The sequence below is a fragment of the Streptomyces sp. NPDC006733 genome (assembly GCF_040636125.1).
In the GTDB taxonomy this organism is placed as follows: domain Bacteria; phylum Actinomycetota; class Actinomycetes; order Streptomycetales; family Streptomycetaceae; genus Actinacidiphila.
In genome coordinates this window covers 1-115,343 of the sequence record NZ_JBEYJD010000002.1, presented here as the reverse complement: position 1 = coordinate 115,343, position 115,343 = coordinate 1, and the positions used below count along the sequence as shown (strand labels likewise).

The window sequence follows — 115,343 nt, the reverse complement described above, 5'->3', positions numbered from 1 at the left end:
TTCCGCGCGGTGGGGCAGGGGTACGACAGCGGACTGGGCGGCCTCGCCACGGACTTCGGCATCTCGGTCGACGAGCCGGCCGCTCCGGCGCCGGCCCCCGCCCCGCAGACCCACCAGCCGCCGCCGCAGGCCCCGCAGACCTACCAGGCCCCGCAGCAGCCGTACCAGCCGCCGCCCCCCGCGCCGCAGAGCTACCAGCCGCCGCCGCAGCCGTACCAGCCCCCGCCCCCGGCGCCGCAGACCTACCAGGCCCCGCAGCAGCCGTACCAGGCGCCGCCCGCGCCGACGCAGCCGCCCGGCGCCCCGCCGGCCGCCCCGCAGCCCGTGCGGCTGACGAAGGTGACGCTGACCAAGGAGGCTCCCTCGGTCTCCCTCACCAAGCAGGGCGGCACCTCCGGCGCGATGCGGGTGAACCTGATCTGGCAGGTGCACAAGCAGTTCAAGGGATGGGGGCGCAAGAGCGGGAAGCCGTCGGCGTTCCACTCCGACCTCGACCTCGACCTGTGCGCCCTGTTCGAACTCGCCGACGGCAGCAAGGGCGTGATCCAGGCGCTCGGCAACGCGTTCGGATCCCTGCACCAGCCGCCCTTCATCCACCTGGACGGCGACGACAGGACCGGCGGCTCCGAGTCCGGTGAGAACCTCACCATCAACCTGGACCACAAGCAGGCGTTCCGCCGGATCCTCATCTTCGTGACGATCTACGAGGGCGCGCGCAGCTTCGCGGGCCTGCACGCGACCGTCACCCTGCAGCCGGCGGGCGGCGCCCCGATCGACTTCTCGCTCGACGAGTGCACCGTGCCGTCGAACGTCTGCGCCCTGGCCCTCATCACCAACCAGGGCGGTGACCTGGTGGTGCAGCGCGAGGCGCGCTACCTGGTGCCGCAGCGCGGCGTCAGCCCGCAGCGCACGGTCGACTACGCCTACGGATGGGGCATGAACTGGACGCCGGGCCGTAAGTGACCCGGAGGGTCCCCGACTCGCCCTGACGGGGGGCGCCGCTGTGCCACAGTGGCGCCCCGGAGCGGTGCATTCCGGGGGATTCCCCCCGCCGCGCTCCGTGCTTCGTCACGAGGGGTGAGGCCGTGCGTGTCGCCATGCTGTCAGCACCGGACGGGCCGCGGCGGCCGGACGCCTGGCAGCGGGCCGCCGCCACGGTCGCCGACGTCGTCGAGCTGTCCGTCGTCGGGTCGTTGAGCGCGCCGCCGCTGCCGGGACTGCCGTTCGCCGGGCGCGACCCGCGCCGGCCGGGCCGGTACGAGATCGAGGCCGCGCACCGGGAGCGCGGCCGTCCGGCGGCCGGCACCGCGGGCCGCGTCGCGGCCGTCCTGCGGTTCGCCGGCGCGGAGGGCGGCGCGGTCGACGTCCTGCACGCCCACGCACCGGGCGCGGCCGGTCAGCTGCCGTGGCTGTCGGGCGCCGCCGGCATCCCGTACGTCCTGTCGGAGCACGACCGCCGCTGGCTGGGCCACCCGTCGCGGCCGCTGCCCGGCGTGCTCGACCGGCGGCGCGCGGCCCGACTGTACCGGGAGGCGGCCGCGGTGCTGCCCGTCAGCGACGCCCTGCTCGCCCGGATCGGTGAACTCGGCCTGCCCGGCAGGCATCTGCTGGTGCCGCACCCCGTGGACACCGGCGCGCTGCCGCACGTCCCCGCCCGGGCGCGCATCAGCCAGGACCCGGTGCGCATCGTGGCGGCCGGCCCGCTCGTCGCGGACGAGGGGTGGGACGTGCTGGTCGACGCGTTCGCCGAAGCGCTCGGCGAGGACCCGCGGTTACGGCTGCGGATCATCGGTGACGGACCCGGGGCCGGCGCCGTCGAGGACCACCTCCGGCGCTCCGGCGCCGGCGGGGCCGCCGTCCTCACCGGTGACCTCGACCGCGGGCAGACCCTGCACGCCCTCGCGCACGCCGACCTCTTCGCCGACCCGCGGCACGTCATCGGCTTCGGCACGACGGCGCTCGACGCGCTGTGCTGCGGCACCCCGGTCGTCGGCACCCGCACCGGCGCGCTGCCCGAACTCGTCGGCGGCGACGCCGGCATCCTCGTGCCGCCCGCGGACCCCCGGGCGCTGGCCCGCGCGCTGGTCGAGGCCGCCGCGGAACTGCCGCTGCGGCAGCCGGCCGCGCTCGCCGCCAGGACCCGGCGGCACTTCGGACCGCAGGCCGTCGGCGCGCGGCTGGCCACCGTCTACACCGAGGCGTCGGGGCGCGCGTAGGTGCGGCCCTTCCAGGCCGCGCCCCGGCCGCGGTAGTGCTGCACCGCGGAGTCGACCGTCATCAGCAGGTACAGCGCGGCGGTGAACGGCAGCAGCGGCGCGAGCCACAGCGGTTGGCGGTAGTAGCGCAGCATCGGCAGGTACGTCCCCGCCATCACCGCCCACGCCGCCGCGCCCAGCGCGCACGGCGGCCCGGCGCCCGCCGCCGCGCCGGCCAGCGCCGCCAGCGGCGGCACCAGGTAGACCAGCACGAGCCCGGCGACGGTCCCCGCCAGGACCAGCGGGTTGTGCCGCAACTGCGCGTAGGCGCTGCGCGAGACCATCCGCCACAGCTCGCCCAGGTCCGGGTACGGGCGCACGCTGGCCACCCGGTCCGCGAGCCCGAGCCAGATCCGGCCGCCGGCGCCCTTGACCGCGCGGGCCAGCGCCACGTCGTCGATCACCGCGTGCCGGATCGACTCCGGGACGCGCGCCGCCTCGACGGCCGAGCGGCGGATGAGCACGCAGCCGCCGGCCGCGGCGGCCGTCCTGCCACCCGGCCGGTTGATCCGGCGGAACGGGTAGAGCTGCGCGAAGAAGTAGACGAACGCCGGGACGATCAGTCGCTCCCAGACCGTCGCCACGCGCAGCCGGGCCATCAGCGACACCATGTCGAGGTCCGCGGCCCGCGCCGCCGCCACCAGGGCGCGCAGCGAATCCGGATCGTGCGCGATGTCCGCGTCCGTGAGCAGCAGGTACTCCGCGCCGGTGCGCTCGGTGGCCAGCGCGATGCCGTGCCGGACACCCCACAGCTTCCCGGTCCAGCCGGCCGGCAGCTCACCGGGCGAGGACACCGTCAGCGGCAGTCCGCCGTGCCGCGCGCCGAGCGAGCGGGCGGTGTCGCCGGTGCCGTCCGAGCTGCCGTCGTCGACGAGGAAGACCTCGGCCCGGCCCGGGTACTCCTGCGCCAGCAGCGACGGCAGGCTCAGCGGCAGCACGGCCGCCTCGTCGCGGGCCGGCACGACGACGGCCACCGTCGGCCACTCCCGCGGCCCGCCGTCCGGCCCGTCCGGCGGTCCCGGCAGCCGGACGTCCGTCCGCCAGAAGAACCCCTGCGCCAGCAGCAGCCACACCCACGCCAGCAGCGACACCCCAGCGACCCACGTCAGCACCGTCACCCGCCGCAGTCTGCCGCAACCGCGCCGCCCCGCGCCGTGCCGCGACACGACACGGCCGGGGGTCGCGGGCGGTCGTCGCATAAGGTGACCGGGTGAAGATCGCGCTGCTGGACTCTGGAATCGGCCTCCTGGCGGCGGCCGCCGCACTGCGCCGGCTGCGGCCCGACGCCGACCTGGTCCTGTCCTCGGACCCCGAGGGGATGCCGTGGGGCCCGCGCACCCCGGAGGACATCACGGCACACGCGCTGGCGTGCGCGCGGGCCGCCGCCGCGACCGGCCCGGACGCGCTGATCGTCGCGTGCAACACCGCGTCCGTGCACGCGCTGGCCGCGCTGCGGGCGGAGCTGGAGCCGGGCGTGCCGGTGATCGGGACGGTGCCGGCGATCAAGCCCGCCGCCGCGGGCGGCGGGGCGCTGGCCATCTGGGCCACGCCCGCGACGACCGGCAGCGCCTACCAGCACCGGCTGATCGAGGAGTTCCGCGGCGCCGCGACGGTGACGGAGGTGGCGTGCCCCGGGCTGGCGGACGCGGTGCAGTACGCGGATGACGCGGCGATCGACGCGGCCGTCGCGGACGCGGCGGCCAGGACGCCGCACGACGTGCGCGCCGTGGTCCTGGGCTGCACGCACTACGAGCTGGTGGCCGACCGGATCCGCGGCGCCGTCCAGCGGACCGGCGGCCGGGAGGTCGCCCTGCTGGGATCGGCGGAGGCGGTCGCGGCCCAGGCCCTGCGCCGGCTCGGCGCGCCGCCCGAGCCGTCCGCCGAGCCGTCCGGCTCACTGACGGTGATCCTCAGCGGCCGCCCGGCGGGCCTGCCCGCGGCCGCGCTGGCCTACGCGGAGGGCGTGGCCCTCGGCGCGACCGCGTCGGCCTGACGCACCCGCGCGGCCAGGTTCATCCGCACGGCTCACACGGCTGCCGATCCGCCGGTTGCTGAGTAGGCTGCGCAGCATGACGGAAGCGCCTCAGGGAGATGCACCCGCGTCCCAGATCTGGCCCCAGGTCTGGACAGGACACGCCCGCAACCGCATGCAGTGGCTGCCCGCCGCGGCCGGCGCCGCCTGCATGGCGCTCGGCATCGAGCTGGCGGTCGCCGGCCCGTACACCTCCGGCCCGGCAGCCCTGATCATGTCGGTGGTGGGCTGCGTGGCCGTCGGGCTGCTGGTGCTGTTCGGCACGATCGCGTTCACCCATGTGCGGGTGACGGTCGACGGCGAGGGCCTCTACGTGCGCTGCGGCCACATGGGCCTGCCGCGCCGCCGCATCCCCCTGGACCAGGTCAGCTCCGCCGACCTCGAACCGCACATCAGCCCCCGGCACTGGGGCGGCTGGGGCTACCGCTGGCGCCCCGAGCGGGGCACCGCCGTCATCGTGCGCCGCGGACCGGGGGTCGTCCTGGTCCTGGGTACCGGCCACGTCTTCACCGTCACGGTGGACGACGCCGAGGGCGCGGTGCAGGCGATCCGCCAGTGGGTGAAACTCGGCCTGCAACCGGTCAGGTCCGACCCGGCCTAGCCCGGCCCGGCCCGGTCACCCTGGTCCGACACCGCCCGCCCCCTCCTCCGCCAGCGGGCGCGCCGCCGCCAGCCCCGCCACGATGCCCGCCGCCGCGGTGACGACGGTGAAGCTCAGCACGTGGTCGACGGCGGCCAGCATCGCGAGGCCGGTCAGGGCGGCCCCCGCCGTCAGCACGACCGGGGTGCCGCGCGGGGAGCGCCACAGCGTGCACAGCACCCAGGCGAACGCCGCCCCCAGCAGGGCCAGCCCCGGCAGGCCCTGCTCCGCGACCACCTGGAAGACGGCCGACTGGGGCGTGTGCGGACCTTCGGCGGCGGTCTGCGCGCCCGCGCTCTCCACCCGGAACCGGTCGGGGCCGACACCGCGCACCGGGTGGTCCTCGGCCATCCCCACCGCGTCGCGCCACAGCTCGACCCGCGGGGCGGTCAACTGCCCCGCGAGGGAGGCCGACAGCCCGGACGGCAGGGCGTCGGTGGCCACCGCGTACGTGCCGCCGACCGCGATCGCGGTCGCCAGCGCGAAGCCGGCGAGCGCCAGCAGCCGCCGCCGCATGTGCGAGGCGGCCAGCGAGCACAGCAGGACGCCGACGGAGGCGGCGAAGCCCGCCGTCGAGCCGATGGCCAGCGCCAGCGCCCCGGCGCCGGCCCCGAGCGCGCGCAGCGCCAGCCGCGCCGCCAGGGACGGCGCGCCCCAGGCGGCGCAGCAGGCGGCGCCGGTGGCCAGGACCAGCAGCGCGGCGTCGGCGTTCGGATAGCCCAGCGGCGGCGTGTCGACGGCGCCGGAGAGCCGGCCGGGCATCACCAGGGACGCGACGACGATCGCGAGCGCCATGCCCGCGGGGGCCGCCACGGGCAGCAGCGCCCCCGCGATCCGGCCCGTGGCGTAGCCGGCCGTCACCGCGAGCAGCGCCAGCAGCAGGCCCTCGGGGCGGGCCGGGCGGCCCGCCGCGGCGATCAGCGACCAGGTGGCGCAGCCGGCGAGCACGGCGATGCCGAGCGCGTCGGTCCTGCTGCCGCGGACGCGTTCGTCCGGGGTGCCCCGGCTGTCCGCACGCATCGCTCCTGACGCCCCGCCGGTCGCCGTTCTCATCCCCCGGTACCCCCTGACGCCACCCGGACGCGACGGAGTGCCGTCGCCGTCGGGTCCCCGCGTAGGCGCTCTTCCGGTCACCGTAACGGCTCGGGTACTGAGTTGTGGATATGTAGTGCAGGAACGATCCGCCACTTGGTGACCCTGGTGCTGATGGGGCGAACGGCGGGCTGTCGATACCCTCGGAGGATGCCGATCCCCGAGTTCATCCGCGCCATCCGCGCCAAGGCGGGCAACACGCTGCTGTTCATGCCCGGCGTCGTCATGGTGGTCTTCGACGAGCGCGGGCGGGTGCTTTTGAACCGCCGCTCGGACACCGGGCAGTGGGCGCTGATCGCCGGGATCCCCGAGCCGGGGGAGCAGCCGGCCGAGGCCGCGGTGCGGGAGATCGAGGAGGAGACCGCGGTGACCGCCGTCGCCGAGCGGATCCTGGGCGTGTACACCAACCAGATGATCGAGTACCCCAACGGCCACCTCGCGCAGTACATGGACGTGGTGCTGCTGTGCCGCGCCGTCGGCGGCACGGCACGGGTCAACGACGACGAGTCCCTCGAGGTCGGCTGGTTCGCCGTCGACGCGCTGCCGGAGCTAGTGCCGCTGCACCGCGAGCGCATCGCCCTCGCCCTGAAGGACGAGGCGGCGGCCTGGTTCGTGCCGGCACCGGATCCCCGCGACCGCTGAGGCCCGGGGTGGCGCGCGCACCCATGGCGGCGGGCCACACCCGCCGGCGGCGAAGTGTGGGTGCGGCCGACATCGGTCAGCGGGCGATCGCTGCCTAGCCTGCCCCACATGACGCTGATCTCGCCTTCGCCCGCGGACCTCGGCGGCCGCACCGCACTCGTCACCGGGGCTGCCGGAGGCATCGGCCGTACCTGCGTCCTGCGGCTGGCCGCCGCGGGGGCCAAGGTGCGGGCCGTCGACCGCGACGCCGAGGGGCTCGCCGCGCTCCACGAGGAGGCCGCGGGCCGGCCCGGCTCCGTGGAGACCCTGCTGCTGGACCTGACCGACCTCGACGCCGCCGAACAGGCCGCGGCCGGCACCGACATCCTGGTCAACAACGCCGGGCTGCAACTCGTCCGCCCCATCGAGGAGTTCCCGCCCGAGGTCTTCTCCACCGTGCTGCGCGTCATGCTGGAGGCCCCCTTCCGGATGATCCGCGGGGCACTGCCGCACATGTACGGGCAGGGCTGGGGCCGCATCGTCAACATCTCGTCCGTGCACGGGCTGCGGGCCTCGCCGTTCAAGTCCGCGTACGTGTCCGCCAAGCACGGGCTCGAAGGGCTCTCCAAGACCGCGGCCCTGGAGGGGGCGCCGCACGGCGTGACCTCCAACTGCCTGTGCCCCGGCTACGTCCGCACCCCGCTGGTGGAGCGGCAGATCGCCGACCAGGCCGCCGCGCACGGCATCCCCGCCGAGCGGGTGGTGACCGAGATCCTGCTGGCGGACACGGCCGTCAAACGGCTGGTGGAACCGGCGGAGGTGGCGGAACTGGCCGCGTACCTCTGCACCGAACAGGCCTCCTTCATCACCGGCGCCTCCCTGACGATGGACGGCGGATGGACCGCCCACTGACCGCCGCTGGCGCCGGGGGCGGGCGGACCGGTATGCCTGTGCCCATGAATGGAGATCACCCGGCAGTCGACGAACCGTCCGAGGCCCCCTACCTGCGGCTCCTCGCCCGGGGCGCGCCCGCCGAGGAGTACGAGCGCCCGGTGCTGATCGCCCGCGCCGACGGGGTGCCCGGTACCCGGCTGGCGGAGCTGGAGCGCGCCAAGCGCCTCGCGCTGCGGGTCCGCGACGAGCTGGAGGGGCGCCGCCGCCGCGAGGCGGAGCTGTCGGCGCTCTTCGCGACCGCGGGCGACCTGGCGGGGCTGCGCGACCTCGACGCGGTGCTGCAGGCCATCGTGCAGCGGGCCCGCGCGCTGCTGGGCACCGACGTCGCCTACCTCACCCTCAACGACCCCCGGGCCGGCGACACCTACATGCGCGTCACCGAGGGCTCGGTCTCCGCCCGCTTCCAGAGCCTGCGGCTCGCGCTGGGCGCCGGGCTCGGCGGCCTCGTCGCCCAGACCGCCATGCCGTACGTCACCGAGAGCTACTTCGACGACGAGCGGTTCCGGCACACCCACACCATCGACTCCGGGGTCCGCGACGAGGGCCTGGTCGCCATCCTCGGCGTGCCGCTCGCCCTGGGCAGCGGGGTGATCGGGGTGCTCTTCGCCGCCGACCGCCGGATCCGGGTCTTCGAACGCGAGCAGATCGCGCTGCTCGCCTCGCTCGCCTCGCTGGCGGCCGTCGCCATCGACACCGCCAACCTGCTGGAGGAGACCCGCTCGGCCCTCGACGGCCTGGGCGCCGCCAACGACACCATCCGCACCCACAGCGCGATCCTGGAGCGCGCCTCCGAGGTCCACGACCGGCTCACCGAACTGGTGCTGCGCGGCGGCGGGGTCGACGACGTGGCCGCCGCCGTCGCCGAGGTGCTCTCCGGCACGGTCGAGGTCACCGGGACCGGCACGGGCGGCGAGCCGGTGCCGGCCGCGCTGGTGGCCGCCGTCGCCCGCTCCCGGGCCGACGGCCACGCGGTGCGCGAGGGCGACACCTGGACCGCCGCCGTGACCGCGGGCGGCGAACTGCTCGGCGCCCTCGTCCTGCGCGGCCACCCGGGCCTCGACCCCGTCGACCAGCGCACCCTGGAGCGTGCCGCCATGGTCACCGCGCTGCTGCTGCTCGCCCGGCGCACCGCCGGCGAGGCCGAGCAGCGCTTCCGGGGCGAGCTGCTGGACGACCTGCTGGACGCCCCGCACCGCGACCCCCGGCTGCTGCGCGAACGGGCCGGCCGGCTCCGCGCCGACCTCGACGTACCGCACGTCGTGCTCGCCGCCCGCCCGGCCGACGACGCCACCGTCGACCGCCAGCGCCTGTGGTCCGCCGCCTCGCACCTCGCCGCCACCCGGCACGGGCTGGCCGCCGCCCGGGACGGCGGCACCGTCCTGCTGCTGCCCCTGGAGGACGGCGCCGACGCGTCGCAGACCGCCCGCCGGCTGGCCGCGCAACTGGGCGCGGCCGTCCGCGCCGAGGTCACCGTCGGCGCGTCCGGCCGGGTGCCCGCCCCGGCCGCGCACCCAGGGGCGGTCGCCGCCGGGTACGCCGAGGCGCAGCGCTGCGTCGACGCGCTGCGGGTGCTCGGCCGCGGCGGCGAGGGCGCGGCGGCCGAGGACTTCGGCTTCCTGGGCCTGCTGCTGGCCGACTCCCGCGACGTCGGGGGCTTCGTCCGGCGGACCATCGGCGCGGTCATCGACTACGACGGCCGGCGCGGCACGGACCTGGTCCGCACCCTCGACGCCTACTTCGCGAGCGGGATGAGCCCCGCCAGGACCAAGGACGCGCTGCACGTGCACGTCAACACCGTCGCACAGCGCCTGGAGCGCGTCGCCCATCTGCTGGGCCCCGACTGGCAGCTGCCGGAACGCGCCCTCGAACTGCAGCTGGCACTGCGGCTGAACCGGCTGGGCGGCGCGGGCTGAGCCCGGACCGCCGCCGGTCCGCGACCACCGTGGTCGCGGACCGGCCGGGGTGCGTGCGGTCAGCGCGGCGCCGCCGCGGCGGCCGCGGGCGCCGGTCCCGCCGCGCGGTCCCGTTCCGGCTCCACCTCGGCGAGGTCCCGGCCGCGGGTCTCCTTGGCGAGCAGGACGGCGACCAGGGTGACGACGGCGGCGAGGATCACGTACAGGGCGATCGGGGTGGAACTCCCGTAGTCCTTCAGCAGCGCGGTCGCGATCAGCGGCGCGGGGGCGCCGGCCGCGACCGAGGCGAACTGGGCGCCGATCGAGGCCCCGGAGTACCGCATGCGGGTCGAGAACATCTCCGAGAAGAAGGCGGCCTGCGGGGCGTACATCGCGCCGTGGAAGACCAGTCCGACGGTGATCGCGAGGACCAGCGAGCCGAAGTCCTCGCGGTCGACGAGCAGGAAGAACGGGAACGCCCACAGCCCCACCCCGGCCGCGCCCAGCAGGTAGACGGGCTTGCGGCCGACGCGGTCGGAGAGCGCGCCCCAGGCCGGGATCACCGCGAAGTGCACGGCGGAGCCGATCAGGACGGCGTTGAGGGCGGTCTGCTTGTCGAGGCCGGCGTGGGTGGTCGCGTAGACCAGGACGAAGGCGGTGATGACGTAGTAGCTGATGTTCTCGGCCATCCGGGCGCCCATCGCGACCAGCACGTCGCGCCAGTGGTCGCGGAAGACGGCCACCAGCGGCATGCGCTCCACCGGGTCCTTCGACGTCCGCGCCGCGGCCTTCGCCAGCGCCGCCTTGAAGACCGGCGACTCGTCGACCGACAGCCGCACCCACAGGCCCACCATCACCAGCAGGCCGGAGAGCAGGAACGGTATCCGCCAGCCCCAGGCCAGGAACGCCGAGTCCGACAGCAGCGCGGTCAGCGCCGAGAGCACCCCGGTTGCCAGCAACTGCCCGGCGGGCGCCCCGGTCTGCGGCCACGAGGCCCAGAACCCGCGGCGCTTCGCGTCCCCGTGCTCCGACACCAGCAGCACGGCCCCGCCCCACTCGCCCCCGAGCGCGAAGCCCTGCACCAGCCGCAGCGCGGTCAGCAGCACCGGCGCGGCGGAGCCGACCGCCGCGTGGGTCGGCAGCAGACCGATGCAGAAGGTCGCGCCACCCATCATCAGCAAGCTGATGACCAGCAGCTTCTTCCGCCCGAGCCGGTCGCCGAAGTGCCCGAACACCAGCGCCCCGACCGGCCGGGCGGCGAAGCCGATGGCGTAGGTCAGGAACGACAGCAACGTGCCGACCAGCGGATCGGAGCCCGGGAAGAAGAGCTTGTTGAACACCAGGGCGGCGGCGGAGCCGTAGAGGAAGAAGTCGTACCACTCGATGGTGGTTCCTATGAGGCTCGCGGCTAGAACTTTCCTCATGTTGCGGAGAGTTGGCGATGGAGCCGTGGGTGGAGTCATATCGGTCTCTTCCGGGCGGGGGCGAGGGTGACTTTTGGTGTTGCTCACGGTAGGAATGGCCCGGGCGTTGCCCCATGTGGTGGGAGTCCATAGTTCAACGTTGTCTCGTGGTGGTGGGAGCCGTGGAGCTTGCCCAGTGAGAGGCTCTGGCAACAACTGTTGTCATCCCCGGTAACCCGTACCGTGCTGATGTGCTCGGGCTGCGGGCGGCAGGCTCCAGCCGCTTGCCCTCGTCCAGGGGGCCGGCGCAGTCCGGTCCTCCGCGTCCAGCTCGAACCCGAACACGTCGAAGTTCTCCGCGATGCGCGACGGGGTCACCGACTTGGGGATGACCACACTGCCCACCTGCAGGTGCCGGCGGAGCACGACCTGGGCGGCGGACTTGCCGTGCTTCCGGGCGATCGCCACGACCGCCGGGGCCGCCAGCAGGCCCTTCCCCTGGCCCAGCGGGGACCAGGCCTAGATCGCGATGCCGTGGGTGGCGTGGAAGGCGCACAGCTCGGACTGCTGGAGCTGTGGGTGCATGTCGATGCCGCGGTAGCCGGCGGCGATGGCGGTGCCGACTGCGGCCGTCGCCCCGTCCCTCTTCCTCGTCGATCTTCGTGGTTCTTCGGCGTTCTGCGTATGTCTGCTGAGTAACTGATTCGCTGAGTCGTCCTACGGCTGTGATCAATCTCCCATCGTCAACGATCACACGCCGTGACGTATCCCCCGCTGTCTCGCTGTTCAGTAACTCATCGTGCCCAGACGTGAAAATCCACCCGTGGTTGGCTCATATTGATCCGACCTTCTTGGTCCGAACCATTGACCGCGTCCCGTCGTAGCGCAACTCTGGAGCACGCCGCTGAACGCAGGACACTCATGTGAACTTCCTGCCCAGCGCGTACAGCGCAAATGGGAATATCCCGTTCACTCCTGACACCCCCATCTCAGGAAGGCTGGTACAGCACATGCACGACATCATCGAGACATCGGAGCGCACCGCCTCCGCCGCGTCGACCCTCCGGCCCGCCGAGATGGCCTGGCAGACCCCCGAATCCACGGTTGTGGAGACCGCGCTGGAGGTCACCGCCTACTCTCTGTCGACCCGGTAGACCCGCCGCCATGCTGCCGCAGGTGCTCGGCACCGCGGCGGGCGGCGGGCTGCCTCAGTGGAACTGCGCGTGTCCCGGCTGTGCGGGGGCGCGCGCGCACCCGCACCGGCGCCGCCGCCGCGCATCCCTCGCGGTACGCGGGGGAGAGGGCCGCCGGTATCTCGTCAGCGCCACCTCCGACCTCGGCGAGCAGATCGAGGACTGCTCCGCCCTCCTGCCGCCTTCATCACCGGACTCGACGCGTTCAACGTCCGGGCCACCAGCTCTCCTGGATCTGGCGCGAGTCCAAGGCCTTCAACGCCTACCAAGACACCGGCTGGATGCAGGACCCCTGCCGCAGCTGTGCCCGGCGCGAGCTCCACTTCGGCGGCTGCCGCTGCCAGGCCTTCGCGCTCACCGGCGACGCGTCCCGCACCGACCCGGTGTGCTCGCTCGCCCCCGACCACGCACTCGTCCGCGAACTGGAACAGGCCCCGGCGCTCACCCCGAGCGAGCCGGACGACCGCGCTGCTGTACTGCCCCGCTCATTCCGATCACCCAGCTCCATCCGAGTTCCCGACTGAGGGGATCATGAAGAGAGTCATGCGCTCGCTCACCGTCGCCGCGGCCGCGCTCCTCGCGACCGCCGGCCTCACCGCACCCGCCGCCACGGCGAAGCCGGCCATGGCCGCCTCCACCGCCGCAGCCACGGGGTATGAGGCGGAGAACGCCCTCATATCCCAGGGCGTCGTCGAATCGGACCATGTCGGCTACACCGGAACCGGCTTCGTCAACTACAACAACGTAAGCGGCGGTTACGTCGAGTTCACCGTGAATGCTGCCCAGGCCGGCGCCTCCTCGCTGGCCCTGCGCTTCGCCAACGGCACCACTGCGGACCGGCCGATGGACATCACCGTCAACGGTGTCCTGGTCGCCGACAACCTCTCCTTCACGGGCAACGGATCCTGGACCAGCTGGCAGACCCGGTCCCTCGCCGTCACCCTTGAGGCCGGCGCCAACACGGTCCGCGCCACCGCCGCCACCTCCAACGGCGGTCCCAACCTCGATTCCCTGACCGAAGGCCAGGCAGCGCCCGTCACCGACTGGTCCACCGCAATGATCGAGTCGACGATGGCCCGCTACAGCCCGACCACCATCGGCGGCTGGTCCTATCCGATAGGCCTCTACCTCTACGGCACGTACCTCACCTACCAGCGCACCCACGACGCCCGCTATCTCTCGTACATCAAGAGCTATGTCGACCGCTTTGTGAGCAGCGACGGCTCCATCAGCCAGAGCTTCAACAACCTGGACAGCATGCAGGCCGGACGGCTGCTGGTGATCCTGCACCACGAGACCGGGCAGTCGAAGTACCAGATCGCCGCGAAGAAGATCCGCGACCGTCTCGACACCTACCCGCGGACCACCGACGGCGGTTTCTGGCACGCCGACTCGGACAGCCGAGCCCATCAGCTCTGGGCCGACGGCGTCTACATGGTCAACCCGTTCCTGCTCGAGTACGGCGAGGAGTTCAACGACTCCGCGTACACCAATGACGAGGCAACCAAGCAACTCGCCCTCTACGGCGGCCACTTGCAGGTCTCCAACGGGCTGCTCAAACACGCCTACGACGAGTCGAAGACCACCACCTGGACCGACCCGGTCACCGGGCTCGCCCCCGAGCACTGGTGCCGGGCCGTCGGCTGGTACTCAATGGCGATCGTCAACGTCCTCGACACCATTCCCGCGAATCACCCGCGCCGTGCCCAGCTGCTGAGCATCCTCCAGAAGCTCGCCGGAGGGCTGGAGCACTACCAGGACCCGGCCACCGGACGCTGGTTCCAGGTGATGGACAAGGGCACGCGCTCCGACAACTGGACCGAGACCTCCTGCTCCAGCATGTTCACCTTCGCGCTGTCCCGCGGAGCCCAGCAGGGCTATATCGACGCGCACTACGCAACCGTTGCGCAGCGCGGCTACCAGGGCGTCCTCGCCAAGATCTCCATCGGCTCGGACGGGCGCACCAACCTCAGCGACATCTCCATCGGCACCAACGTCGGCGACTACAGCTACTACATCAACCGCACCCGGGCCACGAACGACTTCCATGGCCTGGGGGCCTTCCTGATCATGAACGAACAGCTCAGGACGGGGTGACCCCATGAAGCCAACCCGAAGAGCCGTACTCGGCGCGGCAATCGGCGGCGCCGCGGCCGCCGGGCTGCCCTCGGTGGCCGGGGGCGTCCCCCGGCCCCGTACCACTGCGTTGACCGTCTCCGCCTGGCAGCAGCGCTGGGCGCCGTCCGCGAGCACCGACGGACTCGCTGCCTTTGAAACCATCGAGGACGACCGGGCGAACTCGCACCCGGCGGGCCGGCCGCACATCTACCCGGAGGGCAACAACTACCGCTGGAACATGCACATGGCCGACCGCGACACCATGACCGACCGGCAGCGCCAAGAGGTCACCGGCATGCGCAGCCCGGCCGGCGGACCGTATCTGGAGTGGAAGTCCGGGCAGACCTGGCGGACCACGTACTCGATGTACCTACCGAGCTCGCTCAAGGCGACGAGCACCTTCACGCACATCATGCAGATGAAGGAGCCGGGCACCGACACCTCCCCGATCGTGGTCCAGTCGCTGCGCCGGGTGAACGGGGCGCAGACCATCGAGCTCCAACTGCCTGTCGCGGGCGTCCTGGTGGGCCGTACCAGCCTCGATCCGCTGCACGACCGCTGGACCGACGTCGACTTCACCATCAGGGTCGGCGACGGCACGGCGGGAATGGTCCACTGGATCCTGCGTGACAGCACGGGCGCCACGCTCATCGATGTCGGCAAGAGCGGTGTGGACACCCTCATCGACCAGCGGGTCCGCCCCAAGTGGGGCATCTATCGCTCGCTCGGTGACACCTCGGGGTCCTTGCAGGACTGCTATCTGCTGACCACGAACATGCGCGGCTATCAGCTGGTCGACGCACCGTCCGCCGACTACCAGGCCGAGGACGCACACATCTCGCAGGGTGTCGTGGAGTCCAATCACACCGGCTTCACCGGCAGCGGATTCGTCAACTACTCGAACGTGAGAGGCGGTTATGTCGAGTGGACGGTCAATGCGGCCACCGCCGCGAACGCGACGCTCGCCATCCGGTACGCCAACGGCACCACCACCAACCGGCCCATGGACATCACGGTGAACGGCACCGTCGTGTCCGCCGGGCAGGCCTTCAATCCCACGGCCAACTGGGACACCTGGGTGACGAGCTCGCTCACGATCCCGCTGAAGTCCGGCGCCAACACGATCCGCGCGACCGCCACGACAGCCAGCGGCGGGCCCAACGTCGACAAGATCAAGATCAGTTGAGGGGGGGGAAGAACATGAAGGGACTTCTGGCCGCGCTGGGCCTGGCCCTCGCGGTCGTACTCGGCCTCTGGCAGCCGCCGGTGAGCGCGGCGCAGCGCACCAACACCGGCAACGATCCCGGCGTGCCGGCGATCTTCAACGTACGGGACTTCGGAGCCGTCGGGGACGGCTCCACCAATGACACAGCCGCCATCAACAAGGCCATCACGGCAGCCAATTCGGCGGGCGGCGGGACGGTGCAGTTCCCCTCGGGCAGCTACAAGTCCAAGAACTCGATCCACATGAAGAGCAATGTCACCATCTTGCTCGACTCCGGATCGGCCATCCAGGGCTCCAGCGCCGACACCTATGACGCCGCCGAGTCCAATCCGTACGACGCCTATCAGGACTACGGGCACAGCCACTTCCGCGACGCCATGATCTGGGGCGATGGCCTCACCAACATCGCCTTCGTGGGCTCCGGCACCATCGACGGCGGCGGCAACCTCATCACCGGCAACCCGGGCGCCGGCGAGGAAGACAAGATCATCTCGCTGACCCGCTGCAAGGGCCTCACCCTCAGCGGCATCACCTTGCGCCGCGGCGGCCACTTCGCCGCGCTGATCAACGGCTGCGACAACGTGGTCTCCGACCACCTCACCGTCGACACGTCGAGCGACCGCGACGGCTGGAACATCATCAGCACCACCCATGTCACGGTCACCAACGCGCACATCGAGGCCAATGACGACGCGCTCGTCTTCAAGAGCGACTACGCGCTGGGCGCCAAGCTCCCCAACGGCCCCGGCACCGCCACGGACTCGTACCTCCGCGCCAAGTGCTGCAACGCCCTGATGTTCGGCTCGGAGACCTGCGGGGACTTCACCGGCTACAAGTTCGAGCGGATCACCATCAACGGCGCCAGCAAGTCCGGGATCGGCATCGTCTCGATGGACGGCGCCAAGATCTCCGATGTCCACTACAAGGACATCACCATGACCAACATCCACTCGCCGATCATGCAGAAGGTCGGCACCCGAAAACGATGCGGGAACAGTCCCGGCGTCGGCTCCATCAGCAATGTCACCTACACCAACATCAAGGGCACCGGCATCAGCCCCTCCTTCAGCCCCACCATCTGGGGCGAGGCGGGTGTCGGCCGGATCCACGACATCACCTTCGACGACGTCGACCTGACCGTCCCGGGCGGCAACGGCACCATGTCGACCGCCGTGCCCACCAATGACCCGAACAACTACAACCCCAACAGCATCGGCGCCCGGCCCGCATACGGCTGGTACATCCACAACGCCGACAACATCCACTACGCTGACAGTGAGGTCCGCCTCGCCGCCGACGACGGCCGCCCTGCGGTCATCGCCAACAACAGCACCGGCATTCGCTTCGACCGCTTCACCGCCCAGAAGGGCAGCGCCAGCCTCTCCGACCTGCTCTTCCAGACGGTCACCGGGTACTGCGTCGCGGACAGCCAGAACACCGGCGGCGGGGCTCTGCGCATCAGTCAGACCGGCTCCACCGTCGACTGCGGGACGACACCGCCGCCCACCCGGTACGAGGCCGAGAACGCCGGTTTCTCCGCCGGCTCCACCGTGGACACCAACCACACCGGCTACAGCGGCACCGGGTTCGTGAACACCGGCAATGCGGTCGGCGCCTCTGTGGAGTGGCAGGTCAGCGCGACTCAGGCGGGCATCGGCAATCTCACCATCGCCTACTCCAACGGCACCACCACCGACCGGCCGATGGACATCACCGTCAACGGCACAGTTGTGGCCAGCGCCAAGTCCTTCCCGTCCACGACCACTTGGGACATCTGGAAGACGGTCACGATCCCGGCCCCGCTCGTATCCGGTGCCAACACCGTCAGGGTTACTGCCACCACAGCCAACGGCTGCTCGAACCTCGACTACCTGGACGGTCCGGCATGAGCAGACGAGTGATCACGCGCCTGCTGCTCATCGTCTCGCTGCTGCTGGGCGCTCTCACCCTGCAGGCACCCGCCCGGGCCGATCTGCAGAACCCCCGCCAGGACTTCCTGCGCTCCTCCACCGCAGGTCTCTTCCTGCACTGGGGCGAGCGCACCTCGCCCGCGCACACCAGCTGCAGCGGCTGGGAGAGCGACGTGACCAACGGCGGCTGGAGCGCCGACTACTGGGTGCAGGAGGCCCAGAAACTGCACACCCAGTACCTGGTCCTCGCCACTTTCCACAGCCGGCTCGGCTATGCGCGGCCCTGGCCGTCGAGCATTCCGGGGAGCTGCTCCACCAAGCGGGACATCCTCGGGGAGACCATCGCGGCTGCCAAGGCCAAGGGGCTCAAGGTAATCCTCTATATGACGGACGACCCTCAATGGCATGACGACGGGGGCCATGAGTGGCTGGACTCGGCCGCGTACTCCTCGTACAAGGGCAGCAATATCGACCTGACGACACGCGACGGTTTCGGGCAGTTCAGCTACGACAACTTCTTCGAGGTCATGGACCGCTATCCGGACCTCGGCGGCTTCTGGATCGACAACGACAACGCCTACTGGGAGAGCCACAACCTGTACTCGCAGATCTACCAGAAGCGCCCCAGCTACACGATCAGCAACAACAACGAAGACACGCCGATCATGGACATGATCAGCAATGAGCAGAAGACCGGCATGGCGCCGTCCTACGACTATCCGCAGGCGGTCTACACGGCCCAGCCGCGCCTCACCGAGGCCGACTTCAAGCTCCCGTCCAGCGGTGCCTGGTGGTATGACGGCACCAACCCGACCGTCGACAAGAGACTCACGCTGGGCCGGCTGATCACCAACGCCGGATCCTCGGTGAAGGCCCTGATGGCGGAGACCGCGCAGGTCAACGGCACGTTCCCGTCGAATCAGACGTCGTTCAACGACTTCGCGAACAGCTATCTGTACCCGATCTGGGAGTCGCTGCACGGCGTCGAGGGTGGCGGATACATGTACGGCGGCCTCAAGCCGGGCTTCTGGAACGACGGCGCGCACGGGGTCACCACCATCAGCAAGACCAACCCCGATCTGCAGTACATCCATGTGCTGACCGCGCCCACTACGTCCACGCTCAAGCTGCGGGACAACGGCTACAAGGTGACGGGCATCAGCAATCTGCGCACCGGAGCCGCCGTCTCCTTCAGCCAGTCGGGCGGCACGCTCACCCTGACCGGGCTCGGCTCCTGGGACTCGTACGACACCGTCTTCAAGGTCACGACCAATGGCCGCGAGGGCATCATTCCCGCTTCGTCGTACACGATGAGCGCGAGCGCCTCGGCGAGCGGACACGCCGCTTCGGCGGCCGCCGACAGCAGCTGTCTGACGTACTGGGACAGCGACAAGACCCTCCCCGTGTCGCTGCGCTTCGACCTCGGCTCCTCGCAGCGGGTGCAGTACCTCGGCATCAACCAGCGTGAGGACTCGGTGAGTTACGCACGCTCCGACACCGAGCAGTCCGCGCGCATCAAGGGCTACAACGTGTACGTCAGCAGCGACGGCACCAACTGGGGGAGTCCGGTCAAGACCGGCACCCTGCCCAGTACACGCGGCATCGCGGTGATCGACATCCCGGCGACCACCACCCGCCATGTGCGGCTCGAGGTGACCAGTACGTACGCCGCCTCGACCGACACCACCCGCTACAAGCGGCTGCGGATCGACGAGGCCTGGATCGGCTCCGCCTATGCGGGGAGCGGATCGACGCCGCAGCCGACACGGTACGAGGCCGAGAACGGCACGTATTCCGTCGGCTCGACCCTGGACTCCAATCACACCGGATTCAGCGGGACCGGCTTTGTGAACACGGAGAACGCGGTGGGCGGTTATGTGCAGTGGTCGGTGAATTCGGCGACCGCGCGGACCGCCACAGTGAGCATCCGCTATTCCAGTGGCACCACCGCCGGGCGGCCGGCAGACGTCATCGTCAACGGGACCACCGTCTCCGCCGCGCGTGCCTTCAATTCCACCGGCACCTGGGACGCCTGGGCCGACTCCACGCTCAGCATTCCGCTGAACGCGGGCGCCAATACCGTCCGGGTCTCCGCCACCACCGCGAACGGCGACCCGAACCTCGACTACCTCGACGTGGAGCCGTAATGAGCCGTCTGAGACACCTCCTGACCGGGGCCCTGGGGCTCGCCCTGGCCTCCGCGGGACTACTGAGCGCACCCGCCCAGCATGCCGCCGCATCCGACAACGGGTTTTCCATCCGCCCCGCCATGGGCTGGAGCAGCTGGAGTTCCGTCCGCCGCTGGCCCACCGAGGACAAGATCAAGGCGCAGGCCGATGCCATGGTGGCCAGTGGCCTGAACAACAACGGCTTCGTCTACATCAACCTCGACGACTTCTACCAGAAGTGCGATGCCAACGGTTTCGTCGTGGACTCGTACGGCCGCTGGACCGTCGACTCGGGGAAATTCCCCTCCGGCATCAAGGCGCTCGCCGACTATGTCCACTCCAAGGGACTGAAGTTCGGTTTCTATGTCACGCCGGGCATTGCCAAGAACGCGGTGGACAAGAACACGCCGATCGAGGGCACCTCGTATCACGCGAAGGACATTGCGGACACCAGCAAGACCGAGAAGAACTACAACTGCAAGAACATGTACTACATCGACTACAGCAAGCCGGGCTCCCAGGAATTCATCAATTCCTGGGCGCGCCAGTACGCGTCCTGGGGCGTCGACTACCTCAAGATCGACGGTGTCGGGGCCGCCGACATCCCGGACGTCCAGGCCTGGGACAAGGCACTGCGGGCCACCGGCAGGCCCATCAACTACGCGCTCTCCAACAACCTCCCCATCGCCAACGCCACCACCTGGAAGGAGCTCGCCAACAGCTGGCGCACCCAGGGCGATGTGGAGTGCTACTGCGGTCCCGGCGCCAATGGCAGCGGCTATCCGCTGACCGACTGGTCGCATGTCTCGGCGCGCTTCAACACGGCGGCGAGCTGGCAGCCGTATGCCGGACCTGGCGGCTGGAACGACCTGGACTCCCTCGAAATCGGCAACGGTGACCAGGTGGGTCTCACCGCCGACCAGCGCCGCTCGCACTTCACCCTGTGGGCGATGGCAGCCTCCCCGCTGCTCCTCGGCACCGATCTGACCGCCATGAATTCCACCGACAAGGCGATGCTCACCAATGACCGGCTGATCGCCGTCGACCAGGACGGCGTGGCCGCCAAGCGGATCGTCAACAGCGGTGTGAACCAGGTCTTCAGCAAGAAGGAAGCAAACGGCGACTACGTGGTGGCGCTGTTCAACACCGGCACGTCGGGCAGCTCGACGGTGAGCGTCAACTGGTCGCAAGTCGGCTTCTCCGGCAGCGCGGACGTCACCGACCTCTGGTCGGGCGTGAGCACCGGCACCTTCGCCACCTCCTACAGCGCGACCCTGCGCCCGGGGGAGACTCGCCTGATCAGGGCGCATCCCGTCTCGGGCAGCACGACCGTACGGTACGAGGCCGAGGACGCCGCCTACTCCGCCGGATCGACCGTCGACACCAACCACACCGGCTACAGCGGCACCGGCTTCGTGAACACGGCCAACGCCAGCGGTGCATACGTGGAGTGGACCGTGGACTCGGCCACCGCACGGGACGCCCCGATCACCATTCAGTACTCCAACGGCACCACCACGGGCCGCCCCATGGACGTCAGCGTCAACGGCACCGTCGTCTCAGCGGACCGCGCCTTCAACGGCACCGGCTCCTGGGACACTTGGGCCAACTCCACGCTCACCGTCCCGCTGAACGCCGGCTCCAACACCGTGCGGGTCACCGCCACCACGGCCAACGGCGCACCCGATCTCGACTATCTCGACAGGGGGTAGGACCGCCTGGTTCTGCCTCGTGAGCGGGGTGACGGGACTGAATCCCGTCACCCCTCCGAGGGCTGCCCACATACCGTCAGCAGCCGTTTTGGCAGACGCGTTTGGGCCCACGCGGACCATTGACAACTGGCGTCGCAGGCACTCCTATGCAGTATTGGTTAGGAACCTTTCCTAACCCGGATTCGGAAGGGGCCACTCCCGTGCACGCTGCCGCACTGCCCCGCCGCGACCTTCGCAGGCCTCGGCTGTCTGCTTCTGCCCCTGATCACCTCGGTGCCGACGGCCAGGGCGGCCACCACCCGGTATGAGGCGGAGAACGCGACGACACCACCTACCGGCACATCGGGGTCTCCTCGATGAACGGCAAGACCGACGAGTCCGACGAGACCGCACCACCACCCACTTCAACACCATCTCAGCTATGCGCAGTTGCACCACATCGCCCGCTATTCCTTCTGGTCGGTCAACCGCGACCGGGCCTGCGGGTCGGGGAGCGACGGCGACTCCTGCAGCGGGGTGTCCCAGTCCCCGTACGACTTCACCAAGATCATCGTCAAGTACCAGGGCTAGAGCGCCCATACACGGGTGCACCTGCGGCTGAAGGGACCAGGAGCGACCGATGGATTACGAAGCCACACGACGCGAGTTCATCAGAACGGCCGGATTGCTCGGGGGCGGCGCCCTCGTGCTGTCCGTCCTGCCGGGCCGGGCGTATGCGGCGCCCGCCCCGCTCCAGACCTCCGACGCGGCCGGCGTCCCGCTCGACAACCGGATGACCACCGACGACCAGTGGGGCGCCTTCCTGCGCGGCCAGGATCTGCTCTGGAAGCGGCTGCCGACGGTGTGGCACGAGGGCCCATTCCTCGGCGACGGCCTGCTCGGCACCGGTGTCTACAAGGAGCCGGGCCAAAACCAGATCCGCTTCACCGTGCAGCACGCCGAAGTCCAGGACCACCGGCCGCAGTTCGGCAGTGCTTTCGGTGTCTGTCGGCTGCCGGTGGGCCATCTCACCTTGGAGCCGGTCGGCACGATCAGCTCCGTCGACTGGCGGCTGGGCCTCTGGAATGCCGAGCTGACCGGCACGGTCACCACCGGGTCGGGCAAGCTCGCCTTCCAGGTGTTCATCCGCGACCAGATACTCGTCGCTTCAGTGACGGCGAGCGGCAGCGAGCAGGTCCGCTGGGTCTTCCACCCCGAGGAGGCGATCAGCCCGGCCGCGGCCTCCAAGCCGCTGCCGGACGGCTATACGAAGAACCCGCCGTGGACCACCAGGACCACCGGCGACATCAAGCAGGTCATCCAGCCCCTGTCGGCGGGCGGCCAGACCGCTACCGCATACCGCGAGATCGCCGGCCCGGCGACAGGCCAGCGCCTGCTCTATGTGTCCGTCGCACACAGCTATCCCGGCACCACCGCCGAGGCCACCTCCCTCAACCGGGTACAGGGTGCCAGCGCCACTGTGTGGGCCGACTACATGGCGGGCCACCACATGTGGTGGCATTCGTACTACCGCAGAAGCTTCCTCTCGCTGCCCGACCAGCGACTCCAGGCCTTCTACTGGATCCAGCTCTACAAGGCCGCATCGGGCACCCGCGCCGGCGGCCCGGTCATGGCCACCACCGGTCCCTGGCTGGAGACCACCCCCTGGCCGGCCGTGTGGTGGAACCTCAATGTCCAGCTCGAATACTGGCTGATCCAGGGCTCCAACCACCCCGAGCTCGATGCCATCACCTCGACCCTCGACAAGAGCCGCCAGCAGCTCATCAGCAATGTCCCGAGCGAATACGAGTCCGACTCGTCCGGCCTGGGACGCAGCTCCGACATGTTCTGCAACCGCTCGGTCCCGGTGCCGGGCTCCGGCACGCCCGAGATCGGCGACCTGCCCTGGGCGCTGCACAACGTCTGGCTCTCGTACCGGCACGCCATGGACGACGCGATGCTGCGCGACGTCCTCTTCCCCATCCTGCGCCGCTCCGTCAACTACTACCTGCACTTCCTGACCACCGACAGCAGCGGCAAGATGCACCTACCGCCGACCTTCTCGCCGGAGTACGGGGTCAACGCGCCCGACTGCAATTACGACCTGGCCCTGTTGCGCTGGGGCTGCCAGACCCTCCTCGAAGCGGTCGCCAGACTCGGCATCACCGACTCGCTCGCCGGGACCTGGCAGCGGGTGCTGGACAACCTCACTCCGTATCCGACGGACAGCAACGGCTTCATGATCGGCGCCGGGGTGCCCTTCGCCCAGTCGCACCGGCACTACTCGCATCTGCTGATGGTGTTTCCGCTCTCCCTGGTCAACTGGGACCAGTCGGCGAACCGCACCCTGATCCAGACCTCCGTGGACCACTGGATCGGCCTCAACACCGCACTGCGCGGCTTCAGCTACAGCGGCGCCACCTCGCTGTACGCGCACATGGGGCAGGCTGACAAGGCACTCACGTATCTCACGAAGTTCTTCGATCCCGGGCTCTCGTATCCCATCCGGGCGAACACCATGTACACCGAGTCGGGCCCGGTCGTGGAGACCCCGCTGTCCGGGGCGCAGGCCGTGCACGACATGCTCTGCCAGAGCTGGGGCGGCCTCATCCGCGTCTTCCCCGCGGTCCCGGCCGGCTGGCCGGATGTCACGCTGCATGACTTCCGCACCCAGGGCGCCTTCCTGATCAGCGCCTCCCGCACCGCCGGGGTCACCCGTTTCATCCGGGTTCGCAGCCTGGCGGGGGAGCTCTGCCGGGTGAAGCAGGACATCGCTCCGTACACCTTGCCGACGCTCTACCAGGCGGAGAGCGCGTCCCTCTCGAAGGGCGTCGTGGAGTCCAATCACGAGGGCTTCACGGGCACCGGCTTCGTGAATCTCGACAATGTGGCTGGTTCGTACGTGCAGTTCACCGTGAACGCCTCGGCCGCGGGTCCCGCGACGCTGGTCTTCCGGTACGCCAACGGCACCATCGCCAACCGCCCGCTGGACATCGCAGTCAACGGCAGCACGGCCGCCCAGGCCAAGGCCTTCCCGTCCACCGGGTCCTGGAACAACTGGCAGACGGTGGCTGTCTCCGTCCAGCTGCAGGCGGGCACGAACACCGTCCGCGCCACCTCCGCCGCCGCATCCGGCGGGCCCAACCTGGACCGCCTCGCCGTGCAGACCTCCCGGGCGCCCCTCACCGTCACCCTCGACGACGGCACGGCGGCCGCCTGGCGCGACCTCGGCTACGGCGCTGTCGAGATCGACCTCCCTAAGGACCGCGAGGCCCTCATCCACGCGGCCGGCGCCACTCCCGCACTCACCATCGCCCCTGTGCCCGTCAGTACGCCGGGCGCCGCCTGGGGCCTGCCCACCTGATCCCAGCCGAGCCCACCTGGTCCCACCCGATTCCCCTTGTTCTCCCACCCCCATCCCGCAAGGAGAGGACGAACGTGCGGTGTCGCATACCCCGAAGTGGGATCCCGCTGTCCATGGCGGCCGCCCTGACCCTGCCACTGCTGGGCCTTGCCACGTCGGCCGCGCAGGCGGCCGCCGTCCGCTATGGGGCGGAGATCGCGACCATCTCCCAGGGCACGGTCGCCACGAACCACACCGGCTACTCCGGCACCGGCTTCGTCGACTACACCAACATCACCGGCTCCTATGTGCAGTTCACGGTGAACGTCGACACAGCAGGAAGCGCCTCCATAGCCCTGCGCTACGCCAACGGCACCACCACCAACCGTCCGATGGACATCACCGTCAACGGAACAGTGGTGTCTGCGGGCGCGGCCTTCAACGGCACCGGCTCCTGGGACACCTGGGCCACCAAGACGCTCACCCTGAATCTCGCGGCGGGCGCCAACACCATCCGTGCCACCGCGACCACCGCGAACGGCGCCCCAACGTCGACTACCTCGACAGCGGCGCCACCTCAGGAACCGGACCGGCCGTCCCCTTCGGCAGCCACCAGTTCCCCTACGCGGCAGGCATGCTGACGCCCACCGGCTCCCAGTCCACCCTCGACCAAGCGGTCATCACCAAGTACGACGCCTGGAAGGCCGCCTTCATCAAGCACAACTGCGGCAACGGCTGGACCGAGACCATCTCACCCGACGCCGACCACCCCTATGTCGCCGAGGGCCAGGGCTACGGCATGGTCATCACCGCCACCATGGCGGGCGCCGACTCCGGCGCCAAGGCCAACTTCGACGGCATGGTCAAGTACATGCTCGCGCACCCCTCGGTGCACAACTCCAACCTCCTCGCCGCCGAACAGGACAGCTCATGCACGAGCGTCGACGGCTCCGACTCGGCGACCGACGGCGACCTCGACGTCCCGTACGGGCTGCTGCTCGCCGACAGGCAGTGGAGTTCCTCGGGCACGTACAACTACAAAGACCTCGCGATCAAGCACATCAACGCGATCAAGTCGAACGAGGTCAACCCGACCACCCACTACATGCTGCTCGGCGACTGGTCGACCTCCGGAGAGCCCCACTACTGGATGACCCGGTCGTCGGACTTCCTCATCGACCACTTCCGCGCCTTCAAGAAGGCTACCGGCGACAGCACTTGGGACGCCATCCGCACTGCTCACCAGGACCTGATCACCTCGCAGCAGGCCAACTACGCGTCTCCACAGGCCTGTTGGCGGACTTCATCGTCAGTAAGAACACGACGCCGAAGCCGGCCGACGGTGAGGTGCTTGAAGGGCCCAATGACGGCGACTACTCCTGGAACGCCTGCCGCGATCCCTGGCGTATCGGCACCGACGCCGTCACCAGCGCCGCCGCCGCCTCACTCGCCTCGGCGCGCAAGCTCAACTCCTGGATCAAGTCCAAGACCGGCGGCAACCCCAGCAACATCGGCACCGGCTACCACCTCAATGGCTCGGCGTTCGACTGCGGCCACGACATGGCATTCACCGCACCGTTCGTCGTCACGGCGCTCACCGACCCCGGCTCCAGGCCTGGCTCGACGCGCTCTGGAACAAGCTGACCGCCACCTCGATCGACCCCTCGCTCTACTGCGGCGGCAGCGTGCAGCTCCAATCCATGATCGTCGCATCCGGCAACTACTGGGTGCCCTGACGGAGGAATGATGAGAGCCAGAAAACCCCTCACGGCTCTGTGGAGGAAGGTCGCCGCCTGTGCGGTCGCCCTGCTCTTCACGGGTCTCGTCCAAGCCGTACCGCAGGCCGCATCCGCCGCGCCGACCCGTTACGAGGCGGAGTCCGCGACCGTCTCCTCGGGGACGGTGGCGACCAACCACCTCAACTATTCGGGCACCGGGTTCGTTGACACCACCAACGCCCCCGGCGTGTATGTGGAGTTCACCGTGAACGCGGCGACCGCCGGCACGGCGACCATCGGCATCTCCTACTCCAACGGCACCACCACCGACCGGCCCGCCGATGTCGCAGTCAACGGCAGCACGGTCTCGGCGGCCCGCTCCTTCCCGGCCACCGCCAACTGGGACACCTGGGCCACATCGACCCTGACCACCCCGGTGACCGCAGGCAGCAACAAGATCAGGCTGACGGCGACCACCGCCAACGGCCTCGCCAACCTCGACTACATCGACTTCGAGGTGGCGGCGCCCAGCGGCACCGACTACCAGGCCGAGGACGCCACGATCTCGCAGGGAACGGTGGCCACCAACCACCTCGGCTACACGGGTACGGGCTTCGTCGACTACACCAACATCGCGGGCTCGTACGTCCAGTTCAACGTCAGTGCCGCAGCGGCCGGCAACTCCTCGCTGACCATCCGCTACTCCAACGGCACCACCACCGACCGTCCGGTGGACATCAGCGTCAACGGTACGGTCGTGGCCTCCGGGGTGTCCTTCCCGGCCACCACCAACTGGGACACCTGGGTGACCAAGGCTCTCAACGCGAGCCTCAACGCGGGCAGCAACACGGTCCGGCTCACCGCGACCACCGCCAACGGCGGACCCAACCTGGACAAGCTGACCGTCGGCGCCCCCGCCGACACCCAGGCACCCACCAGGCCGGGCCAGCCCAGTTGCACCAACATCGGCGAGACCGGCCTCACCCTCAACTGGGGCGCTTCCACGGACAACGTGGGCGTCACCGCGTACGACATCTATGAACACGGCAACAAGCTCAGCGAGGCCGCGGGCGATGTCGCCTCCAAGAATCTCACCGGCCTGACCCCGAGCACCACCTACAACCTGACGGTCATCGCCCGTGACGCCTCGGGGAACACCTCCCCGGCGAGTATCGCGGTCGACTGCACCACGCTGGTTTCCACCGACCCGCCGCCGTCCAAGCCCGGTACCCCGACCGTTTCCGGGATCACCGCCACTAGCGCCAACCTCAGCTGGGGCGCGTCCACCGACGACAAGGGCGTGACCGCGTACGAGATCCGCAGCGGCGGCACCGTACTCACCACCGTCGTCGGCACCCCGCCGGCCACCTCCACCACGGTGACGGGCCTGGCGTGCAATGCCTCGTTCACGCTGATGGTCGTCGCCAAGGACACGGTCGGCGGGTATTCGACGCCGTCCGACCCGGTGAGCTTCTCCACCGCCACCTGCCCCTCCGACGGCGGAGTCCCGGGCACCCCGACGACTCTCTCCAGCAACTGGACGATCCCCTGGGGTACGTACTGGATGCCGGACGGCAGCCACGCCCTGATCACCGAGCGGGACAGCTTCAAGGTGTTCAAGCTGACCGCGGGCGGCACCAAGACCCAGGTCGGCTCCGTGCCGAACGCAGTGACCACCGACGGCGAGGGCGGCCTGCTGGGCGTCGCGATCGACCCCAACTGGTCGAACAACCACTACGTCTACTTCATGCACACGGCCTCCGAGGGCAACCGGATCGCCCGCATGACCTACGACGGTTCCTCGCTCAGCAACTACACGGTCCTCCTCCAGGGCATCAAGAAGAACCGCTACCACAACGGCGGCCGGCTGGTCTTCGGCCCCGACGGCTACCTCTACGCCACCACGGGCGAGGCGCAGACCCCGGACCTGGCCCAGGACAAGAGCTCCCTCAACGGCAAGATCCTGCGCATGACGAGGGACGGCCGGCCCGCGCCCGGCAACCCGTTCAACAACTACGTCTACAGCTACGGCCACCGCAATCCGCAGGGCCTGGCCTTCGACCGCAACGGCCGGCTGTGGGAGTCGGAGTTCGGCAACAGCACCTACGACGAGCTCAACCTGATCAAGTCCGGCCTCAACTACGGCTGGCCGACCTGTGAGGGCCCCTGCTCGGTCACCGGCATGACCAACCCGAAGAAGACCTGGTCGACTTCGACGGCCTCGCCGAGCGGCATCGCGATCGTGCGCAATGTCATCTACATGGCGGCGCTGAAGGGCGAGCGGCTTTGGCGGATCCCGATCTCCGGCGACACGGAGAGCGTGGGGACGGCCACCGGGTACTACGTGGGCACGTACGGACGGCTGCGCACGGTCACCAAGGTGCCGGGCAAGGACGAGCTGTGGCTGTCGACAACCAACTGTGACAACAACGGAGGTGCGGCGGCCGGATCGGACAAGGTCCTGCACGTCAACATCAGTTAGGGGTAAGTGACGTGGGGCCGCCCCGCGCGGGGCGGCCCCCGCCGCGGCGTCGGGTGGCGTAGGGTCCGCGCTGGTGGAGAGGCTGAAGAACGAGGCGGTTCGGAACGCTCCGTGATCGTTCCTCGCCTGCTGCCGGGCTCGGCGGCAGACGTCGCGATGCGTCCCAACTGGCACCGCCTCCGCACGCCAAGATCCCGGTGCTGGTTCCGTGCTGAGTGCGACGGCCCGGATCATGGAAACCCGCAGGTCCTAGCTCTCTTCGGATGAGTGGTCGTACCACTCGATGGTGGTGCCGATCAGGCTCGCGGCGACGATGCGCCGCAGGGAGCCGGGGGTGGGGGGCGCGGGAGCCTGGGCGGGCTGGGCAGGCTGGGTCGTCATGGGGGGCATCACTTCCGGGCGGGGACGGATTATCCGGGTGCTGCCACACGGTAGGAAGAGCAGGCCCGTTGACCCATGTGGTGGGACACCACAGTCCTGCCTCGTCCTGTGCGCGCCGGCCCCATGCCGGGTCCGCATGCGAGAGGCTGGGTCCATGACGGACATCTCAGAACTGGTCGCGCTGCTCGGTCTGGAACCCCATGTCGAGGGCGGGTGGTACCGCGAGACCTGGAAGACACGCGGTGAGGCGGTCCCCGCCGGGTACCCGGGGCCGCGCGCGTTCGCCACCGGCATCTACTTCCTGCTGCACCCGGGCGAGGTCTCGAAGTGGCACCGGGTGCGGTCGGACGAGCTGTGGCTCTGGCACCGCGGCGGGCCGCTGCGGATGCGGCTGGGCGGCGACGGGGAGCGGCCGGACGAGGCGGGGGCCGTCGCGTCGGTGCTCGGCGACGGGGTCGAGAACGGGGAGCGGCCGCAGTTCCTGGTGCCCGGCGGCCACTGGCAGTCCGCCGAGCCCGCCGGTGACGAGCCGGTCCTGGTGACGTGCGTCGTCGCCCCCGGGTTCGACTTCGCGGACTTCACGATGGAGTGACCGCCCGCGGTGGAGGGGCCCGGGCCGGTACCTGACCGGTCCGGGCGGGTGGGGGGATGGCTCAGGCGGGTGCGCCCAGGGACTCGACGGCGTCGACCAGCGGGGTCAGGCCGGGGTTCTTCGCGGCCTCGTCGAGGGCCTCGCGCAGCGCGGCGTCGTTGGTCGGGCGGGCCTCGGCGAGGAGCTTCAGCCCGGCCTCGCTGACGTTGGTGTAGATGCCGCGGCGGTCGGTCGGGCACAGGTAGCGCGAGAGCAGCCCGCGGTCCTCCAGCCGGGAGACCAGCCGGGTGGTCGCGCTCTGGCTGAGGACGACGGAGTCGGCGACCTGGTGCATCCGCAGGTGGCCGCCTTCACCGTCGTGCTGCCGGCTGAGGACGTCGAGCAGGGAGTACTCGCGCACGCTCAGCTCGTGCCGCGCCTGCAGCGCCCGCTCGATGTGCGCCTCGATCCGGCCGTGCAGCAGGGACAGGGCGCACCAGCCCTGGGCGAGACCGGTCAGTGCGGGGTCGGTGGCGGTCATGGGGGTCCTACCTTTCAAGGGTGGTTGCTCTGGTCATTCGTAAGATCGGAGGACCCAGGGGCTCCGGGTATGGCTGTCATGGGCGAGACCACTCGATGGCTTAAGGGACTTGGCCACCCGGAGCCCCGCGACGACTCGACCGCCAATTGGGAAATGCGACTCCGATCGCTGCTGTAGGACAACGTCGGCGAGGTCGTCTGCGGGATCGATGTACGACGAGCTGGCGGAGGGAACGTGGCCGAGATCTGGGCCGGAGTGGACATCGGCAAGACGCACCACCACTGCGTGGTGATCAACGCGGACGGGACGCGGCTGCTGTCCCGCCGGGTCGCGAACGACGAGAGTGCACTGCTCGCCCTGATCGGCGACGTCCTGGAGGTATCCGCCGACGCGCTGTGGGCCGTGGACCTCAACCACGGCGGGGCCGCGCTGCTGATCGGCCTGCTGGTCAGCCACGGCCAGCCGGTCGTCTACCTCACCGGCCTGGCGGTCCACCGGGCCTCGGCCACCTACAAGGGCGAGGGCAAGACCGATGCGAAGGACGCCTTCGTCATCGCCGACCAGGCCCGCGTCCGACGCGATCTGGGCCTGCTGCGGCCGGGTGACGAGATCGCCGTCGACCTGCGCACGCTGACCACCCGCCGCCTGGACGCGGTCTTCGACCGCACCCGGCAGATCAACCGGCTCCGCGCCCAACTGCTGGAGATCTTCCCCGCGTTGGAGCGGGTTTTGGAGCTGACGAACCGTGGGCCGGTGATGCTGCTGACCGGCTACCAGACCCCGGCGGCGATCCGGCGGGCAGGCGCGAGCCGGATCGAGATGTGGCTGAAGAACCGTAAGGTCAGGGGGGCCGCCGCACTGGCGAAGATGGCCGTGGAGGCCGCCCGGGCCCAGCAGACCGCGCTTCCCGGTGAGAAGCTGGCCGCCACCATGGTGGTCCGCCTCGCGAAGGGCGTGATGGCCCTCGACGCGGAGATCGCCGAGCTCGACGCCCTGATCGAGGCCACGTTTCGCGAGCATCCACACGCCGAGGTGATCCGCAGCCTGCCCGGCATGGGAGCCAAGCTCGGAGCCGAGTTCCTCGCAGCCACCGGCGGCGACATGGACGCCTTCGGCAGCCCTGACCGCCTGGCCGGCTTCGCCGGCCTGGCCCCCAGACCACGTGACTCCGGCCGCGTCAGCGGCAACCTGCGCAGGCCCCGGCGCTACCACCGCGGTCTGCTCAGAACCATGTACCTGTCGGCCATGGTCAGCCTTCAGTGCTGCCCCGCGTCGAAGGCCTTCTACGACCGGAAGCGGAGCGAGGGCAAGGGCCACAAGCAAGCCCTGCTGGCCCTCGCACGCCGACGCCTCAACGTCCTGTGGGCGATGATCCGTGACGGAGAGTGCTTTCACGCTTCACCTCCCGTCACACGAGCGGGTTGACAACACGATTGGGAAGTCCCTTCTGCGGCGAGGCGCGGGCGTGAGCGCGCGTACGGACCAGGATAGAGCACAACCGCGATAGCCAGCGTTTGCAATGAAACGCGTCTGCAATTATTGTGAGGTCTCGTAAGGCGCATTCGCAACGTTATTGGGAAGTGAACCCCATGCCTCTCGCACTGCTGGCCCTCGCCATCGGGGCCTTCGGGATCGGCACCACCGAGTTCGTGATCATGGGGCTCCTGCCCGAGGTCGCCGCCGACTACGGCGTCTCGATCCCGACCGCCGGATTCCTGGTCACCGGCTACGCCCTCGGCGTCGTGCTCGGCGCCCCGCTGATGACCGTCCTCGGCACCCGGATCTCCCGCAAGCGCATGCTCATGCTGCTGATGGGGCTGTTCGTCGCGGGCAACGTCATCTCCGCGGTCGCCCCCGTCTTCGGCGTGATGCTCGCCGGCCGGATCGTCGCCTCCCTCGCGCACGGCGCGTTCTTCGGCATCGGCGCGGTCGTCGCCGCCGGACTGGTCGCCCCGGCGAAGAAGGCCGGAGCGATCGCCATGATGTTCACCGGGCTGACCGTCGCGAACCTGGTCGGCGTGCCGCTCGGCACCGTCGTCGGCCAGAACTTCGGCTGGCGCACCACGTTCTTCGTCGTCGCCGGCCTCGGGGTGCTGGGCCTGCTCGGCATCGCGAAGCTGCTGCCGGAGCAGCCCCGCCCCGAAGGCGTCCGGCTCCGCCACGAGCTGGCGGCCTTCCGCAACGTCCAGGTGCTGCTCGCCATGGCGATGACCGTGCTCGGCTTCGGCGGGGTCTTCGCCGCCATCACCTACATCACGCCGATGATGACCGACGTGGCCGGTTTCGCGGACAGCTCCGTCACCTGGCTGCTGGTCCTGTTCGGCCTCGGCATGGTCGGCGGCAACCTGATCGGCGGCCGGTACGCCGACCGCCACCTGATGCCCATGCTCTACGTGACGCTGGGCGCCCTCGCCGTCGTCCTGGCGCTGTTCACCTTCACCGCCCACAACAAGGTCGCCGCCGCGGTCACCATCCTGCTGATCGGCGCGCTGGGCTTCGCGACCGTCCCGCCGCTGCAGAAGCGCGTCCTGGACCAGGCGGCCGGCGCCCCGACCCTCGCCTCCGCGGTGAACATCGGCGCCTTCAACCTCGGCAACGCCCTCGCGGCCTGGCTCGGCGGCATCGTCATCGCCTCGGGCCTCGGCTACACCGCGCCCAACTGGGTCGGCGGCGCCCTCGCGGCCGCGGCGCTGCTGCTCGCCCTGGTGTCGGGATCCCTGGAGCGCCGGACCACCGCCCGCGACCGGCTGACCGCCGGCACCGCGCCCGCCGGGTCCGCCGCGTCCCCCGAGCGCGAGCCGGTCCCCGCCCACCTCTGAACCGTCCGACCGTGTGAACCGCTCGACCGGATGAACCGTCCGACCCCACCGTCCCACCCCTGAGGAGCACCACCCCATGAGCACCACCACCCCCACCGCTGTCCTCCCGCTGACCATCCAGGACGCCGAGGCCCTCGTCGAGGCGGCCCGCGCGGCCGCGGAGAGCGCCGGAGTGGCGGTCAGCGTCAGCGTCCTCGACGCCGGCGGGCACCTGCTGGCGTTCCGGCGCGACGACCGGGCGGTGCTGATCTCCGGCGAGACCAGCACCCGCAAGGCCTTCACCGCGCTGCAGTTGGACGCCGCGACCGCGGACCTGGTCGACGCGGTCCAGCCCGGCGCCCCGTTCCACACCCTGCCGACCGCACTCGACCGCCCGCTGCTGTTCATCGCCGGCGGCGTGCCCGTCCACCGCGGCGGGCGCCTGGTCGGGGCGATCGGCCTCGGCGGCGGCGCCCCCGAGCAGGACCACGGCATCGCCGTCACGGCGCTGCGCGCGCTCGGCGACGCGGCCTGATCCCCGGCCCCCGGCCCCCGGCACGAGGCCCGGTGGGCCGCCCCGTCCGGGGCGGCCCACCGGGCCTCGCCGTCACCTGGCGCCTCGCCGTCACCTGGCGCCTTGCCGTCACCTGGCGCTGATCTGCACCTTCCTGATGTCCACGAAGAGGGCCGGGTAGCCGTCGCCGGGGCCGTTCTGATCGTCCTCGCCGGCCGCGGCGATCTTCTGCAGGACGTCGAGGCCCGCGGTCACCTTGCCGAACGGGGTGTAGGCGGGGGAGAGCTTGGTGTCCTTCCAGACGAAGAAGAACTGGCTGCCGTTGGTGTTCGGGCCGGCGTTGGCCATCGCCAGCGTGCCGGCCGGATACGTGGCGCCCGTCAGGTTCTCGTCGGGGAAGGAGTACCCCGGGCCGCCGCTCCCGGTGCCGGTCGGGTCACCGCACTGCAGCACGTACAGCCGCTGCGTGGTGAGCCGGTGGCAGTGCGAGCGGTTGAAGTAGTCGCGCTCGGCCAGGAAGCGGAACGACCAGGTGGTGCACGGGGCCTTGTCCGTCAGCATCTTGACGGTGATGGCGCCCTGGGTGGTCTTCAGCGTCGCGCTGTACGGTTTCGCGGCCTTCCGCGCGTCGAAGACCGGTATCCCCTTGAAGTTGTCGGCCGGGACGGCCGCGGTGTAAGCGCAGGGCAGAGGCGCCGGGGGCGGGTCGTCGGCGGACGCGGCCGACGTCAGGCCGAGCGGGAGAACTGCGGCGGCGGTGAGCAATGCCCATTGCTTGCGCTTCATACGAGGACCCTCCGGATCGAACCTGACATGGCCGCACCATGCCTGCCCGATCTGCCGGGGGCTAAGCACCGCAAGGGCCCGGTGGGGCGGGATGGCCAGAACCGGCGTCTCCCGCCCGCATTCCGAACGTCCGAACCGGTGCGCCGGCGGGCCCCTTTCCGCGCCGGGGCCGCGCCGTCACACCTCTCGGTCACACCTCGCTGTCACCCGGCGCGCTCACACCTTCCGGTACGTGTACGCCTCCTCGGCCGCGGCGACGACCGCCGCCAGGTCCGCCCCGGCGGACGCGGTGACCACCGCGGCGACCGCGCCCTCGACGAAGGGGGCGTCGACGAGCCGGGCGCCCGGGGGCAGTTCGTCCTCGTCGGCCAGCATCGCCTTGACGGTGAGCACGGCGCTGCCGAGATCGGCCAGCACCGCCACCCCGGCGCCGCGGTCCACCGAGCGCGCCGCCGCCGCGATCAGGTCCGAGCTGGTGCCCAGCCCGCCGTCGGGGGTTCCGCCCGCCGGGGCGACGGGCGCGACGGCTCCGCCGCCGGCCAGCCCCGTCGCGAGCCTGCCGACGGCCTCGGCGACCGCCGCGCTGTGCGACACCAGGACGATGCCGACCAGTCCGTCGCTCATACGACCGCCTCCGCCGCGGTGTCCGCGAACGCGGCGACCAGCAGCGCGGCCGAGGTCGCGCCGGGGTCCTGGTGGCCGATGCTGCGCGGCCCGAGGTAGCTCGCGCGCCCCTTGCGGGCCTGCAGCGGCACGGTCGCCACCGCGCCCTCCTCCGCCGCGATCCGGGCGGCGGCGAGCCCGTCCGCGAGCCCGGAGCCCGCGTCGAGGGCGAAGGACAGCGCCTCCACCGCCGGGACGAGCGCGTCGAGCATCGTCTTGTCGCCCGGCACGGCCCCGCCGAGCTTCCCGACCGCCTCCACGCCCGTGCGCAGGGCGTCGCGGAACTCCTCGGGGGTGGCCGTCGCGGGCTCGCCCAGCGCCTTGCCGGCTCTGCGCAGCAGCGTCCCGTACAGCGGGCCGGCCGCGCCGCCCACGGTGCTGATGAGCTGCGCGCCCACGAGGACGAGCACCGCGCCCGGGGTCTGCGGCGGCTCCTGCTCCACCGCCGCGTGCGCCGCGCCGAAGCCGCGCCGCAGGTTGCTGCCGTGGTCGGCGTCGCCGATGGGGGAGTCGAGCTCGGTCAGCCGGTCCGCCTCGCGGTCGACGGCGGCGGCCGCCGCCGCCAGCCAGCGGCGTACGAAGTCGGCGTCGACCACCGGGCCGGGGGCCGTGGATGCGTTCATGCGGTCCTCTCTACGGGCTTCGACGCCACGGCTCAGCAGCCCCAGCGCAGCGCGGGCGTGGCGACCGGGGCGTCCCACAGGCGCAGCAGTTCCTCGTCCACCTGGCACAGGGTCAGCGAGCAGCCGGCCATGTCCAGGGAGGTCACGTAGTTGCCGACCAGGGTGCGGGCGACCGCCACGTTGCGCTCGGCCAGCGCCCGGTGCACCTCGGCGTTGAACCCGTACAGCTCCAGCAGCGGGGTGCCGCCCATCCCGTTGACGAGGGCGATCACCGGCGCGTCGGGGCGCAGGTCCTCCACGACCGCGTCGACGACGACGTCGGCGATCTCGCCCGACGTCATCATCCCGCGGCGCTCGCGGCCGGGTTCGCCGTGGATGCCGACGCCCAGTTCCAGTTCGCCCGGGGGCAGGTCGAAGGTGGGGCTGCCCTTGGCGGGCGTCGTGCACGCGCTCAGCGCGACGCCGAAGCTGCGCGAGGACTCGTTGACCCGGCGGGCCAGCGCCTCGACCCGCTCCAGCGGCGCGCCCTCCTCGGCGAGGGCGCCCGCGAGCTTCTCGACGAAGAGCGTCGCGCCGGTTCCGCGGCGGCCCGCCGTGTACAGGCTGTCGAGGACGGCCACGTCGTCGTTGACGACGACCTTGGCGATCTGCACGCCCTCGTCCTCGGCGAGTTCGGCCGCCATGTCGAAGTTCAGGACGTCGCCCGTGTAGTTCTTGACGATGAACAGCACGCCCGCGCCGCTGTCCACGGCGGCCGCCGCGCGGACCATCTGGTCCGGCACGGGCGAGGTGAACACCTCGCCGGGGCAGGCGGCGTCGAGCATGCCCCGGCCGACGAATCCGCCGTGCAGGGGCTCGTGCCCGGAGCCGCCTCCCGAGACCAGGCCGACCTTGCCCGCGACCGGCGCGTGCCGGCGGACGATCAGCCGGTGGTCGATGTCGACAATGAGTTCCGGGTGGGCGGCCGCCATGCCGCGCAGGGCGTCGGCGACCACGCTTTCGGCCACGTTGATGAGCATCTTCATGAGGTGCGGCCCTCCGCTTCAACAGCTGTCGTTGCGTCCACTGTGCACCCAGGCAGCCTACGGACCGGGCCCGGCGAAGGCACCCCGGCGGCACGGCCCCGGCGCGGCGCCCCGCCCGGCCTTCCAGTCGACCTGTTCCGGTCGACCCGTTCCGCTCGCACCGTCGCAGCCGCGCCGTCCCCCGCGGGGCGCTACCCCTTCCGCATTACTGGAACGCGTTCTAGTCTGTGCGCCGTCGCCGCAGGGACCGGGGACCCGGAGACCTCAGGAGGGGCCGTGCACCTCGACTACACACCCGAGCAGCAGCACCTGCGCGTGGAGCTGCGTTCGTACTTCGCCGGACTGGTGCCGGACAACGTCTACGCCCGCTATGCCGATCCCGCGGCGCAGAAGAGGTTCTACCGGGACACCGTGCGCCGGCTCGGCGCCGACGGCTGGCTGGGCATCGGCTGGCCGGCCGAGTTCGGCGGCCGGGGGCTGTCGCCTATGGAGCAGTTCATCTTCTTCGACGAGGCGGCGCAGGCGGGGGTGCCGCTGCCGCTGATGGCGCTGAACACCGTCGGCCCGACGATCATGCAGTTCGGCACCGAGGAGCAGAAGGCGTACTTCCTGCCGAGGATCCTCGCCGGTGAGCTGGACTTCGCGATCGGCTACTCCGAGCCGGACGCGGGCACCGACCTCGCCGCGCTCAAGACCCGCGCGGTGCGCGAGGGCGACGAGGAGACCGGGCACTACACGGTCAACGGCCAGAAGATCTGGACCACCAACGGCGACACCGCCGACTGGGTCTGGCTGGCCGTGCGCACGGACCCGGACGCCCCGCCGCACAAGGGCATCACGATGCTGCTGGTGCCCACCTCCGACCCCGGCTACTCGTGCACGATCATCAACACCCTGGCCTCGCACGACACCACCGCCAGCTACTACGAGGACATCCGGGTCCCGGCGAGCCGGCGGGTCGGCGCGGAGAACAAGGGCTGGCGGCTGATCACCAACCAGCTCAACCACGAGCGCGTCACGCTCGCTGCCCACGGCACGATGGCCATCCGCGCGCTGCACGACGTGCGCCGCTGGGCCGCCGACACCAAGCTCGCCGACGGCAGCCGCGTCATCGACCTGGGCTGGGTACGGCGCCGGCTGGCCCTGACGCACACCCGGCTCGACGCCATGAAGCTCCTCAACTGGCAGATGGTCGACGCCCTGCAGCAGGGCACGCTCACCCCGCAGGACGCCTCCGCGGTCAAGGTCTACGGCTCCGAGGCGCGCCGGGACGCCTACGCCTGGCTGATGGAGGTGGCCGCCGCCGCGGGCCCGCTGAAGGAGGGCTCCGCCGGCGCCGTCCTCCACGGCGAGCTGGAGCGCGGCTACCGCAGCGCGGTCATCTTCACCTTCGGCGGGGGCAACAACGAGATCCAGCGGGAGATCATCTCGTGGATCGGCCTGGGCATGCCGCGGGTCCGCCGCTAGGGCGGGGACCGGGAGAGCAGCGCGCAGGACGGGGCCGGGAGGCCCGCGCGGACGGGCCCGGTGCGCCGCTGCCGCCGGGCGCCCCGGGCCCGGAAGCCATCCGTCCGGGTACAAGCCGCCCGAAGGGCTCGTTCCCTGCCGTAATGCGACGTGCCGCCCGGGGGTGGCTGCGGCCATACTGGGAGCCGGGGGACGTACGCGGAACGACGGGGGCGGCGGCGGATGATGGCGGCTGTACACGATGGAAGCGGCACGCTGATCCAGAGCCGGTACCGGCTGAACGAGCTGATCGGCCGGGGCGGGATGGGCGAGGTCTGGCAGGCGCTGGACGAGTCGCTGGGGCGGCGGGTGGCGGTCAAGTGCCTCAAGCCGCTGAACCCGGCGTCGGACGCCGGGTTCACCCGGGTCCTGCAGGAGCGCTTCCGCCGCGAGGCGCGGGTGGCCGCCTCGCTGCAGCACCGCGGGGTGACCGTCGTGCACGACTTCGGCGAGCACGACGGCGTGCTGTACCTGGTGATGGAGCTGCTGGACGGGCGGAACCTGCTGCAGGTGCTGGACGACGCCAGGCGCCAGCCGCTGCCGGTCCCCGACCTCATGGACATCGCGGAACAGGTCGCGTCGGCGCTGGCCTACACCCACGCCCAGGGCATCGTGCACCGGGACCTGAAACCGGCCAACATCATCCGGCTGAGCGACGGCGCCGTGAAGATCTGCGACTTCGGCATCGCCCGGCTCGGCCACGACATCGGCTTCACCTCCCGCCTCACCGGCACCGGCATCGCCATGGGCACCCCCCACTACATGTCGCCGGAGCAGATCGGCGCGGCCGAGGTCGACCAGCGCAGCGACCTCTACTCGTTCGGCTGCGTGCTGTACGAGCTGGCCAGCGGCCGGCCGCCGTTCGACATGGACGACGCCTGGGCCGTGCTGGTCGCGCACCGCGACGCCGCGCCCGAGCCGCTGTGCCCCGGCCGGCCCGACCTGCCGTACGAGCTGGAGCGGCTCATCCTGGACCTGCTCGCCAAGGACCCGGACGACCGGCCGCAGAACGCGGCCGACGTCGGCGGGCGGCTCAAGGCGATGCGCAGCGCCCCGGAGCGCCCGGTGCTCCCGCTGCCCGCCTGGGCCCGCGACCTGGCCTCCGACTCCGGCGCCCGCGCCACCCGCGCCTTCCACGCGACCGCGCCGCCGCGCCACGAACTCACCGGCGCCTGGTCCACCCGCACCCCCTCGGGCGCCGCCCTGCCCGCTCCGGAGCAGCTCGCGACGCTGGCCGCCCGGCACACCGAAGGCGTCGACCTGGAGCGGCTGGGCCGCTGGCAGGAGGCGTACGAGCTGCACACCTCGGTCGCCGCGGAGCGCGACCGGGCGCTGGGCACCGAGCACCCGGACACCCTGACCAGCCGGCACGAGGCGGCGTCCTGCCTGGCCCGGCTGGGCAGGACCGAGGACGCGATGCGGCTCTACGACTACGTCGCCGGGGTACGGCAGCGGGTGCTGGGCCCGGACCACCCCGACACCCTCGCCGCCCGGCACGAGGCGGCGTTCGCGCTGGGCCGCCTCGGCCGGCACCTGGAGGCCCACCAGGGCTACTCCGCGGTGCTCGCCGCCCGGGAGCGCGCGCTGGGCGCCGAGCACCCGGACACCCTGCGCTGCCGGCACAACCTGGCGTTCAACCTGGGCCGGCTCGGGCGGCTGGACGAGGCGCACGCGCTGGCCGTCGAACTCGCCGCGGTGCGGGCCGCGGTGCTGGGCCCGGACCACCCCGAGACGCTGGTCACCCGCTACGAGGTGGGGTACGTGCTGGGGCAGCTCGGCCGCTGGGCCGAGGCGCTGCGGGTGTACGGGGAGGTGGCCGCCGCCCATGAGCGCACCCAGGGGGCGGGCCACCCCGACACCCTGGCCGCCCGCTACGAGATGGGGATATGCCTGGGCCGGCTGGGGCGCAGCGCGGAGGCGCTGGAGCTCTACCGCGACCTGGTCGCGGCCCGCACCCGCACCGCGGGCCCGGCCGACGCCGAGACGCTGCGCGCCCGGCACGCCCTGGGCGTCAACCTCGGCCGGCTCGGCCGCTGGGAGCAGGCGCTGGCCGAGGCGGAGCACGTGGCCGCCGTCCGGCAGCAGGCGCTGGGCGCGGACCATCCCGACACCCTGGTCAGCAAGCGCGAGGTCGCGGTGGGGCTCGGCTGGCTGGGCCGCTGGGAGAGCGCGCTGGCGGTGTACCGCGAGGTCGCCGACGCCCGGACGCGGGTGCTGGGCCCGGCCCACCCCGACACCCTCACCAGCCGCAACGACGAGGCGCACTGCCTGGAGCAGCTCGGCCGCTCGGCGGAGGCGCTCCAGCTCTACCGCAAGGTCGCGGCGCAGCAGGGCGGCCCGCAGCGGCTGTGAGCCCGGCCGGGCGCCGCCGGACCCTGCCCGGGTCCGGCCCGCGCCCGGCAAATAACTGACGTTGCGTCAGATAATCTCTTCCGTCTCCACGCCCGCTGCGGCATCCTGCCCCCCATGGAGACGGAGCTGAGCAAACGGCTGGGTATCGAGCACGCCATCTTCGGCTTCACGCCGTTCCCCGCGGTGGCCGCGGCCATCAGCCGCGCCGGGGGAATGGGCGTGCTCGGTGCGGTGCGCTACTCGGACGCGGACGAACTCGCCCGCAGCCTGGACTGGATGGAGGAGAACACCGGCGGCCGGCCCTACGGCCTGGACGTCGTGATGCCCGCCAAGAAGGTGGAGGCCGCCGACGGGCAGAAGCTGACCGAGGCCGACATCGAGGCGATGATCCCCGAAGGGCACCGCGCGTACGTCCGCCAGGTGCTCGCCAAGCACGGCGTACCCGAGCTGGGACCCGACGACGTGTCGGGCTGGCGGATCACCGGCTGGATGGAGCAGGTCGCCCGCAACCAGCTCGACGTGGCCTTCGACTACCCGATCAGGCTGCTCGCCAACGCGCTGGGCTCACCGCCCGCCGACGTCGTCGCCCGCGCCCACGAGCACGGCATCCTCGTCGCCGCGCTCGCCGGCAGCGCCCGGCACGCCGTCCACCACCGGGACGCCGGCATCGACATCGTCGTCGCCCAGGGGTACGAGGCGGGCGGCCACACCGGGGAGATCGCCAGCATGGTGCTGGTCCCCGAGGTCGTCAGCGCCGTGGAGGGGCTGCCCGTGCTGGCCGCGGGCGGGATCGGCACCGGCGAGCAGGTCGCCGCGGGCCTGGCACTGGGCGCCCAGGGCGTCTGGCTCGGCTCGCTGTGGCTCACCACCACCGAGGCCGAGCTGCCCTCGCGGGTCCTCATCGACAAGCTGCTGGCGGCGGGCTCCGGGGACACCGTCCGCTCCCGGGCCCTGACCGGGAAGCCGGCCCGCCAGCTGCGCACCGAGTGGACCGACGCCTGGGAGGACCCGGCCGGGCCCGGCACCCTGCCGATGCCCCTGCAGGGGCTGCTGGTCGCCGACGCGGTCTCCCGGATCCAGAAGTACGAGACCGAGCCGCTGCTCGGCACCCCCGTCGGGCAGATCGTCGGCCAGATGACGTCCGAGCGCAGCGTCCAGGCGGTCTTCGACGACCTCACCCGCGGCTTCGAGAAGGCCGTCGACCGCATCAACCGCATCGCCGGCCGCAGCTGAGCCGAGCCTGAGGAGGGCCCGTATGACTTCCACCGCACCCAACGGTTTCTGGGCGCAGGCCGCCCAGGACCCCGACCGGCTGGTGCTGGTCGCCCCGGACGGCGACGAATGGAGCGCCGGGCGGCTGAGCGCCGCCTGCAACCAGCTCGTCCACGGACTGCGCGAGGCCGGGCTCGAACCCGGTGACGCGTTCGCCGTCGTGCTGCCCAACAGCGTCGAGTTCTTCACCGCCTACCTCGCCGCGTTCCAGGCCGGCTTCTACCTGGTGCCGATCAACCACCACTTCGTGGCCCCGGAGATCGCCTGGATCCTCTCCGACTCCGGCGCCAAGGTCCTCATCGCCCACGAGCGCTTCGCGGCCGACGCGCGGGCCGCCGCCGACGAGGCGGACTTCCCGGCGGAGCGGCGGTTCGCGGTCGGCGAGGTGCCGGGCTTCCGGCCGTACGCCGACCTGACCGACGGGCAGCCGGTCGGCGCGCCCGCGGACCGCACCAGCGGCTGGGTCATGAACTACACCTCGGGCACCACCGGACGCCCGCGCGGCATCCGCCGCCCGCTGTCCGGCAAGCCGCCCGAGGAGACCTACCTCGGCGGGTTCCTCGGCATCTTCGGCATCAAGCCGTTCGACGGCAACGTCCATCTCGTCTGCTCGCCGCTCTACCACACCGCGGTCCTGCAGTTCGCGGGCGCGGCGCTGCACATCGGGCACCCCGTCGTCCTGATGGACAAGTGGTCGCCCGAGGAGATGCTGCGGGTCATCGACCGCTACCGATGCACCCACACCCACATGGTGCCCACCCAGTTCCACCGCCTGCTGGCCCTGCCCGAGCAGGTCAAGGAGCGCTACGACGTCTCCTCCATGCGGCACGCCATCCACGGCGCGGCGCCCTGCCCCGAGCACGTCAAGCGCGCGATGCTCGACTGGTGGGGGCCGTGCGTCGAGGAGTACTACGCCGCCAGCGAGGGCGGCGGCACGTTCGCCCCCGCCGCCGACTGGCTCAAGCGGCCCGGCACGGTCGGCAAGGCGTGGCCGATCAGCGAGATCGCCATCCACGGCGACGACGGCGAGCGGCTGCCGGCGGGCGAGGTCGGCACCGTCTACATCAACATGAAGACCGGCGGCTTCAGTTACCACAAGGACGAGGGGAAGACCCGGAAGAACCGCATCGGCGACTTCTTCACCGTCGGCGACCTCGGCTACCTCGACGAGGACGGCTACCTCTACCTGCGCGACCGCAAGATCGACATGATCATCTCCGGCGGCGTCAACATCTACCCCGCCGAGATCGAGGCCGCGCTGCTCACCCACCCCGCCGTCGCCGACGCCGCGGCCTTCGGCATCCCGCACGAGAGCTGGGGCGAGGAGGTCAAGGCGGTCATCGAGGCCGCCCCCGGCCACCGGGCGGGCCCGGAGCTGGCCGACGAGATCCTGGCGCACTGCGAGAAGCGGCTGGCGGGCTACAAGCGCCCCAGGACCGTCGACTTCATCACCGAGATGCCCCGCGACCCCAACGGCAAGCTCTACAAGCGGCGGCTGCGCGACCCGTACTGGGAGGGCCGCGACCGGGCGCTGTGAGCCGCCCCCGGCCGGGGAGCGCCGACCGGGCCCGCGTCAGATCTCCGGCGGCGGGCCCCAGCGGCCCGGATCCGGACGGCCGAAGGGCAGGCCGGCGCTCTCGCAGGCCTCGCGCAGCTGGTCGGTGTCCGGCAGGTCGAAGCTCTCCTTGCGGATGACCTGCCCGGTCGGCGACCAGACGAAGAGCGCCTCCTGGCCCTCCTCGTGGGTGTCGACGCCGATGCCGCCGATGGAGGGGCGCGGGTGCTCCCACCGGGTGCGGCCCGAGCCGCCGCGCGAGGCGAGGCGGATGCCGTCCGGGCCGAGGGCCAGCCCCGGGCGGCGCAGGTCGTACAGGCCGCCGAAGAGCGCGCCGGCGACCGCCGCCGCGGGCAGGCCCCACGCCAGCCAGCTCATGTCCCCGCTGAGGTAGCGGGTCTTGAAGCCGGCGATGCCCACCACGACGACCATGAGCACGGCGCCCGCGAGGTAGTACCACTTGCGGGTGGACCAGGGCATGTCCAGCACGACGGGCTCGGCGGACGCCAGGGCGGGCGCGGCCGGGCGGTCCCGGACGACGCCCGCCGCCAGGCCCGCGTAGGCCGCGCTCTGGTAGGCGTCGTGCTCCGGGTCGGTGACCGGGTAGCCGAACGCCCGCGCCCGGTCGCGCAGTTCGGTGCGGGAGATGCGCAGCGCGCTGAGCGGCGCGTTCAGCTGCTCGGTCCCGTCGGCACCGCGCAGCCGCAGCCACGGGTGGCCGTGCCGGGTGTTGATCTCCATCGCGCCGATGTCCGCGCGCTGGACGCGGATCTCGGTGCTGCCGCCCTCCCAGCGCAGGTACTCCGCGGTGACGCTCAGGACGGCGTCCGGCGCGACCTGGTGCGGCAGGAAGCCGGGGCGCAGGTCGTAGGCGCGGCTGCGCGGCCCGTCCTCGATCACCCGGTAGCCGCGCGAGCGCAGCACCGCGAACAGCTCCTGCGCGGGGATCCGCCCGGTGTGCGCGGTGCCCAGCAGCGCCAGGTCGTGGCCGTAGACCTGCAGCAGCGCGGACTGCCCGCCGCCGGCCGTGGCGGCGGCGGACAGCGGCTGCACGACCAGCCCGGCGACGCGCTCGGCGGCCAGGTCGACGGTGCCGAAGAGCGGGTCGAACGCGGTGATCCGCTCGGGGGAGACCGTCCAGCGCTCGGGCCGGGTCGCGGCCAGCCGGACGAGGTACCCGGCTGCCAGCACCGTCGTCGCGACGCCGAGCGCGTTGATCAGCGCCACGCGGGCGGGGACCGCCGTCGCCCCGTCGGTGACCGCCGCGACGAGCAGCGCGGTCGCGCCGACGGCCAGCGCCGCCAGCCGGCGTCCGTACTGCCGGGCGCGCAGCCCCGGGTCGGCCCGGGACAGCTCCACCGGGCCCTCCTGGGCGGCGGGGAGCGGCCCTTCGGCCGCGGCGGTCAGCAGCGCCGCCTCGCGGCGGGCGAAGACCGTCTCCCAGTGCACCGCCGCGGCCGAGGCCGCGCCCTCCTCGTCGGTGATGCGGACCGGGGCGCCGAGCCGCCGGGCCGTCAGGTGGAACGGGAACATCGCCAGCCCCATGTCCCGCACGCCCGTCGCGCAGAGCTTGCCGACGTTCGTCGCCCCGTACTCGGCCGGTGCCAGCACGTCGAGACCCGGCACCAGGACGGTCAGCGGCCGCTCGCGGGAGAAGGCGTGGGTCACCCGCACCCGGCCGCCCCGCAAGTGCTGCAGCCCGCTCGCGCTCAGCCGCCAGAACGTCACCGGCCGCAGCCGCCGCCACAGGACGGCGGCGCCCCAGGCGAGCGCCGCCACCGCGAGCGGCACCAGCACCCGCAGCAGCCGGTCGTCCGCCGCCAGGCAGGCGATCACCCCGGCGAGCGCGGCCGTTGACGGCGGCAGCCACCAGGGCGCGGGATCCGTCCGCGGCCGGCTGCTCTCCAGGACGGCGCCGGCACCGGGGCCGGTGACCGGCCCGGCGGACCGGGGCGAGGCGGCGTGCGACGGCTGCATAGGTGGCCTTCTCCCGGGACGGCGGTGTCCGGCCATCTTTTCAGACGTGTCGCGGGACGGACCGGACGGTGCGCGGGCGGGGCGCGGACCGCAGGCGGCCGGCGGACGGGCCGCTCTTCCGCGCGCCCGGCCCGCCGTTGAGAATGATCACCCGGGACGGTGCCGCCCCGGGCGCCGGCGGGAGAGGAAACGGTCCAGTGGATGCTGTGAGCCCCCGGGACGGCGGGACGATCCGCCTGATGACGTGGAACCTGTGGTGGCGGTTCGGGCCCTGGCGGGCGCGCCGGGACGCCATCGCGCACGTGCTGCGGGAGGAACGGCCCGACGTGCTGGGGCTGCAGGAGGTGTGGGGGAGCGATGGCGAGAACCTCGCCGGGTGGCTCGCCGCGGAACTGGGCATGCAGTGGGCGTGGTCGCGCTCCCCGGTGCAGGACCGCTGGCACCGCCGCAACGGCGGGGACACCTCGGTCGACGTGGGCGTCGCCGTCCTGAGCCGGTACCCGATCCTGCGGACGGCGGAGCGGCGGCTGCCCGCCGCCGGGTTCCCCGACGACGGCAAGACCGTCCTGCACGCCCTGATCGACGCCCCCGGCGGCCCGCTGCCGTTCTTCACCACCCACCTCAACTCCGGCCCCGCGGAGTCCGCGGTGCGCTGCGCCCAGGTGCGCGAGCTGGCGGCGTTCGTGGTGGAGCGGACGGGACCGGGCTTCCCGCCGGTGGTGTGCGGGGACTTCAACGCCGAACCCGACTTCGACGAGATGCGGCTGATCGGCGGCTACCGGACGGCGCCCGCCGCGCCCGGACTGGTGCTGCTGGACGCCTGGCGCTTCGCCGACCCCGCGGCGCCGCAGGGCACCTGGGACATCGCCCACCCGGACACGGACGGCTTCGGCGACGGGCCGAGCCGAATCGACTACCTCCTCGTCGGGCTGCCCGGCCCCGGCGACCGCGGCCGGATCCGCGGCGCCCGCCGCGCGGCCGACCGGCCCGTCGGCGGTGTGTGGCCCTCCGACCACGCCGCCGTCGTCGCCGAACTGGCGACCGGGCCCCTGCTACCCGCCGATCCAGGCGGCTGACAGCGCCCGCGCCGGGTTGGCCGTGAAGACCGCCTCGGCGGCCGGCGCGCCCAGTTCGCGCTCGACGCGCGGCCGCAGCGCGCTCAGCAGGTACGGCATACCGGGTCCGCCGCCGGTCGCGGCGCGGGCCCCGGCCGTCGTGGTGTCGCCGCCGAGCAGCAGCTGACCGGTGTGGCCGGCCTCGGCGAGGGCCAGCAGGCAGTCCAGCAGCCGCCAGTCCGTGGCGTGGTTGGCGCGGGAGGGGCCGTCGAAGGCGAGGAAGGCGCCGGACGCGGCGAGTTCGCGGTGCGCGCGGGGGTCCGGCGAGCGGTTGAGGTGGCCGAGGATCACGCTCGCGGGCGGCACCTCCAGCTTCCCGCAGAGCAGGTCGAGGACGTCGGGCGCGGCCGTGCCCAGCTCGTGGTGGACACCGATCGGGGCGCCGGTCGCGTGATGGGCCTCGGCCGCCGCCGTCATCACGTACCGGGCGTGCGCGTCCAGGCCGTGGAAGCCTCCCGCGACCTTGACCATGCCCGCGCGGGCGGTGCCGGGCGGCGCGTCGGGGTCGTCGCCCGGCCGCAGCCCGACCGTCAGCTCCGACACGAAGAACTCGGCCAGCCTGCCGCGCAGCCGGTCCAGCGCCCGGGGCGCGTAGTGCGCGGCCTGGTGCAGCCCGGTCGCGGCCACCACGTGCACCGACGAGGCCCGGGAGACCGCCGGGAGGTCCGCCGCGCGCCGCCCCAGGCCGAAGGGGGTCCACTGCGCGACGCTCCGGCCGCCGAGCCCGTGGAACAGCCGCAGCTCGGCCTCCGCGGCGCCGGGGGAGTCCAGCTCCTGTCCCGCGAGGGCCGGCACGCGGAAGAAGAGGTGGTCGTGGGCGTCGGTGACGCCCAACTCGCCGGGCGGGAGGTCGCCGAGGACCGTACGGACCGCCCTCACGCCGTCTCCTCCGCCGCGAGCGCGGCCGTCACGACGCGCAGCCCCGCCAGCGCCTTCGGCACCCCGATGTACGGAGCCAGGTGGACCATCACCTCGACGATCTCCCGCGGTTCGAGCCCGACGCGCAGGCTGTTCCGCACATGGTCGTCCAGCTGCGGCTCCACGCCGCCCAGCGCCGCGAGCGCGGCGAGGTTGGCGATCTGCCGGTCGCGCAGCGCCAGCCCCTCGCGCTGGTAGGTGCCGCCGAACAGGGCCGTCACGATCCAGTCGGGGAAGCCGGGGGCGACCGCGTCGAGGCGGGAGAGGGTGGCCTCGACGGTTTCCGGGCCCGCCAGTTCGCCGAGCAGCCGGTAGCCGGCCGCGCGGTCGATGTGTGCCTGCTTCACCAGTGCCGTCCTGTCTGGAGGGTGTGCTGTTCGGGGGCCGACAGGTGCAGCACCTCGTAGTGCTCCCCGGCCCCGGCGGGGGCGGTGTGCTCCCAGAGGGTGAAGTGCAGCAGCTCCCAGCGGCGCGGGTCGACGGCGAGCGCCGCCGCGTGCACGCCGGGGGTGGCGGCGAGCTCGCGGACCGTGCCGAGCGCGCGGTCCACGGCGGCGGCCGGAGGCTCGCCGGGCGGGACGGGCAGGGCACGGCGGGTGGCCGTGCGCGGGACCGCGCCCGCCGCGGGGCCGTGCTCGAAGGCCAGCGACGTCCAGTGCTCGACCTCGGGGCGGCCGAAGTCGTCGACGATCCCCTGGAACCCCGGCCCCCACAGGAAGCTGTTCATCCCCTGCGGGGTGTTCCACAGGTAGAACGGCGCGTACTGGTTGACGGGCGAGCCGCCCCCGCCGCCGCGCTCACGGATGAGGTAGGCCTTGAGCCCGAGGCCGGGGAAGCCGTCGAGCAGATGGCCCCGGGACTCCACCCGGCGGCGGATGATCCCCATGTCGTAGTCGGCGGGCAGGGTGATCCGGTACTGCATGGCGTGCATCGGTTCGAACTCCCCACAACTGGTCGGCGGTCACTTCCCGGGCGCGCGGGCGGCGAGCAGCGCGACCGCGCCGCGCACCGCCCGGTCGAACGGCTCCTGCGAGCCCTCCGCGCGGGCCAGCACGTAGCCGCCCTGGACGACGGCGGTGATCATGGCGGCGGTGTCCCGCGGATCGAGCGCGGTGTCGAACTCGCCCGCCGCCACGCCCTCGGCGACGATCTCCGCGAGCCGCCCCCGCAGCCAGGCGAACGTCTCCCGCACCGGTTGGCGCAGCTCGGGGCTGTCGATCACGTCCGGGTCCATGGCCATCCGGCCGACCCGGCAGCCGCGCAGCGCGTCGCGCTCCCGCAGCAGGTAGGCCGACACCCGCTCCACGGCGGTGCCGTCGCCGGACATCCGGGCGTCGGCCTGGGCGACGAGCTCCTGCGCGCTGCGCCGCATCGCGGTCAGCGCGAGGTCGGGCTTGCCGGAGAAGTGGTGGTACATGCTGCCCTGTCCGGCTCCCGCGTGCTGCTGGATGGCCTTGGGGCTGGTGCCGGTGTAGCCGCGCTCCCACAGGAGCTCCCGGGTGCTCTCGATCAACCGTTCCGCGGTGTCCATGGCCCGAGTGTACATACTAGTAGGTACAGAATCCACGGGCGGGGGCGGCACCGTGCCCGCGCGGCACGGCGCACCACCCCCGGGCGGCCGGGTCAGTCGCGCACGAAGCCGTAGGCCCGCTCCACGCGGGCCACTTCGACGCTGTACGAGGCGTACCAGCGCTCGCGGCCCAGCCGTTGCACCTCCAGGTGCTCCGGATCCTGCTTCCAGGCCGCTATCGACTCGGCGTCCTGGTAGTAGACGACCAGCAGGTCGCGGCCGTCGGGGCCGCTCTCCGACTCCCGGCCGAGATACCCGGGCCACTTCTGCGAGAGCGCCCCCATCCGCACGTTGGCGTCCGCGTACCCCTCCGGGTCCTCGCCGCTGGGCAGCGTCGTGATGATGACGGCGTAGTACGGCGGTTCAGGGCGCTGGAACGACGTGGAGGGGTTGGGTGAGGCGGACATGCGCGCACTCCGATCGACGGGAGATCCGAACCGCGATCGTAGGTGCCGGCACTGACAACCGCCCGGGACATACCGGCCGGCGGTGCGTGGTGCGCGGTGGCCGCCGGAGCTAGCGGTCCGCCTCCGCCGCGCCGGAGGCCACCGACCGCGCCCAGCGGTAGTCGGCCTTGCCGCTGGGGGAGCGCTGGATGCGGTCCATGACGACGAGGCTGCGCGGGATCTTGTAGCCGGCCAGCCGGGTGCGGCAGTGCGCCTGGATCGCGTCGAGGGTCAGCGGGTCCGCGCCGTCGCGCGGCTGCACGACGGCGGCGACGTGGTTGCCCCACTTCTCGTCGGGCACTCCGGCGACCAGCGCGTCGTAGACGTCGGGGTGCGCCTTGAGCGCCTCCTCGACCTCCTCGGGATAGACCTTCTCGCCGCCGGTGTTGATGCACTGCGAGCCGCGCCCGAGGACGGTGACCACGCCGTCCTCGTCGACCGTCGCCATGTCCCCGAGCAGCACCCACCGCTCGCCGTCGCGCTGGAAGAACGTCTCGGCGGTCTTCTTCGGGTCGTTGTAGTAGCCGAGCGGGACGTGCCCGCGCAGGGCGATGCGTCCCGGCTCCCCGACCGCGACCGGCTCCGTCGTGGCCAGGTCGACCACGGCGATGTGCGCGTTGACGCGCAGCCGGAAGCCGTTGGCGGGGCCGGAGTCGTCGGTGGCCGTCCCGTTGAAGCCGGACTCCGAGGAGCCGAAGTTGTTGAGGATCATGACGGTCGGCACCAGCGCCTGGAACTGCGCGCGGACGGTCTCCGACATGATCGCGCCCGAGCTGGAGATGGTGAACAGCGAGGAGCAGTCGGTGCCGGCCATCGGCCCGGCCAGCGCGTCGGCCAGCGGCCGGAGCATGGCGTCGCCGACCAGCGAGACGCTGCTGACCCTCTCCTTCTCGATGGTGCGCAGCACCTCCTCCGGCACGTACTTGCGGTGGATGACGATCTTCTGGCCGAAGTTGAAGCCGATGAACGCGGTGAGCGTGGAGGTGCCGTGCATCAGCGGCGGGGTCGGGAAGAACACCAGCCCCTCGCCGCCCGCGGCGACCCGTTCCGCCAGTTCCTCGGGGCGCCCCACCGGCTCGCCGGTGGGGGCGCCGCCGCCCATGCCGGAGAAGAACAGGTCCTCCTGGCGCCACATGACGCCCTTGGGCATGCCGGTGGTGCCGCCGGTGTAGATGATGAACTGGTCGTCGGCGGAGCGCGGCGGGAAGCCGCGGTCCGGCGAGCCGGCCGCCTCGGCGTCGGTGAAGGCGACCGGCGCGATGGCCGGCTCCGGCGCGTCCCCGGCCGGTACGCCCACCCGCACCAGGTGCCGCAGCTTCTCGGTCTGCGGCAGCGCTGCGGCCACCCGGCCGGTGAACTCCGCGTCGAAGACCAGCGCCGTCAGGTCCGCGTCCCGGTAGAGGTAGACCAGCTCCTCCTCCACGTACCGGTAGTTGACGTTCACCGGGACGGCCCGCGCCTTGACGCAGGCCAGCGCCGTCTGCAGGTACTCGATGCCGTTGTAGAGGTGCAGTCCGACGTGGTCGCCGGGGGCGATCCCGCGGTCGATCAGGTGGTGGGCGATCCGGTTCGCGGCCGTGTCGAGCTGGGCGTACGTCAGCCGGCGCTCGGCGCCCGTGCCGGGGTGGTCGATGTAGACGAGTGCCTCGCGGTCCGGGACCACGTCCACGACCGACTCGAAGAGGTCGGCAAGGTTGTACTCCACGGCTCCTCCAGCCTCGATGCTGTGAAGGTCTCGGCGGTCATTAGAACCCTCCTGGAGCGAGGTGGGAAGGGATACCGGGCGGGAAATCTGACTGGTAGTCAGAAAACTATTGAACTCGGTCTGCGCCTACTGCAACCTGTTCTAGGTCCGCGACGGAAGACTGCGACCTTGGAGGTCGGCCATGGGCGGCACGGAACATCTCACGGTGGAACGCGTCGGCGCGACGCTGGTACTGACCCTGAACCGGCCCGAGGCGAAGAACGCCCTGTCGCTGCCGATGCTGGTCGGCCTGTACGACGGCTGGCTGGCGGCCGACGCCGACGACTCCATCCGCTCCATCGTCCTCACCGGGGCCGGCGGCACCTTCTGCGCCGGCATGGACCTCAAGGCGCTCGCCTCCGACGACGGCGCGATGGCCGGGCAGGAGTACCGGGACCGGATGAAGCAGGACCCGGACCTGCACTGGAAGGCGATGCTCCGGCACCACCGGCCGCGCAAGCCCGTGATCGCCGCCGTGGAGGGGTACTGCGTCGCCGGCGGCACCGAGATCCTCCAGGGCACCGACATCCGGGTGGCCGGGGAGAGCGCCACCCTCGGGCTCTTCGAGGTCCGGCGGGCGCTCTTCCCGATCGGCGGCTCCACCGTCCGGCTGCCCCGGCAGATCCCCCGCACCCACGCGCTGGAGATGCTGCTCACCGGCCGCCCCTACTCCGCGGCGGAGGCCAGGGACATCGGCCTGATCGGCCATGTCGTGCCCGACGGCACGGCGCTGGAGCGGGCCCTGGGGATCGCGGAGCAGATCAACGCCAACGGGCCGCTGGCCGTCGAGGCGGTCAAGGCGTCCGTGTACGCCACCGCCGAGATGACCGAGACCGAGGGCCTCCAGCACGAACTGGAGGTCGGCTGGCCGATCTTCGCCACCACCGACGCGAAGGAGGGCCCGCGCGCCTTCGCCGAGAAGCGCCCGCCCGTCTTCCGCCGCCTGTGACCGCCGTGCCCCGGCCCCGGCCCGTCCGGCGCGGCCGCAGGTCGCGCACCGCGCTACGAATGGAGACCAGCCCATGACGTCCGCCCCCGCACCGGAGGTGCTCAGCGCACCGCTGGTCGTCGAATTCCCCTTCACCCGCTCGCTCGGCCCCGTGCAGAGCGCGTTCCTCACCGGCCTGCGCGAGCGCACCGTGCTCGGGGTGCGCACCGGCGACGACCGGGTGCTGGTGCCGCCCGTCGAGTACGACCCCGTCACCTCGGCGGAGCTGCGGGAACTCGTCGAGGTCGGCGCCACCGGCACCGTCACCACCTGGGCCTGGAACCCCGACCCCGGCCGCTACCAGCCGCTCGCCACGCCCTTCGCCTGGGTCCTGGTGCGCCTCGACGGCGCCGACACCGCGATGCTGCACGCTCTGGACGCCCCCGGCCCCGACGCCGTCAGCACCGGCATGCGGGTGCGGATCCGCTGGGCCGCGGAGCGGGTCGGCGCGATCACCGACATCGCCTGCTTCGAGGCGGACGACGGGACCGGGCGGCAGGAGTCCGCCGCCGCCCACACCGGCGAGTTCGCCGACCCGGTGACCGGCATCGTGGCCGCCGCGCGCCTCGACTACGTCTACAGCCCCGGCCGCGCCCAGACCCGCTACCTCGCCGCGCTCGCCGAGCGCAAGATGATCGGCGAACGCTGCCCGGCCTGCCGCAAGGTCTACATCCCGCCCCGGGGAGCCTGCCCCACCTGCGGCGTCGCCACCGACGAGCAGGTCGAGGTGGGACCCGGCGGCACCATCACCACCTTCTGCATCGTCAACATCAAGGCCCGCGGCCTGGACATCGAAGTGCCCTACGTCTACGCGCACATCGCCCTCGACGGCGCCGACCTGGCCCTGCACGGGCGCATCGGCGGCCTCCCCTACGACCAGGTGCGGATGGGGATGCGCGTCGAGCCCGTGTGGAGCGACGACGGCGGCTTCCCCGACCACTACCGGCCGACCGGGGAGCCCGACGCCGACTACGACACGTACAAGGAGATGGTCTAGATGCGGGACGTCGCGATCGTGGCGTTCGCCCAGAGCCGGCACGTGCGCAGCTCGGCCGAGGTCTCCGAGGTCGAGATGCTCATGCCCGTGCTGCACGAGGCGCTCGGGCAGGTCGACCTGCGGGCCGGCGAGATCGGCTTCACCTGCTCCGGCTCCTCGGACTACCTCGCGGGCCGGGCCTTCTCCTTCACGATGGCCCTGGACGGGGTCGGCGCCTGGCCGCCGATCTCCGAGTCGCACGTCGAGATGGACGGCGCCTGGGCGCTCTACGAGGCCTGGGTGAAGATCCTCACCGGCGAGGCCGACACCGCGCTGGTGTACTCCTACGGCAAGTCCTCGCCCGGCGACGTCCGCGAGGTCATGACCCGCCAGCTCGACCCGTACTACGTGGCGCCGCTGTGGCCCGACCCGGTGGCGCTCGCCGCGCTCCAGGCGCGGGCGCTGATCGACGCGGGGCACACCGGCGAGCCCGAACTCGCCGCCGTCGCCGCCCGCAACCGGACCGCCGCGCGGGACAACCCGTACGCGCAGCTCACCTCCGTGCGCGACGGCGAGCGGTACGTCGTCGAGCCGCTGCGCCGCCAGGACTGCCCGCCGGTCGGCGACGGCGCGGCGGCGATCGTGCTGGCCGCCGGGGACACCGCCCGCCGGCTGTGCGGCCGGCCCGCCTGGATCCGCGGCATCGACCACCGCATCGAGGCCCACAGCCTCGGCGTCCGCGACCTCACGGACTCGCCGTCCACCCGGCTCGCGGCGGAGCGGGCCGGGCTGTTCGACGCGCCCGTCGACACCGCGGAGCTGCACGCGCCCTTCACCTCGCAGGAGATCGTGCTGCGCCGGGCGCTGCGGCTGGGCGACGACGTGGACGTCAACCCGTCCGGCGGCGCGCTCGCCGCCAATCCCGTCATGGCCGCCGGCCTGATCCGGCTCGGCGAGGCGGCCGCCCGGATCCACCGCGGCGACTCCGGCCGCGCCGTCGCCCACGCGACCTCGGGCCCCTGCCTGCAGCAGAACCTGGTCGCCGTCCTGGAAGGGGATGCCAGATGAGCAAGGCACACGTGGCGGTCGTCGGCATCGGCCAGACCAAGCACGTCGCGGCCCGGCACGACGTGTCGATCGCGGGGCTGCTGCGCGAGGCGGCCCTGCGGGCGCTCGCCGACGCCGAACTCACCTTCGCGGACGTCGACGCGGTCCTCATCGGCAAGGCCCCGGACTTCTTCGAGGGCGTGATGATGCCGGAGCTGTACCTGGCGGACGCCCTCGGCGCGGTCGGCAAGCCGATGCTGCGGGTGCACACCGCGGGCTCGGTCGGCGGGTCGACGGCGCTGGTCGCCTCGAACCTGGTCGCGGCCCGCGTCCACCGCACCGTGCTGACCGTCGCGTTCGAGAAGCAGTCCGAGTCCAACGCCATGTGGGGGCTCTCGCTGCCGATCCCGTTCCAGCAGCCGCTGCTCGCCGGCGCGGGCGGGTTCTTCGCCCCGCACGTGCGCGCCTACATGCGCCGGACCGGAGCGCCCGACCACATCGGCTCCCTCGTCGCGTTCAAGGACCGCCGCAACGCCCTGAAGAACCCCTACGCCCACCTGCACGAGAAGGACATCACGCTGGAGAAGGTGCGGGCCGCCCCCATGCTGTGGGACCCGATCCGCTACTCCGAGACCTGCCCGTCCTCCGACGGCGCGGTCGCGATGGTGCTCACCGACGCCGACGGCGCGGCCCGCGCGCCCCGCCCGCCCGCCTGGCTGCACGGCGGCGCGATGCGCAGCGAGCCGACCATGTTCGCGGGCAAGGACTACGTCAGCCCGCAGGCCGGCAAGGACTGCGCCGCCGACGTCTACCGGCAGGCCGGGATCACCGACCCGCGCCGGGAGATCGACGCGGTCGAGATGTACGTGCCGTTCTCCTGGTACGAGCCGATGTGGCTGGAGAACCTCGGCTTCGCCGCCGAGGGGGAGGGGTGGAAGCTCACCGAGGCCGGGGCCACCGAGCTCGACGGGGACCTGCCCGTCAACCCGTCGGGCGGGGTGCTGTCCACCAACCCGATCGGGGCCTCCGGCATGATCCGCTTCGCCGAGGCGGCGCTGCAGGTGCGCGGCCAGGCAGGCGAGCACCAGGTGGAGGGAGCCCGGCGGGCGATGGGGCACGCCTACGGCGGCGGCGCGCAGTTCTTCTCGATGTGGCTCGTCGGCGCGGACCGGCCCACCACCTGATCGGGCGGTGTATTCGGGCAGCTTGTTCCATTGCCTGTCAGGCAAGGGGCCCGGTGGCTAGTGTGGGTCGCGGATGACGACGTGGGAGGAGAGCGGACGTGGCCGAGAGCACCATCGGACAGCCGTTGACCAACGGTAAGAAGCCGCAGCTGGATCTTGCGAGCGCGCAGTGGCAGTCCAGCAGTCAGGGCACGGGCGACGTCCAGATCGCCTTTGTCGAGGGCTACATCGCGATGCGGGACGGGCGGAGCCCGGACGGGCCGTCGCTGATCTTCACCCCGGCCGAATGGCGCGCCTTCGTACTCGGCGCGCGGGACGGTGAGTTCGACCTCACCTGAGGCGTCCCGCACGGACGCCCACCGCCGGCCGCCGGACCTCGTCACCGAGGCCCGGCGGCCGGCGTTCGCGCTCCGGTACGCCTACGGCCAGGGCCCCAGGTCCGGCAGCGGGGCGCCCCCGCCGTCCAGCGGCCCCCGCGGTGCGCGGCCCGCCAGCCAGGCCGTCAGATCGGTGAGCGCGCCGCGCACGGTGACCGGCCGCCCGTCCCCCAGCACGGCCGACTCCGGGCCGTCCGACGCCGCGAGCGTCAGCCGCACGCCGTCCGGGACGCGCGGGGCGAGGAAGTCCAGGACGTGCGCGCAGAACGGCCGTGACCACTGCGCGGACCCGTACCCGAGCGCGGCGTCCGCCGTGTGGATCTCCAACTCCCGCCACCAGGCGTGCGCGGCGGCCGACAGCGTCGCGTTCCGGTAGCGCACCGGTCGCTCCAGGTCCCGCGCCCCGACCGCGGTCCAGGCCGGCTCGGCCTCGTCGAGGGCCGCGGTGACGGCCGCGCGCAGTTCCGCCGCAGAACGGCCGTGCCCCGCCTCGATCGCGGCGTTGCGGGCGGGCGGCCCGCCGTCGTACGGGTCGACCAGCTCGTCCTTGAGGGCGTAGCGGGCCTGCCGGGCCAGGGCGAACCCCACCCCCTCGACATGGCTGAGCAGGTGCCCCCGGGTCCAGCCGGGCAGGGCGCTCGGGGCGCGGACGGCGGCGTCGGTCACCTCGCCGAGCAGCCCCCGCAGCCGCGCGTGGCCCCGCAGGATCGCCGGCACCGGGTCGGGGAGGACCTCCGGTCCGGGCGGGAGTTGACGGATCTCTGCCATGCGGCCCCCTCGTGGACTGCGGACACATCGTCTAATGCATCGGCGCGAATATAACATTAGGCATGGGCTCGGGGGTGGCCGGTTCCGGCGGGTGCGGTGGTGTGTTCGGGACATCCGGGGGCTTTGCCGGTCCTTGGGACGCCCGTCACCTGGTGTGCGGCAAGCGGCCATGGCACTCTCCGCGGGTATTGGCGCGCCCGTCGCGTTGCCCCCGTTCAATTCGGCGCGACCCCGCACCTGTGCCCCCTCACCGAGGAGTCGCTTTGACGCCACTGTCCCGCCGCGGATTTCTGGGAGCGGCCGCCGGCGCCGCCGCGCTCGGCACGCTGCCCGCGTCCCTCCAGCAGGCCATGGCCGCCACATCGGCGGCCGGCACGCTCGACGACGTCGAGCACGTGGTGATCTTCATGCAGGAGAACCGTTCCTTCGATCACTACTTCGGCACCCTCAAGGGCGTGCGCGGCTTCGGCGACCGGTCCCGGCTGCGCTTCCCCAACGGCCAGGACGTGCTGCGCCAGACCGCGAAGGGACCCGCCGGCGGCAGCCTCGTGCTGCCCTGGCACCTGAACACCGCGACGACGGACGCGCAGCGGGTGCGGGACCTCGACCACGGCTGGTCGGGCACCCACAGCGCCTGGAACGGCGGCAAGTACAACAACTGGGTGCCGGCCAAGAGCGCCTGGTCGATGGGGTACTACCAGCGTGCCGACATCCCGTTCCAGTTCGCGTTGGCCGAGGCGTTCACCCTCTGCGACCAGTACTTCTGCTCCGTGCAGGGGCCGACCAACCCCAACCGGCTCTACCAGTGGACCGCCACCGTCGACCCGGCGGGCAGGTACGGCGGGCCGGTCACGGACAACTCCGAGCGCGGATACTCCTGGACCACCTACGCCGAGCGCCTGCAGTCGGCCGGCATCTCCTGGCGGGTCTACCAGCAGCAGGACAACTACGACGACAACCCGCTGGCCTGGTTCAAGAACTTCAAGAGCGCCCCCACCACCTCGCCGCTGTACGTCAACGGCATGCAGCGCCGCACCGCCGACGCGTTCAACCAGGACGTGCGGAACGGCACGCTGCCCGCCGTCAGCTGGGTCGTCGCCCCCGCCAGCCAGAGCGAGCACCCCGAGTACCCGCCCGCCTACGGCGCCGACTACACCTCGAAGTACGTCCTGGAGTCGCTCGCGGCCAACCCGGCCGTGTGGGCCAAGACCGTGGTCTTCCTCAACTTCGACGAGAACGACGGCTTCTTCGACCACGTGGCGCCGCCCGTCGCGCCCGCCGGCACCGCGGACGAGTTCGTCGCCGGGGTGCCCATCGGCCTCGGCCCGCGCGTGCCGATGCTCGTGATCTCGCCCTGGAGCCGCGGCGGGTACGTCAACTCCGAGGTCGCCGACCACACCTCGCCGCTGCGCTTCCTGGAGAACTGGACCGGGGTGAAGGAGACCAACATCTCCGCCTGGCGCCGGACCGTGTGCGGCGACCTGATGAGCGCCTTCGACTTCACCACGAAGAACACCACCTTCCCCGCCCTCCCCGACACCGCCGCGCTGGTCGCCGCCTGCGACGCCCAGAACCCGCTGCCCGACGCCGCCCCGCCGGCCGCGCAGACGGCGCCGGTCCAGGAGCCGGGCACCCGGCCGGCCCGGCGGATCGGCTACGGCTTCGACACCACGTCGTGGACCGAGACGTCCACCGGCCGGATCTGGATCAAGGTGGCCAACACCGGCACGCTGGGCGCCGGGTTTGCGATGTACACCGTCAACCACCGCGCGTACGACTCCTGGCGCTACACGGTGCCCGTCGGCGGCAGCGTGCAGGACTACTTCAGCGCGCAGACGTACGGCGGCGGCCTGTACGACATCGACGCGCACGGCCCCGACGGCTACCTGCGCGGCTTCAAGGGCGATGTGCGCACCTGGTCCAACGCGGCCAAGGGCCACCCCGAGGCGGCCGTGGCCATCGCCCGCGCCACCCCGCGGAACCTGGCGCTGACGCTGACCAACGCCGGCGGCGCGGCGGTGGTCTTCACCGTCGGCGGCAACGCCGCCGGCGACGGCTCCGGCGGCAGCACCGTCACCGTCGCGGCGGGCGGCTCCCGGCAGGTCGCGCTCACGGCGGCGGCCGACGGCGGCTACGACTACACCGTGACCGCGGACACCGGCGACGGCTTCGAGCGCCGCTTCGCGGGCCGCACCTACCCCGTCCAGTGACGACGACGGCCGGGGTCGCACCCTCGTGCGGCCCCGGCCGTCGCGCCGGTCCGTCCCCCGTACGGTCTCAGCCCGGACCTCGGCGCTCCCCGTCCGTGCCGAACAGGTCCGACCACGGCCGCTGCCGGCCGCCGCTCACCGCGGCGACCCCCGAGGCGCGGTAGCGGGCGGTCTCCAGGGACCAGTCGAGGTTGCCGCGCATCACGTGCCGCATGGCGCGCACGTAGTCCCCGACCTGCGCCCGCAGCTCGGCCCCCGCGTCGTACTCGTCGAGCACCGCGGGCAGCCGCTCGGCGAGCATCTGGAACCGCTGCACGCGCGCGTTGGCGGCCCGCGCGATGAGTTCCACGGCGCCGTCCAGGGTGTGGTCGGTGGTGTCGAGCAGCAGGATCACGCTGTTGTTGACGTCCCCGGCCGCCAGTTCCTTGTCCACCGACATGATGTCGTTGACGAAGATCACCACGTCGCCGGTGATCTCCCGCATCTCGGCCAGCACGCCCGAGTGCAGCATGTCCGGCAGGGTGTAGCCGCCGCAGCGCTCGGCGAAGTCCAGGCACGGCTGGACGCCGATGGAGTCCCGCCGTCCGCGCAGGAAGGCCGCGAGCGTCATCGGGGGCCGCCGGGTGCGGTTCAGCGCCTCCCAGTGGTACGCCCGCAGGTAGTCCCGCCAGTGGTCGCGGAACCGGTGCTGCCACACGGTCGGCGTGCCCGCCGCCGAGCGGATCCAGATGTCGCGGAATCCTTCCGCGAGCGGGTTGTCCGACAGGTTCGCGGGACCGTCGGCGGGGGAAGGTGGTTCGTAGAGGATCGACACCAACGTGTCGACCTCCCGCTCCACGTCGTCCGGCCGGCGCCCCAAAGGGCCGTCGAACTGGTCGTCGAAGATGAAGAACCAGGCGTTGAAGTCGGCTGCGAGGTCGAGGTCCGCTCCGGTCGCGCGCGGGTAGAAGAACGCCATCAGGCGTTCCAGCCGCAGGGCGTCGTACTCCTCGACATCCTGGTCGAGGCGCAGGATCTCCAGGTCGCGCAGCCATTGCAGGGTGTGCCGGCGGGACCGGTCGGCGTGCGGGCTCGACCGGCCGGGGAAGGGGATGCGCAGCAGGGTGGTGCGTTCCGCGAGGATGTCGCGCTGGATGGGGCCGCTGGGGGCTGTGGTGTCCGACAAGATGCCCACCTCGGGGTGCGTGGCGGTCGGTCCGGAGCCGCCCGGACCGAGGGGGAAAGTGAACTGGCGTTTGCCATCTACCCGTTCGTCCGACGTGGATATCACCAGCGGGCACTACAGAGCGTCCCTACGGGCGTACGCTCGGCGCTACCTGCCGAACAGGCAACGAGAACGGGAACGGACATGCCAGACGCGGTGGAACAATTAGGACGAGTGAATCGCTTGGTTCTCGAACGCGAGCCCGAACTCGTGGCGCTGGACGGCGCTTTGAACGAACTCTGCGGAACTCGTTCGGGTATCCGGCACGGTGGCCTGCTCGCCTTCGCCGGTCCCGCCGGCCTCGGCAAGACCGCGCTGCTCGCCGAGGTCCGCAGACGGGCGGCGGCGCGCGGTTGCACCGTGCTGTCCGCCCGCGGCGGCGAGCAGGAGCAGGGCATGGCGTTCCACGTCGTCCGCCAGCTCGTGCAGCCGGTCCTCGCCGCGGCCTCCGAGGAGGAGCACCGCCGGATACTGGGCAGCTGGTACGACATCGTCGCCCCGGCGGTCGGGCTGGTCGCCTCGCGGGGCGACGGCGCCGCCGACCCCACCGGCGTCCGCGACGGCCTGGACTGGGTGGTGACGCGCTTCGCCGTCCAGCAGGCGCCCGTCGTCCTGATCCTGGACGACGCGCACTGGGCCGACGCGGAGTCGCTGGCGTGGCTGACCGCCTTCGCCCCGCGGGCCGAGGAACTGCCGATGCTGGTGGTCGTGGCCTACCGGCCCGACGAACTGCCGGCCGACGCGGTGGCGTTCCGCAAACTCGCCGGCCGGCACGGCTCGCGCCCCTTCGACCTGGTGGCGCTCACCCCGGGCGCCGTCCGGCGCATAGTGCGTGACGCCATCGGGGAGAGCGCCGAGGAGGCGTTCTGCCGTGAGGCGTGGGCGGTCACCGGGGGCAACCCCTTCGAGGTGACCGAGCTGACCGCCAAGATCTGCGAGCGCGAGCTCAAGGGCCAGCGCGAGGACATCGGGGAACTGCGCGACCTGGCCTCCGCCGTCAAGGGCAGCGGCCTCATCGAGCGGATCGGCAAGCTCGGCACCTCCGCGGTCCGGTTCGCCTGGGCCGCGGCCGTCCTCGGCACCTCGATCGCCCCGCAGCTGGCCGCCGGCGTCGCCGCGCTCGGCCACGAGGAGGCGGCCGACGCCTTCGAACGGCTGCGCGCCGCGCGCATCCTGACCATCGGCGCCCCGGACGGCTCCACCCTGGAGTTCGTCCACCCGCTGATCGCCACCGCCGTCTACCGGGCGATCCCCAGCGCGCTGCGCGTCGGGATGCACGGCGAGGCGGCGGCAGCCGTGATGGAGGCGGGCCTGGGCGCGACGTCCGCCGCCCGGCACCTGCTGGAGCTGCACCCCGAGGGCGACGAGAACGTGGTGCAGCAACTGCGCGCCGCCGCCCGCGAGTACCTGCGGGCCGGTGCGCCCGAGGCGGCCCAGCGCTGCCTCGCCCGCGCCCTGCGCGAACCGCCGTCCTACGGCGAGCGCGCCGCCGTGCTCTTCGAACTCGGCAGCTCCTCGCTCCTCAACGAACCCGCCAACACCGTCAACCACCTGCGGGCCGCGCTGGAGGAGCCGGAACTCGAACCGGAGCTGCGCGAGGCCATCACCTACAAGCTCGCGCAGGCCCTGGGGCACACCGGCCGGATGGCCGAGGCGGCCCGCACCGTGGAGGCGGAGGCCACCCGGGCCACCAACACCCGCACCCGGCTGCGCATGCAGGCCGAGCAGTTCATGTGGAACGCCTTCCGGGCCGACGAGCAGGACTCGCCCGCCCGCTCCCGGCGGTTGAACCGGCTGGCGGACCACCTCACCGGCCGCGGCCAGGCCGAGCGCTACATCCTGGGGCTCCGCGCCTGGGACGCGATGGTGCGCGGCGAACCGGCCGCCGTCGCCCTGCGCTACGCCGAGGAGGCCCTCGGCGACGGCCTCAGCTGGACCGACGAGAACTGGGGCTTCGAGGTGCCGGTCCTCGTGGCCTTCACCTTCATGTACTGCGACCAGCCGGGCCGTGCCGAGGACCTGTTCAACAAGGGCATCGCGGAGCTGGAGCGCAAGGGCTGGCGCGGCGCGCACCTGTCGTTCGGCTTCACCCTGCTCGGGTACATCCGCTACCGGCGCGGGCGGCTCGCCGAGGCCGAGGACCTGGTGCACGCCGGGCTGAGCATCGCCGACCGGGTGGGCACCGGCGTGCCCGCGCAGTGGTTCGCGATCGGCATCCTCATCGAGATCCTGCTCGCCCGCGGCCGCACCCACGAGGCGCAGGCGCTCTCCGACACCTACAACTACGGCGAGGTGATCCCGAACGCGGTCGTCTACCCCGACTCCCAGACGGTCTACAGCGAACTGCTGCTGGCCCAGGGCATGCGGGGCGACGCGGAACGCCACCTGACGGCGGTCGGCCAGCGGCTGGAGGCGCGCGGCATGCGCAACCCCGGCTGGTGCCCGTGGCAGCTGCACCTCGCCCAGGCGGTGGCCCTCGTCGAGCCCGAACGGGCCGCGGAGACCATCCGCGAGGCCCTCGCGCGGGCCCGCCAGTTCGGGACCGCGTCCGCGATCGGCCAGGCGCTGCACGTGGCCGCGGAGGTCACCGGCGGCGCCGACGGCCTGCGGCTGCTGGCCGAGGCCGTCAGCCATCTCGAACGCTCACCCTCGGCGTTCGAACTGGCCCGCGCCCAGGTCGCGTACGGTGCCGCGCTGCGCCGGGCGGGGCTGCCGCAGGACGCCGCCGACCGGCTGCACGCCGGCCTGGAGGGCGCGCTGCACTGCAACTCCGACGCGCTCGCCGGCCGGGCCCGCGACGAGCTGGCGGCGGCGGGGATGCGCCCGCTGCAGCTGCACAGCACCGGGACCGACACCCTCACCGGCCCGGAGCGGGCCGTGGCGGAACGGGTCGCGGGCGGCGGGTCCACCGCCGACGTCGCCGCGGAGCTGAACACCGCGGAACGCGACGTGACCCGGATGCTGTCGGCCGTCTACCGCAAGGTCGGCACCGATCACGCCGGGCTGTCCAAGGCCCTGGAGCAGACCTCGGAGAACGGGCTCCACTCGGCGCTGGGCCACTGAGCCGCGCCCGCCGCCCGCTCCGGGAGAGGGTTCCGGAGCGGGCGGCGGGCGTACGCTGAAAGGTCGGCGGACGGACGTGCGCCGAGTGCGCCGGGTGCCGGTCGACGCGCCGGTGCGCGGCGGTTCGCGGCGGCACCTGGGGGTGGCACGATGCCGGAGCGCAGGGCCCGCCCCGGGCGCCCGCTGCTCGAACGCGAGCCCGAACTGGCCGCCGTCGACGACGCGCTGGACCGGCTCACCGGCCGGCGGGCCGACGGCGGCGAGCACCGCGACCGGCCGCTCGGCGCTCTGCTGGCGTTCTCCGGCACCGCCGGGCTCGGCAAGACCGCGCTCCTGGCCGAGACCCGGCGCCGCGCGGCGGACCGGGGCTGCACCGTGCTGTCCGCCCGCGGCGGCGACCAGGAGCAGCGGGTGGCCTTCCACGTGGCCCGCCAGCTCCTGCAGCCGCAGCTCGCCGGCTCCGGCGAGAGCGAACTGCGCGCCACGCTCGGCGGCTGGTACGGCATCGTGGGCCCCGCGCTGGGCCTGTGCGCGGAGGCCGAAAGCGCCGCACCCGACCCGCAGGGCCTGCGCGACGGCCTGGACTGGGTGGTCACCCACCTCGCCCAGCGGCGCGCCCCGGTCGTCCTGGTCCTGGACGACGCGCACTGGGCCGATCCCGAATCCCTCGGCTGGCTCGCCGCGTTCGTGCCGCGCGCCGTGGAGCTGCCGCTGCTCGTCGTCGTCGCCTACCGGCCCGAGGAACTGGCTGAGCACGCCGCGGCGTTCCGCGCCGGGCCGGGCGGCGCCGCCCACCGGGCGCTGGACCTGGAACCGCTCACCGCCGCCGCCATCGGCGACCTGGTGCGCGCGGCGGTCGGCGGGCACGCGGACGACGCGTTCTGCCACGCGTGCTGGACGGTCACGGCGGGCAACCCGTTCGAGGCCGTCGAGCTGACCGCCCGGGTCCGCGACCGGGGCCTGCGCCCCGACCGGACCAGCACCCACCTGCTGCGCGACCTGGCGGCCGCCGTGAAGGGCAGCGGGCTCACCACCCGGCTGGAGCGGCTGGGCGTCCCCGCGGTCCGGCTGGCCTGGGCCGCCGCGGTGCTGGGGACGGAGAGCCCGCCGGCCCTGGCCGCCGACATCGCGGGCCTGGGCCCCGCGCAGGCGGCGGAGGCCGCCGACCGGCTGCGCGGCGCCCGGGTGCTGACCGGCGGTCCGACGCTGGAGTTCGTCCATCCGCTGATCGCCACCGCCGTCCACCGGGCGATCCCCGACGCGACGCGCGTCGCGCTGCACGGCAAGGCCGCCTGGGCGGTGGCCGACGCCGGGCTGGGACCGTCCGCCGCCGCCCGCCACCTGCTGGAGACCCACCCCGAGGGCGACCCCTGGGTCGTGGACCAGCTGCGGGCCGCCGCCCGCGAGACGCTGCGCGCCGGCGCCCCGGAGACCGCCCGCGGCTACCTCGCCCGGGCGCTGCGCGAACCGCCGCCCCCCGGCGAGCGCGCCGCCGTCCTGTACGAACTGGGCTGCGCCTCCCTGCTGCTCGAACCCGCGACCACCGTCAACCACCTGCGGGCCGCGCTGGAGGAGCCCGCGGGCGACCCCGCCCTGCGCGAGGGGATCGTCTTCCACCTCTCCCAGGCGCTCGCCCACAGCGACCGCCTCGACGAGGCCGCCGACACCGTCGGCCGGGCGGCCCGCGCCGCCACCGACCCCCGCGTCCGGCTGCGCATGCAGGCCGAGCAGTTCATGTGGGACGCCTTCCGCGCCGGCGAACCCGACTCGCCCGCCCGCTCCCGCCGGCTGGCCCGGCTCGCCGACCGGCTGACCGGCCGCGACCTCACCGAGCGGTACATCATCGGGCTGCGCGCCTGGGACGCGGTGCTGCGCGGCGAGCCCTGCGCTACCGCCCTGCGCCACGCGGACCGGGCCCTGGCGGGCGGACTGCGCTGGGCCCGGGTCGACCGGGGCTTCGAGGTCCCGGTGCTGGTGGCCCTCGTACACCTGTACGCCGACCGGCCCGGCCGGGCGGAGGAGCTGTTCGCCGACGGGATCGCCGAGTTCGAGCGCCAGGGCTGGCGCGGCGCCCACCTGTCGTTCGGCTACCTGCTCCTGGGCTACCTCCGCTTCCGGCGCGGCCGGCTGTGCGAGGCCGAGGACTTCGCCCGCGCGGGACTGCGGCTCGCCGAACGCGTCGGCCGCGCCACCCCCGTCCACTGGTACTCCGTCGCGGTCCTCATCGAGGTGCTGCTCGCCCGCGGCCGGGTCGCCGAGGCGACGGAACTCGCCGCCGACCAGGAGTTCCACGCCCCGTTCCCCAGCGCCGTCACCTTCCCCGACGCCCAGGCCGTCCACGCCGAGCTGCTGCTCGCCCGCGGCCTGGCCGACGAGGCGGCGGCGGAGCTGGCCGCGGTGGGCCGCCGGCTGAACCGGCGCGGGATGCGCAACCCCGCCTGGTGCCCCTGGCAGCCGCACCTGGCGCTCGCGGAGGCGGCCGCCGCCCCGGACCGGGCCCGCGCCACCGCCCTGGAGGCCGTCGCCCGCGCCCGGCAGTTCGGGGCGGCCTCCACGATCGGGCACACGCTGCGGGTCGCCGCCGAGGTGTCCGGGGGAGCCGAGCGGATGAAACTCCTGGAGCAGTCCGTGGACTGGCTGGAACGCTCCCCGGCAGGCCACCAGCTGGCCTGCTCGCTCGTCGCGCACGGCACCGCGCTGCGCCGGGCGGGCCGCCCCGCCGAAGCCGCGGAGCAGCTCTACCGGGGCCTGGAGGGCGCCCTGCAGTGCGGCGCCGACGAGCTGGCCTCCCAGGCCCGCGCCCAGCTCACGGCCGCGGGGCTGCGGCCCCTGCGGCTGCCCGCCCCCGGGACCGCCACGCTCACCGGGCGGGAGCGGGAGGCCGCCGCCCGCGCGGCCGCGGGCGCGCCGCCGGCGGCGATCGCGGCGGCGCTGTCCACCGACGAGGCCACCGTCGGCCGGCTGCTGTCCGCCGTCTACCGCAAGCTCGGCACCGACCCGGGCGGGCTGCCGGCGGCGTACCCGGCGAACCCGTCCGACGGACTGCCGGGGGCGGTCGCGGGGGCGGAATGAGGGCGGGGCGCCGGCAGCTCCGTGTGCCGCGGCCCCCGGCGCCGCGCGGGGGGCCGCGGGCCACGTACGATGGCCGCATGTCGTTCCTCCGCCGCCGCACCGCAGCCACGCCCACCGGGCCGGACTTCGATGTCCTGGCCATGGACCCGGGGGACTGGCCGGGCATTCTCGGCGCCGGGCTGCTGCCCGGTCCCGACGGCAGCTGCCAGGGCATCTTCCTGCGCTACGACCTCTTCGGCGGCCGCGGTCCCGCCATGCTGATCGGCAACCTCCCCGAGGGCTCGCCCGCGCGCGAGCTGGAGGAGGGCCAGGTCCCCTTCGAGGTGGCGCAGCTGATGGCGGCCCTCGGCAACGAGGAGCCGGTGGAGGTCGTCAGCACCGAGGACACCCCCGCCATGCACGGCGACGGGCTGCTCATCGTCCGCCGGATCAAGGTCTCCGAAGCGCGGATCGCCTGCGCCCAGTTCGACCGCAGCGACGGCGTCCAGGTCACCATCGCCACCTGGGACCGCCCCATCACCGACGACCTGTACCAGCTGCTGAAGCCGCTGCCCGCGGAGATGTTCCAGCAGGGCTGACGCACGGACCCCGTACGCGAAGGGGCGCCGCCGGGATCCGGCGGCGCCCCTGTCACGTCCCGCGGAGCGCCTAGCGCGGCGCGCCCACCTGGGACGGCAGCACCGTGACGTCCTCGGCCTTCACGTACTCCACCCGGTGGCCGAACTGGATCTCGTAGTAGACCTGCTCGCCGCGCACGACCCGGTGCGGGGCGGTGTCGAAGGTCGTCGAGTAGTAGTACTCGCCCTGCACCCGGTTGCCGATCGCGTACTCCTGGCCCGCCAGGAGCTTGTAGGGCATCGGCACGACCGCCTGGACGGGAACACCCGCCGGGTACGCCGCCGCCTCGGGGTAGGCGCGCCCGTACACCGGGATGTCGGCCAGGCCCTCCTTCGGGGTGACGGTGAAGCCCCACGCGTTGACGGCCGTCGGCTGCGAGCGCGGGTTGCTGAACCAGGCCTTCTGCCCGAGGTACCACACCGCCGTCCAGTCGCCCCGGCGCTCGGCGACGGCGTACTGCTGGCCGGTGGAGGCACGCGCCCCGACGTCGTTGACGCCCGTGGTGGAGTCACCCGCCGGGTGCAGGCCGATGTCCTTCACCAGCGGCGCGTCCTCGCTCGGCGCGGTGTGCAGCCGCACCGCCTCGGAGCCCAGCGACGGGCAGGTGTCGCCCGCCGTGACGCAGCCGGTGTACAGCGGCCGGTTGCTGTCGTAGTCCGGCCGGATGGTGACCAGGCCGCCGCCGGGGCCCGCCGTGGCGTGCAGCGGGGCGCCCATCAGCTGGAAGTAGTGCGCCCAGTCCCAGTACGGCCCGGGGTCGGTGTGCATCCCCCGGATGTACGCGCCGGTCGGACCCGGCACGTTGTCGTGGCCCAGGATGTGCTGCCGGTTGAGCGGGATCCGGTACTTCTTCGCCAGGTAGGCGACCAGCCGCGCGGACGTGCGGTACATCGACTCCGTGTACCAGGTGCCCGGCTCGGTGAGGAAGCCCTCGTGCTCGATGCCGATCGACTTGGCGTTGACGTACCAGTTGCCCGCGTGCCAGCCGACGTCCTTGGTGTCGAGGTGCTGCGCGATGTGGCCGTCCGCCGAGCGGACCGTGTAGTGCCAGGCCAGGTACGTCGGGTCCTGCACCAGCTTCAGGGCGGTGTCCCAGCTGCCCTCGGTGTCGTGGATGACGATGGTGTCGATCGTCTGGGTGGCGGGCCGGTCGGCGAGGTCGTGGTTGCCGTAGTCCCCGGGAGCCGTCTCCTGGTAGGGCGCGGGCACCCACTCGCAGCCCACCGTGCGCGGGCACTGCGTCCGGCTCGTGTCGACCTGCCGCAGCCCCAGCGCGGCCGTCTGGGCGGTCGCCGGGGTGAGCCCGGGGGCCGCCGCCAGGGTGACGTTCTGCCCGGCGTCCGTCGTGCGGGACTGGCCCTGCCGCAGCACGTCGTAGACGTCGTCCGCGAAGGCGGTCGCGGTGGCCGCGTCGTCGGCGCCGGAGAAGCGCGCGACGGCGGCGTACCAGTCCGCCGGGTCGGAGCTGAGCGGCTGCCCCAGCGACTTCTGGGCGTCCGCGATCAGTGCCGCGCCGCCGGCGACGTTGGCCGCCGCGTCCTGCCGCAGGGTCCGGGCCGGCAGCCCGGTCAGCACCGCCGCCCGCTCCAGCGTGGTCAAGGCGGCGGGCAGCTTCGACAGGTCGGCGTCCGGAACCGCCCGCGCGGCGCCGGTCAGCGGCCGGGAGTCGTCGCCGCGGGCGTCGTCCCCGCCGTCACCCCTGCCGGGGAAGTCGGTGAGCGCCGTACGGGCGTCCGTCAGGTGCATCGGGCCGTAGCCGGCGGTGACGCTGGGCAGCCCTTGGTGGGTGTCCCAGCGCGACTCCAGGTACGACACGCCCAGCAGGACGCCGGCCGGCACGTGGTAGCGCAGGGCCGCGTCGTCGAACGCCTGCTGCAGCGACGAGGCGGCGGGCTGGGCGGCGTTCGCGGACGTGGCCGCGGAGAGCACGGGCAGCAGCGCCGCGGCGGCGGCCGCGGCGGTCACCGTCCGCAGGGTGCTCCGGCGGTGTCTCGCCGATCGGGGGGCGGACTCTCGCAATGCGGCCTCCTTGAAGCGGTGCTCGGGCGAAGGGCTCCACAGAGGTATCGGCTTCCGGACGATCCGTCAACAGCGCCCGGAGGGGGCCTGTTTGCGCACGTCAAAAGCCCGTGCCGGGGGTTTCCCCGGCACGGGCGCGCTGGCCTGCCCCGCGTCAGTGGTCTGGACCGGTGACGCACCGGGCGGCGGGCGGTGAAAACCCCCGCGATCCGGGGGCGGGACAGGTCGTGCGGAACTCAGCGCGTGCCGACGGCGGCACGCACCGCCCGCCGGGCCAGACCGCAGTCGTCGTGCAGCCGGCGCAGCAGCAGCCGCTGCTCCTCGCCGGCGCCGGGCATGGTCTGCGACGGCGGGGCGGTGCTGCGCATGGTGCGCTGCACGGCGGTCTCGTAGGTGCGGATCTCCCGGGTCAGCACGAGCATCAGGTTGACCAGGAAGGCGTCCCGGGAGGCCGGGCCCTGGCTCTGGGCGAGCTGGCTGATCTGGCGGCGCGCCACCGGGTCGTTGCCGAGCACGGACCACAGCACCGCGAGGTCGTACCCCGGCAGGTACCAGCCGGCGTGCTCCCAGTCGACCAGCGCGGGGCCGGCCGGGGAGAGCAGCACGTTGGAGAGCATGGCGTCGCCGTGGCAGAACTGCCCCTGCGTGTGGGCGAGTCCGTGCAGCAGCTTCTGCAGGTCGCCCATGTCGCGGTCGGTGAGCAGCCCCAGCTCGTGGTAGCGCGAGATCCGTGCCGGGTAGTCGATCGGCGCGTCGAAGACCCCGGGCGGCGGCCGCCACAGGTTGACCCGGCTGAAGGCGCCGATGGCCGCCCGCACGTCGGACCGCGGGAAGGACTCGGTCGGGTGGCGGTGGGGAGACACGACGCGTCCGGGCATGCGCTCCAGGACCAGCACGCAGCTCTCCGGGTCCGCGGCGATCAGCCGGGGGACCCGGGCCGGCGGGCGGTGCCGGACGAACGCCCGGTACGCCGCTATTTCGTGCTGGAACCGCTCGACCCACGCGGGGGACTGGTCCAGCAGGCACTTGGCGACCGCGGGACTCCGTCCCGACGTGCCGACCAGCAGTGCGGTGCGGCCGCTGCGGCGCAGCATCTGGACAGGACTGAACTCGGGACATATCCGCTGCACCGCGGCGAGGGCCGTCCGCAGCTGGGCGCCCTGGGGGCCGGTCAAGTCGAGTCTCCCGCTGAGCGGATGGGAGGTGCCCGCCGGCAGGCCCCGCCGAGCGGCGGTGAGTGGCGGGCGGGAGCGCATGGAGGAGTCCGTACCAGCGGGGAACGACAACCGGGGCGGAGCGGACACGGAGGACGATGCTGAATACATGAGGGGGAAACAGATCCCTTCGTGTGCCTGCGAGCTCATGACATTGGTGCGGTACTTCGTCGTGGCGACAGAGCCTTCGGCGGTTGCCGCGTCGCGGAGCCGCGACGTGGTGGTCGGTGGCGTGGCCGGCGCGTGGGCGGTACGGAACCGGGCCGGCGTCCGGACCCGCACCCTGGGGAATGCGGGTTCGAGCCGGCGGCCCCGTCCGTCCACGCGCCGTACGCCCCTCCCTGGGCGGTCGTTCGCTCGGACGGGAGCAGCTTCTGCGCGACTCACGGGCGACTCGAACGGCCTTCCGGGAGCCGGCTGGTGCCGGGCCGGGTTGGCGCGTTCCTACATCACACCCTGGCGCGGGTGGCAGACCATCTGGCGCACCCTGGCGAAGCGTGGCGAATACTCGCGGGGCCATTGTCGGGCGATTAGTGTCAACGGTGCCGAGGAACCTGGGGGCTTGACGTGAGCAAAGAAGCCAACACCCGACTTGCGGACCTGTTCGGCCTCACCGGCTGGTCCAAGGGTGAACTCGCACGGTTGGTCAACCGGCAGGCGGCGGCCATGGGCCACCCGCAGCTGGCGACCGACACCTCGCGGGTGCGCCGTTGGATCGAGACCGGTGAGTCGCCGCGCGAACCCGTCCCGAAGGTGCTGGCCGCTCTGTTCACCGAGCGGCTCGGCCGTGTCGTGACCATCGAGGATCTCGGGTTCGACCGGCAGCGGCGCGCAGGGAAGAAGCAGACCGGAGACGGTCTGCCGTGGCCACCGGAACGAACAGCCGCGGTCCTCACCGAATTCACGGGAATGGACCTCATGCTCAACCGACGCGGTCTGGTGGGCGCGGGCGCCGCGCTCACCGCTGGCTCAGCACTCAGCAGCGCCATGTACGACTGGCTGCACACCGACCCGGCCCTGGTGGCCGACGCACCGGTCATCAATGATCCACTCCATGCCGAACCCGCCTCGTACGACCGGTACGAGGCGGCTCCGGTGGGTTCCCAGGAGATCGAGGCCCTCGAGCGTTCCGTCGAGGTGTTCCGCGCCTGGGACGCGGCCCGCGGCGGCGGGCTGCAGCGCAAGGCGGTGGTCGGCCAGCTCAACGAGGTGGGCGGCATGCTCGCCTACCACCACCAGGACCACCTGCAGCGCAGGCTGTGGGGCGTGGCCGCCAACCTGGCCGTGCTCGCCGGGTGGATGTCGCACGACGTGGGCCTGGAGCCCACGGCCCAGAAGTACTTCGTGATCGCCGCACACGCGGCACGGGAGGGAGGGGACCGGCCGCGGGCCGGCGAGGCACTGTCCCGGGCGGCCCGGCAGATGGTCCACATCGGCCGGCCGGACGACGCGCTGGACCTGATGAAGCTGGCGAAGTCCGGTTCGGGCGAGCAGGCCCTGCCGCGCACCCGCGCCATGCTGCAGACCATCGAGGCGTGGGCCCAGGCCTCGATGGGGCGCGGCCAGGCGATGCGGCGGACGCTGGGGGAGGCCGAGGACCTGTTCTCCTCGGACAAGGGCGACGTGCCGCCGCCGAGTTGGATGCAGATGTTCGACGAGGCGGACCTGCACGGGATGCAGGCGTTGGCGTACCGCACGCTGGCCGAGCACGACCCGGCCGCCGCGTCCCAGGCGCAGATGCACGCCAAGTACGCGCTGGAGCTGCGGGTGGCGGGCCGGGACCGGTCGAAGATCTTCGACTACATCTCGCTGGCCTCGGCCTGCTTCCTGGGCAACGACCCGGAGCAGGCCGACCGTTACGCGCGGATGGCCCTGCTGACGATCGGCAGTACGTCCTCGCACCGGACGTGGGACCGGCTGCGGGAGATGTACCGGCTCACCGGGCGGTACAAGGACTACACGACGATCCAGGACCTGCGGTCGGAGCTGGAGGCGGCGATGCCTCCGGCGCCGAAGAACAGGAGCAGCCGCCAGATCTGACGGGCGGGACGACCGGCCCGTCGCTCCACCGGTCCGTTGCTACCCGTGTGCCCGTCGTGTCGTGTGCTGTTCGTGCTGCTCGTGTCGTGCTGCTTGTGCCGCTCGATGCTGTCGCTACACGATCCTCGCGACGAGCACGCAGGCGTCGTCCTCGCGCTCGGGGGCGCCGAACTCCTCGACGACCAGCCGCACGCAGTCCTGTGCGGTCCTGGCCCGGGCGAACAGCGGTGCCATCGCGAGCAGCCGTCGTGCGCCGTCCGTGGGCTCCGCCGCGGCCGGGAACGACGTCCGGCGGGGCACGAGTCCGTCGGTGTGCAGTACCAGCAGGTCACCGGAGTTGAGGGGCTCGGTGGCCTGGGTGTACCGCGCGTCGGAGGTCGCCCCGAGGAGCACGCCCTCGGGCGGGTCCAGGCTGCGTCCTGTCCCGTCCCGGAAGAGCAGCGGGGCGGGGTGGCCGGCCTGTGCCCAGCTCAGGGTGCGGTCGGCGGGGTCGTAGCGGCAGCACAGCGCGCTGCCGAGGGTGGGCTGGGCCGACGTGTCCAGCAGGTGGTTCAGCCTGCCCAGCAGCGGTCCGGGCGCCAGCCCGGCCACCGCCATGCCGCGCAGCGCGCCGAGCATCATCGCCATGCCGGAGGTGGCGTTCACGCCGTGTCCGGTGAGATCGCCGACGGTCAGCAGGGTCGCGCCGTCGGGAAGGGGCAGTGCGTCGTACCAGTCGCCGCCGATCAGGGCGCTGGTACCGGAGGGGAGGTAGTGGGCGGCGAGGTCCAGCGTGGCCGGTCCGCCGCCCTGCGGGAACCGCAGGGAGCCGCGCCACGGCGGGAGCACGGCTTCCTGCAGCTCAACCGCCAGCCGGTGCTCGGACCGCGCGAGCTGCCGCTGGCGCTGCAGGGAGTCACGGGTCTCCCTCAGCGTCAGCTGGCTGCGGCGCAGTGCGCTGACGTCCCGCAGCACGGCCCACATCGAAGCGGTGCCGCCGTCAGCGTCGAGCACGGGCTCGCCCACCATGTGCAGCGTCCGGGTGGAACCGTCGGAGCGCACGATGCGGAACTCGCCGTCGATGGGGCGGCCGTCGACCAGGCAGCCGGTCACCATCGACGTCAGTGTCTGCTGGTCCTCCGCGAAGAGCCAGGAGGGCAGCTCGTCCAGGGTCAGCGGACCGTCGGCCGGGTCGCGGCCGAAGATGCGGTACAGCTCGTCGGACCACTGGGCCTCGTCCGTCAGCAGGTCCCATTCGGCGCTGCCGGCCCGGCTGGGGGCGTGATGCGGGACACGCTCCGGCAGGGGGGCGGGCGGGACGTAGGAGCCGTCGAAGCCGCTCGGGAGGAAGGGGGCGGTGGCGCTGTCGTCGCCGGCTAAACCCTCGCGGAGCTGTCCCAGATGCTCGCCCAGGTCGTCGAGCTGGTGCACCGCGAGGTCGCACAGCGCGCGCTCCCAGCGGACCCGGGCGTCCCCGTACGGGGCGGCCGCCTCGCGGCGGACGGCGTCGACCTCGCTGCGCAGCCGGCGGGCCTGGGAGATCAGCGCGTCCACCGTGCCGGGGTCGGTCGGCTGTGCGGCGGAGTGATCCGCGTGCAGGTGAGACGGCATGACGCTCTCCGAGGGTGACTCCGATACCGGATACCGGGCTGCGCGGCCTGGGCGGACGGAAGGGCCGGTAACGACTGTGGCACACGGCGTGATGGGCCGTAAGGGTTTCGGCAATACCCGATCCGGTGGTGCTTGCGGCATATGCCATGAGCCTTCCGGAACGTCTGGCGGCCCGGAGCGACACGAGCGGCCAAACCTCGGTAGGCTGCGGCCCGCCCCGGCCCCACACATTCCCACCCCCCGCCAGGCTTGAAACGCCCGGTGGCCGGTAAGGATGCCGGGCACCCGCAGCGGAAATCCCGTTGCCTTGGAACCCCCCGCACCGGATGCTGACCTCATGTTCGACCCAGACATAGCGCCCAGTGGAACCCTTCTCGGCCTCCTCCAGCGAGGACGCGGAGACGGGACCCTGCATGCCCTGGCGGCGCAGCGGGCAGATGCCCTCGCCGCTCTGGAGCAGTGCGTCCTGCGTGACCCCCGCCTCGACTGGCGGGTGGAATCACGCTCCCTCTATTACGCGCGGCTGTACTCCGAACTGGAAGCCGGGCTCGACGGGATCGAACAGCACCTCTTCCATCCGGACGACCTCCTGGCCCCCGACGAGCACCGCTGCGGCCTGGCGCTGTCCGTCCTGGGCCACCTCGCCGGCTACGGCCGCGGTGACGCCCTGCGCCTGCTGCGGCGCTACGCGGCCACCGGCGGCAACTGGGAGTGGGCCCTGGACGAGCTGGCGGTCCGCGACGACGAGCAGGGGCTGCGCGACCTCGGCCCCGCCCTGCTCGCCCGCTTCCCGGACACCCCCGAGGGCGACACCCGGCTGGCCGCGGCCGTGCGCGAGGCGTACGAGCCCAGGCCGTGGCAGCTGTGGGCCGAGGACTCCCGGCACCCCGCGACCGCCGCCCGGGTCCGCAGGGCGCAGGAGGAGGTGTCCTTCGGCCGCTGGCAGCGCCAGCTGCGCCCGACGGGACCGACCCCCGGCTGGAGCGTGCGCGCCGTCCTCGAATGGGCCGACCAGGGCCTCGACCAGTACCCGCCCGTCGACCGCGACCAACCCGCGGCCCGCTGCCTGGCCGCCGTGGCCGGGCCCGAGGACCGCCCCGAGCTGATCGCCGCCGCCCAGGACGGGCCGCCCGCGGCCCGCGCCGCCGCCCTGCGCCACCTCGCCGACCGGCGCGATCCGCAGGCCCTCGACCTCATCGAGGCCGCCGCGGCCGGCCCCGTGGACCTCGTCGTCCGGGCGGCCCTCGAATCCTTCGAGCGGATGCGCGACGCCGACGCCATGGACCGCGCCCGCTCCTGGTCGGAGCGCGAGGACGCGCTCGGCATCTCGGCCGCCCGGGTGCTCGCCTGCCGCGGCGGTGCCGACGACGCCGGCCGGGTGCTGGCCGGCCTGCGCCGGCTCGTCCAGGGCGACGGCGCCGACGCCGAGGGCCTGTGCGTCCTCATCGAGGGCGCCGGCCGGCTCTCCATCGGCCGCGCGGCCCCCGTGCTGCGCCACGTCTACCGCGAGACCTCCTCGTCCCAGCTGCGCGGCTCCGCCGCCCAGGCCCTGGCCGCCACCGACCCCGGCTTCGCCGCCGGCTTCGCGGTGGAGTGCCTGTGGGACTGCGAGGAGACCACGCGCGAGCTCGCCGCGCACCAGGCCGCCACCGGGGATGTGCGGGTGCTGGCCCAGCTGCGCCGGATGGCCGCCGATCCGGCCGAGGAGGCCGAGGTGCAGACCGCCGTACGGGGCCGCCTCAGCTCGGGGGAGCCCGCCCGCTAGCGGGACGGGACCCGGCCGTCACGGCCCCCGCCCGTCCGGCGGGGGCCCGGCCGCCCGAAGGGTCATCACGCGTTCCACGGCGGTACAGATCGACGTGGCCCTGACAACGCTCGGCGTGGCGACAACAGGGGTATGCGAGTCGCGATCGTCACCGAGTCCTTCCCACCCGACCTCAACGGCGTCGCGCACTGCGCGCTGCGCACCGCGGAGCACCTCGCCCGGCGCGGGCACCAGCCGCTGGTCGTCGCGCCGGCCGTGCCCAGCGCCCCGCCGCCCGGCGGCGACCCCTGCCCCGTCGTCCGCGTCCCCTCCCTGCCGCTGCCGCGCTACCCCCAGGTGCGCGTCGCCCTGCCGGGCCGCCGCACGGCCGCCGCCATCGCCGCGCACCGCGCCGACATCGTCCACCTCGCCAGCCCGTTCGTCCTCGGGGTGCGGGGCATGGCGGCCGCCGGGCGGCTGCGGGTCCCCGCGGTCGCCGTCTACCAGACCGACCTGGCCGGCTACGCCCGCTCCTACCTGCCCGTCGGCGAGGCCGCCGCCTGGCGGCGGATCCGCGCCGTGCACGCGGCCGCCGCCCGCACCCTCGCGCCGTCCACCGCCTCCGTCCGGGAGCTGGAGCGGCAGGGCGTCCCCCGGGTGCACCTGTGGCCGCGCGGGGTCGACCCGGTGCGCTTCCGCCCCGAGCACCGCGACCCCGAACTGCGCCGCACGCTCGCCCCGCGCAGCGAGCTGATCGTCGGCTACGTGGGCCGGCTCGCCCCGGAGAAGCAGGTCGGCCTGCTCGCCGGGGTCTGCGCGCTGCCCGGCGTGCGGGTGGTCGTCGTCGGCGGCGGCCCCAGCGCCCCCGGGCTGCGCGCCGCCCTGCCGGGCGCGGTCTTCCTCGGGCCCAGGACCGGCCACGAGCTGGCCCGGATCTTCGCCTCGCTCGACGTCTTCGCGCACACCGGGCCCTTCGAGACGTTCTGCCAGACCGTCCAGGAGGCGATGGCCAGCGGGGTGCCGGTGATCGCGCCCGCGGCCGGCGGCCCGCTCGACCTCGTCGCCCACGGACGCACCGGCCTGCTGGTGCCGCCCGGTGACGCCGAGGCGCTGGCCGACGCGGTGCGGCTCCTGCAGCGCGCCCCGGCGCTGCGCGCGCGGTACGGGGCGGCCGGCCGTGCCGATGTCGCCGCCCGGACCTGGGAGGCGGTCGGCGACCAGCTGCTGGACCACTACGCGCAGGTGCTCGGCGCCCGGACGGCGGTCGCGGCATGAGCCGGCCGCTGCGGATCGTCCGCCTCGCGAACTTCGTCACCCCCGTCTCCGGCGGACTGCGCACCGCGCTGCGGCACCTGGGCGAGGGGTACCTCGCGGCGGGCCACGAGCCGGTCCTCGTCGTCCCCGGGGCGATGGCGCCCGGCCATCCGGGGATCCGCGCCGAGACGACCGGCCAGGGGCGGGTGATCACCCTGCCCGGCACCCTGGTGCCGGGCACCGGCGGCTACCAGGTGCTCGCCCGCCGGGCCCCGGTCGAGACCCTGCTCGACGCGCTGGCCCCCGACCGGCTGGAGGTCTCGGACCGCACCACCCTGCGCTGGACGGGGGAGTGGGCCCGCAGGAACCGGGTCCCGGCCGTCATGGTCTCCCACGAGAGCGCCGACGCGGTGCTGCGGACCTGGGGGGTGCCGCGCGGCGCCGCCCGCGCCACCGCGGACCGGCTCAACCGCCGCACGGCCTGGGCCTACTCGCGGATCGTGTGCACCACCCCGTGGGCGGCGGCCGAGTTCGAACGCGTCGGCGCGCGCAACGTGGTGCGGGCCCCGCTCGGGGTGGACCTGGACCGGTTCCGCCCGGCGCTGCGCGACGGCGCGCTGCGGGCGCGGTACGCGGGCGGCGCGGCGGTGCTGCTGGTGATGTGCTCGCGGCTGTCGGCCGAGAAGCGGCCGGGCCGCGCCTTGGAGGCCCTCGCGGAGCTGCGCGGGCGGGGCGTCGGGGCGGCGCTCGTCGTGGCCGGAGACGGCCCGCTGCGCGCCCGCCTGGAGGCGCGGGCCCGCGCCGCCGGACTGCCGGTCACCTTCCTCGGCCACGTCGCCGACCGCGACCGGCTGGCCGCGCTGCAGGCCTGCGCCGACGTCGTCCTGGCCCCGGGACCCGCCGAGACGTTCGGGCTCGCCGCCCTGGAGGCGCTCGCCTGCGGCACGCCCGTCGTCGCCAGCGCCCTGTCGGCCCTGCCCGACCTGATGGGCCCGGCGGGCGCCTGCGCCACCGACGGCCGCGCGTTCGCCGCCGCCGTCCAACGCCTCCTGGCCCGGCCCGAGTCCGCCCGCCGCGCCACCGCCCGGCTGCGGGCCGAGCGGTACGGCTGGCCCGCGGCGGTCTCCGCCTTCCTGGCCGCCCACGAGGCGGCCCCCGTCGCCCCGCACGCCGCGGCGGGGGCCGCGCCGTGAGGGGCGGGCGGGCCGGGTCAGGCGGGCGCCGGAGCGGCTACCGCCGGCCGGGCCCGCGCCCGCGGACCGGCAGGAACCGTACGGGGGTGCCCGGGACGGCCTGGGCCGCCGCCGCCAGGCGGGGTTCGGGGACCACGCCGATGACCGGGTAGCCGCCGGTGGTGGGGTGGTCGGCCAGGAAGAGGACGGGGCGGCCGTCGGGCGGCACCTGGACGGCGCCCAGCACCATGCCCTCGCTGGGCAGTTCACCGCCGGACGCCCGGCGCAGCGCGGGGCCCTCGGTGCGCAGCCCGATGCGGTTCGAGGCGGCGGAGACGGTGTACGCGCCGGACGCCAGCAGGCGCGGCGCCTCCTCGGTGAACCAGTCGTCGCGCGGGCCGAGCAGCATCGGCAGCACGAGTTCGGCCGGCGGCGCGGGCCACGGCACCGTGTCGGCACCGGGAGGCCGGACGGGCGCCGGGCCCAGCGGGAGCGTGTCGTGCCGCGCGAGCGGCGCCGGGCCGAGCCCCGACAGCAGGTCCGTCGAGCGGCTGCCGAGCACCGGCTCGACGTCCACACCGCCCGCGAGCGCCAGGTAGCAGCGCAACCCGTGCTCGGCCGGACCGAGTTCCAGGACGGCCCCGGCCGGGACGCGGACCGCCGCGCCCCAGGGCGCGGGGGCGCCGTCGATCCGGACGGCGCAGGGCGCGCCGGTGACGGCCGCGACGACCGCGCGCTCCGCTCGCACCGCGCAGCCGTTGACGGTGGTCTCCAGGGTCGCGGCCCCGTCCGGGTTGCCGACCAGCCGGTTGGCCCGCCGGTGGGCGGGCGGGTCGAGCGCGCCCGAGCGCGGCACGCCGAGGTGGGCGTGGCCCGGCCGCCCGAGGTCCTGCACGGTCGTCAGCGCGCCCGCCCGCACCACCCGCACCGCCCCCGGCGTCACGCCGCCACCCGCGCGAAGCGCACCCGGGTGCCGGGGGCCAGCAGCGCGGCCGGCTCCCGCCGCGGGTCCCACAGCACGGCGTCGGTGGTGCCGATCAACTGCCAGCCGCCGGGGGAGGAGCGGGGGTAGACGCCCGCGTACGGTCCGGCCAGCGCCAGCGAGCCGGCGGGGACCGCGGTGCGGGGGGTGGACCGGCGCGGGAGGTGCCGGTGCTCGGGGAGCCCGGTCAGATAGGCGAAACCGGGAGCGAAGCCGCAGAACGCCACCCGGAAGTCGACACCGCCCACGATGTCCGGCACCTCCTCCGGCCGCACGCCCCACCGTTCGGCGACCTCCGCCAGGTCCGGCCCGTCGTAGCGCACCGGGATCTCCGTGCGCGCTCCCGCTCCGGGCGCGAGCGGCGGGACGGTCCAGTCGGCCAGCTCCGCCGCGAGCGCGCCGGGGTCGTCCAGCCCGTCGAGCAGGATCGTGCGGGCCGCGGGGACGATCTCGCGCACCGCGGGCAGCGACCCGGCCGCGCGCCGCCGCAGCAGCTCGGCGTGGAACGCCCCGACCTCGCCGTCCGCCGCCAGCTCCACGAGCAGCGCGTGGTCCCCCACCGGGAGCGTCCTCACGCGAACGGCCGCAACGGGACGCCCGCGTCCAGCAGTTCGCGCCGTACCCGCCGGGCGAGGCCGGCCGCGCCGGGCGTGTCCCCGTGCAGGCACAGCGAGCGCGCGCCGGCGGCGATCCGCCGGCCGCCGGCCGCGACGACCTGCCCGTCGCGGGCGACCGCCAGGGCCTGCGCGACGACGGCGTCGGCGTCGTGCAGCACCGCGCCCGGCTCCGAGCGCGGCACGAGGGTGCCGCGCTCGGTGTAGGCCCGGTCGGCGAACGCCTCGGCGACCGCCGGCAGCCCGGCCCCCTCCGCCGCGGCCAGCAGCTCCGATCCCGGCAGCCCCAGCACCGGCAGCCCGCCCTCCGGCCCCCCGGCCAGCAGGACGCCGGCAACCACGGCGGCGGCCTGCGCCGCGTCCCCCACCGTCCGGTTGTAGAGCGCGCCGTGCGGCTTGACGTACGCGACCCGCGAGCCGGCCGCCCGCGCGAAGACGTCCAGCGCCCCGATCTGGTAGGCGACTTCGGCCGCCAGCTCGTCCGGCGGCACGTCCATGGCGCGCCGCCCGAAGCCGGCCAGGTCCCGGTAGGAGACCTGCGCGCCGATCCGCACGCCGCGCTCGGCGGCGAGCGCGCACACCCGGCGCATCGTGACCGGGTCGCCCGCGTGGAAGCCGCACGCGACGTTGGCGCTGGTGACGACGGACAGCAGCGCGTCGTCGTCGGTGAGCGTCCACCGGCCGAAGCCCTCGCCGAGATCCGCGTTGAGATCGATGACCATGTGCGCCATGGTGCCACCGCCTCCGGCGCGCGGCGGGCCCGGCGCCGGAGCGGCGGCGGGCGGCGCGTGCGGTCCCCAGGCGAGCGGTCGACGGGGTGACTTGTGGCCGGGCGGGTGATCCGTGCCGTTTCGTTCGATGTCGGTGCCACCGCCTAATGTGTGGGTCGTGACCGTGACGACCACCCCGTACCCGACCGCGGGCGCGCCCCGCCCCGCCCCGGGCCCGGCCGCCGACGAGGGCCTGGCCCGCCGCCTCAAGGCGCTCGCCTGCACCGCGCCGCTGCACGACCTGGACGTGCGCAAGGCGAACCTGGCCGGCGAGTACTCGGGGTACGCGATGGCGGAGGTGGCGCTGTCCGCCATCGACATGGTCACGCTCAACATGGACTTCGACACCGGCGCCGACCCCGAGCAGATAGTGACCAGGCTGCTGCCCCGGGTCGCCGCCCAGGCACCGCGCCGGCCCGTGGAGGAGCACGAGCGGGTCGCCCGCTGGGTGCTGGAGAACCTCGTCAACGTCGGCAGCGTGGACCGCGGCTTCCGCGCGGTCTACGGCACCTTCGGCGCCGACGGCGCCTACGTCCGGCGGGACTACGACTTCAAGCTGATCGAGGAGGTGCCGGGCCCCGGCGGCGGCGTGTACCTGCGCACCACCGACGAGGCGGTCAACGTCCTGGTCGGCGCCCTGGACACGGACGTCACCAGCGCCCAGATCGCCGCCGAGGTCAAGCTGGAGGTGCTGATCAGCCGGGGTCGGCTGGCGGACGCCCAGCTCGCCGCCGAGCAGGCCCGCTACCGCACCGTGCAGTACGCGGAGACGCTGCGCCGCGCCCTGGAGGCGACCCGGCGCAACGTCCGGGCGGTGGACTGGCTGCGCGCGGTTCCGGACATGATCGCGGAGGCGCTCGACCACGTCGCCGACCGGTACCGGCACGAGAACGCGATCCTCACCAACATCCGCAAGGCGCGGGACGAGGCGGAGGATTCGGAGCACAAGCGCCGCGCCGCCGAGCTCGTCGACATCGTCAAGGACTGCATCCGCCGCCACACCCAGCTGCAGTCGCGGCTGCTGGAGGCCGGGCCGCTGTTCCGCGCGGAGCAGGACCGGCAGGCGTTCGCCTCGGCGCCCGCCCGCGCCGGGCTCGACCTGTACGGGCAGCTGGTCTCGCCCGTCCTGCCGCTCCCCGTGGAGCAGGCGTCCCGGGTCACCGACGCCTTCTTCGCCCGCGGCACGGGCCTGCGCACGCCGCCCGCCGTGCGGGTCTGCGACCTGGTGGACATACTGCTCACCCCGCCCACCGAACGTGAGCACCTGGGCGCGGCGATGCCCGAGCCGGACCTGGTGGCCACGCCCGCCGACAGCCGCTTCAGCGAGGAGCAGCTGGAGAGCGCGCTGGAGCTGCTGGACCTGCCGGACGACGCGCCGCGCCGGCTGTCCGGGCTGCTCGCCGACGCCCGCCGCCGCGACCCCGAACTGCCCTACCTCGTGGCCCTGCTGGCGGTGCACGCGGCCAGCCCGCCGGTCGGCACCGCCTACCGGCAGGGCGAGCCGCGGCTGCTGTTCTCCGTCGACGACGGCGAGGAGCTGGCGGACCCGGAGTTCGGCGGCGCCGACCTGATCGTGGGCACCGCCCGGCTGGACACGGCCGGTATGGCCGCGGCCCGTTCGGAGATCGCATGACGACCGCCGCCCCCACCAGACCGTTCAGCGCCCCCGAGGAGATCCACCCGTGACCGAGTACCGAGACGCCGAGACCGCGCAGCCGGCCGCCTACGGCGACGCCGCGCCGGCCGCGCGCTCCGGCGCCCCGTCGCCCGTCACCGCGGCCGACGCGGCGGACGCCGCCCGGCTGGTCTCCTACGGGCTGCAGCCCAAGCTGCTGCCCGCCCGGGACGCGGAGTACGCGGAGCTGATCCGCAGGCACCGCGAGGAGCCCGCCTTCGCCCGCCTCGCGGACGCGGTGGCCGCCGGGCTCGGCCTGATCGTCCTGGAGGTGTCGCCGCGCGCCGGCATGGCCGTGGCCGCCGCCGAGGACTCGGTGTTCGCGGTGCGGATGGGCGAGTACTCGCGGCGGGCCGCCTCCGACGCCGCCGACCGCTTCCTGCACGGCCTGGCCCACCTGGCCACCGCCACCATGGCGTTCCCCCGCCCCGAGGACCTCGCGGACGACGGCTACATCGGCCGCATCACCGTCAACGGGGTCGACGGGTTCGTCCGCCAGGCGTGCCGCCGGCTGGAGGAGCGCGCCGCCGAGCAGGGCGAGAACACCGACCCGGCCAGCGACGCGCCCGGCCTGGAGGCCGCCTGGCGGGTCTGGACGCGCCGCAGCTCCACGGGGGCGACCAAGGACGCCCGGCGGCTGTCCGGCTCCACCACCGGCATCGTCGGCAAGGCCGTCGCCTTCCTCGTCGACTCCGGCTTCCTGCAGCGCACCGGGGACGACGCGGGCGGCACGTTCCGCACCACGGCCCGGTACCAGCTGCAGGTCCGGGACCTGGCGGGCAGCGCGGCCATGGCCGAGCTGCTGGAGCTGGGCGTGGTCCCGGTGAGCGACGGCTCGGCGACCCTGCTGCCGCCCGACGACACCGGGGAGCTGGACCTGGTCGCCGAGGCGGGCCTGCCCTTCCACGAGAGCGGCAGGCACGAGGGCGACGGCCGCCCGAGCCGCGGCCGCGAGAGCCGGCACAGCCCGGAAGACCAGCCCAGCCACCCCTGAGCCGCCCCGCCCCCCCCGCACGCCCACCCGAGCAGATAACGAGAGTCCGCCGCCATGTACGAGCTGTCCCGGCTCCGCCTGTACTCCATCGGCCCCGCCGGTGCCCGGTACGCAGACACCGTCCTGGACCTGCGGGGTGTCGGCGCGCCCGTACCGCGGCCCGCGCCCGCCCAGGCCGAGTTCTTCCAGGACGAGCCGACCGGCCCGCTGCGCCGCCCCGCCCCCGCGGGCGTGCTGTTCCTGGAGAACGGCGGCGGCAAGTCGGTCCTGCTCAAGCTGATCTTCTCGGTGATGCTGCCGGGCCACCGCAACACCCTCGGCGGGGCCAGCTCGGGCGTGCTGCGCAAGTTCCTGCTGGCCGACGACTGCGGCCACGTGGCGCTGGAGTGGCAGCACACCGTCACCGGCGAGCTGGTGGTCGTCGGCAAGGTCAGCGAGTGGCGCGGCCGCCAGGTCTCGTCCGACCCGCGCAAGTTCGCCGAGGCCTGGTACTCCTTCCGCCCCGGCCCCGGGCTGAGCCTGGACTCGCTGCCGGTCGCGGAGTCCACCGCCGTCCGGCCGCCCGCCGAGGGCGCCTCGGGCGCGACGGGCCGCCGCCGCACCATGAAGGGCTTCCGCGACGCCCTCACCGAGGCCGGCAAGTTCTACCCGCACCTGGAAGTGGCCTGGGAGGAGATCCACGACCGGTGGAACGAGCACCTGGGCGAGCTGGGTCTCGACCCGGAGCTCTTCCGCTACCAGCGGGAGATGAACGCCGACGAGGGCGAGGCCGCCGGGCTCTTCGCCGTCCGGCACGACTCCGACTTCGCGGACCTGCTGCTGCGCGCCGTCACCGACACCCGGGACACCGACGGCCTCGCGGACCTCGTGCACAGCTTCGCCGGCAAGCTCGGCCGCCGGGCCGAGCTGACCGCCGAGCGCGACTTCACCGCCGGCTCGCTGGAGCTGCTGGAGCGGATCGTCGAGCACGCCGGCGCCCGCGAGCTGGCGCGCGGCATCCACACCCAGTCCGAGCGCCGCACCCGCGCCCTGGCCCGCCGGCTGTCGGCGCGCGCCCACGAGGAGCGCGGCCGCGGCGCGGAGCTCGCACAGAGCACCGAGCGGGCCGCCCAGGACGTCACGGACGCCGAGCGGGCCCGCGGCCGCAGCTCCCTGGTGGCCGCGGAACTCGCCTACCGGCACGCCTCGCTGGCGCTGGCCGCGTCCGACAAGGCCGCGACGGGGCTGCGCCGCGAACTGAACGACGCCCGCACCCTGCACGCCGCCTGGCAGGCGGCCGAGACGGTGCTGCGGCACCGCGCCGCCGGCGACCGGCTGGCCCGGGTCAGCGCGGCCATCCAGGAGGCCGAGCGCGACGCGGCCCCCGCGCTGGCCGCCCGCACGCTGGCCGCCGGCGACCTGGTCCGCGCCCTGCACGCGGCGGCCGACGGCGCCGACGGGCAGGCGGACCGGGAGGAGGAGCGCTCCGCGGCGCTCCAGGAGCAGTCCATCGCCGCCCACCGGGACGCCACCGCCGCGGCCACCGAGGCGCAGCGCGCCCGCAGCGAGGCCGGCCACCTCGGCCAGCGGCTCGCCGAGGTCGCCCAGGAGACCGCCGAGGCGGTCAGCGCCGGCTGGCTCGACGACTCCGCCCCGGACGCCGACCCGGCCCGCGCCGCCCTGGAGGCCTCCGACGCCGAGCGCGCCGCCGCCGCGGTCGCCGAGTCCGCCCGGGAGACCGCGCGCCAGGCCGCGGAGCACGCCCGTGAGGCCGCCGCGGACGAGTCCCGGGTGGAACTGGCCGCGGCCCGCGCCGCGGACGCCCTGGCGGCCGCCGAGGCCGCCCATTCCGCCGACTTCCGCGTCGCCGAGGCCCTCGCGGCCGAACCGCGGCTGTCCGAGCTGCTGAGCCTGCCCGCGGCCGAGCCGCTGACCCGTGACGCGATCCCCGGCCCCCGCGGCTCGGCGCCGTCCGCGGCCGCCCCGCAGCGGCCCGAGGGAGCGCCCGCCGCGCCGCGCCGGCCCGACGCGGGCCCGCTGGGCGCCCTGGAGCTGGACGCGTTCGCCGAACCGCTGCGCGAGCTGCTGGACGGCACGGTCGCGGCGGCCGAACGCCAGCTGTTCGACCTGCGCACCTCGGCCGCCGACGACGCGCGGATCCTCGCGGCGCTCGGCGACGGCGGCCTGCTGCCGCCGGGCCCGGACGTGCTGGCCACCGTGGAGTACCTCGGCGAGCACGGCATCCCCGCGCTGCCCGGCTGGCGCTACCTTGCGCAGGCCGTGGACCCCGCGGACCACACGGCGGTGCTGTCGGCGCGCCCGGAGCTGGTGGACGGCGTCGTCGTCACCGACCCCGAGACGTACCGCAGGGCCCGCGAGGTCCTCGCGCAGGCGGCCCTGCTGCCGCGCTCGACCGTGGCGGTGGGCACCGCGGCGGCCCTGCTCGCGCCGACCCCCTCGGGCGACGCCGCGTCCGACGTCTTCCTCGTGCCGCCGAACCCGGCGATGCACGACGAGCTGGCGGCCGACGGCGAACGCCAGGAGCTGCGGGCCCGGGCCGGCGCCCGGGACACGGAGATCCGCGCGCTGGCCGCCCGGCTCGGCCACGACCGGACGCTGGCCGCGCGGCTCGCGTCCTGGCGGTCCGGCTGCCCCAAGGGCCAGCTGGGCCAGCTCGCCGCAGCCGTGGAGGCGGCCGTGGAGGCCGCGGCGGCGGCCCGCGCGGAGCTGACCGAGGTGCGCGCCCGGCGCGCCGAGGCGGACGAGGTGGCGGCCGAGGCGGCCGCGGAGCGCGACGCGCGCCAGGAGGCTGCGCAGCAGGCCCGGCGCCGCGCGGACCTGCTGGCCGGTCTCGCCCACCGGCTGCGCGAGCGGGCCAACTGGCAGCGCAGGGCCCGCGAGCTGGCCGAGGACGCGTCCGAGGCCGAGGCGCGGGCCGAGGCCTGCCTCGCGCTGGCCCAGGCGGCCGACGAGGACCGCAGGGCCGCCCAGCGCGGCGCCGACGACGCCCGCCGCACCGCGCGGGTGCTGCGGGCCGAGCGCTCCGAGATCGCGGGCGCGCCGGACGAGCCCGGCCGGGACGACGCGCCGCCGTCCGGCGAGTCGCTGCCCGCGCTGCGCGAGGCCTACCGCGCGGCCTCGCAGCTGTACGAGCAGGTGGGCGTCGGCGCCGACCTGCGCGCCGAACAGGCCCGCGCGGAGAGCACCGAGAGCTCGGCCCTGACCGAGCTGGACCGGCTGAGCAACAAGGTCCGCACCCGCGCCGCCCAGCTCCTGGAGGGCTCCGACGGCGCCGACGGCCCGTCCCGGCAAGCCGCGGCGGCCCGCGCCGAGCAGCTCGTGCAGACCATCGAGGCCCGTGCCTCGGCGGCCAGCGAGCAGCTGGGCCGGCTGCGCGGCGAGGCCGAGCGGCTCGCCCCCGCCGGCGGACCGTCGCACACCGACCTGCCCGACGGACTGCTGCCGCGCGACGCCGGACACGCCCAGGAGCTGCTGCGCGGCGCCAACGGCGAACTCGCCGCGCGCACCGAGGCACTGGACGAGGCCCGCTCCGCGCACGCGGACCTGGTGCGCTCGCACCGCGCCGCGGAGGACGCGGCCGGCGGCTTCGACGAGCTGGCCGCGCTGCTGCGCGACCTGCTCAGGGACGGGGCGGCCGCCCACGAGGAGCCCGAGGCGGAGCCCGAGCCGTACGCGGGCACCCTGGAGGAGGCCCGTGCGGTCTCCGCCGAGGTCCGGCGCGGCCTGCGCGGCTGCGCCACCGAGCTGTCGGCGGCCGAGTCGCAGCTGCGCGAGGCGTCCGACATCCTGGTCCGCCATGCCAACGCCGCCCGCTTCGAGCAGGTCAGGACCCCGGCCCGGCAGCAGATCCGCGAGCTGCCGGCGGCCGGGCTGCCCGAGCACGCGGCGGCCTGGGCGGTGGCGTTCGCGCCGCGGCTGCGGGTGCTGACCGACGAGATGGAGCAGCTGGAGCGCAACCGCGACAGCATCGTGGACCGGCTGCGCGGCCTCGTGGAGTCCTCGCTGGCCACGCTGCGCTCCGCCCAGCGGCTCTCCCGCCTCCCCGAGGGGCTGGGCGACTGGTCGGGGCAGGAGTTCCTGCGGATCCGCTTCGAGGACCCGGACCACGCGGCGCTCACCGAGCGCCTCGGCGAGGTCATCGACGAGGCGACCAGCTCCGCCGTCCGCAAGAACTCCGACCTGCGGCGGGACGGCATGTCGCTGCTGCTGCGCGGGGTCGCGGCGGCCCTCCAGCCGAAGGGGATCTCGGTGGAGATCCTCAAGCCGGACGCGGTGCTGCGCGCCGAGCGCGTCCCGGTGGGGCAGATGGGCGACGTGTTCTCCGGCGGGCAGCTGCTCACCGCGGCCATCGCGCTGTACTGCACGATGGCGGCGCTGCGCAGCAACGACCGGGGCCGCGACCGGCACCGGCACGCCGGCACGCTCTTCCTGGACAACCCCATCGGCCGGGCCAACGCCACGTACCTGCTGGAGCTGCAGCGGGCGGTCGCCGACGCGCTGGGCGTCCAGCTGATCTACACCACGGGGCTGTTCGACACGACGGCGCTGGCCGAGTTCCCGCTGGTCGTGCGGTTGCGCAACGACGCGGACCTGCGCGCCGGGCTGAAGTACATCACCGTGGAGGAGCACCTGCGGCCCGGTCTGCCCGTCCAGGACACCGGCAGCGAGACGGTGCACGGGGAGATCACGGCCACCCGGATGTTCCGCCGCCCCCCGGAGCCGCGCCCGCAGCCGGAGCAGGAGCCGGAGCCGCGGCCGGTGTAGCCGCCGCGACGGGCGGAACCGCCCGGTACGGCGGCAGGGCCCGGTCCGCGCGTCGCGGTCCGGGCCCTGCTCCGTGCGGTGCCGCGCCGTGGCGGCCGCGCGTCAGCTCTGCGCTGCGGCGTCGTCCGCCGGCCCGCTGCCCTCGGCCGCGCCCGACTTCTCGCGCATCTTGCGCAGCAGCTCCGCCTTCTGGTCGGCCGCGCCCTGGCGGTCGAGGTTGCGGTGCGGGCCGTTGTTCTGCCGCTCGGCGCGCGACAGCCGCTTGCGCTGGCCGCCGCCCATGCCCACGGGGTTGTTGATGTTCTTGCTCACGGTCACGGGTTCTCCCGGTCAGGATGCGGAGTGCTCTACGGATTCAACGGTGGGGGACGGGCGGCGACGTCGAGGGACGTCAGCAGCGGCCCGTCACGCTCTCACCCGTGGATCGCCGTCTGGAAGAACATGACAAAGACGTTACCCGGTTCTGCCGGCCCCGCACGCCAACCCGGGCGCCGCACCGGTACCGCCCCGCCGCCGCCGGGTTCCCGGCGAGCGGCCGGGGGTCTGCCGGGTCCCGCAACCGCAGGAGGTGTCGCTGCCGGCCGGCCGTGGTTCAGGCCCGCGACAGCGACCGCGGTATGTGCGCCCGCGGCTTCGGCTTCGCCGCGACGCGCTCGCGCCGCCGGGCCCGGCGGCGCTCGCGGCGCAGCGCCCGCGCGGCGGCGCTCGGGCTGGAGACCACGCCGTTGCGCTGGTTCCACACCTGGCGGGTCACCCACACGTCCAGCACGGCCCAGGTGGCCACGATCACGCTGACCACGGTGAAGATCATGGCCGGCGCGGCGAGCCAGGACCCGCCGAAGGTCAGCAGCGTGGTGATCACAGCTTCGATCAGGGTCACGGAGGCGATCAGGGCGGCGCGGACGGCGGCCGCCCGGACCGGATCGGCCATCCGCGGGGTACCGACCGGATCTTCGACCCACAGCGAAAGGGGTTCTGTGTCCATAGGAGGTGACTGCCCCCGAATCGGCCTCGACATTCCGCAGCCTCTTTCCAGCCACTCGCGGCAAAGGTGCATCGCGCCCGAACCGGGGTGACCCGCACCGCGATCCCATCCGTGTTGCCCGGATTAAACCCGAAAACCGGCCATCGTCAAATCTGGCCGACGGACTCCAGCCACCGGACTGGCTTTCGAGTTACCTGTGAGGCAGTAGTAGGCTCGCGCAGATTCCATGCGATCGAACACCCCCCGAACGGGGCTGACGTTGGGGAGGCCATGCGCTTTCGCGGTACGACGATCCGCCGGAAGATCGTGGCGCTGCTGCTGATCCCGCTGGTGTCGCTCACGGCCATCTGGGCGTTCGCCGCCACGCTCACCGGCCGCGAGGTCTGGGGTCTGCTGGACATCGAGCGCCTCGTCAACGACGTCGGCTACCCGACCGAGGACGCGGTCCAGGCCCTGCAACAGGAGCGGCGCGCCGCCATCCTGTATCTGGCCGACCCGCGCCGGTCGGACTTCAAGGCCGGGCTCGCCAAGCAGGAACAGGCGACCGACCAGATTTTCGCCAAGTTGCGCACCAACGCGTCCGACGCGGACGTCAGGGACGACCTCAGCGGCGACGCCAAGCTCCGACTGGACGCCGTGACGCGGGGGTTCGAGGACCTCACCGCGCTGCGCGCCCGGGTCGACGACCAGACGATCACCCGCAACGAGGCGCTCGGCGCCTACAACGAGATGGTCGACCCCTGCTACGACTTCCTCGACGCGCTCAACCCGCTGAACAACGTGCAGATCGACAAGCAGGGCCGGGCCCTGATCATCATCACTCGGGCCCGTGAGGCGATCAGCCGCGAGGACGCCCTGATGGCCGCGACGATCACCACCGGCCGGATGAGTCCGCAGGAGATGCGCTCCTTCACCTTCGCCGTCGCCGAGCAGCGGGACTACTTCGAGGACAACCTCAAGCTCCTCCCCGACAACGAGCGGTCGCTCTACGACGAGTTCTGGCGGGGCACCAACGGCAAGGCGCTGCTCGCCGCCGAGGACTCCATCATGGCCGCGGGCGCGGGCTCCGCGCCGCGCGTCGCCGACCAGGCCTCCTGGCTCGAGACCGCGACCACCGCGCTGAGCGAGCTCGACCGGCTGAACACCCAGGCGGGCGACCTGCACAAGAAGCGCGCCGAGCCCTACGCCCTCAAGCTGCTGCTCACGGCGGCGATCGCGGGCGGCGCCGGCCTGCTCGCCGTCATCGCCTCGCTCTTCGTCTCGGTACGCATCGGCCGCAGCCTGATCCGCGACCTGTCCGGGCTGCGCAAGGAGGCCCAGGAGGTCTCCGGCACCCGGCTGCCCCGCGTCATGCGCCGCCTCGCGGCCGGCGAGAAGGTCGACGTCGAGACCGAGGTGCCGCGGCTGGAGTACACCGACGACGAGGTCGGGCAGGTCGGCAAGGCCCTCAACACCCTGCAGCGCGCCGCCGTCGAGGCGGCGGTCCGCCAGTCCGACATGCGGCGCGGCGTCTCCGACGTCTTCGTCAACCTCGCCCGCCGCAGCCAGGTCCTGCTGCACCGCCAGCTGACCCTGCTGGACGCGATGGAGCGGCGCACCGAGGACACCGAGGAACTCGCCGACCTCTTCCGGCTCGACCACATGACGACCCGCATGCGGCGGCACGCCGAGGGCCTGGTGATCCTCTCCGGAGCCGCGCCCTCCCGGCAGTGGCGCAAGCCCATCCAGCTCATGGACGTGGTGCGCGCGGCGGTCGCCGAGGTCGAGGACTACGAGCGCATCGAGGTCCGCCGGCTGCCCCGGCTGGCGGTGGCCGGCTCGGCCGTCGCCGACGTGACGCACCTGGTCGCCGAACTCATCGAGAACGCCGCCGTGTTCTCCCCGCCGCACACCGCGGTCCGGGTGCACGGCGAGCACGTCGCCAACGGCTTCGTGCTGGAGATCGACGACCGCGGCCTCGGCCTGACCCCGGACGCGCTGCTGGAGGCGAACCTGCGGCTCGCCGAGACCCCCGAGTTCGAGCTGTCCGACACCGACCGCCTCGGCCTGTTCGTCGTCAGCCGGCTCGCCCAGCGGCACGGCATCCGGGTCTCCCTGCGCCTGTCGCCGTACGGGGGCACCACCGCGGTCGTCCTCATCCCGGCGACGCTGCTCACCGAGGCGGGCGAGGACACCGGAGCGACCCGCCTGAGCGGGATGCTCGGGGCGGAGGAGATCGACATGGACTCGCCCGGCACCGAGCTGTCCTTCCGGCAGTGGGGACTGGAGACCGCCAGGAGCGACGACAGCAGGGAGCACGTCCAGGTACCGGACGCGGCCCCCGATATCGCGGGCCCCGGCCCGGACGGCGGTGACGGCGACCCGCTGCCGCTGCCGCGGCGCCGCCGGACCGCCCCGGTCCTGGTCTCGGACCGCGGCCGTCCGGTCCCCCCGCCGACCGTCCCGGCGGCCCGCTCCGCGGAGCCGTCGGGTCCGTCCGGCCCGTCCGGCCCGTCCGGCGCCCCGGCGCCGGGGGCGGCGCTGCTGCCCAAGCGGGTCCGGCAGGCCAACCTCGCCCCGCAGCTGCGCGTCGAGTCGGCGTCGCAGGACACCGGTGCCGCCGCGCGGCCCGGCGCGGAGGCACCGCGCGAACGCACCGCCGACGAGGTGCGGGACCGCATGGCCGCGCTCCAGCGCGGCTGGCAGCGCGGGCGTGAACACGATGTCGCAGAGGACACCGCCGGCCGGCACGGCTCGGAGGACGAACACCCAGCACCGAGAACGACTCCTGAGGGGAACGGTCGATGACCGCACCATCGAGCCCGACACGCGAGCTGAGCTGGCTCCTTGACGACCTGGTCACCCGCGTGGCCAGCATCCGCAAGGCACTGGTGCTCTCCGGCGACGGCCTGGCGATCGGCGCTTCGGACGGGCTGACCCGGGAGGACTCCGAACACCTCGCGGCCGTCGCCTCCGGCTTCCACAGCCTGGCCAAGGGCGTCGGCCGGCACTTCGACGCCGGCGGGGTCCGCCAGACCATGGTGGAGCTCGACGAGGCGTTCCTGTTCGTGACCGCGGCCGGTGACGGCAGCTGTCTCGCCGTACTGACCGACGCCGACTCCGACGTCGGGCAGGTGGCGTACGAGATGGCGCTGCTGGTCAAGCGGGTCGGTGCCCACCTGGGCACGGCTCCGCGCACCGACAGCGGCGCGGCGCTCAGCGGCTGACGGTATGACCTGATGACGGGTACGGGGTGACATGACTTCAGAAAAGGACCGATGGTACGACGACGCCGCCGGCCCGGTGGTGCGTCCCTACGCGATGACACGTGGCCGCACCAGCCACGCCGCCGAGGGCCGGCTCGACCTCATCGCCCTGGTGATGACCGAGCCGGACGGTGAGGACGGCGCGGCCGAGGGGGACCCCACCCTGTCGCCCGAGCACCTCGACATCATCGACCGCTGCCAGTCGATGGCGACCTCGGTCGCCGAGCTGGCGGCCGACCTCGATCTGCCGGTGGGCGTGGTGCGCGTACTCGTCGGCGACCTGCTGGACGCGGAACTCGTCCACGTCAGCATGCCTGTACCACCGGCCGAGCTGGTGGACGAGAGCATTCTTCGAGAGGTGATCAATGGGCTTCGGGCGCTCTGACCGACGCCGCAGGTCCGCCCCCGATCCGGTAGCGCTCAAGCTGCTGGTCGCGGGCGGTTTCGGGGTCGGCAAAACGACACTGGTGGGCGCGGTCAGCGAGATCAGGCCGCTGCGCACCGAGGAGCCGCTGAGCGAGGCAGGCCGGCCGGTCGACGACATCCACGGGGTCGAGGCGAAGAGCACGACCACCGTCGCCATGGACTTCGGCCGGATCACGCTCCGCGAGGACCTGGTGCTGTACCTGTTCGGCACGCCCGGGCAGGACCGCTTCTGGTTCCTGTGGGACGAGCTGGCGCAGGGCGCGCTGGGCGCGGTCGTGCTGGCCGACACCCGCCGCCTGGAGGACTGCTTCGCCGCCGTCGACTACTTCGAGCGGCGCGGGATCCCCTTCACGGTGGCCGTGAACGTCTTCGACGGCGCCACCCAGCACGCGACGGAGACGGTCCGCGACGCGCTGGACCTCGATCCGCACGTGCCGGTCGTGATGTGCGACGCGCGGGACCGGGCCTCCGCCAAGCAGGTGCTGATCACCGTCGTCGAGCACGCGGCGAAGGTGGCGGCGGACCGCAGGGAGCCCGCCGCCACCTGACGTCACCCGCCGGGCCGGTCGTCGGCCGCGTCCTCGTCCTGCCAGCCGAAGCTGCGCTCGACGGCCTTCTTCCAGCGCCGGTACTCGCGCTCGCGGGTCGGCTCGTCCATGGCCGGGGTCCACTCGGTGTCGCGCTTCCAGTGCGCCTTGAGCGTGTCGAGGTCCGGCCAGACGCCCGTGGCCAGGCCGGCCGCGTAGGCGGCGCCCAGGCAGGTCGTCTCGGCGACCACGGGCCGGATCACCGGCACCCCCAGGACGTCCGCCTGGTGCTGCATCAGCAGGTTGTTGACGGTCATGCCGCCGTCCACCCGCAGCGAGGTGATCCGCACCCCGGAGTCCTGGTACATCGCGTCGACGACCTCGCGGGTCTGCCAGCTGGTCGCCTCCAGCACCGCCCGTGCCAGGTGCGCCTTGGTGACGTAGCGGGTCAGGCCGGTGATCACCCCGCGGGCGTCGGAGCGCCAGTACGGGGCGAACAGGCCGGAGAAGGCGGGCACGACGTAGGCGCCCCCGTTGTCCTCGACGCTCGCGGCCAGCGCCTCGATCTCGTCGGCGGAGCGGATGATGCCGAGCTGGTCGCGGAACCACTGCACCAGGGCGCCGGTGATCGCGATCGAGCCCTCCAGGCAGTACACCGGCGCCTGGCCGCCGAGCCGGTAGCCGACGGTGGTGATCAGCCCGTTCTTGGAGGGCACCGGCCGGGTGCCGGTGTTCAGCAGCAGGAAGCTGCCGGTGCCGTAGGTGTTCTTGGCCTCGCCGGGCTCGTAGCAGGTCTGCCCGAAGACGGCCGACTGCTGGTCGCCCAGGGCCGCGGCCACCGGCACCCCGGCCAGCTGGCCGACGGCGGTGCCGTAGACCTCGGAGGAGGAACGTATCTCCGGCAGGATCGCCTCGGGGAGGTTCATCGCGGCGAGCACCGACGGCTCCCACTGGAGCGTTTGGAGGTTCATCAGCAGGGTGCGCGAGGCGTTGGTGACGTCGGTGACGTGGACGCCGCCGTCGACGCCGCCGGTCAGGTTCCAGATCAGCCAGGAGTCCATGGTGCCGAAGGCGATCTCGCCGTTCTCGGCGCGCCGCCGCAGCCCCGGCACGTTCTCCAGCAGCCAGGCCGCCTTCGGCCCGGAGAAGTAGCTCGCCAGCGGCAGGCCGGTCAGCTCGCGGAAGCGGTCCTGGCCGTCCTGGCCGCCCAGCTCGTCGCAGAGCGCGGCGGTGCGGGTGTCCTGCCAGACGATCGCGTTGTGCACGGGCCGGCCGGTGGCCCGGTCCCACAGCACGGTGGTCTCCCGCTGGTTGGTGATGCCCAGCGCGCTGAGCTGGTCGGCGCGCAGCCCGGCCTTGGCGAGCGCGCCCGCCACCACCGCCTGCACCTTGGACCAGATCTCGGTGGCGTCGTGCTCCACCCAGCCGGGCCGGGGGAAGATCTGCCGGTGCTCGCGCTGGTCGACGGCGACGATGGAGCCGTCGGTGTCGAAGACGATGCACCGGCTGGAGGTCGTGCCCTGGTCGATGGCGGCTACGTACGTGACGGACTGGTCGCTCATGACGGCCTCCCGGAGAGCTAGAACGCGACGTTGTAGAGGAGCCCCGCGAGTGCGCCGCCGATCAGTGGACCGGCGACCGGCACCCAGGCGTAGCCCCAGTCGGACGTGCCCTTGTTGGGGATGGGCAGCAGTGCGTGGACGATGCGCGGGCCCAGGTCGCGGGCGGGGTTGATGGCGTAGCCGGTGGGCCCGCCCAGGGACAGGCCGATCCCGACGACCAGCAGGGAGACGAGCAGCGTGGTGGTGCCCGACTCGCCCAGCCCCTTGTTGCCGGGGAAGGCGAGCACCGGCAGCACCAGCCCCATGGTGGCGACGGCCTCGGTGACGAGGTTCTGCCAGGGGACGCGGATCTCCGGGACGGTCGAGAAGATCCCGAGGGTGCCCAGCGGCTCCTCGTCCACGCCGTCGTTGGCGGCGAACTGGCCGTAGTAGACCAGCCAGGCCAGGGTCGCGCCGATGAGCGCGCCGACCATCTGCCCGCCGACGTAGTACCCCGTCTGGTCCCAGTCACCGGTGTCGATGGCGATCCCGAGGGTGACGGCCGGGTTGAGGTGGCCCCCGGAGAGCGGTCCGGCGGTGTAGGCCCCGGCGAGTACCCCGAAGCCCCAGCCGAAGGCGATGACGATCCAGCCGGACGCTCTCGCCTTGGAGTGCTTGAGGGTCACGGCGGCGCAGACCCCCGCGCCGAAGAGGATCAGCAGGGCGGTTCCGATGATCTCGCCTATGAAGACGTCCCCGTTGGAATGCATGGCGGGCTCCCTCGCGCAGGCTGCACTGACCGGGCTGGTGCCATCGAAGGGCGTGCGACATCGCCTGCGGTGGAAAGGGCCTCCCGCGGGCCTGCGCGCCACCGGAAGTGTTCACCTGCGCTGATGGAGCGTCAAGGCCGCGAGCGGCTCACCGGACGGCGATCACCGAGGAGCCGTGGCCGAACAGCCCCTGGTTGGCGGTGATCCCGACGCGGGCGCCCGGCACCTGCCGGTCGCCGGCCCGGCCGCGCAACTGCCAGGTCAGCTCGCAGACCTGGGCGATGGCCTGCGCCGGCACCGCCTCGCCGAACGAGGCGAGCCCGCCGCTGGTGTTGACCGGGATCCGGCCGCCGAGCGCGGTCGCGCCGTCCCGCAGCAGCTTGGCGCCCTCGCCCGGCGCGCACAGCGCCAGGTCCTCGTACCACTGCAGTTCCAGGGCGGTGGACAGGTCGTAGACCTCCGCCAGGTCCAGGTCGGCCGGCCCTATCCCGGCCTCCTCGTACGCCGCCGCCGCGATGGACGCGCGCAGCCCCAGCGCGGGCGGCTCGACCGCGGCCGCCGAGTCGGTGGCGAAGTCCGGCAGGTCCAGCACGGTCTTGGGGTAGGTGGGGGTGACGGTGGAGACCGCGCGGATCCGCACCGGGTCGCTGGTGTGCCGCCGGGCGAACTCCATGCTGCAGAGCACGACCGCGGCGGCCCCGTCGGAGGTCGCGCAGATGTCGAGCAGCCGCAGCGGGTCCGCGACGACCGCGGAGGCGGCGACCTCGCCGGCCGTCACGGCCTTGCGGTAGCGGGCGTTGGGGTTGGCGGCGCCGGCCGCCGAGTTCTTCACCTTGACCTGGGCGAAGTCCTCCAGGGTGTCGCCGTGCAGGGCCATGCGGCGGCGGGCGTAGAGGCCGAAGTACGTGGGGTTGGTGGCGCCCAGCACGCGGAAGCGCAGCCAGTCCGGGTCGTCGGGGCGGTTGCCGCCGGCGGGGGCGAAGAAGCCCTTGGGCGCCGCGTCCGCGCCGACCACCAGGGCGACGTCCGCCATCCCGGCCAGGATCTGCGCCCGCGCGGCGTTGACGGCCTGTGCGCCCGAGGCGCAGGCGGCGTACACGCTGGTGACCCGCGCGCCCTGCCAGCCCAGCGCCTGGGCGAAGGTGGCGCCGGCGACGTAGCCGGGGTAGCCGCCGCGCACGGTGTCGGCGCCCACCACGAGCTGGATGTCGGTCCAGGCCAGCCCGGCGTCGGCGAGGGCCGCGCGGGCGGCGGCCACCCCGTACTCGGTGAAGGACCGGCCCCACTTGCCCCACGGGTGCATGCCCGCGCCCAGTACCGCCACGTCGTGCGTCATCGGCCGCCTCCCAGGGGCTTCCAGTGCCAGGTGGTCCAGGTGGCCTCGTCGTCCTCGTTCAGCACGCCGGGGACGAGTTCGACCTCCATGCCGACGGCGAGGTCCGCCAGGGCGGTGCCGGGGGCGGCCTGGCCGAGCACCACCATGCGCTCCGCCGCGAGTTCGACGGCGATCAGGACGTACGGCTGCCACTCCACGGCGGGGTCGGAGACGTAGGGCGCGGGCGGGCGGTAGCGCCCGTCGGTGTACGACCAGACGCGGCCGCGCCGCGACAGGGGCGTCTCCTCCAGCGTGGTGCCGGAGCAGGCCGGGTTGCGGCAGAAGGTGTCCTGCCGGGGGAAGAACACCGAGCCGCACTCCCGGCACCGGGTGCCGATCAGATGGAAGCCGCCGGCGCCGTCGCCGGTGCCCTCCGGGCCCTCGCCGGCCTCCCCGAACCAGCCGGCCACCACAGGTCTGAGTGCTCGCGCCACGTGCCGCCTCCCCTTTGAATCTGACGGTTCGTCAGAAGTCTGCCATGTGCGGGCGGGGGAGGGAATGGCGGGGCCGGGTCCCTCCGCCCCTGGACGCCGCCGGAGGGCGGTGCTAAGTTCTTCTCAAGCAGAGAATTACTCACTCTGAGAAGAACTTGACGAGAGGCAGCCATGGCACCGCAGCAGGAGGAGGAGCGCTTCCTCGCCGCCTACGACCCGCGCGCCTTCGACCCGATCGCCGTGACCGTCGACGTGGTCGCCCTGACGCTGCGCGCCGGCGCCCTGCACGTGCTGCTGGTCCGCCGGGGCGCGCCGCCGTTCGAGGGCGCCTGGGCGCTGCCCGGCGGATTCGTCCGGGCCGGACGGGAGTCGCTCGGCCAGGCCGCGGCCAGGGAACTCGCCGAGGAGACCGGTCTGGACGCCGCCGGCGGCCTCGGCCGGGTCCACCTCGAACAGCTCGGTTCGTACGGCCGCCCCGACCGCGATCCGCGGATGCACGTGGTCTCCGTCGCCCACCTCGCCTTCGCCCCCGACCTCCCGGACGCCCGCGCCGGCAGCGACGCCGCGGCCGCCGCGTGGATTCCCGTCACAGAAGTTGAACCCGGTTGGCAACCGGAGGCGCCGGACCGGCGTCCCAACGAGCAGGGCCGGCGGTCCGGGACCCACGGGGGTGGTCCCGACCGCCGGCCCGCAGCCCCCGAGCTGGCCTTCGACCACGCCGGGATCCTCGCCGACGGCCTCGACCGGGCGCGCTCGAAGATCGAGTACACCCCGCTGGCGACGGCCTTCCTCGGCGAGCAGTTCACCATCTCCGAGCTGCGCGCCGTCTACGAGGCCGTGTGGGGCGCGACCCTGCACGCGGGCAACTTCCACCGCAAGGTGCTCTCCGTCCCCGGCTTCGTCGAGTCCACCGGTGGCACAGCCGCCCACGCCAGTGCCCGCGGCGGCCCGCGCGCCCGGCTCTACCGCGCGGGCGACGCCCGCCTCCTGCACCCCGCCCTGCTGCGCCCGGACCGCGAGGAGACCGTGCGATGACCCTCGCCGGCGGCGCCGTCCACACCTTCGACCAGGCCCTGGACGCGCTGCGCCACGACTTCCCCGAGGACCGGGCCGCCGCCGGGCGGCTGCACCGCCGGCTCACCCGGCTGCTGCACCCCGACACCGCGCCGCCCGGCCGCCGGGCCGAGGCCTCGGCCGCGTTCCTGGCCCTGACCGCGCGGTGGCGGGAGTACCTCGACGCAGCGGACCCGGCGCCCGCCACCGTCACCACCCGCCGCCACACGTACCTGCTCGGCGCCGGCGACCCGCAGGCCACCGGCGACCTCGCCGTCCTGCGCCGCGCCGCGTACCGGCGCGCCGACGGGACCCGGCACGACGCGCTGCTGAAGATCGCGCTCCGGCCGTACGACAACGATCTGATCGAGCACGAGGCCGACGTGCTGACCCGGCTCGACACCCGGGCGGAACCGCGCCACCGCGCCTACGCCCCCCGGCTGATCGAGACGTTCCGGCACCGCGACACCAGCGGCACCGAGCGCCGGGTCAACGCCCTCGAACCGCTCGACGGCTTCCACAGCCTCACCGAGGTCGCCGCCGCGCACCCCGGCGGCCTCGACCCGCTGGACGCCGTCTGGATGTGGCGCCGGCTGCTGGTCGCCCTCGGCTGGGCGCACCGCGCCCAACTGGTGCACTGCGCGGTCTTCCCCGAGCACGTCCTCATCCACCCCGCCCAGCACGGGCTGGTGCTCGTCGACTGGTGCTACGCCACCGCGACCGGCACCACGGCGCCGGTCCTCATCGAGCGGCACCGCGAGCGGTACCCGCCCGAGATCCCCGGCCGGCGGCCCGTCACCGAAGCCACCGACCTCCACCTCGCGGCGCGCTGCATGGAGCAGCTGATGGGGGAGCGCATCCCCAAGCCGCTCGCCGCCTTCGTCCGGGGCTGCACGCTCCCCGGCGAGGCGGGCCGGCCGCACGACGCCTGGCGGCTGCTGGCCGAACTCGACGAGCTGCTGGACCGGCTCTACGGGCCGCGCACGTTCCGCCCGTTCACCATGCCGGTCGCCTGACCGGCACCTGACACCACACCCGCACACCACACCCGCACACCTCACCGAGGGGGAACACCATGGGCAGCGGAAGCTGGTCCACCAACGTCTACGATGCCGCCGCGCGCTACCGCGCCGCGTCCGGCGCCGGCGCCTTCGCCTACAGCGACCACGTCACCTCGTCCGCCCCGCGCGGCTCCTGGACGGCACACCCGTCCCTGGACCCCAAGGGCCTCAGCGTCCGCGAGAGCCGCGACTCGGACGAGCACCCCGCGTCGGTCGCCGTCTCGGTGCTCTTCGACGTGACCGGCTCGATGCGGTCCGTCCCGCAGACCCTGCAGACCAAACTGCCCGAGCTGTTCGGGCTGCTGCTGCGCAAGGGCTACGTCGAGCACCCGCAGATCCTCTTCGGCGCGGTGGGCGACGCCACCTGCGACCGGGTCCCGCTGCAGCTCGGCCAGTTCGAGTCCGACAACCGGATGGACGCCGACCTCGGCAACATCCTGCTGGAGGGCGGCGGGGGCGGGCAGATGACCGAGTCGTACGAGCTCGCCATGTACGCGATGGCCCGGCACACCTCCATCGACTGCCACGAGAAGCGCGGCCGGCGCGGCTACCTGTTCCTCATCGGCGACGAGATGCCGTACGGGAAGGTCAAGGCGCGCGAGGTGCGCGACGTCCTCGGCGACGACCTGCGCGAGGACATCCCGATCACCGCGATCATCGCCGAGCTGCGCCGGAAGTTCGACGTGTACTACATCCTGCCGGCCGGCTCCTCGTACGTCGGCAACACCGAGGTCCTGGGCCTGTGGCGCAAGCTGCTCGGCCAGAACGTCATCGAACTCGACGACCTGGACGCGGTCTGCGAGACGATCGCGCTCACCATCGGCCTCGGCGAGGAGGCCATCGACCTCGCGGAGGGACTCGCCGACCTCGACGACGTCGGCTCGGACGCGGGCGCCTCGGTCGGCAAGGCCCTGGCCGCGCTCGGCCGGGACCGCGCGTCGGGCCCGGCGGCCGGCGCCCCGCTGGTCGGCGGTCCGGCGGGACCGGCCGCCACGACGAGGCTGTAGTGCACACGATCGTCGTGGACCTCGGCTACGGGGACGCGGGCAAGGGCGCCGTCGTGGACCGGCTCTGCTCGGCGGAGCCGGTCCGGGCGGTGGTCCGCTTCAACGGCGGCGCCCAGGCCGCGCACAACGTCGTCACGCCCGACGGACGCCACCACACCTTCGCCCAGTTCGGCTCCGGCACCCTGCACGGGACGCCCACCTACCTGTCCCGCTTCATGCTGGTCGACCCGCTCGCGCTGTCCGCCGAGGCGGACCACCTCACCGCGCTCGGCGTCCGCGAGCCGCTGGCGCTGCTGACCGTCGACCGGGACGCCGCGCTCACCACCCCGTACCACGCGGCCGCCAACCGGCTGCGCGAACAGGCCCGCGGCGGCGAGCGGCACGGCTCGTGCGGCATGGGCATCGGCGAGACGGCGGCGTACGCCCTCGCCCACCCCGAGGACGCGCCCCGGGTGGGCGACTGCGTCTCGCGCCCCCGCCTGCTGCGCAAGCTCGCGCTGCTGCGCGACCGGTTGTCCGACGAGCTGGGGCGGCTGCCGGCGCCGCCCGTCGAGCACTGCGCGGACGCCTTCGCGGCCTTCGCGCGGGCGGTGACCCTGGCCGGCGAGGGACATCTCGCGCGGCTGCTGGCCGAGGGCCCGGTGGTCTTCGAGGGCGCCCAGGGCGTGCTGCTCGACGAGTGGCACGGCTTCCACCCGTACACGACGTGGTCGACGACCACCTTCGCCAACGCCGAGACGCTGCTGGCCGAGGCGGGCGGCGCGGGCACCGCGCTGCGGCTCGGCGTGGTGCGCACCTACACCACCCGGCACGGGCCCGGCCCGCTGGTCACCGAGGACCCGGAGCTGGCCCGGGAGCTGCCGGAACCGCACAACGGGCACGGCCGCTGGCAGGGCGCGTTCCGGCGGGGCCACTTCGACGCGGTGGCGCACGCCTACGCCGTCGAGGCCTGCGGGGGAGTGGACGCGCTGGCCGTCACCCACCTCGACGCCCCCGCCCGCTGCCCGGGACTGCGGATCGCCCGCGCCTACGGCATGGACGGCCGGCTGGTCGAACGCCTGCCGGCCGGCGCCCCCGGCGACCTGGACCGGCAGGCCGCGCTGACGGCCCGTCTGGCGCGCGCCAGGCCGGCCGTCTGGGAGACCCCCGGCGCCGACCCGCAGGAGTGGTCGGCCGCCGTCGGCGAGGCGCTGGCCGCGCCCGTCGCGCTGGAGTCCTACGGGCCGACGTGCGAGGACGTCAGGGACCGCCGGGAGACCGGGAAGTCGAAGTACGTGTCGGGGAAGCGCTCCGGCTTGTACGTGTAGTGCCACCACTCCTCGGCGAGGTTGACGAAGCCGAGCCCTTCGAGGGTGTTCTTGAGCAGGAGGCGGTTCTCCCGCTGCACACCCTGGATCCGCGGGTCCAGGGTGTGGGAGAGCGTGTCGAAGTAGTCGAACGGAGTCCCCATGTCGACACTGGCGCCCGAGCGCCGCACGATGGTCACGTCCAGGGTGCTGCCCCGGCTGTGCCCGGACTTCTCCGCGATGTAACCGTCCTCGAAGAGCCGCGACTTGTCGACATGCGGATAGAACTCGTCCTTCATCCGCTGGTCGTCGAGGTCCTTCGCCCAGGCCACGAAGTGGTCGACGGCGCGCTGCGGCCGGTAGCAGTCGTAGACCCGGAGCGAGTACCCGCGGCGCAGCAGCCGCACCTGGGCCGCGTGCAGCGCCTTCGCCGCCGTCCGGGTCAGCAGGCAGATCGGCTGCCGGTAGCCGTCGATGGGCACCCCGACGAAGTTGTGCGCCGTGAAGTAGCGGATCTCCTGCTGGATCGTCGGGTCGATGTCCCGCAGTGCCACGAAGTCCCCGGGCGCCTTGGGGCCGCCCCCTCCGCCGTGCCCGGAGCTCGCCTGCGCCGGGGCGGCGGCGCCGCCCGCGGTCACGGCGATCAGCGTGGCGACGGAGACGGCCAGGGTGCGGAGCACGGTCGTGAGGCGTGGCATGGGTCCTCCAGCGGTCGGACGGGGTCGGGGGGCGGGTCGCGCGGGGCGCGGTCGCCGACGCGCAACACTGTCGCGGATCGCGGGCGCGGACAAGTGCTCCCCGGGTGCGGTGATCGGATACAGTCCCGGCGTGCACCGTCGCGAGAAGGACTCCAACTGCTCCTACTGCGGTACGGCGTTCGGCCCCGCCGCCGGCTGGCCGCGCACCTGCGCCGCCTGCGGGGCCACCGCCTACCGCAACCCGCTCCCGGTGGCGATCGCGCTGCTGCCGGTCCGCGACGGCGCGGGCACCGGGCTGGCCGTCATCCGCCGCACCATCGAGCCGGGACGCGGGCTGCTCGCCCTGCCCGGCGGCTTCATCGACCACGGGGAGACGTGGGAGCGGGCCGTGGTGCGCGAACTGGCCGAGGAGACCGGGATCGCGGCGGACGCCGACCCGGTGCTCGCCGACACCCTCACCGACCCGGAGGGCGGGTTCCTGCTCGTCTTCGGGCTGCTGCCGCTGCGGGACGCGGCCGACCTGCCGGCGTCGGTGCCCACCGACGAGACCGAGGGCTGGCAGGTGCTGCGCGCGCCCGCCGAGCTGGCGTTCCCGCTGCACACCCTGGCGGTCCGGCGCTGGTTCGCCGGCGCGTACGGCGAGCACGGCGCCCGCCCGCACCCCTCCTGACCCGCACCGGCCGTCCCCTCACTCCGGAAGCCCGCGCACCCGCACCGGGTGCCCCACCCCGTCCTCCCCGACGCGCTCCACCACCACCCGCCCGTCGACCAGCCGTGACGTGAACCGCTCCACCAGCGGCTCGGCCCAGCCGTCCCCCTCGCCGGTGAAGACGATGCCGCCGCCGGTGCGCCCGGCCGCCGGGGCCCACACCTCCAGCTCCACGGCCCCGTCGTCGCCCGCCACGGGCAGGACGGCGCCGGCCCGCGCCAGCACCGGGGTCCGGCCGAGCGGCGCGTCCAGCAGGATCTGCCCCGGCCCCTCGTACGCGGTGCCGGTCGCCGTGTCGTACCAGCAGCCGCGCGGCAGCCGGATCGCCCGGGTGACCGAGCCGGGCTCCATGACCGGCGCCACCAGCAGGGCGTCGCCCAGCAGGAAGGCGTCCCCGCAGCCGCGCAGCGCGCGGTCCTCCGGGTCGTTCCACCACAGCGGCCGCACGTACGGCGCGCCGGTGCGCCGCGCCAGGTGGGCGAGCGTGTCGAAGTACGGCAGCAGCCGCCGCCGCTCCCGCAGCGCGGCCGCCGCGTGCTCCTCGACCTCGGGACCGAACCCCCACGGCTCGCGCCGGCCCGCCGCGATCGCCGAGTGGGTGCGGAAGAACGGCAGGTAGGCGCCGAGCTGGAACCAGCGCAGGTACAGCTCGGGGGAGGGCGACCCGGTGAACCCGCCGACGTCGGGCCCCGAGTACGGCACCCCGCACAGGCCCAGGCCGATCATCAGGGAGAGCGAGGCCCGCAGCCCCGCCCAGCCGGTGGCCACGTCGCCCGACCACGTCCCGCCGTACCGCTGCATCCCCACCCAGCCGGAGCGGGAGAACAGGAACGGCCGGGCCTCGGGCGCCAGTTCCCGCAGCGCCTCGTAGCCGGCCCGGGCCATGCCCAGCGCGTAGACGTTGTGCGCCTCGCGGTGGTCGCCGCCGCGGCCCTCCAGGGCGTGCCGTGCCGAGCGCGGCAGCGTCGGCTCGCCGAACGCGCTGAACGACACCGGTTCGTTCATGTCGTGCCAGACCCCGGAGAAGCCCTGCGCCAGCCGCTCCGCGTACAAGGTGCCCCACCACTTGCGCGCCCGCGGGTCGGTGAAGTCCGGGAAGACCGCCTCGCCCGGCCACACCACGCCGCGCACCTCCTGGCCCCGGGCGTCCCGGACGAAGGCCCCGGCGGCCGTTCCGCCGTCGTACACCGGGTTGCCCGGCTCCGCCTTCACCCCCGGATCGACGATCGACACCAGCCGCACCCCGTCGCGCCGCAGCTCCGCGGCGAGCCCGGGCAGGTCGGGGAAGCGCTCGCGGTCCACGGTGAAGACCCGGTGCCCGTCGAAGTGGTCGATGTCCAGGTGCAGGGCCGACAGCGGCAGCCCCCGCTCCCGGTAGCCGGCCGCGATCCGGCGGACCTCCCGCTCGTCGTTGAACCCCCAGCGCGAGTGCTGGTAGCCCAGGGCCCAGCGCGGCGGCAGCGCCGGCCGTCCGGTCAGCGCCGTCCAGCCCGCCAGGATCCGGGCCGGCGGGCCGGTCAGCACCCAGTAGCGCAGTGGTCCGCCGTCGACCCGCAGCTCGCAGCCGCCCGGCCGGTCGTGCCCGGAGCCCGCGCCCTCCTCGCCGTCGCGCAGCGTCACCCGGCCGTCCCACGTGGTGTCGTGGAAGACCAGATGGCAGCCGGCGTCCGCGACCACCAGCTGCACCGGCATGGTGATGTAGAGCGGGTCGTCGCCGGGGCCGAAGGAACCGCCCGGGTCGGTGTTCCACAGCCGGTACGACCCCTCCCGCAGCCGGGGCCCCGATGACCGGCCGCCCAGGCCGAACACGCACGCGTCCGCGGCGGTCTCGGAACGCTGCACCCAGCGGGTGCGGTCACCCGGCTGCCGCCCTGCCGGATCCCACCAGCGGGGCGGCAGATCACGCCGCAGCAGCACCCCGCCCGGGGTGCGGAACTCCACCGTGCCGTGCCGCGAGACCAAAACCGTCACCCGCTCCGACACCACCCGCCAGCCGTCCCCGGTCCGGTCGCGCTCCAGCTCGACCCGGGTGTCCACCGGCGGGGTGTCCCCGGCCAGCGCGTACGACGGCTCCGCCTCGGCCCCGTCCCACCCGCAGAAGACCGCGCCGCCCACCGCGACCCGCACCCGCAGGGACGAGCGGGTGAAACGCACCACCCCGCCGCCCGGCAGCGGCTCCACCCCCAGCGCCGGTCCGGGCACCCGGGCCCGCTCCGTCCCCTGCCTCGGCAGGTCCCGCCCGTCCGTGCGCCGCCGCCGCCACGCGGACCGCAGCGTCAGCAGGCCGTTCGCGGACCCGACCATCCGTAGCGACCGCACCAGGTCCCGAGCATCCATGGGGCCCACCCTTCCACTGCTCCGCGCCGCCGTACCGGGCGTTCAGCCGGTGTTCACCTGTAGGTGCACCACACCGCGGCATACCCCGTTGTGGGGGCCCCGCCCTGGCGTCGGGGACGATCACGTGGCATCGTCCTGCCCAGCCCTGCCGCGGGACATTCCGCCCGCCCAGGGTCCAGCCGCACACAAAGCGACGTCGCCGTACCGTCCGGGAGCCGCCCCATGAGCACCACGACCGAGCCCGCCCACGCCCCGGAGCCCTTGTGGACCCCCGGCCCCGAGCGGGTCGCCGGCGCGCGCGTGACGCACTTCCAGACCTGGGCCGCGGAGCGGCACGGCGCCCCGGCCGGCGACCCCGCGGACCCGGCCGCGAGCTACCGGGCACTGCACGCCTGGTCGGTGCGGGAGCCGGCGGTGTTCTGGGGGGCCGTCGCGGAGTGGTTCCAGGTGCGGTTCTCCACCCCCTACGAGGCCGTGCTCGCCGACGCCTCCATGCCGGGCGCCCAGTGGTTCACCGGCTCGGCCCTCAACTACGCCGAGCACGCGCTGCGCCCGGCCCTGGACCCCGAGCGCGCCGGCACCCCCGCCCTGGTCCACCTGGACGAGCGCCCGGAGATCGCGGAGACCAGCTGGGCCGAGCTGAGCCGGCAGGTCGCCTCCGTGGCGGGCCGGCTGCGCGCCCTCGGCGTCACCCCCGGCGACCGCGTCAGCGGCTATCTGCCCAACATCCCGCAGGCCGTCGTCGCGCTGCTCGCGACCGCCGCGGTGGGCGGCGTGTGGACCTCCTGCGCCCCGGACTTCGGCGCCCGCAGCGTCCTGGACCGCTTCCAGCAGGTCGAGCCCGTCGTCCTGTTCGCCGTCGACGGCTACCGCTACGGCGGCAAGGAGCACGACCGGACGGAGAGCGTCGCCGAACTGCGGGACGAGCTGCCCTCGCTGCGCGCCGTGGTCCACATCCCGCTGCTGGGCACCAAGGCGCCGGCCGGCGCCCTGGAGTGGGACGACGTCGTGTCGGACGACACCGCGCCCGTGTACGAGCAGGTGCCCTTCGACCACCCGCTGTGGGTGCTGTACTCCTCGGGCACCACCGGCCTGCCCAAGGCGATCGTGCAGTCCCAGGGCGGCATCCTGCTGGAGCACCTCAAGCAGACCGGCCTGCACATGGACCTCGGGCCCGGCGACCGCTTCTTCTGGTACACCTCCACCGGCTGGATGATGTGGAACTTCCTGGTGTCGGGCCTGCTGACCGGCGCCACCGTCGTGCTCTACGACGGCAGCCCCGGCTACCCCGACACCGGTGCGCAGTGGCGGATCGCCGAGCGCACCGGCGCCACCGTCTTCGGCACCTCCGCCGCCTACGTCATGGCCTGCCGCAAGGCCGGGGTCCGGCCGGGCCGCGACTTCGACCTCTCCGCGGTCACGTGCGTCGCCTCGACCGGCTCGCCGCTGCCGCCCGACGGGTTCCGCTGGATCCACGAGGAGGTCAAGGAGGACGTCTGGATCGCGTCCGTCAGCGGCGGCACCGACGTGTGCAGCTGCTTCGCGGGCGGCGTGCCCACCCTCCCGGTGCACATCGGGGAGCTGCAGGCGGCGAGCCTGGGCACCGACCTGCAGGCCTGGGACGTGGCGGGCCGGCCGGTGACCGGCGAGGTCGGGGAGCTGGTCGTCACCAACCCGATGCCGTCGATGCCGGTGCGGTTCTGGAACGACCCGGACGACGCCCGCTACCGGGAGAGCTACTTCGAGATGTTCCCCGGGGTGTGGCGGCACGGGGACTGGATCACCATCACCGAGCGCGGCACCGTCGTCATCCACGGCCGCTCCGACTCCACCCTCAACCGGCAGGGCGTCCGGATGGGCTCCGCGGACATCTACGAGGCCGTCGAACGCCTCCCGGAGATCCGCGAGTCGCTCGTCATCGGCGTCGAGCTGCCGGACGGAGGCTACTGGATGCCGCTCTTCGTCCACCTGGCGCCGGGCGCCGGGCTCGACGACGCGCTGCGCGGCCGGATCAAGGACGTGATCCGCGCCGAACTCTCGCCCCGCCACGTCCCGGACGAGGTCATCGCCGTCCCCGCCGTGCCGCACACGCTGACCGGCAAGCGCCTGGAGGTCCCCGTCAAGCGCCTGATGCAGGGCGCGGCGCTGGACCGGACGGTCAACCCCGGCTCCGTCGACGACATCGACGCGCTGCGCTTCTACGAGCGGCTCGCCCAGGAGCGCCGCGCCTGACCGGGCGGTGGCGAGTGCCGTGCTGACGCGGCCGACCGCGTCAGCACGGCGCCGCCCTCACCCGGTGTACTGGGCGAAGATCTTCGAGAACTCGTAGGGCGACTGCGGGACGTTGGTGCACCTGTACAACGCCCCGGTGCAGGCGTTGCGGTCGCGGGTCTCCTCCCAGAAGCCGAGCATGTTCAGGTGCCGGGACCGGGCGAACGCCACGAGCTGGCGGGAGTCGGCCTGGTCGAAGACGTGCCCGTCGTCGTTCTGGCCGAGCATCGGGGTGACTCCGGTCATGGCCCACAGCTGGGCGTCGGTCCTGGCCGGGTACAGGGTCTTGAGCTGCGCCTGGGTGCTCTGCGCCGCCTGGACGGCCGCATCACCGTAGTCCGTGGCGCGGTAGTAGTCCATGGCCATGACATTGACGGCGTCGAGGGTGACGCCCGCGTCACGGGCGGACTTCACGATGTTGAGGCCGTCCGCCGTCAGCCCCTCGGGGAGCACCGGCAGGGTGAGGGAGATCCGCAGCCCGGGGTGCGCCTGCTGGAGCCGGGCCAGCGCCTGCGAGCGGCGGCTGATGGAGGCGGGTTCCGCGGTGGCGGACCCCTCGATGTCGAAGTCGGCGTAGGTCAGGCCGTAGGCCGTGACGACGGCGTCGTACTCGGCGTACAGCGAGTCGACGGTGGAGCAGGCCTGGGCGAGCTCCGCCCCGGAGGCGCCGCCGAAGGAGATCTTCACGTCGCCGCCGCCCGCCCGGATGGCGTCGACCTGGTCCTTGGCCCAGCCGTCGCGCGGGTCGTAGGCGTTGAACCACATGGCCTTGCAGGCGGAGGCGGTGATGAAGGCCATGGTGAAGCTCTTCAGGCCGCTCGCCGCGGCCATGTCGGGCATGCTCGGCGTGGGCCAGGCACCCATGTCGACATAGGGGGCGGTGTGCACGCTGCCGGGACCGGGGCCGCCGCCCGTGGTCGTGGTGCCGCTGACCGGTGCGCTGTAGGGGGAGGTGTTGCCCGCGGCGTCCCTGGCCCGGACCCGGAAGCCGTAGCTCGTGGTGGGTTGCAGTCCGGTGGCGGTGAACGAGGTGCCGCTCACGGCCACGGGCGCGGCGTTGTCGCGGGAGACCTCGTAGCCGGCGACCGTGCCGGAGTCGTCGGTGGAGGCCGTCCATCGCACGGTGAGGGAGGAGCCGGTGGCCGAGCCGACGGTGACGCCGCCGGGCACCGAGGGGGCGGTGGTGTCGGCGGGGCCCGCGTCGCAGGAGCCGCCGTTCAGCAGACAGTTGGCCGGGGTGCCGGAACCTGCGGCGACCCAGCCGAGTACGGCCGAGGCGCCGGGGGCCAGGGTGCCGTTGTATTCGCGGTTGGTGAAGGTGTAGTGGGAGGCGGTCCGGGTGAGCAGCGCGTCCCAGTAGCTGCCGACACTGCTGTCCGGGGGCAGGTCGAACTCGACCTTCCAGCCGGTCAGGGTGGAGGTGGAGCCGTTGGTGATCCGGTACTGGGCCTGGTAGCCCGAGCCCCAGTCCGAGGTCTTGGAGAACGCCGCCGAGACGCCGCCGGCCGCGGCGGCGGGCGGCGTGAGGAACAGGACGAGCGTCCCGAGCAGGGCCAGGACGAGCGTGAGGGATCTTCGCATACTGGACTCCCATAGGTCTGTACCAATGCCGCCCAGTATGTGGATACTTGACCGTCAGGGGCACGTCAAGGCTCACGCCAGGAGTCACTGATGACCCGTCACTCCCGTCAGCCCCCGTAGGTGCTCTCCGACTCGCCCAGCACCGCCGCGAAGTCCGCCGCCAGCCGGGCCGCGTCCTCCACCGCCAGATCCGCCGTGGTGACCCGCACCCCGGGGGCCGACGCGGTGCGGAACCGGGCCCCGCCCGCCACCCACCACCCGTGCGACCTGAGCCCGTTGACCACCGCCGACTCGTCCCTGACCGGCACCCAGACATTGAGCCCGCTGCGGCCGAGCGCGGGGATGCCGTGCCGCGCCAGCTCGCCGATCAGCGCCTCGCGGCGGGCGGTGTACGCGGCCTCGGCCCGCGCCACCAGCGCGGCCGTCGCCGGATCGGCCAGCAGCCGCAGCACCGTCTCCTGCAGTACGTGGCTCACCCACCCCGAGGTGAGCAGCAGCAGGCCGTCGTGCCGGGCCAGCGACGTCTCGTCGCAGGCGAGCGCGGCCCACCGCAGGTCGCTGCCCAGGTGCTTGGACACGGTGCGGACCTGCGCCCAGCGCGGCAGCCCGCCGGTGGTGAGGGAGTGCAGCGGGACCCCCGAGGTGTCCGCCGTGTAGTCGTCCTCGACGACCAGTACCTCGGGGGCCGCCGCCAGCACCGCCAGCAGCTCGTCCCGGCGCCGCGCGGAGAAGCACGCGCCCATCGGGCTCTGCGAACGCGGCATGCACACCACCGCCCTGGCCCCCGCGCGCAGCGCGGCCCGCAGCGCCTCCGGGCGCATCCCCTCCTCGTCCACCGCGACCGGGACGATGCGCAGCCCCAGCGCCGGGGCGAGGTCCAGCAGCCGGTGGAAGCCCGGGTCCTCCATCGCCACGGCGTCGCCCGGCCGCAGTTCCGCCGAGAGCAGCCGGCCCACGCAGTCCAGCGCGCCATGGGCGAACGTCACGTGCTGCGCCGGTACGCCGTCGCGCTCGAACCAGCGCCGGGCCACCGCCTCCAGCTCCGGCAGCCGGGGCGAGGTCCGGTGCGACCCGGGCCCCGGCACCACCCGGGCCGGCGGCACCAGGTCGGGCAGGAACGCGGGGTCGGGGTGGCCGCCGGCCAGACTCCGCACCCCGGCCGGGGTTTTCGGGGGGCGGCGCGAGCCGCTGGTGCCGACGGCCGGGGCCTCGGCGATCACCGTCCCGCCGCGCCCGCGGGTCAGCACGATGCCGCGCTGCCGCAACTCCCGGTAGGCCGTGGCCACGGTGCCGGGACTCACCCCGAGCTCCTCGGCGAGCCGGCGCACCGGGGGCATGGCGCTGCCGGGCGGCAGCGACCCGTCCGCGACCGCGCGCTCGACGGACGCGGCAATGCCCTTGGCGGTCGTACCCGTGATCGCATATTGTGTTGCCACATTGGTCAGTATGTATTGATACAAAGACGGCGTCAAGGGGGAACGGATGCGGATGCGGCCGGAGTCGGGGACAGGAGCCGGGACGGGGACGGGCGCAGGGGTGGCGGCGCGGATACCGGGAGGACCCGACGGCCGCCGGATGCTCTGGATCAACTTCGTGGACAAGACCGGCTCCGGCCTCTGGCTGAGCGTCACCGCGCTGTACTTCCTCGTCGTCGCGGACCTCAGCGCGAGCCGGATCGGCCTGCTGATGGGCCTGGCCGGCGCGGTCGGCATCGCCGGCTCACCCGTCGCCGGGCGGCTCGCCGACCGCTTCCCCCTCACCCGGCTGCTGCTCGCCGTGCAACTGGTGCGCGCCGCCTCGGGGCTGCTGATGCTCGCCGCCGACGGCTTCTGGCAACTCCTGCCCCTGGTGGCCCTCGGCAGCTTCGGCGAACGCTCCGCCTCCGTCCTCACCAAGCTCTACGCCGCCCGCGTCGCCGGCCCCGACCGGTCCCGCTACCAGGCGGTGCAGCGCACGGTCGTCAACGTCGGCTACACGCTCGGCGGCCTGGGCGCCTCCGTCGGCCTCGCCTTCGGCAGCGCCGGCGTCTACCGCGGCCTCCTGATCGCCGACGGCCTCTCCTTCTGCGTCGTCGCCGTCCTCGTCGCCCGCTGCGCCGAACCCCCGTCGGCGAGCAGGGCGGTGGCCTCGTCCGCCACGAAGGCGCCGGCCGGGCCCGCCGCCGTCCGCCCGGCGCCGCCCCGCAGCCCCTGGCGCGACCGCGGCTACCTCGGCTACGCCGCCACCGACGCCCTGCTCTTCCTCGACGGCTCCGTCCTGCGCGTCGGCATGCCGCTGTGGATCATCAGCGCCACCACCGCCCCGCACGGGCTCGCCGCCCTGCTCTTCGTCATCAACACCGTGGTGGTGGTGCTCTTCCAGGTCCGGCTCTCCCGCCACGGCCGCACACCGCACCTGGCCGCCGGCACCCTGCGGCACGTCGCCGCCTGCTACTTCCTCGGCGGAGCGGCCGTGGCCGCCTCCGTCGTCGACGCCCGCTGGGCGGCCACCGCCGCGCTGCTGGTCGCCGCGGTCGCCTTCACCTTCGTGGAGATGTACCAGGCCACGGTCTCGTGGGAACTGTCCGTGGCCCTCGCGCCCGACGACGCGCAGGGCGCGTACGTCGGCGTGCACGGCCTGGCCCAGTCCGCCGAACGCGCGGCGGGCCCGCTGATCATGACGGCCGCGGTCATCGCGGCCGGGCCGCTCGGCTGGCTCGGCCTCGGCACCGCCCTCGCCGGCACCGCGTTCCTGCAGAAGCGCATGGTGCTGCGACGCCTCGCATCACCACGCAAGGTGACGGATCCGGCGGAGCCGTCCGGATTGTCAGTGCCTCCGATTACGGTGAGTGAGAACTGATCGACGCGCCGAGGGGGAGACATGGCACGCACCAAGCACGGGAACCGGATCCGGGACCACCGGGGGAAGAGCGGCCGGACGGGGGGCCGTTCGCGGCCCCGGGCACCACGCGGGACGAGCGTGCGCCGCGCCCTGCGCAGGGAGGCGCCGAGCATCGTCGCGCTGCTCGCCGACGAACGGGACTTCACCGCCATGCGCCCCCACCGCGGCCTGCCCTGCGCGGACCACCGCGCGTACCTGCGGCAGATGGACGGCCTGCTGCGTTCGCTGCTCTCCCAGGGGCTGTTCGTCACCGTGACCCTCTTCGACCCCGCGCAGTACGCGGAGTACTGCGCCGACACCGGCCGGGACCCGGGCACCGCCGCCAGCCGCGCCCGCTACACCGCCGCCGTCACCGCGACCGGGCCCGGCGTCCCGTACAGCGGGCAGCCCGTCCGCCGACTCCTCGCCCAACTGCGCCACGAGACCGACCGGCAGGCCGCCTGGGACCGTGCCACCGACGTCCTCACCGCCGCCGAGGCCCGCACCGGCGGCGGCCGCGAACTCGCCCGCCGCGCCTTCGAACGGGCCTCCCGGGCCCTGGTGGCACTCATCGAAACCGCCGGCACCGGCACCCACCACGTGGTCTGCAGCGTGCAACAGCCCCACGGCGCGCCGCTGCTCGCCGTCCTCACCACGGAGCGCACCGCCTCCGGCCGCATCCACCTCGCCGAGGCCGACGCCCTGGTGTTCTGCACGGTCCTCGCCGCGGCCGCCGTCAGCGGCGGTTCCGCGGGCATCGTCGTCCGCTCCACCGTCACGGGGGGACGGGACGAGGTGCGCGGCTGGTCCCTGCGCGACGGCTGGCCGCAGCCGCTCACCGAGGCGGAGGTCTTCAACGCCTACTGCACCGACGCCGCAACGGGCGAACCGGTACCGCCGGAGCCCGGCGTCACCTACCGGTCCGGCCGGCCGCTCGGCCCGCCCCCGCACGGCTGACGCCCCGACGGGAAAGGGGCGCCCCACCGGAACCCGGTGGAACGCCCCTCCGAGCTGCTGCCCGCACGCCTGACGGCGCGGGCAGCGGCAGTCACTCGCCCGACAGCACCGCCTGCGCGGCGCGGCGCGCCTCGTCGGCGGTGTCGGTCGCCCGGGCGGCGACCGCCGCACGCTCGCACTGCGCGAGCGTGTACTTCGCCAGCGTGGCGCGCACGTACGGAATGGAGGCCGCGCCCATGGACAGGCTCGTCACTCCCAGACCCGTCAGCACACAGGCCAGCAGCGGGTCGGCCGCCGCCTCGCCGCAGACACCACAGCTCCTGCCCTCGGCCTTGGCCGCGTCGGCCGACGCGGCCACCAGGTCGAGCAGCGCGGGCTGCCAGGGGTCCTGCAGACGGGAGACCGCGCCGACCTGCCGGTCGGCCGCGAAGGTGTACTGCGCCAGGTCGTTGGTGCCCAGCGACAGGAACTCGACCTCCTGGAGGATCGACCGGGCCCGCAGCGCCGCCGAGGGAATCTCGACCATCGCCCCGAACTTCGCCCGCAGACCGGCCTCGCGGCACGCGTCGGCGAACGCCTTGGCGTCGATACGGTCGGCCACCATGGGCGCCATGACCTCGAGGTGCACCGGCAGTCCCTGGGCGGCCGTGGCCAGCGCCCGCAGCTGGGTCCGCAGCACATCGGGGTGCTCCAGCAGCGACCGCAGACCCCGCACACCCAGCGCCGGGTTGGGCTCGTCGGCGGGCGTGAGGAAGTCCAGTGGCTTGTCGGCGCCCGCGTCGAGCACGCGCACGACGACCCGGCCCTCGGGGAACGCCTCCAGGACCTTGCGGTACGCCTCGACCTGCTTCTCCTCCGACGGCGCCTTCGCGGAGTCGTCGAGGAAGAGGAACTCGGTGCGGAACAGGCCCACGCCCTCGGCGCCCGCCTCCAGCGCCGCGGGCACGTCACCGGGACCGCCCACGTTGGCGAGCAGCGGCACCTTGTGTCCGTCGGAGGTGGCACCGGGACCGGAGGTCGCCGACAGCGCGGCGCGGCGCGCGGCCGCGGCCTCCTCCAGCTCCGCACGCTTCTCGGCGCTCGGGTTGACGAACAGCTCGCCGCTGCTGCCGTCCACCGCGATGACGGTGCCCTCGGCGATCTCGCCCGCACCGGGCATCGCGACCACGGCCGGGACCCCCAGCGCCCGCGCCAGGATCGCGCTGTGGCTGGTCGGACCGCCCTCCTCGGTGACGAAACCGAGCACGAGGGTGGGGTCGAGCAGCGCGGTGTCCGCGGGCGCCAGGTCCCGGGCGATCAGCACGTACGGCTCGTCGCTGTCCGGCACCCCCGGCATCGGGACGCCGAGCAGCCGGGCCACGATGCGGTTGCGCACGTCGTCCAGGTCGGCCACCCGGCCGGCCAGGTACTCACCCGCGTTGGCCAGCAGCGCACGGTAGGAGGCGAAGGCGTCGTAGACGGCGCGCTCGGCGGAACTGCCGACCGCGATCCGGCGCTCGACATCGGCCTGCAGCTCGGGGTCCTGGGCCATCATGGCCTGGGCCTCCAGCACGTGCTGGGCCTCACCGCCGGCCAGGTTCCCACGCGCGATCAGGTCGGCTGCCACGGCCTCGACGGCCTGCCGGGCACGGCCCTGCTCACGCGGAGCCTCGTCCGACGGGATCTGCTTGGCCGGGGGCTCCAGAACTGCGGTACCCATGTGCCGTACCTCGCCGATCGCCACACCGTGGCTGACACCGACGCCTCGCAGCGTTGTCTCCATCTCACCTGTCTCCGGTCACTGCGACGGTCGGTGCCGTCGCTCAGATTCTTCCGACGTCCTCGTTGACGCCCCCTGGGGTACTGCGGGTACAGCAGGTACAGCGGGGGGTGCTACTTCCAGGAGAAGAGCTGGGCGCCGGCCTCGACGTCTCCCTCGGCCACCACATCGCCCAGCGCCTCGGCGGTGGCCTCCAGGGCCACGACGGGGCAGATCGGCGACTTGCCGGCGGCCTCGACCGCGGCGGGGTCCCAGCGGATGACCTCTTGTCCGCGCCGGACCGTGTCGCCCTTGGCGACGAGCAATTCGAATCCGTCGCCGTTGAGCTGAACGGTGTCGATACCCAGGTGCGTCAGTACACCGTGCCCCTCGTCGTCCACGACGACGAACGCGTGCGGGTGCAGGGAGACGATGACGCCGTCGACGGGGGAGACCGCGGCCGAGGGCTCGCGCACGGGGTCGATGGCGGTGCCGGGGCCCACCATCGCGCCGGAGAACACCGGGTCGGGCACAGCCGCGAGCCCGATGGCCCGTCCGGCGAGGGGGGACGAAACGATCGTCATGGGGAAGCCTCCTAGATGCGGAGCTCAAAGACGCCGTCACTACCTGTCACCGGACGGCGATGCCGCTTGAGCAGCCTAAGTCATGTGAAGTAAGGATTCCGCCCGAGCGGATCCGACCGTCGGGTGACCGGTCCCGACCACTCAGTGTCGCATCGCCGCAGGACCCGGTCGGGGGGCCGCAGGACCCCCGGAGCCGATTTGCACGGGGCGGAGGCGTCCAGTACCTTGGCACAACCGCCTCGACGAGTGCCCTGGAAACGTATGTCTCCAAAGGCAGACTCGAATTGGCCGGGAAATCCGACGGAAAGCTTCTGCTAAAGTCGGGTGCAGCGGAAAGCCGAAAGGCGGAAACGCTGGAGCAGGAAATGCAGAACTCCCGCTGACTGGGAATCGGACGCGAAAGCGTCTGATAGAGTCGGAAACACGAAGGGAAGCCCGGAGGGCGCCGGTGAAACGGCACCGAAGG

At 73.5% G+C, this 115,343-nt stretch carries 91 protein-coding genes and 4 pseudogenes (1 of these 95 running past the window's edge); 58 read left to right on the top strand and 37 right to left on the bottom strand.

Going from position 1 to position 115,343, the window contains the following annotated elements; all coding sequences use genetic code 11:
- A protein-coding gene (locus ABZ721_RS02735; RefSeq protein WP_358786983.1) for a TerD family protein crosses the window boundary here: on the top strand, positions 1-963 show its 3' portion. It extends 441 nt beyond the left edge of the window; 963 of the gene's 1,404 nt are visible here — the last part of the coding sequence; its start codon lies off the left edge, out of view; it ends in the stop codon at positions 961-963.
- A gap of 134 nt (positions 964-1,097) precedes the next feature.
- Positions 1,098-2,216 carry a glycosyltransferase gene (locus ABZ721_RS02730; protein WP_358786737.1) on the top strand — a complete coding sequence of 373 codons (1,119 nt, stop codon included), beginning with the start codon at positions 1,098-1,100 and terminating at the stop codon, positions 2,214-2,216.
- Here ABZ721_RS02730 and ABZ721_RS02725 read toward each other — a convergent pair.
- Positions 2,189-3,373 carry a glycosyltransferase gene (locus ABZ721_RS02725; RefSeq protein WP_358786736.1) on the bottom strand — a complete coding sequence of 395 codons (1,185 nt, stop codon included), beginning with the start codon at positions 3,371-3,373 and terminating at the stop codon, positions 2,189-2,191. The two genes, ABZ721_RS02730 and ABZ721_RS02725, sit on opposite strands and share 28 nt — an antisense overlap.
- A gap of 92 nt (positions 3,374-3,465) precedes the next feature.
- Between ABZ721_RS02725 and ABZ721_RS02720 the strand changes: the two genes are divergently transcribed.
- Positions 3,466-4,248 carry an aspartate/glutamate racemase family protein gene (locus ABZ721_RS02720; protein WP_358786735.1) on the top strand — a complete coding sequence of 261 codons (783 nt, stop codon included), beginning with the start codon at positions 3,466-3,468 and terminating at the stop codon, positions 4,246-4,248.
- 76 nt (positions 4,249-4,324) lie between these two features.
- On the top strand, positions 4,325-4,888 hold the full coding sequence (locus tag ABZ721_RS02715) for a hypothetical protein (RefSeq protein ID WP_358786734.1): 564 nt from the start codon (positions 4,325-4,327) through the stop codon (positions 4,886-4,888).
- 15 nt (positions 4,889-4,903) lie between these two features.
- Here the strand turns inward: ABZ721_RS02715 and ABZ721_RS02710 are convergent, their stop codons facing one another.
- On the bottom strand, positions 4,904-5,947 hold the full coding sequence (locus ABZ721_RS02710) for an O-antigen ligase family protein (RefSeq protein WP_358786733.1): 1,044 nt from the start codon (positions 5,945-5,947) through the stop codon (positions 4,904-4,906).
- A gap of 222 nt (positions 5,948-6,169) precedes the next feature.
- On the opposite strand from ABZ721_RS02710, the gene ABZ721_RS02705 reads away from it, so the two are divergent.
- The 3 genes from ABZ721_RS02705 to ABZ721_RS02695 all read left to right on the top strand — a co-directional run bounded on the left by ABZ721_RS02705 (position 6,170) and on the right by ABZ721_RS02695 (position 9,507).
- Positions 6,170-6,661: an NUDIX domain-containing protein gene (locus ABZ721_RS02705; protein WP_358786732.1), complete on the top strand. Its 492-nt coding sequence runs from the start codon at positions 6,170-6,172 to the stop codon at positions 6,659-6,661.
- 108 nt (positions 6,662-6,769) lie between these two features.
- The gene (locus ABZ721_RS02700; RefSeq protein ID WP_358786731.1) at positions 6,770-7,552 is read left to right on the top strand and encodes a 3-hydroxybutyrate dehydrogenase; all 783 of its coding nucleotides are present in this window, start codon (positions 6,770-6,772) and stop codon (positions 7,550-7,552) included.
- A 44-nt stretch (positions 7,553-7,596) separates the two neighbouring features.
- Positions 7,597-9,507, top strand: a complete 1,911-nt coding sequence (locus ABZ721_RS02695) for a helix-turn-helix domain-containing protein (RefSeq protein WP_358786730.1) — start codon at positions 7,597-7,599, stop codon at positions 9,505-9,507.
- Positions 9,508-9,566: 59 nt separating this feature from the next.
- Here ABZ721_RS02695 and ABZ721_RS02690 read toward each other — a convergent pair whose 3' ends face one another.
- Positions 9,567-10,949: an MFS transporter gene (locus tag ABZ721_RS02690; RefSeq protein ID WP_358786729.1), complete on the bottom strand. Its 1,383-nt coding sequence runs from the start codon at positions 10,947-10,949 to the stop codon at positions 9,567-9,569.
- Between the two features lie 94 nt (positions 10,950-11,043).
- Positions 11,044-11,480: pseudogene (locus tag ABZ721_RS02685) on the bottom strand (aldo/keto reductase); the annotation flags it as partial.
- 419 nt (positions 11,481-11,899) lie between these two features.
- Here ABZ721_RS02685 and ABZ721_RS02680 point away from each other — a divergent pair.
- The 14 genes and pseudogenes from ABZ721_RS02680 to ABZ721_RS02615 all read left to right on the top strand — a co-directional run bounded on the left by ABZ721_RS02680 (position 11,900) and on the right by ABZ721_RS02615 (position 28,737).
- Positions 11,900-12,043: a pyrroloquinoline quinone precursor peptide PqqA gene (locus tag ABZ721_RS02680; protein ID WP_358786728.1), complete on the top strand. Its 144-nt coding sequence runs from the start codon at positions 11,900-11,902 to the stop codon at positions 12,041-12,043.
- 10 nt (positions 12,044-12,053) lie between these two features.
- A pseudogene (locus tag ABZ721_RS02675) lies at positions 12,054-12,248 on the top strand (pyrroloquinoline quinone biosynthesis protein PqqB); the annotation flags it as partial.
- Positions 12,249-12,363: 115 nt separating this feature from the next.
- Positions 12,364-12,606 carry a hypothetical protein gene (locus ABZ721_RS02670; RefSeq protein ID WP_358786998.1) on the top strand — a complete coding sequence of 81 codons (243 nt, stop codon included), beginning with the start codon at positions 12,364-12,366 and terminating at the stop codon, positions 12,604-12,606.
- Positions 12,607-12,613: 7 nt separating this feature from the next.
- Entirely contained in the window at positions 12,614-14,179 is a 1,566-nt protein-coding gene (locus tag ABZ721_RS02665) for a glycoside hydrolase family 88 protein (RefSeq protein WP_358786727.1), read from the top strand.
- A gap of 4 nt (positions 14,180-14,183) precedes the next feature.
- Positions 14,184-14,996 (top strand): annotated as a pseudogene (locus ABZ721_RS02660) (Tat pathway signal sequence domain protein); the annotation flags it as partial.
- Positions 14,976-15,386 (top strand): carbohydrate-binding protein, encoded by a 411-nt coding sequence (locus tag ABZ721_RS02655; RefSeq protein ID WP_358786982.1) that lies wholly within the window; start codon positions 14,976-14,978, stop codon positions 15,384-15,386. The pseudogene ABZ721_RS02660 and the gene ABZ721_RS02655, both read left to right, overlap by 21 nt.
- 14 nt (positions 15,387-15,400) lie before the next feature.
- Positions 15,401-17,314 (top strand): glycosyl hydrolase family 28 protein, encoded by a 1,914-nt coding sequence (locus ABZ721_RS02650; RefSeq protein WP_358786726.1) that lies wholly within the window; start codon positions 15,401-15,403, stop codon positions 17,312-17,314.
- Positions 17,311-19,482 carry a discoidin domain-containing protein gene (locus ABZ721_RS02645; protein ID WP_358786725.1) on the top strand — a complete coding sequence of 724 codons (2,172 nt, stop codon included), beginning with the start codon at positions 17,311-17,313 and terminating at the stop codon, positions 19,480-19,482. The genes ABZ721_RS02650 and ABZ721_RS02645 overlap by 4 nt, the downstream gene beginning before the upstream one ends.
- Positions 19,482-21,215 carry a carbohydrate-binding protein gene (locus ABZ721_RS02640; RefSeq protein WP_358786724.1) on the top strand — a complete coding sequence of 578 codons (1,734 nt, stop codon included), beginning with the start codon at positions 19,482-19,484 and terminating at the stop codon, positions 21,213-21,215. Before ABZ721_RS02645 ends, ABZ721_RS02640 begins: the two co-directional genes overlap by 1 nt.
- Positions 21,216-21,644: 429 nt before the next feature.
- A complete protein-coding gene (locus ABZ721_RS02635; protein WP_358786723.1) occupies positions 21,645-21,785 on the top strand; it encodes a hypothetical protein in 141 nt (46 codons plus the stop codon).
- Positions 21,786-21,834: 49 nt separating this feature from the next.
- Complete coding sequence (locus tag ABZ721_RS02630) at positions 21,835-24,558, top strand: carbohydrate-binding protein (RefSeq protein WP_358786722.1); 2,724 nt, start codon at positions 21,835-21,837, stop codon at positions 24,556-24,558.
- Positions 24,559-24,671: 113 nt separating this feature from the next.
- Positions 24,672-25,178: a carbohydrate-binding protein gene (locus tag ABZ721_RS02625; RefSeq protein ID WP_358786721.1), complete on the top strand. Its 507-nt coding sequence runs from the start codon at positions 24,672-24,674 to the stop codon at positions 25,176-25,178.
- Entirely contained in the window at positions 25,172-26,284 is a 1,113-nt protein-coding gene (locus ABZ721_RS02620; protein ID WP_358786720.1) for a glycosyl hydrolase family 8, read from the top strand. The genes ABZ721_RS02625 and ABZ721_RS02620 overlap by 7 nt, the downstream gene beginning before the upstream one ends.
- Complete coding sequence (locus ABZ721_RS02615; protein WP_358786719.1) at positions 26,284-28,737, top strand: PQQ-dependent sugar dehydrogenase; 2,454 nt, start codon at positions 26,284-26,286, stop codon at positions 28,735-28,737. Before ABZ721_RS02620 ends, ABZ721_RS02615 begins: the two co-directional genes overlap by 1 nt.
- Positions 28,738-28,986: 249 nt before the next feature.
- Here ABZ721_RS02615 and ABZ721_RS02610 read toward each other — a convergent pair whose 3' ends face one another.
- Positions 28,987-29,118, bottom strand: a complete 132-nt coding sequence (locus ABZ721_RS02610; RefSeq protein WP_358786997.1) for a hypothetical protein — start codon at positions 29,116-29,118, stop codon at positions 28,987-28,989.
- A 154-nt stretch (positions 29,119-29,272) separates the two neighbouring features.
- On the opposite strand from ABZ721_RS02610, the gene ABZ721_RS02605 reads away from it, so the two are divergent.
- Positions 29,273-29,710: a cupin domain-containing protein gene (locus ABZ721_RS02605; RefSeq protein ID WP_358786718.1), complete on the top strand. Its 438-nt coding sequence runs from the start codon at positions 29,273-29,275 to the stop codon at positions 29,708-29,710.
- Positions 29,711-29,771: 61 nt separating this feature from the next.
- On the opposite strand, the gene ABZ721_RS02600 is transcribed toward ABZ721_RS02605, so the two are convergent.
- A complete protein-coding gene (locus ABZ721_RS02600; RefSeq protein ID WP_277436928.1) occupies positions 29,772-30,230 on the bottom strand; it encodes a MarR family transcriptional regulator in 459 nt (152 codons plus the stop codon).
- A 234-nt stretch (positions 30,231-30,464) separates the two neighbouring features.
- On the opposite strand from ABZ721_RS02600, the gene ABZ721_RS02595 reads away from it, so the two are divergent.
- The 3 genes from ABZ721_RS02595 to ABZ721_RS02585 all read left to right on the top strand — a co-directional run bounded on the left by ABZ721_RS02595 (position 30,465) and on the right by ABZ721_RS02585 (position 33,563).
- Positions 30,465-31,655 (top strand): IS110 family transposase, encoded by a 1,191-nt coding sequence (locus tag ABZ721_RS02595; protein ID WP_358786717.1) that lies wholly within the window; start codon positions 30,465-30,467, stop codon positions 31,653-31,655.
- A 164-nt stretch (positions 31,656-31,819) separates the two neighbouring features.
- The gene (locus ABZ721_RS02590) at positions 31,820-33,049 is read left to right on the top strand and encodes an MFS transporter (protein ID WP_358786716.1); all 1,230 of its coding nucleotides are present in this window, start codon (positions 31,820-31,822) and stop codon (positions 33,047-33,049) included.
- A 76-nt stretch (positions 33,050-33,125) separates the two neighbouring features.
- A complete protein-coding gene (locus ABZ721_RS02585) occupies positions 33,126-33,563 on the top strand; it encodes a heme-binding protein (RefSeq protein WP_358786715.1) in 438 nt (145 codons plus the stop codon).
- A 108-nt stretch (positions 33,564-33,671) separates the two neighbouring features.
- On the opposite strand, the gene ABZ721_RS02580 is transcribed toward ABZ721_RS02585, so the two are convergent.
- The 4 genes from ABZ721_RS02580 to dhaK form a co-directional block, all read right to left on the bottom strand.
- Complete coding sequence (locus tag ABZ721_RS02580; protein ID WP_358786714.1) at positions 33,672-34,328, bottom strand: peptidylprolyl isomerase; 657 nt, start codon at positions 34,326-34,328, stop codon at positions 33,672-33,674.
- 216 nt (positions 34,329-34,544) lie between these two features.
- Entirely contained in the window at positions 34,545-34,952 is a 408-nt protein-coding gene (locus tag ABZ721_RS02575) for a PTS fructose transporter subunit IIA (RefSeq protein WP_358786713.1), read from the bottom strand.
- Complete coding sequence (gene dhaL / locus ABZ721_RS02570) at positions 34,949-35,614, bottom strand: dihydroxyacetone kinase subunit DhaL (RefSeq protein WP_358786712.1); 666 nt, start codon at positions 35,612-35,614, stop codon at positions 34,949-34,951. The genes ABZ721_RS02575 and dhaL overlap by 4 nt, the downstream gene beginning before the upstream one ends.
- A gap of 32 nt (positions 35,615-35,646) precedes the next feature.
- Positions 35,647-36,639, bottom strand: coding sequence for a dihydroxyacetone kinase subunit DhaK (gene dhaK / locus ABZ721_RS02565; protein WP_358786711.1), 993 nt, complete (start codon positions 36,637-36,639; stop codon positions 35,647-35,649).
- A 276-nt stretch (positions 36,640-36,915) separates the two neighbouring features.
- Here dhaK and ABZ721_RS02560 point away from each other — a divergent pair, with 276 nt between their 5' ends.
- From ABZ721_RS02560 to ABZ721_RS02545, 4 genes are all read left to right on the top strand, one after another.
- Positions 36,916-38,106: an acyl-CoA dehydrogenase family protein gene (locus tag ABZ721_RS02560; protein WP_358786710.1), complete on the top strand. Its 1,191-nt coding sequence runs from the start codon at positions 36,916-36,918 to the stop codon at positions 38,104-38,106.
- Positions 38,107-38,331: 225 nt separating this feature from the next.
- On the top strand, positions 38,332-40,497 hold the full coding sequence (locus ABZ721_RS02555; protein ID WP_358786709.1) for a serine/threonine-protein kinase: 2,166 nt from the start codon (positions 38,332-38,334) through the stop codon (positions 40,495-40,497).
- Positions 40,498-40,611: 114 nt separating this feature from the next.
- The gene (locus tag ABZ721_RS02550; RefSeq protein ID WP_358786708.1) at positions 40,612-41,730 is read left to right on the top strand and encodes a nitronate monooxygenase family protein; all 1,119 of its coding nucleotides are present in this window, start codon (positions 40,612-40,614) and stop codon (positions 41,728-41,730) included.
- Positions 41,731-41,752: 22 nt separating this feature from the next.
- Positions 41,753-43,306, top strand: a complete 1,554-nt coding sequence (locus tag ABZ721_RS02545; protein WP_358786707.1) for an acyl-CoA synthetase — start codon at positions 41,753-41,755, stop codon at positions 43,304-43,306.
- Positions 43,307-43,342: 36 nt separating this feature from the next.
- On the opposite strand, the gene ABZ721_RS02540 is transcribed toward ABZ721_RS02545, so the two are convergent.
- Positions 43,343-45,301: a hypothetical protein gene (locus tag ABZ721_RS02540; RefSeq protein WP_358786706.1), complete on the bottom strand. Its 1,959-nt coding sequence runs from the start codon at positions 45,299-45,301 to the stop codon at positions 43,343-43,345.
- Between the two features lie 239 nt (positions 45,302-45,540).
- Here ABZ721_RS02540 and ABZ721_RS02535 point away from each other — a divergent pair, with 239 nt between their 5' ends.
- Complete coding sequence (locus ABZ721_RS02535) at positions 45,541-46,377, top strand: endonuclease/exonuclease/phosphatase family protein (protein WP_358786705.1); 837 nt, start codon at positions 45,541-45,543, stop codon at positions 46,375-46,377.
- On the opposite strand, the gene ABZ721_RS02530 is transcribed toward ABZ721_RS02535, so the two are convergent.
- From ABZ721_RS02530 to ABZ721_RS02505, 6 genes are all read right to left on the bottom strand, one after another.
- Positions 46,354-47,295 (bottom strand): phosphotriesterase, encoded by a 942-nt coding sequence (locus ABZ721_RS02530; protein ID WP_358786704.1) that lies wholly within the window; start codon positions 47,293-47,295, stop codon positions 46,354-46,356. The two genes, ABZ721_RS02535 and ABZ721_RS02530, sit on opposite strands and share 24 nt — an antisense overlap.
- Positions 47,292-47,681: a carboxymuconolactone decarboxylase family protein gene (locus tag ABZ721_RS02525; protein ID WP_358786703.1), complete on the bottom strand. Its 390-nt coding sequence runs from the start codon at positions 47,679-47,681 to the stop codon at positions 47,292-47,294. The genes ABZ721_RS02530 and ABZ721_RS02525 overlap by 4 nt, the downstream gene beginning before the upstream one ends.
- The gene (locus ABZ721_RS02520; protein WP_358786702.1) at positions 47,678-48,265 is read right to left on the bottom strand and encodes a DUF4865 family protein; all 588 of its coding nucleotides are present in this window, start codon (positions 48,263-48,265) and stop codon (positions 47,678-47,680) included. Before ABZ721_RS02520 ends, ABZ721_RS02525 begins: the two co-directional genes overlap by 4 nt.
- 30 nt (positions 48,266-48,295) lie before the next feature.
- Positions 48,296-48,865 carry a TetR/AcrR family transcriptional regulator gene (locus ABZ721_RS02515; protein WP_358786701.1) on the bottom strand — a complete coding sequence of 190 codons (570 nt, stop codon included), beginning with the start codon at positions 48,863-48,865 and terminating at the stop codon, positions 48,296-48,298.
- Positions 48,866-48,957: 92 nt separating this feature from the next.
- The gene (locus ABZ721_RS02510; RefSeq protein ID WP_358786700.1) at positions 48,958-49,311 is read right to left on the bottom strand and encodes an antibiotic biosynthesis monooxygenase; all 354 of its coding nucleotides are present in this window, start codon (positions 49,309-49,311) and stop codon (positions 48,958-48,960) included.
- Positions 49,312-49,420: 109 nt separating this feature from the next.
- Positions 49,421-51,055: an acyl-CoA synthetase gene (locus tag ABZ721_RS02505; RefSeq protein ID WP_358786699.1), complete on the bottom strand. Its 1,635-nt coding sequence runs from the start codon at positions 51,053-51,055 to the stop codon at positions 49,421-49,423.
- Between the two features lie 181 nt (positions 51,056-51,236).
- On the opposite strand from ABZ721_RS02505, the gene ABZ721_RS02500 reads away from it, so the two are divergent.
- From ABZ721_RS02500 to ABZ721_RS02480, 5 genes are all read left to right on the top strand, one after another.
- A complete protein-coding gene (locus ABZ721_RS02500; protein WP_358786698.1) occupies positions 51,237-52,043 on the top strand; it encodes a crotonase/enoyl-CoA hydratase family protein in 807 nt (268 codons plus the stop codon).
- 73 nt (positions 52,044-52,116) lie between these two features.
- On the top strand, positions 52,117-53,079 hold the full coding sequence (locus ABZ721_RS02495) for an OB-fold domain-containing protein (RefSeq protein ID WP_358786697.1): 963 nt from the start codon (positions 52,117-52,119) through the stop codon (positions 53,077-53,079).
- Positions 53,080-54,126, top strand: coding sequence for a thiolase domain-containing protein (locus ABZ721_RS02490; RefSeq protein ID WP_358786696.1), 1,047 nt, complete (start codon positions 53,080-53,082; stop codon positions 54,124-54,126). It abuts the gene before it with no gap.
- Positions 54,123-55,289, top strand: coding sequence for a thiolase domain-containing protein (locus ABZ721_RS02485; RefSeq protein WP_358786695.1), 1,167 nt, complete (start codon positions 54,123-54,125; stop codon positions 55,287-55,289). The genes ABZ721_RS02490 and ABZ721_RS02485 overlap by 4 nt, the downstream gene beginning before the upstream one ends.
- Before the next feature lie 98 nt (positions 55,290-55,387).
- Complete coding sequence (locus ABZ721_RS02480) at positions 55,388-55,627, top strand: DUF397 domain-containing protein (protein WP_358786694.1); 240 nt, start codon at positions 55,388-55,390, stop codon at positions 55,625-55,627.
- A gap of 81 nt (positions 55,628-55,708) precedes the next feature.
- Here the strand turns inward: ABZ721_RS02480 and ABZ721_RS02475 are convergent, their stop codons facing one another.
- Complete coding sequence (locus tag ABZ721_RS02475) at positions 55,709-56,434, bottom strand: maleylpyruvate isomerase family mycothiol-dependent enzyme (RefSeq protein WP_358786693.1); 726 nt, start codon at positions 56,432-56,434, stop codon at positions 55,709-55,711.
- Between the two features lie 263 nt (positions 56,435-56,697).
- Here ABZ721_RS02475 and ABZ721_RS02470 point away from each other — a divergent pair, with 263 nt between their 5' ends.
- A complete protein-coding gene (locus ABZ721_RS02470; RefSeq protein ID WP_358786692.1) occupies positions 56,698-58,644 on the top strand; it encodes a phosphocholine-specific phospholipase C in 1,947 nt (648 codons plus the stop codon).
- A gap of 67 nt (positions 58,645-58,711) precedes the next feature.
- On the opposite strand, the gene ABZ721_RS02465 is transcribed toward ABZ721_RS02470, so the two are convergent.
- Positions 58,712-59,809 carry an isoafricanol synthase gene (locus ABZ721_RS02465; protein ID WP_358786691.1) on the bottom strand — a complete coding sequence of 366 codons (1,098 nt, stop codon included), beginning with the start codon at positions 59,807-59,809 and terminating at the stop codon, positions 58,712-58,714.
- A gap of 183 nt (positions 59,810-59,992) precedes the next feature.
- Between ABZ721_RS02465 and ABZ721_RS02460 the strand changes: the two genes are divergently transcribed.
- The 3 genes from ABZ721_RS02460 (at position 59,993) to ABZ721_RS02450 (ending at position 66,561) form a co-directional block, all read left to right on the top strand.
- Complete coding sequence (locus ABZ721_RS02460) at positions 59,993-62,911, top strand: AAA family ATPase (protein WP_358786690.1); 2,919 nt, start codon at positions 59,993-59,995, stop codon at positions 62,909-62,911.
- 150 nt (positions 62,912-63,061) lie between these two features.
- Positions 63,062-65,983 carry an AAA family ATPase gene (locus tag ABZ721_RS02455; RefSeq protein ID WP_358786689.1) on the top strand — a complete coding sequence of 974 codons (2,922 nt, stop codon included), beginning with the start codon at positions 63,062-63,064 and terminating at the stop codon, positions 65,981-65,983.
- A 77-nt stretch (positions 65,984-66,060) separates the two neighbouring features.
- The gene (locus ABZ721_RS02450) at positions 66,061-66,561 is read left to right on the top strand and encodes a hypothetical protein (protein WP_358786688.1); all 501 of its coding nucleotides are present in this window, start codon (positions 66,061-66,063) and stop codon (positions 66,559-66,561) included.
- A 70-nt stretch (positions 66,562-66,631) separates the two neighbouring features.
- Here the strand turns inward: ABZ721_RS02450 and ABZ721_RS02445 are convergent, their stop codons facing one another.
- Together ABZ721_RS02445 and ABZ721_RS02440 are read right to left on the bottom strand one after the other, a co-directional pair.
- Positions 66,632-68,566: a peptidoglycan recognition family protein gene (locus ABZ721_RS02445; RefSeq protein ID WP_358786687.1), complete on the bottom strand. Its 1,935-nt coding sequence runs from the start codon at positions 68,564-68,566 to the stop codon at positions 66,632-66,634.
- A 290-nt stretch (positions 68,567-68,856) separates the two neighbouring features.
- Entirely contained in the window at positions 68,857-69,945 is a 1,089-nt protein-coding gene (locus tag ABZ721_RS02440) for an aminoglycoside phosphotransferase family protein (protein ID WP_358786686.1), read from the bottom strand.
- A 456-nt stretch (positions 69,946-70,401) separates the two neighbouring features.
- Between ABZ721_RS02440 and ABZ721_RS02435 the strand changes: the two genes are divergently transcribed.
- Entirely contained in the window at positions 70,402-71,874 is a 1,473-nt protein-coding gene (locus ABZ721_RS02435) for a hypothetical protein (protein ID WP_358786685.1), read from the top strand.
- Between the two features lie 114 nt (positions 71,875-71,988).
- On the opposite strand, the gene ABZ721_RS02430 is transcribed toward ABZ721_RS02435, so the two are convergent.
- Complete coding sequence (locus ABZ721_RS02430; RefSeq protein WP_358786684.1) at positions 71,989-73,464, bottom strand: SpoIIE family protein phosphatase; 1,476 nt, start codon at positions 73,462-73,464, stop codon at positions 71,989-71,991.
- A gap of 337 nt (positions 73,465-73,801) precedes the next feature.
- On the opposite strand from ABZ721_RS02430, the gene ABZ721_RS02425 reads away from it, so the two are divergent.
- The 3 genes from ABZ721_RS02425 to ABZ721_RS02415 all read left to right on the top strand — a co-directional run bounded on the left by ABZ721_RS02425 (position 73,802) and on the right by ABZ721_RS02415 (position 77,655).
- Positions 73,802-75,229 carry a HEAT repeat domain-containing protein gene (locus ABZ721_RS02425; RefSeq protein WP_358786683.1) on the top strand — a complete coding sequence of 476 codons (1,428 nt, stop codon included), beginning with the start codon at positions 73,802-73,804 and terminating at the stop codon, positions 75,227-75,229.
- 132 nt (positions 75,230-75,361) lie between these two features.
- The gene (locus tag ABZ721_RS02420) at positions 75,362-76,483 is read left to right on the top strand and encodes a glycosyltransferase family 1 protein (RefSeq protein ID WP_358786682.1); all 1,122 of its coding nucleotides are present in this window, start codon (positions 75,362-75,364) and stop codon (positions 76,481-76,483) included.
- Positions 76,480-77,655, top strand: a complete 1,176-nt coding sequence (locus ABZ721_RS02415; RefSeq protein WP_358786681.1) for a glycosyltransferase — start codon at positions 76,480-76,482, stop codon at positions 77,653-77,655. Before ABZ721_RS02420 ends, ABZ721_RS02415 begins: the two co-directional genes overlap by 4 nt.
- A gap of 37 nt (positions 77,656-77,692) precedes the next feature.
- Here the strand turns inward: ABZ721_RS02415 and ABZ721_RS02410 are convergent, their stop codons facing one another.
- Genes ABZ721_RS02410 through ABZ721_RS02400 form a run of 3 tightly spaced genes read right to left on the bottom strand, consistent with a single transcriptional unit; the run spans position 77,693 to position 79,961 of the window.
- Complete coding sequence (locus ABZ721_RS02410; protein ID WP_358786680.1) at positions 77,693-78,577, bottom strand: biotin-dependent carboxyltransferase family protein; 885 nt, start codon at positions 78,575-78,577, stop codon at positions 77,693-77,695.
- The gene (locus tag ABZ721_RS02405; RefSeq protein ID WP_358786679.1) at positions 78,574-79,191 is read right to left on the bottom strand and encodes an allophanate hydrolase subunit 1; all 618 of its coding nucleotides are present in this window, start codon (positions 79,189-79,191) and stop codon (positions 78,574-78,576) included. Before ABZ721_RS02405 ends, ABZ721_RS02410 begins: the two co-directional genes overlap by 4 nt.
- On the bottom strand, positions 79,188-79,961 hold the full coding sequence (locus ABZ721_RS02400; RefSeq protein WP_358786678.1) for a 5-oxoprolinase subunit PxpA: 774 nt from the start codon (positions 79,959-79,961) through the stop codon (positions 79,188-79,190). Before ABZ721_RS02400 ends, ABZ721_RS02405 begins: the two co-directional genes overlap by 4 nt.
- Before the next feature lie 157 nt (positions 79,962-80,118).
- On the opposite strand from ABZ721_RS02400, the gene ABZ721_RS02395 reads away from it, so the two are divergent.
- The 3 genes and pseudogenes from ABZ721_RS02395 (at position 80,119) to ABZ721_RS02385 (ending at position 87,433) form a co-directional block, all read left to right on the top strand.
- Positions 80,119-81,633, top strand: a complete 1,515-nt coding sequence (locus ABZ721_RS02395) for a hypothetical protein (RefSeq protein WP_358786677.1) — start codon at positions 80,119-80,121, stop codon at positions 81,631-81,633.
- 49 nt (positions 81,634-81,682) lie between these two features.
- Positions 81,683-82,582, top strand: a pseudogene (locus tag ABZ721_RS02390) (hypothetical protein); the annotation flags it as partial.
- 141 nt (positions 82,583-82,723) lie between these two features.
- Complete coding sequence (locus ABZ721_RS02385) at positions 82,724-87,433, top strand: hypothetical protein (RefSeq protein ID WP_358786676.1); 4,710 nt, start codon at positions 82,724-82,726, stop codon at positions 87,431-87,433.
- A 102-nt stretch (positions 87,434-87,535) separates the two neighbouring features.
- Here ABZ721_RS02385 and ABZ721_RS02380 read toward each other — a convergent pair whose 3' ends face one another.
- Complete coding sequence (locus ABZ721_RS02380; RefSeq protein WP_358786675.1) at positions 87,536-87,751, bottom strand: DUF6243 family protein; 216 nt, start codon at positions 87,749-87,751, stop codon at positions 87,536-87,538.
- A gap of 274 nt (positions 87,752-88,025) precedes the next feature.
- Complete coding sequence (locus ABZ721_RS02375) at positions 88,026-88,418, bottom strand: hypothetical protein (protein WP_358786674.1); 393 nt, start codon at positions 88,416-88,418, stop codon at positions 88,026-88,028.
- A 270-nt stretch (positions 88,419-88,688) separates the two neighbouring features.
- Here ABZ721_RS02375 and ABZ721_RS02370 point away from each other — a divergent pair, with 270 nt between their 5' ends.
- Genes ABZ721_RS02370 through ABZ721_RS02355 form a run of 4 tightly spaced genes read left to right on the top strand, consistent with a single transcriptional unit; the run spans position 88,689 to position 92,637 of the window.
- Positions 88,689-91,205 carry a nitrate- and nitrite sensing domain-containing protein gene (locus ABZ721_RS02370; protein WP_358786673.1) on the top strand — a complete coding sequence of 839 codons (2,517 nt, stop codon included), beginning with the start codon at positions 88,689-88,691 and terminating at the stop codon, positions 91,203-91,205.
- Entirely contained in the window at positions 91,202-91,624 is a 423-nt protein-coding gene (locus ABZ721_RS02365) for a roadblock/LC7 domain-containing protein (RefSeq protein ID WP_250974712.1), read from the top strand. The genes ABZ721_RS02370 and ABZ721_RS02365 overlap by 4 nt, the downstream gene beginning before the upstream one ends.
- A gap of 31 nt (positions 91,625-91,655) precedes the next feature.
- Positions 91,656-92,048 (top strand): DUF742 domain-containing protein, encoded by a 393-nt coding sequence (locus tag ABZ721_RS02360; protein WP_358786672.1) that lies wholly within the window; start codon positions 91,656-91,658, stop codon positions 92,046-92,048.
- Positions 92,029-92,637 (top strand): ATP/GTP-binding protein, encoded by a 609-nt coding sequence (locus ABZ721_RS02355; protein ID WP_358786671.1) that lies wholly within the window; start codon positions 92,029-92,031, stop codon positions 92,635-92,637. The genes ABZ721_RS02360 and ABZ721_RS02355 overlap by 20 nt, the downstream gene beginning before the upstream one ends.
- Before the next feature lie 2 nt (positions 92,638-92,639).
- On the opposite strand, the gene glpK is transcribed toward ABZ721_RS02355, so the two are convergent.
- From glpK to ABZ721_RS02335, 4 genes are all read right to left on the bottom strand, one after another.
- Positions 92,640-94,178 carry a glycerol kinase GlpK gene (gene glpK, locus ABZ721_RS02350; RefSeq protein ID WP_358786670.1) on the bottom strand — a complete coding sequence of 513 codons (1,539 nt, stop codon included), beginning with the start codon at positions 94,176-94,178 and terminating at the stop codon, positions 92,640-92,642.
- Between the two features lie 17 nt (positions 94,179-94,195).
- Positions 94,196-94,927, bottom strand: coding sequence for an MIP/aquaporin family protein (locus ABZ721_RS02345; RefSeq protein WP_358786669.1), 732 nt, complete (start codon positions 94,925-94,927; stop codon positions 94,196-94,198).
- Between the two features lie 148 nt (positions 94,928-95,075).
- Complete coding sequence (locus ABZ721_RS02340; protein ID WP_358786668.1) at positions 95,076-96,263, bottom strand: lipid-transfer protein; 1,188 nt, start codon at positions 96,261-96,263, stop codon at positions 95,076-95,078.
- On the bottom strand, positions 96,260-96,712 hold the full coding sequence (locus ABZ721_RS02335; RefSeq protein ID WP_358786981.1) for a zinc ribbon domain-containing protein: 453 nt from the start codon (positions 96,710-96,712) through the stop codon (positions 96,260-96,262). Before ABZ721_RS02335 ends, ABZ721_RS02340 begins: the two co-directional genes overlap by 4 nt.
- A gap of 195 nt (positions 96,713-96,907) precedes the next feature.
- On the opposite strand from ABZ721_RS02335, the gene ABZ721_RS02330 reads away from it, so the two are divergent.
- Genes ABZ721_RS02330 through ABZ721_RS02315 form a run of 4 tightly spaced genes read left to right on the top strand, consistent with a single transcriptional unit; the run spans position 96,908 to position 101,164 of the window.
- On the top strand, positions 96,908-97,771 hold the full coding sequence (locus ABZ721_RS02330; RefSeq protein WP_358786667.1) for an NUDIX domain-containing protein: 864 nt from the start codon (positions 96,908-96,910) through the stop codon (positions 97,769-97,771).
- Positions 97,768-98,805: a molecular chaperone DnaJ gene (locus tag ABZ721_RS02325; RefSeq protein WP_358786666.1), complete on the top strand. Its 1,038-nt coding sequence runs from the start codon at positions 97,768-97,770 to the stop codon at positions 98,803-98,805. The genes ABZ721_RS02330 and ABZ721_RS02325 overlap by 4 nt, the downstream gene beginning before the upstream one ends.
- A gap of 59 nt (positions 98,806-98,864) precedes the next feature.
- Positions 98,865-99,857 carry a hypothetical protein gene (locus ABZ721_RS02320; RefSeq protein WP_358786665.1) on the top strand — a complete coding sequence of 331 codons (993 nt, stop codon included), beginning with the start codon at positions 98,865-98,867 and terminating at the stop codon, positions 99,855-99,857.
- Positions 99,857-101,164 (top strand): adenylosuccinate synthetase, encoded by a 1,308-nt coding sequence (locus tag ABZ721_RS02315; RefSeq protein WP_358786664.1) that lies wholly within the window; start codon positions 99,857-99,859, stop codon positions 101,162-101,164. Before ABZ721_RS02320 ends, ABZ721_RS02315 begins: the two co-directional genes overlap by 1 nt.
- Here ABZ721_RS02315 and ABZ721_RS02310 read toward each other — a convergent pair.
- On the bottom strand, positions 101,074-101,841 hold the full coding sequence (locus ABZ721_RS02310; RefSeq protein ID WP_358786663.1) for a M15 family metallopeptidase: 768 nt from the start codon (positions 101,839-101,841) through the stop codon (positions 101,074-101,076). The genes ABZ721_RS02315 and ABZ721_RS02310 overlap by 91 nt on opposite strands.
- Before the next feature lie 130 nt (positions 101,842-101,971).
- On the opposite strand from ABZ721_RS02310, the gene ABZ721_RS02305 reads away from it, so the two are divergent.
- The gene (locus ABZ721_RS02305) at positions 101,972-102,511 is read left to right on the top strand and encodes an NUDIX domain-containing protein (protein WP_358786662.1); all 540 of its coding nucleotides are present in this window, start codon (positions 101,972-101,974) and stop codon (positions 102,509-102,511) included.
- Positions 102,512-102,529: 18 nt separating this feature from the next.
- Here the strand turns inward: ABZ721_RS02305 and ABZ721_RS02300 are convergent, their stop codons facing one another.
- A complete protein-coding gene (locus ABZ721_RS02300; RefSeq protein ID WP_358786661.1) occupies positions 102,530-104,887 on the bottom strand; it encodes a TIM-barrel domain-containing protein in 2,358 nt (785 codons plus the stop codon).
- A gap of 222 nt (positions 104,888-105,109) precedes the next feature.
- Here ABZ721_RS02300 and ABZ721_RS02295 point away from each other — a divergent pair, with 222 nt between their 5' ends.
- A complete protein-coding gene (locus ABZ721_RS02295; RefSeq protein ID WP_358786660.1) occupies positions 105,110-107,119 on the top strand; it encodes an acetoacetate--CoA ligase in 2,010 nt (669 codons plus the stop codon).
- 57 nt (positions 107,120-107,176) lie between these two features.
- On the opposite strand, the gene ABZ721_RS02290 is transcribed toward ABZ721_RS02295, so the two are convergent.
- Both ABZ721_RS02290 and ABZ721_RS02285 read right to left on the bottom strand, forming a co-directional pair.
- Positions 107,177-108,739: a cellulose binding domain-containing protein gene (locus ABZ721_RS02290; protein ID WP_358786659.1), complete on the bottom strand. Its 1,563-nt coding sequence runs from the start codon at positions 108,737-108,739 to the stop codon at positions 107,177-107,179.
- 107 nt (positions 108,740-108,846) lie between these two features.
- Positions 108,847-110,175, bottom strand: coding sequence for an aminotransferase class I/II-fold pyridoxal phosphate-dependent enzyme (locus tag ABZ721_RS02285; protein WP_358786658.1), 1,329 nt, complete (start codon positions 110,173-110,175; stop codon positions 108,847-108,849).
- A gap of 139 nt (positions 110,176-110,314) precedes the next feature.
- Here ABZ721_RS02285 and ABZ721_RS02280 point away from each other — a divergent pair, with 139 nt between their 5' ends.
- Positions 110,315-111,577 carry an MFS transporter gene (locus tag ABZ721_RS02280; protein WP_358786657.1) on the top strand — a complete coding sequence of 421 codons (1,263 nt, stop codon included), beginning with the start codon at positions 110,315-110,317 and terminating at the stop codon, positions 111,575-111,577.
- Positions 111,578-111,697: 120 nt separating this feature from the next.
- Positions 111,698-112,555: a hypothetical protein gene (locus ABZ721_RS02275; RefSeq protein WP_358786656.1), complete on the top strand. Its 858-nt coding sequence runs from the start codon at positions 111,698-111,700 to the stop codon at positions 112,553-112,555.
- A 91-nt stretch (positions 112,556-112,646) separates the two neighbouring features.
- Here the strand turns inward: ABZ721_RS02275 and ptsP are convergent, their stop codons facing one another.
- Positions 112,647-114,317, bottom strand: a complete 1,671-nt coding sequence (gene ptsP / locus ABZ721_RS02270) for a phosphoenolpyruvate--protein phosphotransferase (RefSeq protein ID WP_358786655.1) — start codon at positions 114,315-114,317, stop codon at positions 112,647-112,649.
- Positions 114,318-114,427: 110 nt separating this feature from the next.
- On the bottom strand, positions 114,428-114,877 hold the full coding sequence (locus tag ABZ721_RS02265; protein ID WP_358786654.1) for a PTS glucose transporter subunit IIA: 450 nt from the start codon (positions 114,875-114,877) through the stop codon (positions 114,428-114,430).
- Positions 114,878-115,343 lie beyond the last annotated feature (466 nt).

Excerpts from the sequence above, each read along its gene's own strand:
- ABZ721_RS02455 (WP_358786689.1), top strand. The coding sequence starts at position 63,062 with ATGCCGGAGCGCAGGGCCCGCCCCGGGCGCCCGCTGCTCGAACGCGAG.
- ABZ721_RS02450 (WP_358786688.1), top strand. The coding sequence starts at position 66,061 with ATGTCGTTCCTCCGCCGCCGCACCGCAGCCACGCCCACCGGGCCGGAC.
- ABZ721_RS02695 (WP_358786730.1), top strand. The coding sequence starts at position 7,597 with ATGAATGGAGATCACCCGGCAGTCGACGAACCGTCCGAGGCCCCCTAC.
- ABZ721_RS02265 (WP_358786654.1), bottom strand. The coding sequence starts at position 114,877 with ATGACGATCGTTTCGTCCCCCCTCGCCGGACGGGCCATCGGGCTCGCG.
- ABZ721_RS02680 (WP_358786728.1), top strand. The coding sequence starts at position 11,900 with ATGCACGACATCATCGAGACATCGGAGCGCACCGCCTCCGCCGCGTCG.
- ABZ721_RS02500 (WP_358786698.1), top strand. The coding sequence starts at position 51,237 with ATGGGCGGCACGGAACATCTCACGGTGGAACGCGTCGGCGCGACGCTG.
- ABZ721_RS02310 (WP_358786663.1), bottom strand. The coding sequence starts at position 101,841 with ATGCCACGCCTCACGACCGTGCTCCGCACCCTGGCCGTCTCCGTCGCC.
- ABZ721_RS02485 (WP_358786695.1), top strand. The coding sequence starts at position 54,123 with ATGAGCAAGGCACACGTGGCGGTCGTCGGCATCGGCCAGACCAAGCAC.
- ABZ721_RS02535 (WP_358786705.1), top strand. The coding sequence starts at position 45,541 with ATGACGTGGAACCTGTGGTGGCGGTTCGGGCCCTGGCGGGCGCGCCGG.
- ABZ721_RS02585 (WP_358786715.1), top strand. The coding sequence starts at position 33,126 with ATGAGCACCACCACCCCCACCGCTGTCCTCCCGCTGACCATCCAGGAC.
- ABZ721_RS02640 (WP_358786724.1), top strand. The coding sequence starts at position 19,482 with ATGAGCCGTCTGAGACACCTCCTGACCGGGGCCCTGGGGCTCGCCCTG.
- ABZ721_RS02340 (WP_358786668.1), bottom strand. The coding sequence starts at position 96,263 with ATGACGCACGACGTGGCGGTACTGGGCGCGGGCATGCACCCGTGGGGC.
- ABZ721_RS02365 (WP_250974712.1), top strand. The coding sequence starts at position 91,202 with ATGACCGCACCATCGAGCCCGACACGCGAGCTGAGCTGGCTCCTTGAC.
- ABZ721_RS02620 (WP_358786720.1), top strand. The coding sequence starts at position 25,172 with ATGCTGACGCCCACCGGCTCCCAGTCCACCCTCGACCAAGCGGTCATC.
- ABZ721_RS02615 (WP_358786719.1), top strand. The coding sequence starts at position 26,284 with ATGAGAGCCAGAAAACCCCTCACGGCTCTGTGGAGGAAGGTCGCCGCC.
- ABZ721_RS02360 (WP_358786672.1), top strand. The coding sequence starts at position 91,656 with ATGACTTCAGAAAAGGACCGATGGTACGACGACGCCGCCGGCCCGGTG.
- ABZ721_RS02425 (WP_358786683.1), top strand. The coding sequence starts at position 73,802 with ATGTTCGACCCAGACATAGCGCCCAGTGGAACCCTTCTCGGCCTCCTC.
- ABZ721_RS02715 (WP_358786734.1), top strand. The coding sequence starts at position 4,325 with ATGACGGAAGCGCCTCAGGGAGATGCACCCGCGTCCCAGATCTGGCCC.
- ABZ721_RS02575 (WP_358786713.1), bottom strand. The coding sequence starts at position 34,952 with ATGAGCGACGGACTGGTCGGCATCGTCCTGGTGTCGCACAGCGCGGCG.
- ABZ721_RS02385 (WP_358786676.1), top strand. The coding sequence starts at position 82,724 with ATGTACGAGCTGTCCCGGCTCCGCCTGTACTCCATCGGCCCCGCCGGT.
- ABZ721_RS02320 (WP_358786665.1), top strand. The coding sequence starts at position 98,865 with ATGGGCAGCGGAAGCTGGTCCACCAACGTCTACGATGCCGCCGCGCGC.
- ABZ721_RS02355 (WP_358786671.1), top strand. The coding sequence starts at position 92,029 with ATGGGCTTCGGGCGCTCTGACCGACGCCGCAGGTCCGCCCCCGATCCG.
- ABZ721_RS02630 (WP_358786722.1), top strand. The coding sequence starts at position 21,835 with ATGGATTACGAAGCCACACGACGCGAGTTCATCAGAACGGCCGGATTG.
- ABZ721_RS02415 (WP_358786681.1), top strand. The coding sequence starts at position 76,480 with ATGAGCCGGCCGCTGCGGATCGTCCGCCTCGCGAACTTCGTCACCCCC.
- ABZ721_RS02490 (WP_358786696.1), top strand. The coding sequence starts at position 53,080 with ATGCGGGACGTCGCGATCGTGGCGTTCGCCCAGAGCCGGCACGTGCGC.
- ABZ721_RS02300 (WP_358786661.1), bottom strand. The coding sequence starts at position 104,887 with ATGGATGCTCGGGACCTGGTGCGGTCGCTACGGATGGTCGGGTCCGCG.
- ABZ721_RS02495 (WP_358786697.1), top strand. The coding sequence starts at position 52,117 with ATGACGTCCGCCCCCGCACCGGAGGTGCTCAGCGCACCGCTGGTCGTC.
- ABZ721_RS02325 (WP_358786666.1), top strand. The coding sequence starts at position 97,768 with ATGACCCTCGCCGGCGGCGCCGTCCACACCTTCGACCAGGCCCTGGAC.
- dhaK (WP_358786711.1), bottom strand. The coding sequence starts at position 36,639 with ATGAAGATGCTCATCAACGTGGCCGAAAGCGTGGTCGCCGACGCCCTG.
- ABZ721_RS02290 (WP_358786659.1), bottom strand. The coding sequence starts at position 108,739 with ATGCGAAGATCCCTCACGCTCGTCCTGGCCCTGCTCGGGACGCTCGTC.
- ABZ721_RS02645 (WP_358786725.1), top strand. The coding sequence starts at position 17,311 with ATGAGCAGACGAGTGATCACGCGCCTGCTGCTCATCGTCTCGCTGCTG.
- ABZ721_RS02330 (WP_358786667.1), top strand. The coding sequence starts at position 96,908 with ATGGCACCGCAGCAGGAGGAGGAGCGCTTCCTCGCCGCCTACGACCCG.
- ABZ721_RS02400 (WP_358786678.1), bottom strand. The coding sequence starts at position 79,961 with ATGGCGCACATGGTCATCGATCTCAACGCGGATCTCGGCGAGGGCTTC.
- ABZ721_RS02605 (WP_358786718.1), top strand. The coding sequence starts at position 29,273 with ATGACGGACATCTCAGAACTGGTCGCGCTGCTCGGTCTGGAACCCCAT.
- ABZ721_RS02705 (WP_358786732.1), top strand. The coding sequence starts at position 6,170 with ATGCCGATCCCCGAGTTCATCCGCGCCATCCGCGCCAAGGCGGGCAAC.
- ABZ721_RS02295 (WP_358786660.1), top strand. The coding sequence starts at position 105,110 with ATGAGCACCACGACCGAGCCCGCCCACGCCCCGGAGCCCTTGTGGACC.
- ABZ721_RS02610 (WP_358786997.1), bottom strand. The coding sequence starts at position 29,118 with ATGACGACCCAGCCTGCCCAGCCCGCCCAGGCTCCCGCGCCCCCCACC.
- ABZ721_RS02690 (WP_358786729.1), bottom strand. The coding sequence starts at position 10,949 with ATGACTCCACCCACGGCTCCATCGCCAACTCTCCGCAACATGAGGAAA.
- ABZ721_RS02540 (WP_358786706.1), bottom strand. The coding sequence starts at position 45,301 with ATGCAGCCGTCGCACGCCGCCTCGCCCCGGTCCGCCGGGCCGGTCACC.
- ABZ721_RS02345 (WP_358786669.1), bottom strand. The coding sequence starts at position 94,927 with ATGCATTCCAACGGGGACGTCTTCATAGGCGAGATCATCGGAACCGCC.
- ABZ721_RS02545 (WP_358786707.1), top strand. The coding sequence starts at position 41,753 with ATGACTTCCACCGCACCCAACGGTTTCTGGGCGCAGGCCGCCCAGGAC.
- ABZ721_RS02665 (WP_358786727.1), top strand. The coding sequence starts at position 12,614 with ATGAAGAGAGTCATGCGCTCGCTCACCGTCGCCGCGGCCGCGCTCCTC.
- ABZ721_RS02625 (WP_358786721.1), top strand. The coding sequence starts at position 24,672 with ATGGCGGCCGCCCTGACCCTGCCACTGCTGGGCCTTGCCACGTCGGCC.
- ABZ721_RS02520 (WP_358786702.1), bottom strand. The coding sequence starts at position 48,265 with ATGCACGCCATGCAGTACCGGATCACCCTGCCCGCCGACTACGACATG.
- ABZ721_RS02600 (WP_277436928.1), bottom strand. The coding sequence starts at position 30,230 with ATGACCGCCACCGACCCCGCACTGACCGGTCTCGCCCAGGGCTGGTGC.
- ABZ721_RS02440 (WP_358786686.1), bottom strand. The coding sequence starts at position 69,945 with ATGTATTCAGCATCGTCCTCCGTGTCCGCTCCGCCCCGGTTGTCGTTC.
- ABZ721_RS02730 (WP_358786737.1), top strand. The coding sequence starts at position 1,098 with ATGCTGTCAGCACCGGACGGGCCGCGGCGGCCGGACGCCTGGCAGCGG.
- ABZ721_RS02430 (WP_358786684.1), bottom strand. The coding sequence starts at position 73,464 with ATGCCGTCTCACCTGCACGCGGATCACTCCGCCGCACAGCCGACCGAC.
- ABZ721_RS02555 (WP_358786709.1), top strand. The coding sequence starts at position 38,332 with ATGGCGGCTGTACACGATGGAAGCGGCACGCTGATCCAGAGCCGGTAC.
- glpK (WP_358786670.1), bottom strand. The coding sequence starts at position 94,178 with ATGAGCGACCAGTCCGTCACGTACGTAGCCGCCATCGACCAGGGCACG.
- ABZ721_RS02710 (WP_358786733.1), bottom strand. The coding sequence starts at position 5,947 with ATGCGTGCGGACAGCCGGGGCACCCCGGACGAACGCGTCCGCGGCAGC.
- ABZ721_RS02515 (WP_358786701.1), bottom strand. The coding sequence starts at position 48,865 with ATGGACACCGCGGAACGGTTGATCGAGAGCACCCGGGAGCTCCTGTGG.
- ABZ721_RS02460 (WP_358786690.1), top strand. The coding sequence starts at position 59,993 with ATGCCAGACGCGGTGGAACAATTAGGACGAGTGAATCGCTTGGTTCTC.
- ABZ721_RS02370 (WP_358786673.1), top strand. The coding sequence starts at position 88,689 with ATGCGCTTTCGCGGTACGACGATCCGCCGGAAGATCGTGGCGCTGCTG.
- ABZ721_RS02280 (WP_358786657.1), top strand. The coding sequence starts at position 110,315 with ATGCTCTGGATCAACTTCGTGGACAAGACCGGCTCCGGCCTCTGGCTG.
- ABZ721_RS02590 (WP_358786716.1), top strand. The coding sequence starts at position 31,820 with ATGCCTCTCGCACTGCTGGCCCTCGCCATCGGGGCCTTCGGGATCGGC.
- ABZ721_RS02650 (WP_358786726.1), top strand. The coding sequence starts at position 15,401 with ATGAAGGGACTTCTGGCCGCGCTGGGCCTGGCCCTCGCGGTCGTACTC.
- ABZ721_RS02655 (WP_358786982.1), top strand. The coding sequence starts at position 14,976 with ATGCGCGGCTATCAGCTGGTCGACGCACCGTCCGCCGACTACCAGGCC.
- ptsP (WP_358786655.1), bottom strand. The coding sequence starts at position 114,317 with ATGGAGACAACGCTGCGAGGCGTCGGTGTCAGCCACGGTGTGGCGATC.
- ABZ721_RS02420 (WP_358786682.1), top strand. The coding sequence starts at position 75,362 with ATGCGAGTCGCGATCGTCACCGAGTCCTTCCCACCCGACCTCAACGGC.
- ABZ721_RS02700 (WP_358786731.1), top strand. The coding sequence starts at position 6,770 with ATGACGCTGATCTCGCCTTCGCCCGCGGACCTCGGCGGCCGCACCGCA.
- dhaL (WP_358786712.1), bottom strand. The coding sequence starts at position 35,614 with ATGAACGCATCCACGGCCCCCGGCCCGGTGGTCGACGCCGACTTCGTA.
- ABZ721_RS02375 (WP_358786674.1), bottom strand. The coding sequence starts at position 88,418 with ATGGACACAGAACCCCTTTCGCTGTGGGTCGAAGATCCGGTCGGTACC.
- ABZ721_RS02670 (WP_358786998.1), top strand. The coding sequence starts at position 12,364 with ATGCAGGACCCCTGCCGCAGCTGTGCCCGGCGCGAGCTCCACTTCGGC.
- ABZ721_RS02510 (WP_358786700.1), bottom strand. The coding sequence starts at position 49,311 with ATGTCCGCCTCACCCAACCCCTCCACGTCGTTCCAGCGCCCTGAACCG.
- ABZ721_RS02550 (WP_358786708.1), top strand. The coding sequence starts at position 40,612 with ATGGAGACGGAGCTGAGCAAACGGCTGGGTATCGAGCACGCCATCTTC.
- ABZ721_RS02475 (WP_358786693.1), bottom strand. The coding sequence starts at position 56,434 with ATGGCAGAGATCCGTCAACTCCCGCCCGGACCGGAGGTCCTCCCCGAC.
- ABZ721_RS02580 (WP_358786714.1), bottom strand. The coding sequence starts at position 34,328 with ATGAAGCGCAAGCAATGGGCATTGCTCACCGCCGCCGCAGTTCTCCCG.